The sequence below is a fragment of the Rhabdothermus arcticus genome (assembly GCF_055382915.1).
Genome location: NZ_AP043808.1, coordinates 1,592,398 through 1,701,491, shown reverse-complemented (window position 1 = coordinate 1,701,491; position 109,094 = coordinate 1,592,398). Strand labels below are relative to the sequence as shown.

Sequence of the window (109,094 nt, the reverse complement as noted above, 5' to 3'; positions counted from 1 at the left end):
CCACGCCGAGGAAGAAGAAGGTGGAAAAGAGCCCCGCGCGGCTGCGGAACTCGATCTTCACGTCGCGGACGGCGAGCGCCCAGACCCGCCTCACGAAAGGACCACCTCGCGGTCCGCGGCGGCCGTCGCGAAGGCGCGGTCGTGGGTGGCGAGCAAAACGCCCCCGCCCCGGGCCTTGACCGCCGCGATGAGGTCCAAGAGCCCGGCCCGGCCGGCCTCGTCGAGGGCGGTCTCGGGCTCGTCGAGCAAGAGCAGCCTGGGGGCCAGGAGCCGCGCCCGGGCCAGGGCCAGGCGCTTTTTCATGCCGCTGGAGTAGGCGGCGACCGGTTTTTCCGGGGGCAGGCCAAGGGCTTCAAGGGCCCGCCGCGCCTCGGCCTCGCCGACCGGGCGGTTGGCGAGCAGGCTCCCGGTGAGCAGGTTTTCAAGCCCCGAGAGGTGGCGGTAGAACGCGGGGGGGTTGGCCAGAAAAAGCATCGCCTCGCGCCCCACCACGGCCTCGACGCGGCCCCGCTGGGGTCGGGTCAGGCCGGCGGCGACGCGCAGGAGGGTGGTCTTGCCGACGCCGTTCGGGCCGAGCAGGGCCACCGCCTCCCCGGCGGCGACCTCGAGGGCGACCCCTTTGAGGACCCAGTCACGGCCGAAGCGCTTCCAGACATCGACGAGGCGAAGCACCCTATACCCCGAACCGGGCCAGGTAGTGGCTGAACTGGGTGTAGAGCCCGCTCAGCATCAAGACCCCGACCAGCATCAAAAACGCCCCGGAGACCGTCTCCACCAGCTGGGCCACGCGCGCGTTCTTACGGATGAAGGCCACCGCGCGATCGGCGAAGAGGGCGACCAGCAAGAAGGGCACCGCGAGCCCGGCGGTGTAGGCGGTGAGGTAGACGAGCCCGGACAACCCGCCCTCGTTAAAGACCAAAGCCAGGATCAGGGAGAGGACCGGACCGATGCAGGGGGTCCAGCCGAGCGCCAGGACCAGGCCCAGCAAGAAAGCCCCGAGCGGCCGCGAGGGGTCGCCGCGGTAGCCCGCGACCGCCCCCGAGCCGGCGGAGAGGACGGGGAAGGGAAGCCGCACCCCCAGCATGTAGAGCCCGAAGAGCAAAAAGAGCACCCCGCCAACGCGGGCCAGGACCTCCTTGTAGGAAAAGAGCCAGTTCCCGAGCAGGGTGGTGGGAAGCCCGAAGATGAGGATGAAGACCACCGAGAACCCGAGGACGAAGAAGACCGCGTTGAAAAACGGCCGCCCCTTCTCCCCGGAGAGGTAGAGGAGGTAGGTGGGGACGAGGGGCAGCACGCAAGGAAGCAAAAAGGAGGCCATGCCCCCCAAGAACGCGGCGATCAGGTTCAGATCCGAAGGGCTCATCGGGGCGATTCTACCCCGGGGTCATGAGTCCTCGCTAAACGCGTGGATCGTGTCCAAAGCCTCGTAGAGCGCGCCCAGGAAGGTCTCGGGGACGTCCACCCAGGGGTGGTGCCCGGCACCGGGAAGCACCCGCAGCTCGCCCCCGGTGAGGTCGGCGACCGCCTCCGCCTGCTCGGGGTGGCTGGTGCCGTCTTGGTCCCCGACCAGGACGAAGGGGCGGTGGGGGTGGCGCACCAGGTAGGGGGTGTAGTCGAAGGAGAAGAGACCGTTGAAGGCGAAAAGCCGCAGGACCTGATGGTCGGGGACGAGCTGGGCCCCGTCCTGGAGCCACTCGTGCTGCATGCGGCCGTGGGAGGTGGGGAACATCAAGCGGTCGAAGACCGCCTTGGGGGTGGTGTGGTCGAAGAGCGCCTCCACCGCCGCCTTGGGGTCCTCGGGGGGATCGGCCTCGAAGACCGCCCGCCACATCCGCTTGACCAACCAGGGGAAGTGCACCCAGGGACCGACCAGGATCAGCCCCTCCACCTGCGCGGGAAACCGGCGGGCGTACTCCAGCGCCACCACCGCCCCGAAGCCCTGGGCCAACGGGGTCCAGCGCTCGATCCCCAGGGCCTGGCGCAGGTCCTCCATGTCCTCGACCAAGGCGTCGATGGTGAAGAGCCGGGGATCGTCGGGAAGCGCCGGGCTGCGCCCCGCGCCGCGCTGGTCGTAGTAGATGACGCGGTAATCGGCAAGCGCCTCCCCCAACGCGGCCCGGAAGGGATAGCTCGAGCCCCCGGGGCCACCGTGCACCGTGACCAGCACCGGCGCGTTCCGATCGCCCACGTCCTCGACGTAGAGCTCCGCCTCCCCTACGGGGATGAAGTGGATTTCCTCGCGCATGCTTCCTCCAAGAGTATACGAACTTCCGCGCCACGGCGTTCGGCCTCGGCGATCAGGTCCGGCCCAGCGGCGAAGACCACCAAGAGGGCCTCCTCGCCGTCGTAGAGCTGGTAGGGGTAGGGGAAGGCCCGGGCCAGCGCCAGGAGGGCCTCGGCCTCGCCCTTTAGGAAAACGCTCTTCACGCACCCTCCCAGAGTCGCTTGTTCAAAAGCACCTCGGCGGACTCCTCGAGGGCGCTCATGCGCGCGTAGGCCTCGTCGAGGTCGCGCCCCCGGGCGAACGCCCCGTGGCCTTTGAGCAGGACCACGGGGTGATGGGGGATGGCATCGGCGATCGCCGCCGCCGCCTCCGGGCTGGCGGAGACCCGGGCCGGGGCCAGCACCGGCACCTCGCCGAGGAAGACCCGCCCCTCGAGGTCCAGCGGCACGATCCGCTCCAGCACCAGCGAGAGCGCCACCGCGGTGCGCGGGTGGGCGTGCACCACCGCCCCGGCGTCGGTCGCCCGGTAGACCGCGCGGTGCAAGGCGAGCTCGATCGAGGCCCCGCGGTCGCGCTCGGGGTCCGGGGCAAGGGGCACGTAGAGCAGGTCCTCCGGGCCCAGCCGGTGCTTTCGCGCGCCGCTTCGGGTGATCCAGATCCCCTCCCCCGCGCGCGCCGAGAGGTTGCCCGCGGCCCCGCCGATCAAGCGGTGGGCGAAGAGGTCCTCGCCCACCGCGCGAAACGCGGCCAGAAGCTCAGGCGACGGGGTCATCGCCTAAAGGCCCGGGCGCTCTTCCTTGGCCGGGGCCACGACCCCCGCCTCGGCCTCGCGGCGGGCCTCCTTGAGCCGCTCCAGGGTGCGCTTGTCGACGACCTGGGTGAAGCGCACGTGGTCGTTGCCGGTGCCCGCGGGGATCAGCTTGCCCAGGATGACGTTCTCCTTGAGGCCGATGAGCTCGTCGACCTTGGCCTGGATGCTGGCCTCGGTGAGGACGTGGGTGGTGTGCTGGAAGCTGGCCGCGGAGAGCCAGGACTTGGTCGAGAGCGCGCTCTTCGTCACCCCCATCAGCACCGGCTTCCAGGAGGCCGGCGTCTTGCCCTCGGCCATCAGCCGCTCGTTCAGGGCCTCGACGTCCCAGCGCTCGAGCACCTGCCCCTCCAAGAGCCGGGAATCGCCGGGGTCGGTGATCTCGACGTACTTCAGCATCTGCCGCACCACGATCTCGATGTGCTTGTCGTGGAGCTTCACCCCTTGCGAGCGGTAGACGCGCTGGACCTCGTTGACCAGGTAGCGCTGCACCGCCTCCGGGCCCTTGGCGTCGAGGATCTGGTGGGGGTCCACCGCGCCCCAGGTCAGCGGGGTGCCGGCCTCGACGAACTGGCCGTCCCGAACCGCGAGGCGCAGCGTCCGGTCGATCTTGTACTCCTTCTTGAAGCCGTCGCCTTCGACGATGAGGAGGTACTTGTCCTCTTCTTCCTTGACCCGCACCACCCCGTCAATCTCGGCGATCACCGCCTTCTGCTTGGGCTTGCGGGCCTCGAAGAGCTCGATGACCCGGGGCAGGCCCAGGGTGATGTCCACCCCGGCCACGCCGCCGGTGTGGAAGGTGCGCATCGTGAGCTGGGTGCCCGGCTCGCCGATGGACTCGGCGGCGACCACCCCGACCGACTCCCCGATGGCCACCGGACGGACCATCGAGAGGTCCATCCCGTAGCACTTCTGGCAGACACCGTAGTGGGTGCGGCAGGTGAGCGGGGAGTAGACCGGGACCGCCTCGAGCGCGCCGGCCTTGGCGGCCTCGAGGATCGCCGCGACGTCCTCGTGGGTCAGGAGCTGGCCCTCCTTGAACGTCTTCTTTCCGGCACTGAAGTCGCGGGCCACGGTGCGGCCGTAGAGCCCCTGCTCGATGTGGCTGCCCGGGCGCAGGCGCTGCTCCCCGGTCACCTCGTCGCGCTCGAAGAGGGGGACCTCGATGTACTCGGTGGTGCCGCAGTCCGCCTCGCGCACGATCACCTCGTGGGCCACGTCCACCAGCTTGCGGGTGAGGTAGCCGGAGTCCGCGGTGCGCAGCGCGGTGTCCGCGCCACCCTTGCGGGCGCCGTGGGTGGAGATGAAGTACTCGAGCACGGTCAGGCCCTCGCGGAAGTTGGCCTTCACCGGCATCTCGATGACCTCGCCGGAGGGCTTTTGCATCAGGCCGCGCATCCCCGCGAGCTGGCGGATCTGGGTGGGGTTCCCCCGGGCCCCGGACTGGGCCATGATGTGCAGCGGGTTGAAGGGGTAGTTCTCCTCGAAGTTTTTAAAGACCGCCTTGGTCACCCGGTCGGTGATCTCGCTCCAGACCTTGACGATCGCCTGGTAGCGCTCGCCCTCGGTCAAAAAGCCCTTCTTGTAGGCCCACTCGATCTTCTCCACCGCGCGGTCGCCCTCCGCGAGCAGCGCCTCCTTCTCCGGTGGGATGACCACGTCGTCGATGCCGATCGTGATCCCGGAGACGGTCGAGTAGTAGAAGCCAGCCTGCATCAGGGTGTCCAAGAGCCGCGCGGTGCGCTCGATCCCCAGCTTGACGAAGGCCTGGTAGACGAGCTCCTTAAGCGAGTTCTTCTCCTGGGGCCGGTCGACGTCCAAGAGGCCCTCGGGGAGCTCGGCGCCGGCCTCGGCCAGGGCCTCCTGGACGATGCGGTAAAAGAGCGCCCGGCCGGGGCTGGTGGCCTTGAGCTCGCCTTCGAGGCGGATCGTCACCAGGTCCTGGAGGTCGATCACCCCCTCCTCGACCGCGAGCAGGGCCTCGTCGAGGTTGGCGAAGACGTACTTGATCTGGCCGACGGTGGTCTCCCGGTCGCCGATTCGGATCGGCGCGTTCAGCGCCACCTCGCCGGCCTCGAAGGCCTTGAGCGCCTCTGCCTCGCTGGCAAAGTGCTTCCCCGCCCCCTTGCGCTCGCGGCGCACCTGGGTGATGTAGTAAAGGCCCAGGATGATGTCCCGGCTGGGCTTGGCGATGGGGTCGCCGGAGGCCGGGGAGAGGAGGTTGTGGGCGGAGAGCATCTGGATGCGGCTCTCGGCCTGGGCGGCCAGGGAGAGCGGCAGGTGCACCGCCATCTGGTCCCCGTCGAAGTCGGCGTTGAAGGCCTCGCAGACCAGCGGGTGGAGCTGGATCGAGTTGCCCTCGACGAGGACCGGGTGGAAGGCCTGGATGCCCAGCCGGTGCAGGGTCGGGGCCCGGTTCAAGAGCACCACCTTGCCGTGGATGACCTCCTCCAACGCGTCCCAGACCTCGTCCTTGATGTCCCGGGAGCGCTCGAGCATGCGCCGCGCGGCCTTGACGTTGGCGGCGATGCCCTTTTCCTCCATCTTCTTGAGCAGGTAGGGCTTGAAGAGCTCGAGCGCCATCTGCTTGGGCAGGCCGGTCTGGTGCAGCTTGAGCTGGGGCCCGACGACGATCACCGAGCGGCCCGAGTAGTCGACGCGCTTGCCGAGGAGGTTCTGGCGGAAGCGGCCCTGCTTGCCCGAGAGGATGTCGGTCAAGGAGCGCAGCGGCCGGTCCGAGCCGGGGTTGGTCACCGGGCTACCGCGGCGGCCGTTGTCGATCAACGCGTCCACCGCCTCCTGGAGCATCCGCTTCTCGTTGCGGATGATCATCTCCGGGGCGCCCTGGGAGAGGAGTTTCTTCAAGCGGTTGTTGCGGTTGATCAGGCGGCGGTAGAGGTCGTTGAGGTCGCTGGTGGCGAACCGCCCGCCGTCGACCTGGACCATCGGCCGCAGGTCCGGGGGCAGGACCGGGACGACCTCGAGGACCATCCATTCCGGCCGGTTCCCGGAGTCCTTGAACGCCCGCACCACCTCCAGGCGCTTGCGCGCTTTCGCCCGCTTGGCCCGCGAGGGGCTTTGCATCTCGGCCTCGAGCTCGCTCTCCAGGGCGTCGAGGTCGAGCTCCTTCAAGAGCACCAGGATCGCCTCGGCCCCCATACGGGCGTCGATGTCGTAGGACTCGATGACCCGCACCACCTGCCGCACCAGGTCCACCTCGACCCGGCCGTAGATCTCGCTCTTTACCCGGCCGCCGTCGGCGAGGACGTCGCCGGGGGCGACGCGGTCGCCGTTGGTCACCTCGACGTCGTCCTCGAAGGGGTAGACCCGGGCCTTCATCACCACGATCGAGGCCGGCTCCCTGAGGTGCACGATCCCCTCGGCCTCGGCGTAGATCTCCTCCTCGGGGTCAATGGCCCCGACGAGCTTCTCCCCTTTCTCGACGCGCGCCCCCTCGGGGACCAAGACGTGCATGTGAGGGTCGACCTCGTAGGCCTTCTCCCGCTTCCAGACCACGGTCATCGAGAGGTAGACGCGGCCGTTCTCCTCCTCGGCCTCGACCTCCTCGACCGAGAGCCCCTGGGGAAGCCGCAGCTCGCCCTCACCCCGGGCCAGGACCGCGCCCGGCTCGACGATCTCCCCGGCCCCGACCGCGAGGGTCATCCCCGCCGGGATCAGGTAGACCGCGACGACCTCCTCCTTCTCCGGGTCGCGAAGGCGCAGCACCGCCCCCTCGCCGACCTCGACGAGCTCGACGACCCCGCCCTCCTCGGCGGTCAGCTCGAAGGCCTCCTCGAGCTCGGCGATGACCTCGCCGCCCCGGTAGGCTTCGGCCTCGACCCAGGCCTCGGCGGGGAGGATCAGGTGCGCCCGGTCGCGCTCCAGGTACTCGACGACGAGCTTGCGGGGGAAGCGGTAGAAGGCCACCCCGTCGATCTTGGACTTGACCCCGGGGGCCAGCTCCTGGCCCTTGGTCACGTAGGCCCCGTCGGGGACCAGCGCGTCCACCCCCTTGGGGATGCTGTAGGTCTCCTGGCGCCCGAACTTGAGCTCGCGGTACTGCTCGTCGGAGAGCAGCTGGCCGCGCTTGACCGGCTCGCCATCGAGCACCGCCCCGGCGGGATCGATGACGATGTACTTGGCGAAGTAGAGCACCTGCTCGAGCTCGGCGGCGGTCAGGTTCAAGAGCGCGCCGACCTTGCTGGGAACGTCCTTGACGTACCAGATGTGGGTCGCCGGGGTGGCCAGGGAGATATGGCCCATGCGGTAGCGGCGGACGATCGACTTGGTGACCTCGACGCCGCAGCGCTCGCAAACCTTGCCCTCGAAGCGCTGGCGCTTGTACTTGCCGCAGGCGCACTCGTAGTCCTTGACCGGGCCGAAGATGCGCTCGTCGAACAACCCGTCCCGCTCGGGCTTGAGCGTGCGGTAGTTGATCGTCTCCGGCTTGGTGACCTCGCCATAGGACCAGCTCAGGATCTTCTCCGGGCTGGCGATGGCGATCTTGACCTTGCGAACTTCCCTCTTCATGCGCTCTCCTTATCGCTTCGACTTCGAGGCCAGGCCCTCAAAGATGTCGATCAGCCGCCCCTCGTCGTCGAGGGTCTCGACGTCCAGGCCCAGGGCCTGGAGCTCCTTGACCAGCACCCGGAAGGACTCGGGGACGCTCGGAGTGGGGATGTCCTGCCCCTTGATGATCGCCTCGTAGGCCGCGGAACGGCCCTCGATGTCGTCGGACTTGACGGTGAGCATCTCCTGCAGGGTGTGCGCGGCGCCGTAGGCCTCGAGCGCCCAGACCTCCATCTCGCCGAAGCGCGGGCCGCCGAACTGGGCCTTACCGCCCAGGGGCTGCTGGGTGATCAGCGAGTAGGGGCCGGTGGAGCGGGCGTGCATCTTGTCCTCGACCATGTGGTAGAGCTTCATCACGTACATCAGCCCGACCACGATCGGGCCCTCGATCGGCTCGCCGGTGCGCCCGTCGTAGAGGACCATCTTGCCCTGGGTGAAGAGCTCCTTGAGCTGGTCTTCCGGGGACTTCTCGGGGTCCACCAAGCGCAGCTTAGCGGCCCGGTCGAGGACCTCCTTCTCCCGCTTGTCCACCCCCTGACCGAGCCGCGCGCGCTCGGCCTTGCGGCGCTCAAAGGCCTCGGCCAGGTGGGCCTTGATCTCCTCCTCGGTGGCCCCGTCGAAGATCGGGGTGACGAACTTGAGGCCGAGCTCCCGCGCCGCCAAACCGAGGTGGGTCTCCAGGATCTGGCCCAGGTTCATGCGGCTGGGGACGCCGAGGGGGTTGAAGACGACCTCCACCGGGGTGCCGTCGGGCAGGTGGGGCATGTCCTCCGGGGGAAGGATCTTGGCCACCACGCCCTTGTTCCCGTGGCGGTTGGCGAGCTTGTCGCCGACCTGGATCTTGCGCTTTTGCGCGACGTAGACGCGCACCACCTCGAGGACCCCGGGCTTGAGCTCGACGCCCCGGTCCCCGCGCTTGAGGCGCACGGTGCGCACCACGATCCCGCCCTCACCGGGGGGGACGCGCAGCGAGGTGTCCTTGACGTCGCGGGCCTTCTCCCCGAAGATCGAGCGCAGCAGCCGCTCCTCCGGGGAGGGCTCGGTCTCGCCCTTGAAGCTGGTGCGCCCGACCAGGATGTCGCCGGGCTTGACCTCGGCGCCGATGCGCACCACCCCGTCCTCGTCGAGGTCGCGCAGCGCGGCCTCGGAGAGGTTGGGAATGTCGCGGGTGATCTTCTCCGGACCCAGCTTGGTCTGGCGGGCCTCGATCTCGTAGCGCTCTATGTGGATCGAGGTGTAGTAGTCGCGGCGCACCAGGTCCTCGCTGATGATAATCGCGTCCTCGAAGTTGTAGCCGTCAAAGGGCATGATCGCGACCAGGACGTTCTGCCCCAAGGCGAGCCGCCCCTCCTCGGCGGCGGGGCCGTCGGCGAGGAGGTCGCCGCGCTTCACCTTCTGCCCGACCCGCACCCGGGGGCGCTGGTCGAGCGTCGTCCCCTGGTTCAAGCGGGTGAAGCGGCGCAGGGTGTAGGTGACGACGTTGCCGTTCTCCGCCTCGACCTCGATGCGGTTGCCGTCGACGTAGCGCACCACCCCGTCGATGTCGGAGAAGACGCTGGTCATCGAGTCGCGGATCACCCGCTCCTCGATCCCGGTGCCCACCACCGGGGCGTCGGCGCGGATCAGGGGCACCGCCTGGGCCTGCATGTTCGAGCCCATCAGCGCGCGGTTGGCGTCGTCGTGCTCGAGGAAGGGGATGAGGTTGGTGTTGACCGAGAAGACCTGCTTGGGGCTGACGTCCATGAACTCGACCTCTTCGGGCCGCACCAGCACCGGCTCGCCCTTCTTGCGGGCCACCACCTTCTCGACCGCGATCCGCCCGTTCTCGTCCAGGGGGGTGTTGGCCTGGGCGATGACGTACTTGTCCTCCTCGTCGGCGGTCATGTAGACGACGTCCTTGGGATCGGAGCTGACCACGCCGTCCTTGGCCCGGCGGTAGGGGGCCATGATAAAGCCGAGGTCGTTGATCTGACCGTAGGCCGCGAGGGAGTTGATCAGCCCGATGTTGGCCCCTTCCGGGGTCTCGATCGGGCAGAGACGGCCGTAGTGGGTGCGGTGCACGTCGCGGACGTCGAAGCCCGCGCGCTCGCGGGTCAGCCCGCCGGGGCCGAGGGCGGAGATGCGCCGCTTGTGGCGGATCTCGGAAAGGGGGTTGGTCTGGTCCTTGAACTGGGAGAGCTGGCTGCGCCCGAAGAACTCGCGGATCGCCGCGGCCAGGGAGCGGTTGTTGATCAGCTTGGCCGGGGTCGCGGTCTCCGGGGTGCCGAGGATCATCCGCTCGCGTACCCCCCGGGCCATCCGCCCCAGCCCCACCCGGAAGTGATCGGCGAAGAGCTCGCCGACGGTGCGGATGCGGCGGTTGCCGAGGTGGTCGATGTCGTCGACCTCGAAGCCCTCGAGCCCGGCGGTCAGGCCCAGCAGGTACTTGATCGTGGGCACCAGGGCCTGGTCCTTGAACGCCCCCTTCTCGAAGAGCAGGAGGGTGCGGCCCTTCATCTTCACCCCGAGCTTCTTCTCCACCTTGTACTTGCCGGGCTCGCCGAGGTCGTAGCGGCGGGGGTCGGCGAGGAGGGAGTAGAGGTAGTTGGTCGCCTTGTCCCGCTTCGGCGGGTCACCGGGGCGCAGGATGGTGAAGAGCTTCAAGAGCGCCCGGTCCGGGGTCATCGCCAAAATCTCCTCGTCGAAGAGCCCCTTGGCGGCGTCCCCGAACTTCTTGAAGTGGCGCTTCAGGCTCTTTTCGTCGTGGCCCAGAACGCGCAAGAGGAGCGCCACCGGGAACTTGCGCCGGTTGACGCGCATGATCAGGACCCCCTGGTTGTCGAACTCCAGGTCGATCCAGGGGCCCCGCTTGGGCAGCGGGATGAGCGAGGCCACGTAGCGGCCGGGCTTTTGCTCGTCCTCGGTGAAGTAGACCCCGGGGGAGCGGTGGATCTGGGAGATGATCACCCGCTCGACGCCGTTGATGATGAACGAGCCGTCGGCGGTCATCAGCGGGATGTCGCCGAGGAAGACCTCGTCCTCCTTGATCAGCCCGGTGTCCTTATGGATAAGCTGGAGCTTGGCGTAGAGTGGGGCCTGGTAGGTCAGGTCCTTTTCCTGGCACTCCTCGGGGTCGAAAGGGGGGTCGAGGAGGCGGTACTCGAGAAAGTCGAGGACCATCCCGCCCTCCTCGATGGGAAAGACCTCGCGGAACGCCGCCTGGAGACCGAAGTGGGCCCGCTTCGAGGGCGGCGTGTCGAGTTGCAAAGCGTTTTTAAAAGAATCAACCTGGATTTGCAGCAGCGGCGGAAGGGGAATGACCTCGCGGATCCTTCCGAACCGTTTGACGTCTGCCATGATCACCTCTTTTTAGCGAAGGAGGGGGGCCGGGCAAGGCTGCCCGGCGACCCCGAAAAACGCACACCCGGTGGGACGGCGAGCCAGTGACCCGCCGAAGCGCTACTTCAGCTCGACCTCGGCGCCGAGCTCTTCGAGCTTCTTCTTGAGGGCCTCGGCCTCTTCCTTGCTCACGGCCTCCTTGATCACGCCGCCCTTCTCGACCAGCTCCTTGGCCTCCTTGAGCCCCAGGCCGGTGATCGCGCGGACCTCCTTGATGACCTGAAGCTTCTGGCCGCCGGGGGACTTGAGGACGACGTCGAACTCGGTCTTCTCCTCGGCCGCCGGGGCCTCGCCGCCGGCCGCGCCGGGGACCGCCGCGACCGCCACCGGGGCCGCCGCCTCGACGCCCCACTCCTCCTTGATGCGGTCGATCAGCTGCTTCAGCTCGAGCACCGTGGCCTGGTTCAACTGCTCCATGATCGCGTCTACGTCTAGCGCCATCTCCTACCTCCTATGCTGCTTCCTCTAGCTTCTTCGCCTGGGCCTCAAAGAGACCGACCAACTCACGCTGCGCGCCGGAAAGCACGCCCGCGAACTCCATCAACGGGGCGCTCAAGACGCCGACCAGCTCGGCCTTGAGCTCCTCCTCGCTGGGCAGCTTGGCCAAAGCCTGGACTTCTTCGGCCGAAAGCACGTTGCCCATGAGGAGCCCCGCCTTGACCTTGGGAACTTCCTTGCCGACTTCCTCGGCGAACTTGGTGAGCACCTTCGCCGCGGCCACCGGGTCTTCGAAGAAGACCAGGGCCGAGGGGCCCTTGAGGTGCTCCTCGATCGAGGCCTGCCCCAGCTCCTCCATCGCGATCCGGATCAGGGTGTTCTTGGCGACAAAAAGCCGCGCCCCCCTCTCCCGCAGATCGCGGCGGAGCCGGAAGTCCTCGTGGGCGTCGAGCCCCTGGTAGTCGACGAGGAAGAACGACCCTCCGGTGGCCTCGAGGTGCTTTTTGATCTCCCCAAGAAGGCGCACGTTTCTCGGATTGGGCACGTCTCCCTTCCTCTCCGGGGCGGGGGACCCCACGGTTTGCCTAGGGTTTCGAAACGCTTTCCCCCAAAAGCGCCTCGGCGGGATGTTTAAGGCGAATCGCCCCCCGCTGTCTTCAGCGGCTTGGCGCGGACCGCGTCCGCACCGGGGTGCCAAAGCTAAACCATACCGAACGCGGGGCGAAAAGACCAGTGTGCAGGATCACGTTCCGCCCCCTCCCTCTCCTAGCTCGGGTACTTGACCTTGAGGGAGGGCCCCATCGTCGGCGCCACGTGCACGCTCTTGATGAAGGTCCCCTTGGCGGCCTCCGGCTTCGCCGCCTCCAGGGCCTTCATGAAGGCGCGCAGGTTCTCCGCGAGCTTTTCCGGCTCGAAGCTGGCCTTACCGATCGGGGCGTGGACCACGCCGGTCTTGTCGTTGCGGAACTCGATCCGCCCGGCCTTGATCTCGCGCACGATCTCGCCGATGTTGAAGCCGACGGTTCCGGCCTTGGGGTTGGGCAAAAGGCCCCGCGGACCCAGGATGCGGCCGAGCTCCTTGCCCACCACGCCCATCATGTCCGGGGTGGCGACGACGGCGTCGAAGTCCAGCCAGCCTTCCTTGATCTTCTTGACCATCTCCTCGCCGCCAACGTAGTCCGCCCCGGCCTCCTCGGCCTCCTTGAGCTTCTCGCCCTTGGCGATGGCCAGGACGCGCACCGCCTTGCCGGTCCCGTGCGGCAGGGCGACGGTGGAGCGCACGGTCTGGTCCGACTTGCGGGGGTCGATGCCCAGCTTGACGTGGACCTCGACGGTCTCGTCGAACTTGGTGCTGGCCAGCTCCTTCACCAGCCGCGCCGCCTCGTCGACGGTGTAGGTCTTCTTGACGTCGACCTTTTCCAGGAGGTTGAGGTAGCGTTTGCCGCGCTTAGGCATCGGGCATCCCCTCCACGTCCACGCCCATCGAGCGGGCCGAACCGGCGATCATCCGCGCCGCGGCCTCCAGGCTGGCAGCGTTGAGGTCCTTCATCTTCATCTCGGCGATCTTCAGGCAGTCGTCCCAGGTGATCTTGCCGGCCTTCTGGCGGCCCGGCTCCGAGGCTCCCTTTTCGATCCCCGCGGCCTTGCGGATCAGGTAGGAGGCCGGCGGGGTCTTGGTGACGAAGGAGAACGAGCGGTCCGCGTAGATGGTGATCTCCACCGGGACGATCGCGTCGCCCATGTTGGCGGTGGCAGCGTTGAAGGCCTTGACGAACTCCATGATGTTGGCGCCGTACTGACCCAGCGCCGGGCCCACCGGGGGGGCCGGGGTGGCCTTGCCCGCGGGCAGTTGCAGCTTGACGAAACCAACGACTTTCTTTGCCATGTTTTTCTGCCTCCTAGCTCCCCCGAACTTCGGGGTACGAACGCTAGCCCTAGGCCTTGGTGACCTGGGAGAAGTCCAGCTCGACCGGGGTTTCCCGGCCGAAGATGGAGACCAAAACCTTGACCTTGTTGCGCTCGGGATGGATCTCGGCCACGGTGCCGGTGAAGTCGGCGAAGGGGCCGCTCACCACCCGGACCTGATCCCCTTCCTTGAAGCTGACCTCGGCCTTCGGACCCTCTTTCTCCTTGGCCACGCCCGCGGCCTCGAGGATCCGCTGCACCTCCTCCGGAGTCAGGGGCACCGGCCGGTACTTGCCGCGATCGTCGATCGTGCCCACCACCCCGGTGACGCCGGGGGTGTTGCGCACCACCTCCCAGGCCTCGTTGGGCTCCTCGGGGTTGTCGCCGAGGTCCATCTGGACGAAGACGTAGCCGGGAAAGAGCTTGCGCTTGACGATCTCCTTCTGGCCGCCCTCGCGGTGCTCGACGATCTCCTCGGAGGGGATCAGGACCTGAAAGATCTTGTCCTGCATGCCCAGCGCCCGGGCACGCTTTTCGATGTTCTCCTTGACCTTGTCCTCGTAGCCCACGTAGGTGTGGACCGCGTACCACTCGATGCTCATCGCAAGAACCTTAGGATGACCCCGATCGCCCAACCGAAGAAGACGTCGTAGAGCCAAAGGAGGACCATCATGAAGAAGGTGAAGAGCAGCACCGCCTCGGTGGACTGGATGATCTCCTCGCGGCTCGGCCAGGTCACCCGGGCGAGCTCGGCGCGGGCCTCCCGAAAGTAGGTCACGATCCGCGCCAGCATGTTAGACCTTCACTTCCCGGTGCACGGTGTGCTTCCTGCACCAGGGGCAGTACTTCCTCAGCTCAAGCTTGGAGGGGGTGTTGCGCCGGTTCTTCTCGGTGGTGTAGTTGCGGCGCTTGCACTCGGTGCACTCGAGCTGGATGATGATGCGGACGTCGCTGGCCATGGCTTCCTTTCCAAATCCCGGGGCCGGCGCGCGCCGGCCCCGGCGAGCGGACTACTCCAGGATCTTGGTGACGACGCCGGCGCCCACGGTGCGGCCGCCCTCGCGAATCGCAAAGCGCAGCCCCTCCTCAAGCGCAATCGGCTTGATGAGCTCCACCGTGAAGTTCACGTTGTCCCCGGGCATCACCATCTCCACCCCCTCGGGCAGGGTGACCACCCCGGTCACGTCCGTCGTGCGAAAGTAGAACTGCGGCCGGTACCCCGAGAAAAACCCCGTGTGCCGCCCGCCTTCCTCCTTCGTCAGAATGTACGCCTGCGCCTCAAACTTGGTGTGCGGGGTGATCGTCCCAGGCTTCGCCAGCACCTGCCCCCGCTCCACCTCGTCCCGCGCAATGCCCCGCAGCAGCGCGCCGATGTTGTCCCCGGCAATCGCCTCCTTCAACACCTTGCGGTGCATCTCCAGTCCGGTCACCACCGTCTTCTGGGTGGGCCGCAGGCCGACGATCTCCACCTCCTCGCCCACCGTCAGCTTGCCCCGCTCCACGCGACCGGTGGCCACCGTCCCCCGACCAGTGATCGTGAACACGTCCTCCACCGGCATCAAGAACGGCTTGTCCACCTCCCGCTGGGGCTCCGGAATGTACTCGTCCAGCGCGTCCAAAAGCTCCCAGATCTTATCCACCCACGCGTTCTCCCCGCGCTTGGTGTTGGGGTTCTCGTGCAGCGCCTCCAGTGCCTTCAGCGCCGAGCCCCGGATCACCGGCACCTCGTCCCCGGGAAACTCGTACTGGTTCAGCAGGTCCCGAACCTCCATCTCCACCAGCTCGAGGAGTTCCTCGTCGTCCACCATGTCCACCTTGTTCATGAAGACGACGATGTAGGGCACCCCCACCTGACGCGCCAGCAGAATGTGCTCCCGGGTCTGCGGCATCGGACCGTCCGCCGCGCTGACCACCAGGATCGCCCCGTCCATCTGCGCCGCCCCGGTGATCATGTTCTTCACGTAGTCCGCGTGCCCCGGGCAGTCCACGTGGCTGTAGTGCCGCTTCGCCGTCTCGTACTCCACGTGCGCGGTGTTGATCGTGATCCCCCGCGCCTTCTCCTCCGGCGCCTTGTCAATCTGGTCGTAGTCCGCAATCTCGACGTTCGGGTTCTCCGCCGCCGCAGCAAACGTGATCGCCGCCGTCAGCGTCGTCTTCCCGTGGTCCACGTGCCCGATCGTCCCTACGTTCACGTGCGGCTTCGTGCGTTTGAATTCCTCTTTCGCCATCTCTTTCTGCCTCCTAGCAGGGCAAACCCGCCCGCATAAAGCGGGCGTGGTCTGACCCTCGCGGATTTGGAGCTCGCGGCCGGACTTGAACCGGCGACCTCTCCCTTACCAAGGGAGTGCTCTACCGGCTGAGCTACGCGAGCCCGTGGAGCGGGAGACGGGACTCGAACCCGCGACCCTCGGCTTGGGAAGCCGATGCTCTACCAACTGAGCTACTCCCGCGCGTGGTGGGCAGGGTGGGACTCGAACCCACGAAGGCATACGCCAACGGTTTTACAGACCGCCCCCTTTGCCACTCGGGACACCTGCCCACGCCTCTTGGAGCCACCCAGGGGAGTCGAACCCCCAACCCCCCGATTACAAGTCGGGCGCTCTACCAGTTGAGCTAGGGTGGCACCCTGGGGGCTGGGCCGGGGGATGGGACCCCTGCCCGAAGAAGCAGCCTAGCACATCGAGAAAAAAGGTGTCAAGCTATCGCCTTGGTCATCGGACGTTTTCCCGCTCGGCGCGCTTACGCTCCGCCTCGCTGAGGTGGCGTTTGCGCAGGCGCAACGCCTTGGGGGTGACCTCGAGCAGCTCGTCCTCGGCGAGGAAGCCCAACGCGGCCTCGAGGGTCAGCCGCCGCGGCGGGGTGAGCTTGATCGTCTCGTCGGAACCGGCGGCGCGCATGTTGGTGAGCTTCTTGTTCTTGGTGACGTTGACCCCGAGGTCGCCCTCGCGGACGTGCTCGCCGACCACCATTCCAGCGTAGACCTCCTCCCCCGGGGCGATGAAAAAGCGCACCCGCTCCTGGAGCTTGCCGATCGCGTAGGCGAAGGCGCGGCCGGACGCGGTGGCGTAGGCGCTACCGCTCTGGCGCCGGGGCAACGCGCCCGCGTAAGGCCCGTAGCCGTCGAAACTCTGGGCGAAGAGCCCCTCGCCCCCGGTGAGGGTCAAAAAGCGGCTCTTAAAGCCGAAGAGCGCCCGCGCGGGCACGCGGAACTCGGCGCGGACGCGCGTCCCCTCGGGAACCAGGTTCAAAAGCTCGGCCTTCTTCTGCCCGAGGAACTCCATCACCGCACCGAAGCGCGCCTCGGGAAGGTCGACGACCAGCCGCTCGTAGGGCTCCTGGTCGCCCCGCATCAGGACCTCCGGGGGGCCGACCGCGAACTCGTAGCCCTCCCGCCGCATGTTCTCTAAGAGCACCGCCAGGTGCATCTCGCCGCGGCCCTTGAGGACGAAGGCCTCGGCGTCCTGCTTTTCCACCCGGAGAGCGACGTTGGTCTCGAGCTCCTTCATGAGGCGCGCCTCGAGCTGGCGGCCGGTGACGTAGGCGCCCTCGCGCCCGGCGAAGGGGCTGCTGTTGGGCAGCATGCGGATGGCCACCGTCGGGGCGTCCACCGCCAACCGGGGGAGCGGGGTGGCCTCGAAGGAGGCGGCGAGGGTGTCGCCGATCTCCACCCCCTCCATCCCGGCGATGGCCACGATGTCCCCGGGGAGAACCTCGTCGGCCTCGAGGCGGGAGAGGCCCTGGTAGGTGAAGACCGCGACCGCGCGCAGGGTCCGGGGGGCGCCGCTTGCGTGCACGACCAGGGTGTCCCCCTTCTTCACCCGACCCTGATGCACCTTGCCGATCGCGATCTTTCCCAGGTAGGCGGAGCGGTCGAGGTTGGCCACGCGCATCAAGAACGGGCCCTCGGCGGCGCTCGGCGGGGGGACGTGCTCGAGGATCGTGTCCAAGAGCGGGGCCAGGTCGTTGGGCGCCTCCCCATCGCGCCAGGCCTTGCCCTCGCGGCCCACCGCGTAGAGGTAGGGGAAGTCGAGCTGGTCCTCGCTGGCCCCGAGCTCGGCCATCAGGTCGAAGGTCTCGGAGAGCACCGCGTCCGGGCGGGCCCCCTCGCGGTCCACCTTGTTGATCACCACGATCGGCTTGAGGCCGGCTTCGATCGCCTTGCGCAGGACGAAGCGGGTCTGGGGCATCGGCCCCTCGGCGGCGTCGACCAGGAGCAGCACCCCGTCGACCATCGAAAGCGCCCGCTCCACCTCGCCGCCGAAGTCGGCGTGCCCCGGGGTGTCGACGATGTTGATCTTGGTGCCCTTCCAGATCAGGGCGGTGTTCTTGGCCAGGATGGTGATCCCCCGCTCGCGCTCGAGGTCCTCCGAGTCCAGCACGCGCTCGGTGAACTCCCCCCGCGAAAGGGCCTGGCTGATCTTGAGCATCTCGTCCACGAGGGTGGTCTTGCCGTGATCCACGTGGGCGATGATGGCGATGTTGCGAAGGCTCATAAACAACCAACCCTACCGGTTCTGGCGCCCAAACGCAAGCGCCTAGACCGCGGCCTTCTTCGCCCGGCCAAAGGCCATGCGCAGCTTGAAGAGCGCCCGCTTGTGGAGTCTTTTGGCGGCCTCAAGCGTCAGCCCCAACGCCTCGGCGGCCGCTTCCAGGGGCTGCCCCTGGCCTTCGACCAGGGTGGCGATCCGGGCCTCCTCCTCGGAGAGGGCGTCGAGGAAGCGGGAGAGCTCCTCCCAGCTGGCCTTGGCCTTCGGCTTTTTGGCGGCCTTGGCCTTTTTGGGCTTGGCCTTCGGTTTTTGCGCGCGCTTTTCCAAGAGCCGGGGGTAGGCGTAGTCCGGGCAGGCGGGGTTCGAGCACTTCAGCGTGCCGGCCTTGCCCTTTTTCACCATCGGCCAGCCGCACGTTGGGCAAGGGGTCTCGGTCGGGGGGTCGAAGACCACGAAATCGCAGTCGGCCTCGCTGCAACGCCAGTAGGTCCGCCCCTTGCGGCTCTTCTTGGCGACGATCTCGCCCTTCTTGCACTTGGGGCAGGTCAGGCCGGTCGAGGGGGCCTCGTCGCGGGTGTAGGTGCACTCCGGGTAGCGGCTGCAGGCGATGAAGGGGCCGTAGCGCCCCCACTTGCGCACCAGCGGCGCGCCGCACGCCGGGCAGGCCTCGCCGATGGGCTCGGCCTCGCGCTTTTCCTCCAGCGGCTCGGTGTAGGTGCACTCGGGGTAGCCGGTGCAACCCAAAAACTGGCCGTAGCGCCCGGCCTTGACCTCGAGGGGCCGGCCGCAGACGGGGCAGGTCTTCCGCGGCACCTTCTTGAACTCCTCCATGAAGGGCTCGAAGAAGACCCGCACCGCCTCCGGCCAGGCCCGCGCCCCTTCCTCGACCCGGTCCAGCTCCGCCTCCATCCGGGCGGTGAAGTCGTAGGCCAGGACCCTGGGGAAATGGGTCTTGAGGAACGCGACGACCTCCCGGCCCAGCGGGGTCGGCCGCAGGCTCCGGCCCTCGCGGGCGATGTAGGCGCGTTTTTCCAGGGTCTCGATGGTGGGGGCGTAGGTGCTGGGCCGGCCGATCCCCTTCTCCTCCAGGGCCTTGACCAGGCTGGCGTCGGTGTAGCGCGGCGGCGGCTGGGTGAAGTGCTGCTCCGGGCGGACCTCGACGAGGCGGGCGGTCTCCCCCTCCGCGAGGGGCGGCAGGTCGCGGTCGCCCTCCTCCCGGCCCCAGACCCGGAGGTAGCCGTCGAACAAGAGCTTGCTGCCGCTGGCGCGGAAGACCAGGCCGCCGGCCGCCAGGTCAGCCCGGGTCTGCAGGTAGCGGGCGGGGGTCATCTGGCTGGCCACGAAGCGGCGCCAGATCAGGTCGTAGAGCTTGAACTCCTCGTCCGAGAGGTAGGGCCGCACCTTCTCCGGGGTGCGCAGCACGCTGGTGGGCCGGATCGCCTCGTGGGCCTCCTGGGCCCCCTTCTTGGCACGGTAGACGGGTGGGGTCTTGGGCAAATAGGCGGGGCCGAAGCTGGAGGCGATGAAGGGCCGCACCTCGGCGACCGCCTCCGGGGCCACGCGCACCGAATCGGTGCGCATGTAGGTGATCAGCCCGACCGTCTCCCCCCCGAGGTCCACCCCCTCGTAGAGGCGCTGGGCGACGCGCATGGTGCGTCCGGCGCTCCAGCCGAAGCGGGTCGAGGCCGCCTGCTGCAGGGTGCTGGTGGTGAAGGGGGGCGGGGCCTTCTTCTGGCGCTCCTTTTGCTCGCTCTTGACGACGCGAAAGGCCCCGATCGCCTGGGCTCGCGCCTTGATGGCCTCGGCGGTCTTGGCGTCGGTGATGAGGAAGGCCTCGCGGCCGCCGCGCTTTTCCACCAGCCGCCGGCCGTCCACGCTCAAGAGCTCGGCGACGAACGCGTCCTCGCCGCGAACGAACCGGCCCTCGAGGGTCCAGTACTCCTGCGGGGTGAAGGCCTCGATCTCGGCCTCGCGCTCGGCCACCAGCCGCAGCGCCACCGACTGCACCCGCCCCGCGGAGAGGGCACGCTTGCGGAACTTCTCGGAAAGGAGTGGGGAGAGGTTGTAGCCGACGAGCCGGTCCAGCACCCGCCGCGCCTGCTGGGCGTCGACGCGGTGCAGGTCCAGGGTGCGGGGGCGCTGGATCGCCTCTTTGACCGCCCGCGGGGTGATCTCGTGGAACTCGGCCCGGATCGGGGCCTGGGGGTCGAGCTCGAGCAACCGGGCCACGTGGTAGCCGATCGCCTCCCCCTCGCGGTCGGGGTCGGTGGCCACCAGGACGCGGTCGGCGCGCTTGGCCGCCGCCGCGAGCTCCTTGGCGACCTTCTTCTTCTCCCGCTTGACGACGTACTCCGGCGCGAAGCCCTTCTCGACGTCCACCCCGAGCTTGCGCTCGGGCAGGTCGACGATGTGGCCTAGGCTGGCCTTAACCTCGTACCCCCGCCCCAGGATGCGGGCCAGGGTCCGCGCCTTGGCCGGAGACTCGACGACGATGAGGGTCTTTTGCGGCACAAACCTAAGTATACCGCGCCGGACGGCAGGGGTTAAAGCCCGGCGCTAGAACTCCTCGTCCCACTCGATCATCGACTCGCTGGTCGTGGTGGGCGAGGGGCTGGACTCGCCGCGATCGCGGATCAGGCCAAACTGGCGAGCGATACCCCAAAGGCCCCAGCCAGCGAAGACGATGACCAAGAAGATCAAGACCCCCCAGGCGATCTGCACCACGATGCTCTGGAAGAGTGAGAGGTTGGAGAGCACCGCGAGCTGGGGCAGGCCCCCGTAGACCGCGAGGATGTCGCCGAGGTAGGAGAGGCCCTCGAGCATCGCCGGCAAGAGCAGGAAGAAGAAGGCCAGACCAAGGAAGCGCCAGTAGACGTTGCGCCCCCCGAAGGTCAGGCGGATCAGGTAGAGGGGAAAGAGCGCGAGGATCCCGGCGATCAGGAACATCACCGCCCGGGGCAGACCGAAGGTCGCGTTCTCTACGGCGATCTGGGCGTTGAACCAGGGGCTGACCGGCTCGTCGAAGACCCGGTCCCGCACCCGCTCCAGGGCCACCGCCAAGACCGCGACGTCCGAGGAACGCAGGCCAAGCCCGGTGGAGATGCGCTCGAAAAAGGCCTCGGTCGCCTGCGCCAAAACGGGGTCCACGGCCTCGACCAGGGGGTAGAGGCTAAAGCGGTAGCGCCCCAGGGCAAACCCCAGGTAGGTCCGCGCCCGGTCGTACTGCCCGGTCGAGAGGTAGGCCTGGGCGGTGGCGACGTAGCCCTCGGCGATGTAGAGCTGCTCGCGCCAATCGTCGATGCTCTCGACGCCCGCGGAGATCAAGGTAAGCGCCACCTGGCGGGCCTTCTTAGGGTCGTTGAGGAGCAGGTTGAGGTCATCGGTGAAGCGGGCCACCAGCATGGGGTCGTACTTGGGCTTCGGCTTCGGCTTGGGCTTGGCGGGCGCCGTGGCCGCGGGTTTCGGGGTCGCCGGTTGCGAGGGCTGAGGGGCCACCGGTGCCGGCACCGGCTGCGGTGCCGGCGCGCTGGGCGCGGCGGCCCTTGGCGCCGGCGCCGGGGCGATCGCCTCCAACGCACGCCGGGCTTCGGCGGCGAGGGCGGCGACCTCCGCCTTAAACCCGTCGACGTCCCCCGAGGTCAGCTTCTCCAGCGCGCTGACGAAGGCCTTGGAGGTCAACGCCCCGACCCGTGGGGAGTCTTGGATGACCAGGAAAAGCCCGTAGGCCTTCGAGGTGAGCGCGTAGGCCCGGACCCGGTCCTCTCCGGTTTGGGCGAGCTCGAGGGTCTTGGCGATTGCCTCCAGGTAGGCCCGCTCGAAGAGCCGGCGCAAGCCCTCGATCTCCCTGGCCTGGGCCAGCGCCCATGCCCGCTCCTTGAGCTCGGGAGGCCGGGCGGTGGCCTCGATAAGGCGGTCCAGAATGACCTTCGCAGCTTCCAGATCGCCGCGGCTGACGGCCTCGAAGAAGGCGTCGTAGAGGGCCTTGCCGAACGCCCCGCGGAGCACCCAGATGCGCCCCTCGAGGTCCGCCTTGCTGCGGCGCGCCACCGAGACCCGGGCGTCCTCGAGCGCCCGGGCGATGCCCTGGGCGATCACCTCGGGCAGCTGATCCTGGCCTTTTTGAAAGGCTTTCTTGGCCTCGTCTACCAGCAGGAGCGCCTGGGCGGGGTCCGTGGCGAGCACGCGCTTGGCCTCGAGCACCCGAGGCACCACCGCATCGTAGAGGGTCACGACCGGCGGCGCCGCGGCCAAGGCCAGCCCCAGGAACGCCAGCACCAAGATCCATCGCTTCATGCACCGCCTCCTTCTTCCACCTGCAAGAGCCTCGCCATAAACCGCCCGAGGTTAGCTCCCCGCTTGGCCACCACGGCCAGGAGGTGCCGCCCAAGGGGACGGGCGAAGATCACCGCGTCTTCCATCAATATATAGCCGACCTTATAGGGACGCCGGGCCAAGATGCGATGGGCGGCGTAGAGCAGGGGCGGTAAGGAGGCCTCGGCCCCGGGAAAACGCACCTCCGCGCTCCCCGGCCCGATCAGCATCACCCCCAGCGTGCCCTCCTCGCGGGCCACCTCGGAAAGGAGCCGCCGCCGGTCCTCGACCGAGCTCAGGTCCACCTGGCGGCGCCGGCTGCGTTGTTCGGTCTCCACCGGCGGCGGGGTCGCGCTGCGCTGGGCACGGGCGCGTAGCGCCTCGATCAAGCGGGCGTAGGCCCCCACCGGCTGAAAGACGGGGATGATGCGCTGGATCTCTTCCACCAGCGGTCCTTCCAAGAAGGCCACCCAGTCCTCCGGGGTCAGCAGAGGAGGGTGCCGTCGCTTTGCTCGCTCGATCAGGTTACGGGCTGCGGCCGGCGGGAGCCCGAACGCCGCGAGCGCGTCGATCACCGCGTCTTCTTCCTGCATACGCCCCCTTAGCCCGGCATTATACGGGCCCTATTCCAGCCGAAAGGCCGGGTCCGCCCCACCCTCGACCCAAAACGCCCCGTCGGGCAGGACCTCCTTCTTCCATACCGGGAGGATGACCTTGACCCGGTCGATCGCGTAGCGGGCGGCGGCGAAGGCCTCGGGGCGGTGGGGGCTGCTGACCGCAATCAGGATCGAGGCCTCGCCCGGATCCACCCGGCCCAACCGGTGCAGGAGCGCAATCCGGCCCAAGGGCCAGCGCGCGCGCATCTCCTCGGCGATCTGGGTCAGCACCTTCTCGGCCATTCCTGGGTAGGCCTCGTAGACCAGGTGGTCGACGGTCTGCCCCTTGTTGGGACTGCGGGTGGTCCCCAAGAAGAGGGCCAGCGCGCCGTATTCCGGCCGCACCGCCCAGGCCACCACCTCGGGGATCAGGGGCTCGAGCGGGGCCTCGGTCAGACCCAGCCGCTCGTTTGCACCTCCCGAAACCGGAGGCAAAAAGGCGAGCTCGTCCCCTTCGGCGAGCGGCTGGTCGGGACCAGCGAAGGCCTCGTTCACCGCGGCCATCCCCCCGGAAAGCCTGAGGTCGGGGAACCGGGCCTCGAGCGCCCGGGCCGCGTCCGCGACCGTTGCCCCGTTTTCGAGCTCGAGCTCCAACGCGTCCCGCCCCGCGATCTCGCGAAAAGCGGCAAAGAGCCTGATCTTAACTTTCATCCTTCCCCCCTCCCAGCGTCTCGCTCAAGGTCCGTGCCACGCTCAAGGCCCGAGCATAGCGCATGCGCTCGGGCCCTACCAGGGAGAGCTCCCCGTGCCAACCCGGTCGGCCGAAGCCGGCCTGCACCCAGGCCGCGCCGCCTTCGAGGCGGATGTTGTAGCGGCCCTCGGGGGTGAGCGGCCCCCTGGGCGGGGCCTCCAAGAGGCTCAACACCCGCGCCAGGAAGGCCGGGTCCTTGGCCTCCGGCTCGGAGAGCAGCTCGGCCACCCCGGCGATGTAGCGTTCGTCCTTGGCGGTGGCGAAGGCCCCTTTCAACGCCGACTGCAGCGCCGCCAGCTTGGGCGAGTCGGCGGCCCCCTGCTCCGCCGCCGCCAACAGCTCCGGTTCCGGGGCAAAGGGCAGGTCCAAGACTGCCTGGCGCAGCCGCCCCCCCTCGAGCACCGCGAGCGCCAGGACGCGCTGGTCCTCGAGCGGGGTGAGGTGGACCTGGACCACCTGCGGTTCGTCCCGGGGCACCAGCCGCAAGAGGGCCGGGTAGCCGGCCAGCCGCGAGGCCATCTGGGCGGCCAGGCGCGGCCAGTCCTGACCCGCGTTCTCGAGCGCCCGGCGCATCGCTCGCGCGGTGGGCGCGGGCAACGGAGCCGGGGGCAGGAGGCCCAGCGCGTAGGCGTGCAGCGCCTTGGTCGTGGGCACCCGTCCCGCGGAAGCATGGGGCTTTTGGACGTAGCCCGCGGCCTCCAGCGCAAGGAGGTCGTAGCGCACCGTCGCCGGGCTCACCCCGAGGGCCTCGGCCAACAGCCGCGAAGGGATCGGCCGGTTGGCCTCGACGTAGCGCTCGACGAGGGCCTTGATGAGCGCGGCCTGACGCTCCGTCACACCTGCATTCTAGCCTTGACCGGGCGTGCATAATTTTGCAAAAATCCGGGGAGAAAGGGGGTATCAGTATGAAGAAAGCGTTTTGGATCCTCGCCGTCTTCGCCCTAGGCCTAGGCCTTGCCGCGAAGTGGGACATGCACGTCGCCTGGCCCCCCGGCAACTTCCACACCAAGGGGGTCGTGCGCTTCGCCGAGCTGGTCAAGCAAAAGACCGGTGGCGCGCTCGAGATCGTCGTCCACCCCGGCGGCGCCCTGGGCTTCAAGGGGGCCGAGATCCTGCGGGTGGTGCGCGACGGCACCCTGCCCATCGCCGAGGTGCTGATGGGCAACGTCCAGGGGGACGAGCCGATCTTCGGCCTGACCTCGCTGCCCCTCCTGGCAGGAAGCTACGACGACGCCTGGCGGCTCTACGAGATCGCCCGCCCCTACTACGAGAAAGCGCTCGAGCGCAACAACGCGATGCTCCTCTACGCCGCGCCCTGGCCGCCCTCGGGGCTCTACGCGAAAAAGCGCCTTGAACGCCCGGCCGACTTCAAGGGGCTGAAGGTGCGCACCTACGACGCCAACTCCGCGGAGTTCGTGCGCCTGCTCGGGGCCGAGGGCATCCCGATCCCCTTCTCCGAGCTCTACACCGCCCTCTCCACCGGCCTGGTCAACGCGGTGCTGACCTCGACCGTCACCGGCGTCGACGCCAAGCTCTGGGAGGTCACCCGCTACTTCCACCGCATCAACTACGCCTATCCCCTGAACATGGTGATCGTCAACAAGCGGATGTTCGAGGCCCTGCCCAAGGAGGTGCAGGCCGCGGTGCTCGAGGCCGCCAAGCAGGTTGAGGCCGAGCAGTGGAAGAACTCCAAGCAGGCCGACCTGGTCTCCGAGATCGCGCTGAAGAACCACGGCATGACGGTGATCAAGAAGATCAACCCCGAGCTCCAGGCGGCGATGAAGCAGGCCGCGAAGACGCTCTGGGACAAGTGGCTTAAGCTCGCGGGCGAAGCGGGCCAGGCGATCTTCAAGGCCTACTTCGGCGAATGAAGGCCCTCATCCGGGGGCTCGAGGCCCTGGCGACCCTGATGGGCTGGGTCGCCGGGGCCCTTTTGGTGGTGACCACGGCGCTGATCTTCACCGAGATCAGCCTGCGCCTCGCCTTCGGCCGCTCCACGCTGGTGGCCCAGGAGTACTCCGGTTACTTCCTCGCGGGGATGATCTACGGCGCCGCGGGCTACACCCTGGCCCACGGCGAGCACATCCGCGTGGGGCTGCTCTACGAGCGCCTGGGGCCCGAGGGGCGGCGCTGGCTGGACCGGCTGGCCCTGGCCCTCGGGGTCTTCTTCTCCCTGCTCTTGGTCATCGCCTTCTGGCAGCTCTTTTTGGACGCCTGGCACTACCAGACCCGCAGCTTCACCCCCGCGCGCACGCCGATGGTCTACCCCCACGGGCTGGCGTTGGCGGGGGCGGTGACCTTCTTCCTGGAGTTCGTGGCCCTCTTCTTGAAGAGCCTCTTCGACCCTGGACCGATCTGGAGGCGACGTGAGTCCTGAGATCCTGACCGCCACCGCGGCGATGATCGGGGTGCTCTTCCTGCTCCTCGGGCTCTCCGTCTGGGTCGCGGTGGCGCTCTTTCTCACCGCGCTCTTTGGCCTCGAGTTCTTCGCCAACCCCTCTCCCATCCGGGTCCTCTCGAACATCGCCTGGAACGCCGCCGACTCCTGGGCCCTGGTGGCCCTGCCGCTCTTCATCTACATGGGCGAGATCCTGCTCAGGACCCGGATCTCGGAGAAGATGTTCGACGGCCTCGCCCCTTGGCTGGGGCGGCTGCCCGGGGGGCTCTTGCACGTCAACGTCGCCGCCAGCACGCTCTTCGCCGCGATCTCCGGCTCCTCCGCGGCAACCGCGGCGACGATCGGCAAGATCACCATCCCTGAGCTGAAAAAGCGCGGCTACGACGAGCGCCTCATCGTGGGCTCGCTGGCCGGCGCGGGCACCCTGGGCTTCCTCATTCCGCCCTCCCTGGTGATGATCATCTACGGCGTCCTCGCCGATGTCTCGATCGGCCGGCTCTTCATCGCCGGCATCGTGCCCGGCCTGCTCCTGGCCCTGGGCTTTTCCGGCTACCTGGTCCTGATCGGGCTCTTGCGCCCCGAGCTGGCCCCCCCGGCGAGGGAGCGCTACACCTGGGGCCAGCGCCTCAAGGGGCTTTTCGACCTGCTGCCGGTGACCCTGCTGATCCTCGCGGTTTTGGGCAGCATCTACGCCGGGCTCGCGACCCCCACCGAGTCGGCGGCGATCGGCGTGGTGGGGGCGCTCGTGCTCGCCTACCTCTACCGCACCCTGACCGTGAAGGAGGTCATTCGGGCCACCCTGGGCGCGGTGCGCACCACCAGCATGATCGGGCTGATCGTCGCCGGGGCCAGCGTGCTCACCACCGCGATGGGCTACATCGGGATTCCCCGGGCCATCGCCGAGGCCATCGCCCAGATGCAGCTCTCCCCCTACGCGCTGATCTTCGTCCTGGCCCTCTTCTACATCGTGCTCGGCTTCTTCCTCGACGGGATCTCGATGATCGTGGTGACCCTGCCCATCGTCCTGCCGCTGATCAAGTCCGCGGGGTTCAGCCCGCTTTGGTTCGGGATCTTTTTGGTGCTGATGGTCGAAGCGGCCCAGATCACCCCCCCGGTGGGCTTCAACCTCTTCGTGATCCAGGGGATCAGCGGCAAGCCGATCTCCTTCGTGGCCCGCGCCGCGCTGCCCTTCTTCTTCGTGCTCATGGGGCTGGCGGTGCTGATCACCGCCTTTCCGGAGCTGGCCCTCGTTCTGCCCCGGCGCATGCTGGGAAGTTGATCGCGGGCAAATAAAGTTTTAGAATAAAACCGGACTGAAAGGGGGGATCCGGATGCCGCTGACCGGGCTCGAGGTCTTCGACACCACGCTGCACAAGACCCACAAGTGGTTGAAGGAGATCATGGAGGCGCTGGGCACCGACGACCGGCACAAGGCCTACCTGGCGCTGCGCGCGGTGCTCCACGCGCTCCGCGACCGGCTGACCGTCGAGGAGGTGGCCCAGCTGGGGGCGCAGCTGCCGATGCTGATCCGGGGCATCTACTACGAGGGCTGGGACCCCACCCACAAGCCGCTCAAGGAACGGCACCAGGAAGCGTTCTTAAAGCACATCTACCAGGCCTTCAAGACCACCCGGGCCCAGGAGCCGGACGTCGACCCGGAGGCGGTGGCCCGTGCGGTCTTCAAGGTGCTCTGCCGCCGGATCAGCGAGGGCGAGATCGAGGACATCCTGCACATCCTCCCCAAGCACCTCAGGGAGCTCTGGCCCGAGGAGGGCTGCCCCAAGGCCGGCTGAGCCAGAAGGCACCGAGCAGCGCCCCCAGCAGATCTGCCGCCCAGTCCCCGGCCGAGGCCTCGCGGCCGGGGACGAAGCTTTGATGCCACTCGTCGCTGAGCGCGTAGAGCGCGGCCAGGAAGAGGGCGGGACCCGGGCGGCCCAGGCCCCGGGCGAGGAGGAGGCCGAGGAGGGCGTACTCGAGCGCGTGGGCCAGCTTGTCCCAGGGAGGGGGCAACCCCACCGCGCTGCCGGGAAGCGCCGAGAGGGCGAAGATCAGCCCCATGTAGGCGATGGCCGCCCCCAGGTAAGGCCAGCTCACGCCTCGACCAGCTCCAAGAGCACCCCCCCGAGGGCCTTGGGGTGCACGAAGGCCACCCGGTGGCCGCCGAAGCCCACCCGCGGTCGCGTATCAACGAGCGGCCAGCCCCGGGCCCTCAGGGCCTCGAGCGCAGCCTCGATCTCGGGAACGGCGACCGCCAGGTGATGCAGCCCCTCGCCGCGTTGATCGAGGAAGCGAGCCACCGGACCGGCGGGGTCGGTGGGCAGGAGCAGCTCGATCGCCGCGCCGGCCTCGGCCTCGAGCATCGCCACCCGCACCCCCTGCTCGGGGACCTCCCCCTCGGCGACCACCCGGTAGCCGAGGACCGCCCAGCGCGTCTTGGCGGCCTCGAGGTCGGCCACCGCGATCCCCACGTGGTGCAGGCGCATCGCTCAAAGCTCCTTCAAGGCGGCCTCGACGGTCGGGGCCCGCACCTCGCGGTGGGGCACCGGCGGGCCGTGGTGGGCGTGCCCGTGGTGGGCGTGGCCGAAGCGCGCCCCCAGCCAGAGGTCGCTGGGCCCGAAAAGCCGCACCAGCTTGTTCGCCTTCTGCCCGCCCTCCTCGCGGGCGTAGGGGTTCTCGAGGAGGGCCACCCGCCGCCACCCCTCCTCCCCCTTCTCGTAGATCGCGTAGTAAGGGCTGTGGCCGAACGGCCCCGGGTAGAGCCGCTCGCCGTCCGGCATCACCGCGATGACGATCCGCATGCCCCCAGCCTACGCGGGGGCCTGCCAAGCTTCAACACCGCCCGCTAGGGCAGGGGGAAGCCGGTCAAGGCCCGAACCCCCAGGCCGTGGACCGCGCGAAGCCTTTGGGGCGGGCTGGCTGCCGCGTCGTAGACGTAGAACGCGCTCGAGCTCGCCAGGTAGAGGTAGCGGTCGGGGTGCAGCCAGAGCGCCGCGACGGGGAGGCCCTCGATCCGCGCGGTGTCGTCCTTGGCCTCCGCGAGGAGCGCGCCCCGCTCGCCGTAGAGGACGAAAAGCCCACCGGCGGCGTAGACCCCGACGGGGCCGACGTCGGCCTCGGCCAGGCGCTCTGCCCGATGGGCCCCGGGATCGTAGCGATAAAGCGCCTCCTTTTCCCCGAAACCCGCCTTCAACCCCACCGCCAGCCGCTGGGCCTCGTCGTCCCACCACAGCCAGCCGGCCTCGACGTCCGATGGGCGATCGAGGGGCACGGGGTCCTGACCTTCGACGCTCAGGAGCGCCCCCGAGGCCGCCCGCTCGAGCACCGCGAGCCGATCGGCCGCCCCGTCCCAGACCAGGCCCAGGTCGAGTCGGTCGGGGTAGGGGCCGAGGTCCAGCGAGGTCGGGGTGTCGCCGGGGCCCGCTCCTTGCGCCAGGCGCCAGGCGGCGTCGCCGCAGACCACGACGAGGTCCACCGCCCCCAGGCGCAGCGCTCCACCGGCCCCGCAGGCGAGCGGCCAGGAGGCGATGAGCGCCGCGCTGGGGTCGGGTACGGCGTCGAGGCGAAACCCAGAGACGGCGTAGATCGAAAGCCCTCCCTCGGTCAACACGAAGAGCCGCCCCCCGGCAGCGGCCAGATCCAACACCGGATCCGCCAGGGTCCAGGCACCGATCTCCGCCGACGCCCCCCGGTTCAGCGCGCTGGCGTCAAAGAAGGTCAGGGTCGTTCCGCGCCCCCCCGCCAGGACGACCGACGTCTCCGGCTCGAAGGTCCCGGTGCAGGCCGCCAGAAAGAGGGCCAGCAGCCAAAGCGCGCGCCTCACGGCAGCCGCACCCCCCCGGGAAGGAGGATGCCCTCCTTGTCAAAGGCCAGGTCCGCGGCCTGGCCGCCGTACACCCAGCTCATCCGCACCTCCTCTTTGAGCGCGTCGATGGAAAAGCGCAACCCCCAGCAGCAGCGATCGTAGGTGAAGACGATGCGGGGCTTGATCGGGGTCGGGGTCTTGCGCTTGAGGTCGAAGGTCTGGTTCAAGAACGCGCTCAAGAAGACCCGCGTCGAGGGACGTTGGGGAAAGGCGAAGGTCAGGCCGAAGTCGTAGAACCCGAGCGTCTCCCGATCCCCGGCGCGGTCGTAGGCCAGCCGGCCCTGAAAGGCGAGGTTGGAGAAGACCTCCACCCCGCCCTTGAAGCTCACCCGCTGGACGAAGGCACCGGAGTCCGTCTCGTCCGGAAGGTGCAGCCGCACCTCACCGTCCCAGCGGCGGGAGAGGCCCACCTCCCCGCCCCGGAGGGCGGCCTCGGCCTTGAGAAAGCGCCCCCCCTCGGCGACGGCGTCGAGGTCCAGCCGGACCCGGGCCAGGCCCAGGCTGAGCCTGGCGCTGGCCCGCCCGGTGTCCCAGGGGTAGCGGAGCCTGCCCTTGAGGGAGAAGGGGCCCGACCCCAGCGAGAGGTCCCCGCGCACGGCGCCCCGGAGGTTGTCCCAGCCCAGCCGCAGCTGCGCGCGCCGGGCCCCCGAGCGCCAGGCGGCGCTGGCCTCGTGGGTGGAAAAGGCGCCCCGGTTGGGATCGTAGGTCGTGGTCAGGCTCAGATTGCCCCCCACGAAGGCGTAGCCCGCGACCGCGCGCAAGGGGTCGTAGCGGGCCTCAAGGTAGTCGTAGCCGCCCCGCACGGCGAGACTGAAGGGCCGGGGGGTCAGCGAGAGCCTTGCGCTCAGCTTCAGGGGCCGGCCGGCCTCGAGATCGCGCTGGTAGACGGCCTCGGCGGCGAGGACCCGGTCCTTGTAGCTGGCCTTCAGGTCGAGGGGGAGGGGCGCGGCCTTGAAAAACCCCCAGCCGCCCTCGGCCCGCAGGCCCAACCCTCCCTCTTGGAAGGCCAGGTAGGGGCGGAGCTCGGCCTTGCGCCGGGTGGGCAGGCGGTCGAAGGCGAAGGGCGTCTCCCCCTCGCGCACCGAGCGCTCCAGCACCAGCCCGCTGGAGAACGCGCCCCAGCGCGCGGAGACGGCGGCCCGGGTCTGCCAGTCGATCTGCCGCTCGGCGGTGTCGTAGTAGTAGCCGCGAAAGTCGTTGCGCAGGCTGAAGGTCAGGTTCCTGCCCAGGCGGGGGGCGTAGCGCTCGTGGTGCTCGAGGTAGGCCCGCCCGGCCAGGATCCGGGGGCCGGCCAGCCGCGCCGAGCGGTTGAAGGTGTTGGTCCTGGCGGCGTACCCCCCCAAGAGGGCCCGCCCGTTGATCGAGCCCTCCCGCGTCCGGTAGCCGCGGGGGAAGGCCACCTCCACCTCGGGAAGCTTGAAGGTGCGCTGGGGGCTCGGCGCCTCGGGATCGGTGTCGATCTCCGCGTCCAGGGTGAGACGGCCCCTGGGCTCGGCCTTTTGGGTCTGCTTGACCTCGAAGAACACCCCAAAGCGCCCCCGGACCCGGGCGTCGTCGCGGGTGAGCTTGAGGGCGTAGCTGGCTTCGGAGCGTTTCCAGAGGTAGTCGAGCCCCAGCGTCAGGGTGGGCGTCGCCTCGCCCACCTTAGGCGGCAGGTAGAGCAAGGTCGCGTGGAACTTCTCCGGCCCGGCCCCCCAGTGATCGAAGCCAAACCCCCAGCCGCGCCGCTCGAAGTAGCGCAAAAGGGTGAACCCCGCCCCGCCGAGGCCCACGTAGGGCAGGTCGGCGCTGGCGTAAAAGCCGTCGGTCTCGTCCAGACCGACGGCGAACCGGGGGCGCCGGGACTGGGTGTAGAGCAAGAGCAGGGGCAAGCGCACCACCTTCTCGCCGCCGATCTCCACATCGACGTCCCAGGCCACCACCCGGTCCCCGGGATAGATCACCACCCGCTTGGCGTAGAAGGCGTAGTCCGGACTGGTCTGCCCGCAGGCCAGGCAGGGGGTGAAGTAGGCGGTGGAGAGCTGCACCTGGCCCAGCACCCGGCAGGCCTTGGGGGTGAAGAAGTCGAGCTTTCCCTGCCGCAGGTGCACCTCGAGGGCCTCGAGGTCCTCGGTGGTCAACTCCAGGACCAAGAGCCGGGCCTGGATCGTGCGCCCCTCGGCGTCTTGATAGCGCACCTCCCCCTCCAGGATCAGCCGCTTTTGGGCACGGTCGTAGATCACCCGCCGGGCCTCGATGTCCCGCGCCTGGTAGCGCAGCCTCACCGGCTGGCCCTCGAGCACCACCAGGTTCTGATCCGGCGAAAGGTAGAGCCGGTCCGCGGCCTTGATCTCGAGCGCCAGGGCCAGCGCCAGGAAGACCCCCAGGGCCCAGAGCCGCTTCACCGCCGCCCCCAAAGCCAGAGCAGCCCGCCCAGGCCGAGGTAGAGGAGGTCCGGGCCGAACGCCCCCAGCCAGGGCGGGATCGCCCCCTGCTCCCCCATGATGCGAAAGACCGACCAGGTCGCGTAGTAGAAGAAGGTCAGGGTGACCACCCCCACCAGACCCAGGCTGCGGCTCCCCCCCAGCATCCAAAAGGCCACGGCCACCGCGAAGACCGCGAAGACCACCGCCGCCAGGGGCTCGGCGGCCTTGCGCAAGAGGGCCGTCGCCTCCGCCGCGTAGGGCAATCCCGCGGCCCGGGCCCGGCGTACCCGCTGCCAGAGCTCGCCGAGGGTGAGGTCATAGGCGAGCCCCCGGGGCAGGGCGGCGATCTCCTTCAAGGGCAGCTCGGCGCGGGCAAACCGGGCCACGGTGCGGGGCCGGCTCCCCTCGTAGGTCACCCGCTCGCCGGACTCCAGCCAGAGCCGACCCTTCACGAACCGCCCCCGCTCGGCGAGCCAGACCGCGTCCCGGGAGAGCACCCGCACCTCCCGCACCCCCTCGGCGTCGGCGCCCCCGACGTAGACCAGCCGCCCGTAGGCGTCGGTGAAAAAGCTCCCCGGCTCCAGCAGGGCCCGGGGCTTGGCCAGGATCGCCTGCTGCAGGGTCTGACGGGCCAGGGCGTTGGCCCTCGGCACCACCAGCTCGCCGAAGGCGAAGGCCAAGAGGGCGAGCAGCCCCCCGAACCACACCAGGGTCAAGAGCACCCGCTCCCGGGGCACCCCGGAGGCCAGGAGGACCTTGAGCTCGGAGTCCCCGGCCATGCGCGAGAGCGCGAGCAAAAGGGCAAAGAGGTATGCGATCGGAAGGCCCCGGAGCAACGCTTCGGGCATGCGGTAGGCGAGGTAGCGCCCCACCGCGAGCGCGTCGAGGCCCTTGGTCAAGAGCGGGGCCAGGACCTCGAAGAGTACCCCCCCGAGGATCAGCAGCACCACCACCAACAGGCCGGCCACCAGGTACGCGCCGACCTCGCGCAGCAGGTAGCGGTCCAGGGTGCTCACCGCAGACGCACCGTCCCCATCGTCGCAAGGAGCGCGTAGACCGCGTCGGGAAGCCAGGCCCCCCAGGCCCCCACCAGGGCGTAGCCGGAGAGCTTCGCGGCCAGCGTCCAGAGGACGTAGTAGCCGAAGATCAAGAGCACCACGCTGGCGAACGCCCAGACCGCCTCCTTGAGCCCCAGCCCCACGACCACCGCGAGCCAGGCCAGGACGATCACCCCGGCGGCGTCGGCCCAGCGCCGCATCCAGGCGAAGCGTGCCCGGGGATCGACGCGGGCGATCTCGGCGAGGTCCCCGAAGGGCAAAGCCTCGAAGTCGCGGGCGGCGAGCCGGGGAACGTAGCGGGCGGGAAAGGCGAGCGCGGCCTTGGGCCAGTGGCTGACCGCGTCGCCCTCGACCCGCCAGGCGTCCTCGAGCACCCAGGCCCGGCCCTTCCAGACGCCCCGGTCGGCGCTCCAGACCACGCCGCTTGGCTCCACCACGCGCACGCCCTCGAGGCGCCCGCCGCCTTTCGCGGGGTAGATCCGCTCGGCGTAGTAGACCCCAAGCCCCTTGGGCGCGTAGCCCTGCTTGTAGAGGACGCCCGAGGGAGCGGTGCCGTAGTAGACCCGGTACAGGGTGCGTTCGAACCGGGTCTCCGCCTCGGGCTTGATCCAGTTGGCGTTGGCGAAGACCACCAGGGAAACCAGCAGGGCGAGCCCGAGCACCGGCGGCACCAGCGACAGCGGGGGCACGCCGCCGGCGTAGGCGGCCTTGAGCTCGGCGTCGCGCACGAGCCGCGCCAACGCGACCAAGATCGCAAACACCAGCCCCAGCGGAAGCGCCACCCCCAGGGTGTGCGGCAGCCGGTAGACCACGAGCGCGGCGATCTCGCTCCAGGGGGTGCCGCGGGCGATCAGCACGCCAGAGAGGGAGGAGAGCAGATCGGTGGTGATCAGCCCCACGAAGAGCAAGACCCCAAGCAGGTAGGGCACCAGCACCTCGCGGAGGAGGTAGCGCTTCAGCACGGTTCGGATTATAGGGAGGGGCCATGAGAAGCCGGCTTAAAAAACGGGGCGAATCGCCCCGTTCTGGTGCGCCCGGGAGGATTCGAACCTCCGGCCTAGCGCTTAGGAGGCGCTCGCTCTATCCTGCTGAGCTACGGGCGCCCGCCAGCTTGTCATCCTAGCACGAAGGGCGAAGAGGATAAACTCGAAACGGCATGACGCGTGCCTTGGCCCTGATCATCGTCCTCCTGACCCTCGCCCCGGCGCAGGGGGCGCTGGTGATCATCAACCAGACCCACGTCCTCCACGCGCCCATTCCGATGACCCGGGTGGTGGGCGCGCTGGGCATGACCGGGCAGGGCGGGATGACGCCCGGCCTGGCCTTGGCAGCGGGGCTTGGTGGCTTCCTCGACTTTCACGATTGGCGTGGCTGGATGCGGCTCGGTAGCGCGGCCGATCTGGGCGGCGACCTGTTTTGCTACACGGCCGGCCTCGACTGGCTCGGTCGACGCCTCGAGGCCAGGCGCACCTACCGCCTCCGCGTGGGCGCGGGGGCGGGCGGACAGCTCTGCCTCTCCCCCTCCGCGACCCGGACCTTTCGCCCCCTCCTCGAGGCCCTGGCCAACCTGCAGTTTCAGGTCATCCCCAACGTCATCGCCGACGTGACCTTGAGCGCGGGCTGGCCGGAAGGGGCGCGGGCCGGGGTGGGGCTGGCGCTGGCCTTTTAGCCGCCCTCAGTTCAACCGGCGGCGGCTCCGTGCCCGCGCGGCCTCGATGTGGCCGCGCAGGGTCTCCGCCCACTCGTCGTAGGGCGGGGTGTGGCGCAGCGCCGCCTGGGCCCGGTCCAGCACCTCCGCGGGGTCCGGGTAGCCGAGCTGGGCCAGCACGTCCGCCGCCATCTGCTGGGCGGTCAGCCAGTCCGGGCTGCCCTCCTCGGCGTGTTCCGCCGCCTGGCGGTAGTGGGCCAGGGCTTCGTGGAGCGCGCCCCGGTCCAACGCCGCGTGGCCCAGGTAGAGGTGGCCGGAGGCCGGGCTTTGGTGGGCGATCGCAAGCTCCGCGTAGCGCTCGGTGGCCGCCAGCTGGCCGAGCCGGTAGTGGGCGCCGGCGAGCTCGGTGTAGAGCCCCCCGCGATGGGGGTAGGCGGGGTCTGTAAGGGCGGCCTCGAAGGCCTCGATCGCGGCCTCGACGTCCCCGGCCTCCAGCGCCGCCACCCCGAGTTCGTGGAGGACGTAGCTCTTCTCCTCCTCGCGGGCGTACCTCAGCGCGACCTCGAAGCGTTCGCGGGCGGTCTCGGGCGCCCCCAAGCGCATCCAGATCTGCCCCGCGAAGAGGGCGATCTCGTAGGGGTCCCCGCCCAGGCGCTCGGCCTCCTCAAGCGCCTCCAGCGCCGCCCGGGGGCTGTCCTCGGCGACCAGGGCGCGGGCCCGCAGGTAGTGCCAAAGGGCGTTGTCCTCCTCCGGGGGATGGGCCTCTAGCACCTCGAGCGCCGCCCGCCCCTCACCCAGCTCGATCATGACCGCGGCCGCGTCCATCGCCACGTAGGGCCGCTCGAGCGGCGGCGCGTCGCCGAGGGCTTGGAGGTACGCCTGCCGGGCCGCGAGGAACTCCCCGTGGCGCTCAAAGAGCCGCCCCCAGAGCACCTTCCGCCGCCAGGCCAGGAAGGCGGGAAGGGGCATGGCCGCCTCGAGGAAGCGCCGCGCGTCCGCCAGCGACCCGAGCGCCAGCGCCGCCTCGGCGAAAAAGTAGGCGGCTTCCCCGCGGGCGTCCTGGCCGGCGAGCCCAGCGTCCCTCCCCTCCCAGGCCTCGGCGAGGGCCAAGAGCGCCCGCCAGAGGGGATCGTCGCTTAGCGCCTCGGCCGCGGTGAGGGCGGCACGCAGCCGCTCGGCTTCCTCAGGACCGAAGAGCGCCCAGATCTCCGCGGCCAGGAGGGCGGCCCGGACCTCTCCCGAGGCGTAGCGGGCCTCCAACAGGGCCAGCGCGCCGTCATAGTCGCCGACCTCGAGGCGGGCTTCCACGCTCCTCACGGTTGATCAAGCATATCATGGCCTGGAGCACACCGCCGTCACCGGGCTCCGGTAGGATGGCGGGTTGGAGGGATGGCACTTGGCGAATCGAATCAACCCCTGGGCCGTTTTGCTGCTTTTGCTGTTTGGATTCTGGGCGTTCAACCAGCTTAGCCCTGGCGCCGCGCCCAAGATCTCCTACACCGACTTCAAGACCCTCGTCGCCGAGGGGAAGGTCGAGCGGGTGGTGATCAACGACACCCGGCTCGTCGGCACCCTCAAGCAGCCCGAGCGGCTGCCCACCCCCACCGGACCGGCGGTGACCAAGCGCTTCGTCGTCGACCTGCCGCCGCCCCAGGTGTCGGACCCCGAGTTCTTGAAGTTCCTCGAGTCCCACGGAGTGGAGATCGTCACCGAGCCCCCCTCGATCTGGCCCCAGCTGCTGCTCTACCTCGGCCCCACCCTGCTCCTGATCGTCTTCTTCTGGTTCTTCTTCATGCGCGGGCAGGGCGCGATGGGCCAGATGACCCAGTTCGGCCAGTCCCGGGCCCGGATGTACGGCGCGGAGCGCAAGGTCCAGACCACCTTCAAGGACGTGGCCGGGCACAAGGAGGCCAAGGAGGAGCTCAAGGAGGTCGTCGAGTTCTTGAAGCACCCGGAGAAGTACCGCAAGCTGGGCGCGGAGATCCCCAAGGGGGTCCTTTTGGTCGGTCCCCCGGGGACGGGCAAGACCCTGCTCGCCCGGGCCGTCGCCGGTGAGGCGGGGGTGCCCTTCTTCTCGGTCTCCGCCAGCGAGTTCATGGAAATGTTCGTTGGGGTCGGGGCCTCCCGGGTGCGCACCCTCTTCGACGACGCCCGCAAGCACGCCCCCTCGATCATCTTCATCGACGAGCTGGACTCGATCGGCCGCAAGCGGGGCGCGGGGATCGGCGGGGGCCACGACGAGCGCGAGCAGACCCTGAACCAGATCCTCTCGGAGATGGACGGCTTCGAGAAGGACACCAACGTCATCGTCCTCGCCGCCACCAACCGGCCGGACGTCTTGGACCCGGCGCTCTTGCGCCCGGGCCGCTTCGACCGCCAGGTCGTCGTCGGCCTGCCCAGCCTGGAAGAACGCAAGGAGATCCTCCGCGTCCACGTGCGCAACAAACCGCTCGCCGGGGACGTCGACCTGGAGGAGCTGGCCAAGCTCACCCCGGGGTTCTCCGGCGCGGACCTCAAGAACCTGACCAACGAGGCCGCCCTGATCGCCGCCCGCGAGGGGGCGACCAAGATCCAGCGCGACCACTTCCTCAAGGCCCTGGACAAGATCACGCTGGGGCTCGAGCGCGGCTCGTTGAAGCTCTCCGAGGAGGAGAAGCGGGCGGTCGCCTACCACGAGGCCGGGCACGCGGTCGTCGGCGAGGTGCTGCCCCACGCCAGCCCGGTGAGCAAGGTCTCGATCGTGCCCCGGGGGATGGCCCTCGGGGTGACCGTCTCCAAGCCCGAGGAGCGGGTCCTGGTCTCACGGGAGCACCTGATGGACGAGCTCTCGATGCTGATGGGCGGGCGGGCCGCCGAGGAGCTCTTCACCGGAACCGTGACCACCGGGGCGGAGAGCGACTTCAAGCGGGCCACCCAGCTGGCCAAGCGCATGGTCCTCGACTGGGGCATGGGGGCCCACTTCAAGAACATCGCCTGGGGCTCGGACAGCGGTCCGGTCTTCCTGGGCGAGGAGCTGGCGCGCAAGAAGGACTTCTCCGAGGCCACCGCGGAGCTCGTGGACAAGGACGTGCGCAGCATCCTCGACGAGGCCTACGCGCGCACCAAGCAGATCCTCAAGGACTACGCGGAGGCCATGCACGCGATCGCCCGCGAGCTCCTGGAAAAGGAGACGATCCCCGGGGAACGGGTGCGCGAGCTGATCCAGGCGGCTGGGGGCGCATCCGAGGCCGGCGCCGGCGCGTAGGTATCTGCGGGTGGACCTGACGGCCGAGGTCCAGGCGCTGGCGCGCGGCGAGGCCGGGGCGCTCGAGGCCCTCTACCAGGCGCTCGCTCCCGATCTCCGGGCCATGCTTCGGCGCATGCTGCGCGATCCCGAGGAGGCCGAGGAGGTGTTGATGGACACCTTCCTCAAGCTCGCCACCCACGCCGGGCGCTACGACCCCCAGCGCGGTTCGGTGCGAACCTTCGTCTTCCGCATCGCGCGCAACCTGGCGATCTCCCGCCTGCGGCGGCAGAAGGCCCGCCCGGTGCGGCTGGACGCGGACCTCCACGACCTGCCCCACCTGGCCCTGGCACGGACGATGGACCCCGAGGCGATCGAGGACCGCGTCCGGGTGCAAAGGGCCCTTTCCCGGCTCGACCGCCACGAGCGCGCCCTGCTGCTCGCCGCGTTCTACCAGGGCCTGACCCACCGCGAGCTCGCCGAGGCCTTCGGCCTGCCGCTGGGCACCGCCAAGAGCCGCCTGCGCCGGGCGCTCCTCAAGCTCCGGCGCTTTTTGGAGGAACCATGACCCATCCCGAACCCGAACGCCTCGCGGACTACGCGATGGACCTGCTCGACGAGGACGAACGCGCCGAGATCGAGGCCCACCTCGCGCGCTGTGCGGCCTGCCGGGCCGAGGCCAGGGCCCTCGGTGAGGCCTACTACAGCCTGCCCCTGGCCGGGACCGTCCAAGCGCGGCCGACTCGGCGCTGGTGGAGGGGGCTTGCGATCGCGGCAGCCGCGGCCCTCCTGTTGGTGTTCGCCTGGCCCCGGGTGCAGGAGGCCCGCGTGGCGCTCCTCGCGCTCGACCTGCTCGCCGCCAGGAACGCCCGGATCATGCCGCTGCGGGACGCGAGCGGGCGGTTCCTGGGCCGGGTGTTGGCGCGGGGCGAAACCGCGGTCTTCGTGCTCGCGGATCCGCCGCCACCGGGGAAGGTCTACCAGGCCTGGGGGCACGGGCCCCAGGGCCCGGTCTCCCTGGGAGTGATGCGCTCCCGAGCCTTCATGGTGCGGGTCGATGGCTACCAGGCGGTCGGCGTCAGCCTCGAGCCCGAGGGAGGCAGCCCCGCCCCCACCCACCCGCTGGGGCGCGTCCCCCTGTAGCATCCAAACCGGTCCCCGCGTGCGTAGGCATGGGTGGAGGTGATCTGGATGAAGACCAACCTCGACCGCAGGCACTTTATCAAGGGCGTCAGCGCTTGGCTCCTTTTGGGCACGCTCGGCGTTCGCGCCGAGAAAGCCCCGCTGAAGGCCATCTACAAGGCCTATCCCGACGACTTCGCCGACCTCACCGTGCCCCAGGGCCGCCCCTTCGCGGTCAAGCCGGTGGGCCAGACGCCCAAGGGCACCAGCCTCTTGATCCGCACCCGGCCCGAGCAGCCCCTGCACTACCACAAAACCCACGCCGAGGTGGCCTTCTGCCTCGCCGGCGAGGGCACCGCGCTGGTGGCCGGGGAAACGATCCCCCTTGCGCCCGGTCGCGGGGTGATCATCCCGCCGATGACCGCCCACGCCTTCAAGGGGGAGATGGACCTCCTCTCCCGCTTCTCGCCGCAGCTCGCCGGCGACGTGGTCTTCGTGAAGTCCGGAATGGGTCCAGCCGCCGGGAAGCCGCTTGCCTTCACCTTCAGCACGGCGCCGGTGACCGGACCCAAGCGCTTTGCCGCCAAGCCCCTGGCCAACCACCCGCTGGCCACCGCGGTGGCCCTGAACATCGACGACGAGCAGCCGCTCCACTACCACAGGAGCAAGGACGAGGCGGTCTACGTCCTTTCCGGCTACGGGGGGATCGACGTCGAGGGGCAGCTCTTCCTGGTCAAGCCGGGCAGCCTGCTCTTGATCCCCGCCAGGGCCAAGCACCGTCTGGCCGGGCGGTTCCAGGCCCTCTCGGTCTTCACCCCCGCGCTGGCCGGCGACGTGGTCTTCGTGTAGGGCCTGACAGGGTAGGATAGGGGTCCAGATGGTGCAACGAGGGTTTTGGGCGCTGGCCCTGGTGGTCGGAATGGCGCTCCTTCGGGGAACGCTCGGCGTCGCCACGCCGGCGGACCTCCTCTACCAGGCGCTGGCCCATTTGCTCGGGGTGCCCTGGGTGTTCAACCTGGTCCACGCCCTGCCCTTCGGGAACAACGCCAAGTACCTCCTCTTCGGGCTCAGCTACCTTGGCTTCGGCCTCGTTCTGGTCGCGGTCGGCCGGGGGGCGCGGTGGCTCAAGGCCACCGCGCCCCTCCTCTTTTCCGCACTCTTTTACACCCTGCTCGGCTACGGCCCGCTCGGGCTCGCGGCCGATAACTACGCCTTCCCCCCTTGGCAGGTCTACGGGGTCGCGCTGGCGGTGGGCCTGCTCTGGGCGGGGGGCAGGAATGGGGCGTTGCCGGACCTGGACCGGCGAAGGACGCTGATCTGGCTCGCCCTGCTTCCCCTGGCCCTCGATCGCGCCCGCGCCCAGGCGGCAAGCTGGATCCGCCGCCTGCGGGGCATGCCCGAGGAGACCACCCCAGTGGCCAAGCACTACGTGGTGGCCAAGGACGTCTTCCCTCCCCGGGTTCGGGTGGCCGACTACAAGCTCAAAATCCATGGTCGGGTCGAGCGGCCGCTGGAGCTCGACTACGCGGCGCTCCAGCAGCTCGCCGAGGTCGAGCAGCCCACCACGCTGATCTGCATCTCCAACCCCGTCGGCGGGGACCTCATGGGGTGCAGCCGGTGGCGGGGGGTGCCGCTGGCGGCGATTCTTCGGCGGGCGGGGGTGCGGCCCGAGGCCACCGAGCTAATCCTTCGGGCCCGCGACAACTACACCGAGTCGGTGCCGCTGGCCTTTGCCCTGGAGGAGGGCAACCTGCTCGCCCTCGAGCAAAACGGCAAACCCCTGGTGGCCCGGCACGGCTACCCGGTACGCCTCCTGGTGCCCGGGCTCTACGGCATGAAGAACGTGAAATGGTTGACCGAGATTGAGCTGGTCGACTACGACTACAAGGGATTTTGGGAGCGGCGGGGTTGGAGCGACCTGGCGGTGGTGAAGACCATGAGCCGGATCGACACGCCGGTGGCCACCCGGTTCGCCGACGGGACCTACGGCATCGGCGGGGTGGCCTTCGCCGGCCGCCGCGGGGTGGCCCGGGTCGAGGTCTCGTTGGACGGCGGGAAGACCTGGAACGAGGCCGTGCTCAAGCCGCCGCTCGGGCCCTACGCCTGGGTCTTGTGGGGGTACCGGTTCCGGGCCCGTCCCGGCCGCTACTCGGCGGTGGTGCGCGCCATCGACGGCGAGGGCAACCTCCAGGATCCCGTTCCCCGTCCTCCCCTGCCCGATGGGGCCACCGGCTACCACCGGCGAACGATCGTCGTCCCCCGTGCCTGATAGACTCGGCCCATGGTGCCGATCGACCTTACGGGAAAGAACGCGGTGGTCTTTGGCGTGACCAATGAGCGCAGCCTCGGCTTCGCCATCGGGAAAAAGCTCAAGGAGGCCGGGGCCAGGGTGGCGATGACCTACCAGGGCGAACGCGTCCGCCCCCTGGTGGAGAAGGCGACGCAGGGCGTCGCCGATGCCCTCTTCGAGCTCGACGTCACCGACGAGGACCGGCTTAAGGCGGTGATCGGCGAGATCGGGCAGCGCTGGGAGGGCATCGACGCCATCGTGCACGCGATCGCCTTCGCCCCGCGGCGGGCGATGGAGGGGCGCTACGTGGAGACGACCAAGGAGGACTGGCTCAAGGCCCTCGAGGTCAGCGCCTACTCCCTGGTCGCGATCGTGCGCGAGGCGATGCCCCATCTTCGCCCGGGGGCGGGGGTGGTGGCGCTCTCCTACTACGCCGCCGAGAAGTACGTGCCCAAGTACAACGTCATGGCCATCGCCAAGAGCGCCCTCGAAGCCTCGGTCCGCTACCTCGCCGCCGAGCTCGGTCCCAAGGGGGTGCGGGTCAACGCGGTCAGCGCCGGGCCGGTGCGCACCGTCGCCGCCCGCAGCATCCCCGGCTTCACCATGCTCTGGGACCACGTGGAGAAGGTCGCCCCCCTGCGCCGCAACGTCAGCCAGGAAGAGGTGGGGAACGCCGGCCTCTTCCTGCTTTCTCCCCTCGGCGAAGGCATCACCGGCGAGGTCATCTACGTCGACGCCGGCTACCACATCATCGGCATCCCGGACCCCGGCACGGTCGGGGTCTAGCTCGGTTTACCTCGGGTTAACCTCCGGCGGGCATGGTAAACGCCGGAGGTGATGTTCGTGAAGAGAAAGGTCACAAGCGGTCTTTTCCTGGCGGCGGGGCTGTTGCTCCTGGCAGCCTGCAACCAGCAACCGCCTGCGGGAACGGCCACCACCCAGGCCACCCTGGCCGGGGTGGTCGGGGGCACCGATTCGAACCCTACCCTGGCGGGCAGGTCGCTTGACCTGAGCGGCGCCACGATCACCGTCAACGGGGATCCGGTTGCCGCTGCGCAGGCGGTGGCCGGTGTGACGGTTCACCCTGGCATGGTGATCTATGCGCAGGGTATCGACAACGGTGGCTCGGTCAAGGTCGATTCGGCCGATATCCAGATCGAGGTCAAGGGTCCGATCGCAAGCGTCGACGTCCCGAACGCCACGCTGGTGGTCCTCGGCCAGTCCATCAAGGTGGACGCGCTGACGCGCATCTATGAAGAGAACGCCGACGGAACCTACACTACGCTGGTCCTCGGTGACCTGACCGCTGGGGACGTGGTTGAGGTCTCGGGCACCCGCCAGGCGGACGGTAGCGTGCTCGCTACCTACCTTCAGCGGAAGGCGACCGCCGGAGCGGGGCCCGTCTCCGTGGAGGTCCGGGGGTACGCCTGCAACCTCGATACCGCAAGCCAGACCTTCGATCTGGGTAGCGACGCCCGGTGCAGCGCCACCGGTCCTAGCGTCGACTACAGTGGCGCACAGAAAGTCAGCGGAACCCCCACCGAGGCGGGGTTGGTCGAGGTGAAGGGGACATACGACGGCGCCGCGAACGCCATCACCGCCAGCAAGGTCGCGTTCAAGGGGCCGGGTGAACACCCCAACGCGGACCACGGCGCGGGTGAGCGGGCCGAGCTCTACGGGCCGGTGACCCACCTGGATCCGGCCAACCAGACCTTCGAACTCGCGGGCTTTACCGTGGCCTACAGCCAGGCCACCGTGGTGGGTTCGCTGGCTGAGGGGGCCTACGTCGAGGTCCAGGGCACCCCTGACCCCAGCGATCCCACGCTGGTCCACGCCACCCGCGTCGAGGTGAAGTACGCGCACGGCGGCGACGGGTCTTCGAACGGCGAGGTCAAGGGGCCGGTGCATAACGTCGATGTCCAGGCGATGACCCTGACCGTCGGGGGGATGACCTTCTGGGCCGATCCGAACACCATCGTCAAGCAGAGCGACCCCGACCAGCCGCTCGCCTTCGGCGACATCCAGCCGGGCGCTTGGGTGGAGGTGAAGTACCACCGCACCAAGGCCACCGACCCAAGCGGAAACGCCTACGACGGGTACGCCACCCGCATCGAAGTGAAGGGTGCCGGGGAAGGCCATTCCGGTAGCGATGACCACGGCGCCGGCGGGCTTGACCTCGAGGGCCCGGTGCAGAGCCTCGACCCCGCCAACCAAACCCTCCAGCTCCTGGGTTACACCGTTCAGGTGGACGCCAACACCTACTACGAGGCGCACGATACTGTCCTTACCGCGGATCGGTTCTGGGGAACGGTGCGGGTGGGCGACCGGGTCGAGGTTAAGGGAACCGACCAAGGCTCGTACACCGTGCTGGCCAGCAAGGTCGAGTTAAAGGGCGCGGGGGACTGAGCTCGATAGGGGGCGCGGTCACCGCGCCCCCTACGTCTTTTTCGGAGGCGACACACGTGCGGATCGTTCAAGCGATGGCGTTGGCGGTTTTTCTGGGCGTGGTCCTGGCTGCCCCGCTTTCCTACCGGGTAAGCGGGAAGGTCGTCTACCAGGCCAGGGGGCCGATGGGGGCGTTCCAAGGGATCGATACCGCGGTGGCCGGGCACGTTCTATGAGATGCCCAGGCGGGTACGCTGACCGGAAAGGTGTGCCTGGACCTTGCGCAATGGGATTCCAGTGAGCCGCTTAGGGATAAGCACACCCGGGGGATGTTCGAGGTCAGCAAGTACCCCGAGGCCTGCCTTGAGGTCACCGGACTGGAAGGCGATCCAAAAAGCGGCGCGGCGAAGCTCCTCAGCAACCTCACGATTCACGGCGTCACCCGTCCCGTGGTCATCCCCGGCAAGGTGCGTTTCCGGGGCGACGCGGTGGTGTTTGAGGGTTCCTTCGAGACCAAGATCACCGACTGGAAGATGCGTCCCCCGAGCCTGCTGGGCTTTCGCGTTCAGGACCGGGTGCGGGTCGCCGTTCGGGGCGAAGGGGTGGTCCGGTGAGGCGCTGGTTACTGGGCGGGCTCCTGATCCTTGGACTCGGGGTCGTCGCGGCCGAGGGGGGTCGCCTGCTCTGGGTTCGGGTTAACCCCGACACCAAGGCCCTCGAGTTCTCGGACGGGACCTCCCTGCCCGCCGCCCTCAAGGGCCGGGTGGTCCCCGGCCAGTTCGTCGGGGTCGGCAACGGCTGGATGGCCCCAACCCGGGGATGGCGGCCGCCCACGGACATTCTGAAGACCTTCCATCCCAAGGGAGCGAGTCGGGTGGTCTTCAGCCACGAGCGGCACTTCGCCGCGCTGGGGGCAAAGGCGGCGGCTTGCCAGGTCTGCCATCGCGCCCTCGGCCAGGGCACCACCTGGCCGAGCCGGGCGCCGAAGGCCTCCCTGGAACCCCACGGTCCCGACTCCTTGGGGCGGTTTTGCGCCACCTGCCACGACGGCCGGACCCCGATCGCCGGGTTGGCGTCCGGGATCAAGGGGGCCAAGCCTCCGGTTGACGTCGTTCCCTTCACCGCCTATGGCCGACAGGGTCAGGCCAGCTGCCAGCGCTGCCACGTTCCCAAAACCCACGGCCGCGACTTCACCCCCTGGCACATGGAGGCCGGGGAGCGCGGAACCGCAAGCTGCGCCCGCTGCCACCGGGGGGCGGACCGCATTACCCAAGCGGAGGTGGATCAGGCGCACCGCTTCTTCCAGGCCCAGGTCAAGCTGATCGCCAACCCCGAGGACCCCGCGGCCTTCAACGTCACCCTCCCCAACAACTTCTGCGCCTACCGCCACGGGGTCGACCTGCGGGCCTGGTACGGGGAGTGAGTCGTGGCCGCCTTCCTTAGGGACCGGCTTCCCGTCCTGGTGCTGGCGTTTTCCGGCGTCGGCTTTCTGCTCTTTCTGGCCGAACTCCTCCTGGTCGGCCACACCCGGGGGGAACAGCTGATCGCGGTGGGGAGCGCGCTGGTCGGGCTCCTGGCGGTGGGCATCGGCCTATTGCTCCGCTCGAATCGGGCCGCCATGGTCGCGCTTTTACTCCTCGTTGGGGTGGCGCTTTCCGGACTCGTCGGGGTGGCCCATCACCTCGAGCCCGAGGAGGCCGGGCCCGCGCTACCAATCACCCCGCCCCCCCTGGCGCCCCTGGGCCTCACCGGCCTCGCCGGACTGGCCGGGCTGGCGCTCCTGGCCGAGCGCGACCTCGGCGACCCCTTTTACCGCCGGTTAACCGAGAAGGGCTAGCCTAAAGCCAGCATGCGGGTGCTCTTGATCGAGGACGAGGTCGGGCTGCGTCAACCCCTGGCGGCGCTCTTGGCCCGCCAGGGCCACGAGGTGCGCGAGGCGGGCTCGCTCGAGGAGGCCTGGGCCGCGTACGTCGAGGCCGAGCCCGACCTCGTCTCCCTCGACGTGATGCTGCCCGAGGGGGAGGACGCGGGGTTTCGCTTCGCCGAGCAGCTGCGGGCCACCGGCTACAGGGGGCCGATCCTCTTCGTGAGCGCCCGGGACGCGGTCGCCGATCGCGTTGCGGGGCTCGACGTGGGCGGGGACGACTACCTGGTCAAGCCCTTTTCCTTGGAGGAGTATGCCGCGCGCGTCCGGGCCCTCCTCAGACGGGTCGGCGAAGCACGCCAAAGCCGCATCCAGTACGGCCCGCTGACGCTGGACCTGGTCGCCAGGCGGGTCTTCTGGCAAGGAGAAGAGGTGCGCCTGACGCCCCGGGAGTTCGCCCTGATCGAGCGCCTGGCCCTGCACCCGGGGCGCGTCTTCTCCCCCGAAGAGCTCCTCGACGCCCTCTTTCCCGAGGCCAACAGCGGTCTGCGCATCGTGCGCGTCTACATCCACCGGTTGCGCAAGAAGCTGGGGCCGGAGGTGGTGGTCACGGCCCCGGGTGGGTACCGGCTGGGGGTCGCGTGAGCCTGCGCTGGCGGGTGGCCCTGGGCACCGCGCTGATCGCCGCGGCCACCGCCGCGCTGCACCTTTGGGTGGGGTACGTGAGCTTTTCCGAGCTCGTCGCCCGCGACATCCGGCGCGATCTCCAGCGGGCCATCGCGAGCATCCTCGCGGAGATCACGATCGAGGATGGCCGCCCCCGCCTGGCGGGGCGGCTGGCCTGGCTCGACGAGAGCGGCACCCTGGGGTTTCGGATCGAGAAGGACGGGCGCGTCTACCTCGAGGCCGGCATCCTTCCAAACGCTCCGGCACCGGACTGGACCGAGGCCCAACGCCCCCTCGAGCAAGGCCTGACCCTGCACGTCTACAGCTACATCGGCGAATACCGCCGGGCGCTCTCCACCCAGCTCCGTACCGGCCTCCTCAGCCTGCCCCCGATCCTCCTGCTCGCCGCGGGGATCGGCTACCTGTTTGCCCACCGCATCACCACCCCCCTGGCGCACCTCACCCGGGCCACCCGGCGCCTTTCTAGGATCGAGTTTCCAAGCCCCGTCCCCGAGCCCCAGGGCCACGACGAGCTCGCCGAGCTTTCGCGAAGCTTCAACCGCATGGTCCACGCGGTGCGCGCCGCCCTCGAGCGCGAGCGCGCCTTTACCCGCTACGCCTCCCACGAGCTCAGGAATCCCCTGGCCACCCTCCAGGCCCAGATCGAGGCCCTCGAGGCCGGCCTCGTCGACCAAGGGTCGGCCCTGGCCGAGGCCCGCCGGGCCATTCAACGCATGCGGATGATCCTCGAAGGCCTGCTCACGCTGAGCCGCACCCCCGAGGCGCGCCTCGAGCCCCTGGACCTGCAGGCGCTCTTCGCAGGCCTCCTGGCCCGCCGCTCCGAAACGGAGCGATCGCGCATCACGCTGGACATCGAGGACCCAGCGCGCTACGTCGAGGGCGACGAGGCGTTGCTCGTCGAGGCCCTCGACAACCTGCTGGACAACGCCCTCAAGTACGCCCCGGGACCGATCACCCTCTACGCCCGCCGCGAAGGGGACTGGGTGCGCGTCGGGGTGCGGGACCGCGGCCCGGGGGTGCCCAGGGACCTCCTCCCGCGCTTGACCGAGCCCTTCTTCCGCGCGCAGCACCGGCTCCCGGGAACCGGCCTGGGCCTCGCCCTGGCCGCCCACGCCGCCAAGGCGATGCGCGGACGGCTGCACCTGGCGGCCGCGCACCCGGGCCTGATCGCCGAGCTCTGGCTGCGTCCTGTCGAGGTCGAGGATGCGTAGCTGGCTGCTGGTCCTCTTGCTCCTGGCCCACGGCCTGGCCCTGCCACCCCTGGGCGCCCTGGCCACCAGGGCCCCGCGCGTGCAGTCCATGGATCACGACGGCGACGACGATCACGAGGACCGCGACGAGGACCGAACGCACCACGAGAACGAAACGCGCCGACCCAAGCCCCCCAAGCCCAAGGCTCCGGATTACGACGAGGCCTTCGTCGTCTACGGCCGGGTGCGGCTTGCGGGAACGCGCCTCCTGGTGGGCAGCTGGGAGGTCGAGGGCGAGCTTCCGATCCTCCCCTACCTCACCCCGGGGATGCGCCTGGAGGTCACCGGCAGGGTCGAGGACGGGCGGTTGATCGCGTCCAGGGTGCGCGTCCTCGCCCCCCGGTCCTGGGCCCTGGTCGAGGGGCCCCTGGACGGCGGTGAATGGGCCCGGGTCTGGTACGCGGACGGGCATCCCTGGCGCAGCCAGCCGATCGACCGAGGCCCGCGGGTGCGGGTGATCGCCTGCTACCCGGGCGACCTCGACTGGCTTCCCGAGGCCCTGCGCCCCACGCTCCTCCCGCCGTCGCCGGGCCGCTGGGCCTGGCAGGGGCTCTATCTTCAGGGGACGGTGCGGTGGACCGGGCTCGAGCGCCTCGACGACTGCCCCTAATGGCCGCAAAATCCGATAGAGTTATCGGTGTATGAGGAAGCCACCCGAGATCCGCGCGTACAAGGAGGCCCCAACCCGGCGCATGTTCGACATCGATCCCGCGGGGCTGGTGCTGAAGAAAGCCCCGGACCGGGCGCGACGGCAGTTCTTGAACTACGCCTTCTTCAAGCTCGACCCCGCCTTCCGCCGCCTCCCCGCCGAGGAAAAGGCCGCCGCCAAGGCGGAGTTCGCCGGGGTCGTCAAAGCCTGGGCCGAGCGCGACGACGTCATCCTGCGCAGCTACTCGCTGGTCGGCTTCCGTGCCGACGTGGACTTCATGCTCTGGCGCATCGCGTTCAACCCCGAACGCTTCCAGGAGATGCAAGCGGCCCTGAACAAGACCGTCCTGATGGGCTACCTCACCCAGCCCTACAACTTCCTCTCGATGCAAAAGCGCTCGATCTACGTCGACCGCTACAACCCCGAGGGCGAGGGCGTCGAGGTCCGTCCCGGAGAGGGCAAGTACCTCTTCGTCTACCCCTTCGTCAAAAAACGCGAGTGGTACAAGCTCACCCCCCATACCCGCCAGGGGATGATGGACGAGCACATCTACGTCTCCGCCCCCTTCACCGGGGTACGCCTCAACACCAGCTACTCCTACGGCATCGACGACCAGGAGTTCGTCGTCGCCTTCGACGCCGATTACCCCCAGGAGTTCGTGGACCTGGTGCATCGCCTGCGCTTTACCGAGGCCAGCCTCTACACCCTCCGCGACACCCCGATGTTCACCTGCAAGAAGAAGGACATCGAGGCGATCATGGACGACCTGGCCTAGCCCGAGCGCCGCGGCGTGCAAGAATAGCGCCATGCGGATCAAGCCCGGCTGGTACCTCCTTGGCGCGGCGCTGCTCTACGCGTTCGTCGTCACCCTGGCCTGGCGGCAGAGCGAACGCCGCCTGGCCGAGCTCGCCACCAAGGCGGTGGTCGGCGCGGCCCCCGCAAAGGCCCCGGCCGAGCCCCCGACCCGCACCCTTCCCTACGTCCTCCCGCTGCCCGGGGCCTGCGTCCCCAAAGCCCCCAACCATCTGCCGGGCGCACCGCGCGCCTACCGCAAGGGGGTCTCCTACGGCTTCGTCTTCACCGGGGACGACGCCTGCGTCCCGGTGGTCTACGGCACCGGGGTCATCGCCGCGGCGGATGGCGAGGTGATCAAGGCCGACCGCGACTACCGGCCGCTGGACCCCGAGGCCTTCAACGCCCTGCTGGAACGGGTCCGGGAGGGGGCGGACCTGGCGGCGATGGACGCGCTGCGCGGCCGCGAGGTCTGGATCCGCCACGCCGACGGCCGCACCAGCGTCTACGGCCACCTGAGCCAGATCGCCCCCCACGTGCAGGTGGGGGCCACGGTGCACCGCGGCGACTGGATCGGCAACGTCGGTAACTCCGGCACCAGCTACGAGGCCGAGCGCAGCCGGGCCGGGGCCCGGCTGCTCTTCGAGCTCTGGTCGGGAGAGGTCCAGGCCAGCGACTACTTCGGCAAAGGCCTGCCGCCGGAGAAGGTGCGCGAGGCCGCCAAACGCTTCTTCGCGCTCTTACCGGAGGTCCCATGAGGGAAGCGTTCCTCGAGGTCTGGAAGAACCCCTACGTGCGCGTCGGCGTCTACCTGGGGCTTTTCTACCTGCTCTTCCGCCTGGCCCAGGCGGCGAGCCAGGTGCTCGTGGTCTTCGGTCTGGCCTACGCCCTGGCCTACCTGGTCCAGCCGCTCTTGCGGCGGCTGGCTCGGTACGGCCTGCCCCGCTGGCTGGGGGTGCTGCTGATCTACCTCTTGGGGTTTCTCTTCTCCGCCGCGGCCTCGGTCCTGCTCTACGACGCCGCCGCGGAGCTGGCGCGCTTTTCCGCGCGCATCCCCGAGGCCGCCGAGCGGGCGCTGGGCTGGGCCCGGGCGGCGCTCAACTGGCTCGACGCCCTCCTCGTCCGGCTGGGCGTGGGCTCGGACCTGGGCCAGGTCGGCGAGGTCCTCAGCCAGGACCTGGGCACGCTCTTACAGAACTTCTCCAACACCCTGCTCCAGGGCCTGAACGCCCTCCTCGCCGGGGGCGCCGGCCTCCTGCAGGGCCTCTCCGGGTTCTTGGGCGGGCTCTTTCAGGTCTTCTTGGCCCTGATCATCGCCGCCTACCTGATGCTCGACTTCGAGCGCGTCGGCCAGACCTTCCTGAGCCTCGCCCCCCGGCCCTACCAGCCCTTGTTGCGCGAGCTCGCGGCCAAGGTGGACCGGGCGGTCGGCGGCTACCTGCGGGGCCAGCTGCTCGTGGCCCTGCTCGCCGGCCTCACCCTGGGGGTGGGCTACGCCCTGGTGGGGGTGCCGATGGCCCCGGCGCTGGGGTTGATCGGGGGGCTTTTCAACCTCGTCCCCTACCTCGGGGGGCTGGTCTCGCTCTTGCTCGCGGTGCTGATCGCGGCCACCAAGGGCTGGGTCACGGTGGGCCTTGCGGTCCTGGTCTTCGTGGTGGAAAACCAGCTCGAGGCTAACCTCTACTCCCCAATGATCCTCTCCCGGACCACCGAGCTGCACCCGGTCAGCGTGATCTTCGCGATCCTCCTGGGCGGCACCCTCTACGGCCTCTGGGGGGCACTCCTCGCGGTGCCCACCGCCGCCCTCCTCAAGCTTTTGGCCACCGACTACTACGTCAAGAGCCGCTTCTATCAGGAAGGTTAGCCTCGAAGATCGCCAAGAGCCGCTCGGCGGTGCGCCGGTTCTGGGCGGCGATCGCCTCCCGCCGGGGCACGTCGAAGCGCCGCGGCGCATCCTGGAGGGTCGGGGTAAGGGGGGTTCCGAGCCGCGCCTCCCAGCGTTCGCGCCAGTCCTCGGGCAGGGCCTCGGGGAGGGGCCTTCCCAAGAGCAGGTGGTAAAGGATCGCCCAGACCCGCGGCGTGGCGTCGAGCGCGTAGCCGCCGCCGAGGGTGAAGGCCACCCGCCCCCCGGCGAGGTCCCGGGCCAGCTCGAGGAGGCGGGAGAAGGCGTGAACGTAGGCCCGGCTGGTCAGCAAGAGGTCCGCCAAGGGGTCCAGGAAGTGGGCGTCGGCGCCGCTTTGGACCAGGATCAGGTCCGGCCGAAAGCGGGCCAGCGCGACCGGGACCACCCGCTCGAAGACCTCGATCCAGCTTTCGTCCTCGGTGAAGGGCTCGAGCGGAAGGTTGAGCTTGGTCCCGTGGGCCTCCCCCCGGCCCAGCTCGTGCAGGTGGCCGGTCCCGGGAAAGAGGTAGCGTCCGCTCTCGTGCAGGCTCAGGGTGAGCACCCGGGGCTCGTCGTAGAAGATCCACTGCACCCCGTCCCCGTGGTGCACGTCGATGTCCACGTAGGCCACCCGCAGGCCCCGGTCCAGGGCCCAGCGAATCGCGACCGCGAGGTCGTTGTAGACGCAAAACCCCGCCGCCCGGTCGTACTGGGCGTGGTGCAGCCCCCCGCCGAGCTGCAGCGCCGGCGTGCCCTGGGCGGCGAGCTGCACCGCCTTCAGGGTGCCGCCAACCAGCCAGCGGGCGGCCTCGTCCATGCCGGGAAAGACCGGGGTGTCCGCGGTCCCCAGACCGAACTCGGCGAGGTCCCGGACCGCCTCCCCCCGGCTCGCCGCCTCCACCCGGCGCAGGTAGCGCTCGGCGTGCGCCCAGCGCAGCACCTCCCGGGGCGCGGGCTCGGGAACGACGGGGGGCACCCAGACCCCGAGGGCCTTGAGCAGGTCCTCGAGCATCTCCAGCCGCAAGGGGCTAAAGGGGTGCTCCGGCCCGAAGTCGTAGCGCCGGTAGGCGGGGGCGTAGATCACCTGGACCATGGCTTTTCGGGTGGCCAGATCACCTCAAACCCGGCCGCCCGGAGCGCGTCGGCGAGGGGGCGGACCTCGAGGGTTTCGACGCGCAAGACGTTGCGCACCTTGTCCTCCGCGGGGTAGCTGAGGACCGAGTGGATGTTCACCCCCCGCTCGGCGAAGAAGCCGGTGAGCCGGGCCAGCTCCCCGGGGCGGTCGGGAAGGGCGACCTCGATGCGCCCCGCGGGGCGGGTGGCCCCGGTGAGCACGATCAGCGCGTCCAGGAGGTCGATGCCGGTGAGGATCCCCACCACCTGCTTGCCCTCGACCACCGGCAGGGAGCCGATCTTCTCCTCGCGCATCACCCGCGCCGCGTCCTCGACCGGGTCCAGGGGGTCGGCGGTGAGGACCGGGGTCTTCATCGCCGCGCGCACCGGCGCGTCGCAGGGCAGGGGTTCCTTGCGCAGCGTGCTGGTCGCCAGGCGGATGTCGCGGTCGGTGATGATCCCCACCAGCCGGCCGTCCTCCACCACCGGGAGGTGGCGGATGCCTTCGGCCCACATGCGCTCGTGGGCCTCCTTCAAGGTGGCGTCCGGGTGGATCGTGATCACCGGACGCTTCATCACGTCGCGAACGAGCATTGCCCCTATCTTAGCCCCGCTACCAGACCATCTCTCCCGCGAGGAAGGCGCGGGTGCGGGGATCCCGGGGGGCTTCGAAGAACGTCTGGGCCGGTCCCTGCTCGACCAGCCGGCCCTCGAGCAAGAACGCCGCCCGGTCGGCGAGCCGCCGGGCCTGAAAGAGGTTGTGGGTGACCAAGAGCACCGCCCGGCCTGCGGCCCGCTCGGCCCGGATCAAGGCCTCGATGCGGGCCACGTTGCCCGGGTCCAGGTTGGCCGTGGGCTCGTCTAAGAGCAGCGTCGCGGGGCCGATCGCCAGCGCCCGGGCCAGGGCCAGGCGCACCTTCTCACCACCGGAGAGCCGCCTTGCCGGGCGGTCGGCGAGGTCAACAAGCCCCACCCGGGAAAGCCAGGCCCGGGCCCGGGCCCGGGCCTTGGGCCCGGGCACCCCCTTGAGGCGGAGGCCGAAGGCCGCGTTCTCCAAGACCGAGCGCTCGAGCACGTAGGGCTCCTGGTCGAGGTAGACGGCCTGCCCCTGGCGGCGCACCCGCCCCGCGTCCAAGGCCTCGAGCCCGGCGAGCAGCCGGAGCAGGGTGCTCTTTCCCGACCCCGAGGGGCCGATCAGGGCCAGCACCTCCCCGGGCAGGACCGAGAGCACAGGGACCTCGAGGCGAAACCCCGGATACGCCCGCACCAGCCCCTCGGCCTCGATCACGCCCGCTCCCTATCCCCGAAGACGACCAGGATCGCGCTGATCAACAGGGTGACCCCGAGGAGCAAGAGCCCCAGCACCGCCGCCTGGGCCAGCTCCCCCTTTCGGGTCTCGATCACCACCGCAGTGGTCAGCACCCGGGTGACGTGGCGGATGTCGCCGCCGACGATGGTCACCGCCCCCACCTCGCTGATCACCGCCCCGAACCCGGCGGCGAGCGCGGCCACCACCACCCGGCGGCTCTCCACGAGCAGGGTCCAAAACGCCTGGAGCTCGCTCCCCCCGAGGCTCCTCACCAGCCGCCTCACCCCCTCGGCGCGGCTCGCCACCCCGGCCATGGTGAACCCGGCGATGAGCGGGAAGGCCAGGACGCTCTCGGCGATCGCCACCGCGGGCAGGGTGTAGAGCAGGCCGAGCGAGCCCAGGGGGCCGCTACGCGAGAAGAGGAAGTAGAAGAAGAGCCCCACCACCACCGGGGGCAGGCCCATCCCCGCGTAGAGCAGGCTCTGGGCCAGCCGTCCCGGGCCCCGGGCCCCCAGCCAGAGGCCGAGGGGCAGGCCGAAGAGCGCCGCGATCAGGGTGGCCGCGCCGCTGACGACGAGGCTGCGCAGGGTGATCTCGAGGACCTCGTTCACCGGACCGGAATGGCACACTGACCAACGAGGGGCGTGAAGAGGCTGCGGCCAAAGCGGTCCCGCTGGTAGGCCCCGATCTTCGCCTGGACGTCGGGACGGAGGAGGTAGGCCCGGAGCCTTCGGGCCTCGCGGTACTTCACCCAGGGAAACCGCTTGGGGTTGACCGCCATGAAGCTGTACTGGTTGAGCATCCGCGGGTCGTCGCGGTCGAAGAGCGGCACCAGGGCCAACCGGGTCTTGGTGAAGAGGTAGGTGCCGAGGTCGGTGAGGGTGTAGGCCCCCTTCTCGCTGGCGAGGGTCAGCGTCGCCCCCATCCCCGAGCCCGACTCCAGGTACCAGGGCTTCCCCTGGGGCGCGAGGCCGGCGGCCTTCCAGAGGCTGAGCTCCTTGACGTGGGTCCCCGAGTTGTCGCCGCGGGAGACGAAGCGGGCGCCCTTCAGGTAGATCTTCCGAAACGCGTTCAACACGTTGGTTTCCCAGCGCACCCCGGCGGGATCGTCGGGCGGGCCCACGATGAGGAAGCGGTTCTTCGCCAGGCAGGCGTGGTCCACCCCCTTGCCCTCGGCGAGGAAGCGGGCCTCAAGCGCCGGGGCGTGCACCAGGACCGCGTCCGCGTCGCCGCGGCCGGCGATCGCCAGGGCCTGGCCGGTGCCCACCGCGATCACCCGGACCGGGATCCCGGTCGCCTCGGTGAAGCCGGGCAGGATCGGGTCCAAAAGCCCGGAGTCGTGCACGCTGGTCGTCGTCGCCAGCACCAGCGCCCGCGCCGCCAAGGCCGGCGAAAGCGCCCCAAGGGTTAGCGCCAAGAGGACATAGCGAAGCCACCTCATCCACACCTCCGTATTGCAGCTTCATGCTACACGGTTTCAAAAACAACCCCGCCGGCCCTCGGACCGGCGGGGCAGGCTGACGCGCCTAGCGCTTTTTCCGGCCCCTCCCCTTTTTCTTGCCGCCCTCGTCCAGGCTCCCGGAGCTCTTGAGGAAGCTCTTCAGCTTGTTCTCGAAGTCCGGGGCCTGCCGGGGAAGCCGCCGCGGGCGCGGCGGGGCCACCGGCTTGGGCTTGAGTTCCTTGATCGAGAGGTCCAGCCGGCCCTTGGCGTCGCGCCCGAGCACCATCACCTCGACCTCCTGGCCTTCGGTGAGGAAGTCCTCGACGTGCTTGACGTACTCGTGGGCGATCTGGCTGATGTGCACCAGGCCGCTCTCGCCGTTTTCCAGCTGGACGAAGGCCCCGAAATCCATGATCCGGGTGACCTTGCCCTTGACGATCTCGCCGGCCTCGACCATGCCTACTGCCCCTCCATGAAGGGGTGGGGTTGTGCGGTGGGTTGTTTCCTCACGACGCGTCCACTATAGCACAATGGGGCCATGCCGCTCGCCGACGCCAAGGCCACCCTCAAGGCCCGCCTCGAGGCCCTGGAAGCCCGCCGCGACGAAGCGATCGAGCTGGCGCGAACCGCGATCAAGGCCTCGAAAGCGGCGATCTACGCCGCGATCCGGGAGGACCCGGCGGCCGCACAGGCCCGGCGCGACGAGACCTGGGACGCGGCCCGAACCCTATGGGAACGGCTCAACGCCGAGCCCGCGCTCTTTGGCGAAGAGCTCTTTTGGGTCGCCCTGGGGGAGGCGGTGGAGGCCGAGGTGGTGGTGCGCTACGTCTTCTCAGGAGAGCTTCCCGGCCCCGACGAGCTCCCCCTGGCCCTCCCCCTGCCCACCTTCCTGCACGGCCTCTTCGACGCCGGGGGTGAGCTCCTTCGCGCCGCCAGCGAGCGCATGATCAAGGGCGACCTGGCCTTCGCCGAGCGCACCCGGGAGACCCTTTGGACGGTCTACTTCCTGGGGCTTGAGCTGGACCTCAAGCGCTTCGACCTCCGGCGCAAGCTCGATTACCTTTCCGACGTGCTGAAAAAGCTCGAGGAGTTCCTCTTCCTGGCCCATATGAGACGGGTTTAGCCCGGCCGGAGAAAAGCCGTTATATTGGGGGCATGACTGCCCCCTGGTTCGAGCCGACCCCGGACGAGGCCGAGCTGATCCAAGCGGTCGCCTCGTTCATGAAGGAAAAGGTCATCCCCGGCGCCGACGAGCGCGACCGGCGCGGCACCTTCCCCCACGACCTGGTCAAGGAGGTCGCCGAGCTGGGCCTGTTCGGCCTGATGGTGCCCGAGGCCTACGGCGGCCTGGGCCTGCCGGCGACGACCGCGATGCGCCTTTTGGAGGAGGTCGGCTACGCCGACGGCGCGCTGGCCCTGACCGTGGCCAGCCACAACTCGCTGGCCACCGGCCACGTCCTCCTCGCCGGAAATGAGGCGCAAAAGGCCCGCTTCTTGCCCAAGCTGGCCTCCGGCGAGTGGCTTGGGGCCTGGGGGCTGACCGAACCCGGCGCCGGCTCGGACGCCGCCGGGCTCAAGACCCGGGCCGAGGCCACCCCCTCCGGCTGGCGGCTCTTTGGCACCAAGCAGTTCATCACCCAGGGCTCGGTCGCCGGGGCCTACGTGGTCATGGCCCGCACCGACCCCGCCCCCGAGGGCAAGCGCCACCTGGGGATCAGCGCCTTCGTCTTCGAGCGGCCCGCGCCCGGGCAGGGCTTTGCCATCGGCCGCAAGGAGGACAAGCTGGGGCTTCGCGCCTCGGACACCGCCCAGCTCGTCTTCGACGGCCTGGAACTTCCGAAGGACGCCCTCCTGGGCACGCGGGGGAAGGGTTTTTACGACGTGCTCCGGGTCCTGGACGGGGGCCGCGTGGGGATCGCCGCGATCAGCGTGGGGCTGGGCCGGGCCGCGCTGGACCTCGCCGCCCGCTACAGCACCGAGCGCGAGGCCTTTGGCAAACCGATCGCGGCCTTCGAAGGGGTCTCGTTCAAGCTCGCGGACATGGCCACCGAGCTCGAGGCCGCCCGCCTCCTCTACCTGAAGGCGGCGGCGCTCAAGGACGCCGGCCGGCCCTACACGATGGCCGCCGCCCAGGCCAAGCTCTTCGCCAGCGAGGCCGCGACCCGCGCCGCCGACGCCGCCATCCAGATCCTCGGCGGCTACGGCTACATGATGGACTACCCCGCCCAGCGCTACTGGCGGGACGTGCGGCTGATGGAGATCGGCGAGGGCACCAGCGAGATCCTGCGGCTGGTAATCAGCAAAAAGCTCCTGGAGGCCTTATGACGATCTACATTCAGGACACCTACCCCGAGGACTTCGCCCACTGCTACGGCTGCGGCTACAAGAACCCCAAGGGCCACCACTTCAAGACCGCCTACGACGAAGGCACCGGCGAGACCGTCACCTGCTACCGTCCCCGGCCCGAGCACACCGCGATCCCCGGCTTCGTCTACGGGGGGTTGATCGCCAGCCTGATCGACTGCCACTCCTCGGGCTCGGCGGCGATCTTCAAGATGCTCGCCGAGGGCCGAACGCCCGGCGAGGGCGAGGCCCCGCGCTTCGTCACCGCGCGGCTCGAGGTCGACTACCTCAAGCCCACCCCCCTCGGGCCCGAGCTCTGCGTGCGGGGGCGGGCCGTCGAGGTCAAGGACCACAAGGTCGTGGTCGAAAGCCGCCTCTTGGCCGGGGACGAGGAGACCGCGCGGGGCCGCGCGGTGCTGGTCCTCCTCCCCGAGACGATGGCGGAAAAGGCCCGCGGCTAGCCCCGCCGGCCCAGCGGCAGCGGCGCCAGCCGCCCCACCGAAAGCCCCCAGCGCGCGGCTGAGCGGACCTCCTGCTCGGGCAGCCCAGCGCTGATCGCGGCGGCGACCAGCACCGCCTCGGCCTCGAGGGGGTCGAGCCCGTAGGGGATCAGGCCGCCGGCCGCCCGGGCGTAGCGGATCAGGGTGGTGTGCCGGCGCCCCACCGGCGCCGCCGCGACCCGCTCGGCGTAGCGCCTGAGGCGGGCCTGGAGGCGCTCCGGCGAGGCCGAAACGACGGGTGGCCGGGGCTGCGGTGGGGGCGGTGGGGGCCGGAGGGCGGCGTCGAGCGCCCGGGGCAGCCGGGGGAGCCGCTCCGGGGAGACGAGCGGCACCTCCCAGCGGTAGCCGCCCCGCGCGAGCCGGGTCGGCGCGGCCACCAGGTAGGCCCGGCCGAGCCCGCGGAGGTCCACCCCGGGCAGGGCCCCGGCGGTTACCGAAAGCCCCTCGCCCTGCCCCGGGGCCAGGGCCAAAAAGAGGTGCACCCCGCCGCGCGGGGTGCGCTGGCGCGGGGTCTGGGAGAGCTCGGGGAAGGCCGCCTGCAACCCCTCCCAGACCTCGGGGGCGTCGAGGTCCAAGACCAGGACCCCTGGCGGGGGCAGGATCCCCACCCCGGCCCGGGGGTCCGCCCGCCACCAGGCCAAGAGGGTCTCGGGGTCGGTGCTCGCCTCCTTCAGCCCGTGGGGCACGAGCCGGCCGTGGGGGCGCTTAGCCCCGGGCCAGAGGGGCAGCACCGGATAGCCCAACGCGGCGTAGCGGAGGGCGGCGGCCAGGGCCGGGGGGTGCGGCATCGCCTCAGGTTACCACCTGACAAGGCACGGCGGGTGGGCCAGCCCACGATCGCCAACGGTGGCGTGTGGTTATACTGTGCAACACGCTGGGGAGGGGTTATGAAGCTCACCGATCGCTACGGCCGCGTCATCAAGGACCTCCGCATCTCGGTCACCCCGAGGTGCAACTACCACTGCCTCTACTGCCACCCCCTGGGGATGGAGATGACCGATCCCCCGGGAACGGTGACCGTCGAGGACGTCCAGCACTTCATCGAGGCGGGGGTGCTGCTCGGGGTGGAGAGCGTGCGCTTTACCGGTGGCGAGCCATTGGTGCGCAAGGAGCTGCCCCAGATGATCGCCGCTGCCCGGGCCGCGGGGGTCGAGGACGTGGCCATCACCACCAACGCCACCGCGTTGAAAAAGCGCCTGCCGGACCTGCTCGAGGCCGGCCTCACCCGGGTCAACATCTCGATCGATGCCCGCGACCCCGAGGTCTTCCGGAAGATCACCCGCGGGGGGAAGGTCGAGGAGGTCTGGGAGGGGATCTACGCGGCGATGGAGGCCGGGCTGCACCCGGTCAAGCTCAACGCGGTGGTGATCCGGGGGATGAACGACGGCGAGGTCGTCCCCCTCGCCGAGCTCACCCTCAACGAGCCCTTGCACATGCGCTACATCGAGTACATGCACCTGAACAACGCGCCCTTTGAGGAGTACAAGCGCCAGTTCGTCTCCGGGGCGGAGATCCGGCGCATGATCGAGGAGCGCTTCGGCCCCTTGAGCCCGGTCGAGACCGACCCCAGCTCCCCCGCCCGGGTCTTCAAGATCCCCGGCGCGATGGGCACGGTGGGCTTCATCAACCCGGTCAGCGAGCCGTTTTGCTCGAACTGCTCGCGGCTGCGCCTGACCTCGGACAAGAAGCTCAGGCCTTGCCTTTTGACCGAGCTCGAGATCGACATCGCCTGGGCCTTCTCCGACCCCCGGCCGGTCGAGGCCCTGGTCGACGCGATCCTGATCGCCACCGACCGCAAGCCGGCCTTCGGCAACACCCTGCCCACCAAGCGGCAGCGGGTGATGCTGGGGATCGGCGGCTAGGAGCCGAGCGCGGCGCGCGCCCGCGGGGTGCGCAGGAAGACCCAGACCAAGAGGATCAAGGCCGCGCTGAAGACGTAGGGGGCCTGGGGGCTCAGGGCATCGTAGAGGCCGGTGCCCACGATCGGCCCCAGCATCCGCCCCAGCGCCTGGGCCGAGCTGTTCAGCCCGGCGACCGCCCCCTGCTCGTTCTCCCCCACCGCCAGGGAGAGGCCCGCGGTCACCCCGGGCGCGGCCAGGCCCTGGCCCGCGCCCTGCAACGTGAGCGCCGAGGCCAGCCCCCAGAAGGCGCGGGCCACGACGAAGAGCGCGTACCCCAAGAAGGCCAGGGGGAGCCCGATGTCGAGCAGCGCCTTGGGCGGCCACTTGAAGCGGCGCACCAAAAACCCCTGCACGAAGACCGCGACGATTCCGTAGATCACCAGCGCGGTGGCGACCGCCGCGGCGGTCGCCTTGGCGTCGAGCCGCAAAACGTCCTGGAAGTAGAAGGCCACCGTGGTCTCCATCGCCACCGAGGCCAAGGAAATCGCGAACCCGGCGAGGAGGAGGGGCCAGACCCGGGGGTCGCTGGGCCGCAACACCGGCAGCGGCCCGGCGTGGACGTGGCGCTTGGGCTCGGGCAGGGCGAACCAGACGAAGAGCGCGTTCAAAAAGGCCAGGCCGGCGGAGAAGTAGACCGGGGCCAGGAGGTGGGCCTTGGCCAGGACCCCGCCGATCCCCGGCCCCAGGATCACCCCCAGGCCGAAGGCCGCCCCGATCAGGGCCATCCCCGCGGTGCGGTCGGCGCGGCCGGTGATGTCCGCGACGTAGGCCTGGGCGGTGGGCAGCGTCGCCGAGGAGAGGGCCCCGCCAAGCAGACGGGTCGCGAGCAAGAGCCAAAACGTCAGCCCCACCCCGATCATTCCCATAAGCCTGAGCTGGGCGACCAGGGCGAAGAGGAAGAACGAGGTGCCAAAGCCCAGGATGCCGAGGAGCAAGACCGGCTTGCGCCCCCAGCGCTCGGACATCCGCCCCCAGTAGGGACTCATCAGGAACTGCATGAAGGCGTAGGCGGTGGAAAAGAGCCCGGTCTGGAACTCGGTCAGCCCCAGCTCCCGGGCCAGGGGACCGATGATCGGGAAGAGGATGGAAAGCCCCAGGATGCTGTTAAAGAGCGTGATAAAGAGCAGCGCCATCGGCGACATGGGATCAGTCTACCGCGTTCTTTAAATTTTTAAAACATATTCACACGCTAATAAGACCTAAGCGTATTCAACTGAACACAGGCAAACACAGGCGCCGTGGCCGGGTGCATCGTGGACCATGAGGCGGTCAGCGGCAACCCAAAGCCCGTCACCCACCTCGAGCGAATCAGGCGCGACGGCCAGGGGCTGGCCCCTCACCGGGAAAGCGCCCCAGCCCTGAGGGCCTGGCCGAAGGCCAGGCGCAACGCCGCCTCGAAGGCCGCCTGGCGGTCGAGCAGGCCGCCGCTCAAGGTCCCGATGGCCCCGAGCGCTTGCGCCTCGGGGCCGTAGCGTTCCCTAAGCCAGTCCCCCAGCGTCCGCCCCTGGCGCAGGGCTAGCCGGGCCTCCTCCGGGAGGGGCAGCCCGGGCCCGCGCGCCAAAAAGAGCGCGTCGCCGTCGGTCAGCGCGGCGTACATCGTCAACCAGCCCCGCGCCAGGTCCACCCCGCCCTCGAGCCCCACGCCCCAGTCGGCGCCGGTGGCCCTTCTTGCCTGCCAGGCCCGAAACGCCGCCCCCTCCTCGGTCGCCTCCTCGCTCAAAGGCTGCGCCGGCGCTCCCGGCACCGGGACCGCCCGGACCTCGGCCGAAAGCCCCAGCGCGGCCAGGACCGCTTCCAGCGCGGCCCGCTTGATCGGGTTCTCGCTGCCCAGACCCACGCGCACCCCCACAGCTTAGCCCCTTTGAGCGCAAAGCCCGTTGGTGATAAAATGTGAGCAAAGAATTGTTAACTAAAGGAGGTAACCCCATGGCCCATTCCCCAACCGTCGCGCCAAGCCTGCGCGAGTGCGACCTCTACCGGCCCCTGCCCAAGGGCTGGGTCCAGTGCACCGCCTGCCACCACTGGTGCGCGATTCCCCCGCAAGGGGTCGGCAAGTGCGGCGTGCGCCGCAACCACGAGGGCAAGCTCTACCTGGTCACCTACGGCAAGATCGCCGCGATGCACGTCGACCCGGTGGAGAAGAAGCCGCTCTTCCACTTCCACCCCGGCGAGCCCATCCTGTCGATGGGGACCGTCGGCTGCAACCTCTTTTGCCAGTTCTGCCAGAACTGGCAGATCAGCCAGTTCCGCGACTTCAAGGTGGACTTCGCCACCGGGAAGACCGACCGCTACATCGGCGAGGACTGGCCCCCGGACCGGGTGGTGGACACCGCCCGCAAGCTCGGGGTGCGGCTTTTGGCCTACACCTACAACGAGCCGGTGGTCTGGGCGGAGTACGCCCACGACATCGCGGAGATCGCCAAGGCCGAGGGGATGAAGAACGTCTTCGTCTCCTCGGGCTTCGAGACCAAGCAGGCCTGGAACTACATCGAGCCCGTCCTGGACGCGGTCAACCTGGACCTCAAGGGCTTCACCGAAGCCTTCTACCGCAAGATCACCGGCGCCCGGCTGAAGCCGGTCCTGGAGAACATCGAGTTCTTGGGCACCGAGACGTGGGGGAAGATCTGGATGGAGGTCACCACCCTCCTCCTCCACGGCTACAACGACTCCGAGGAGGAGATCCGGGGCATGGCCCGGTTCTTGGCCTCGGTCAACCCCGAGATCCCCTGGCACCTCACCGCCGCCCACCCCGACTACAAGATGCAAGACCTCGCGTACACGCCGAGGACGGTCCTCCTCAAGGCCTACGAGATCGCCAAGGAGGAGGGGCTGAAGTTTGTCTACCTGGGCAACATCCGCGACCCCGAGCACGAGTCCACCTACTGCCCGGACTGCGGCGAGCTCCTCATCTACCGCGACGTCTACCGGGTCCAGCCGATGTGGAAGGAACCCGGGGTCTGCCCCCGCTGCGGGCGGAAGATCCCCGGGGTCTGGCACTGGACGAAGGAGGCCGAGGATGCGGCGTAAGCCCGCGGTCGCCGGCGCGTTCTACCCCTCCGCCCCGGAGGCCCTCTTTCGCATGGTCGAGGGATTTCTAGAGGCCGCCGAGGTCAGCCCCGCCCCGCTGCACGCGGTCGTCGCCCCCCACGCCGGCTACGTCTACTCCGGGCCGGTGGCCGGCCACAGCTTCAAGGCCCTCGCCCCCTACCGCGGCCAAGCGCCCACCGTCTACCTGATGGGTCCTGCCCACTACGTCGCCTTCGAGGGCATCTCCACCGGCCCCTTCACCGTCTGGGAGACCCCCCTCGGCGAGGTGCCGGTGGACCTGGACCGGGTGGCCAGGCTGCTCGCGCTGGGCGGCCCGTTCAACGACCTCGCCGAGCCCCACCTCCCCGAGCACAGCCTCGAGGTCGAGCTCCCCTTCCTGCAGGTCGTACTCGGCGAGTTCACCCTGGTCCCCTTGCTCTTCGGCCTCACCGACCCCATCGCCGCCGCGCCGCTGATCGCCGAGACGCTCGCCCCCGGGGACCTGATCGTGGTCTCCACCGACCTCTCCCACTACCACCCCGACGAGGTGGCGCGGCGGATCGACCGCGAGACCCTGGCCCGGGCGCTGGCCCTCGACGCGCCCGGGGTCCTGAACAGCGAGGCCTGCGGCCGGCACCCCTGGGCGGCGCTGACCTGGATCGCCGCCGAAGCCGGCTGGCGCCCCGAGCTGTTGGCCTACGCGACCAGCGGCGACACCTCCGGGGAGAAGAGCCGTGTCGTGGGCTACGCCGCGCTGCGCTACCGCTGAGGAGGCGAGATGCTAAGCGATCGCGAAAAACGCACCCTGCTCAAGACCGCACGCCAGGCCATCGAGGACGCCTTCGCCGGCCGGATCGCGCCGCCGGACCCGCGGCTTTACGCCGGGCGGCTGGCCGAGGACGGCGCGGCCTTCGTCACCCTGCGCAAGGGCGGGGCCCTTCGCGGCTGCATCGGCTCGGTCGAGCCCTACCGCCCGCTGATTCTCGACACCTACGCCAACGCCATCGCCGCCGCGTTCCGCGACCCCCGCTTTCCCCCGCTCACCCCCGAAGAATGGCCGGAGACCGCGCTCGAGGTCAGCGTCCTCAGCCCGCCGACGCCGCTCCCCTTTTCCGGCTACGAGGACCTCAAGGCCAAGGTCGGACCGGACCTGGGGCTGATCCTGGAACACCCCCTGGGCCGGGCCACCTACCTGCCCGAGGTCTGGGAGACCCTGCCGGATAAGGACCGCTTCCTGGAGAGCCTCGCGGCCAAGGCGGGCCTCGACCCCTCGGTCTACGAGGACCCCCGCACCCGGGTGCGGGTCTACACCGCCGAGGCCTTTACCGAAGAAGACCTCACCAAGGCCTCCTAGACTGGAGACGTGCCCAGGGCCCGGCTCGACCCCAACCCGGTGAAGCACTACCTCGGGCTGTTCGCTGCCGCCCTCCTGGGCATGGCGGGCAACGCCCTCTTGGCCCTTCCCCTGGCGCTCTACTTCGGCGCCCGGCTCCTGTTGCCCGAGCGCTTTGCCCTCCACCTCGACGAGGAGGGCTTTCGCTTTCGCCTGCTCTTCAAGGAGCGCCGCTTTTTCTGGCACGAGGTGGGGCGGTTCTACGTCCGCCCGGTGCGCGTCGGCCCGTTCGTGTTGAGCCGGGCGGTGGCCTTCGTCCACCAGGGGCGGGAAGAAATCCTCCCCGAGGGCTACGGCAGGCCCCCCCAGGCGCTGGCCAAGGCCCTCAACGCCTTCCGCAAGAAGGCCGCGGGCGAGGCCCCCTTGCTAAACTGAACCCGTGGACTTCGCGGTCATCGACCTGGGCCGGATGCCCTACAAGGAGGCCTGGGCCCTCCAGCACCGGATTCACGGCGAGGTGGCGCGAGGAACGCGCCCCCCGACGCTGCTCTTGGTCGAGCACCCCCGGGTCATCACCCTGGGCCGCAAGGCCACCGGCGAAAACCTGCTCTTCCCCGAGGCCTGGTACCAAAAGCAGGGCATCGAGGTCCACTGGGTCGAGCGCGGGGGGGACGTGACCTACCACGGCCCCGGCCAGCTCGTCGGCTACCCGATCTTCCCCGTCGAGCGCCGGGTCCGCGACTTTCTGCGCCGGCTGGAGGCGGTGATCCTCAAGGTCGCCGCCAGCTACGGGATCGAGGCCTACGCCACCCCCGGCTACGCCGGGGTCTGGGTGGGGGAGGACAAGCTCGCCGCCTTCGGGGTCGCGGTCAAGGAGGGGGTGGCCCTGCACGGCTTCGCCCTCAACGTCAACACCCGCCTCGAGGACTTCGGCCTGATCATCCCCTGCGGCCTCCGCGACAAGGGGGTGACCAGCCTCGCACGGCTCCTCGGCCGTCCCCTGGCGATGGACGAGGTCAAGGCCCGCGTGGTGCGGGCCATGAAGGAGGTCTTTGGTGAAGTACGTGGAGCGGGGCATCAAGCGCAAGCGCCCCGAACCGGTTGACCGCAAGAAGCCGGACTGGCTGAAGGTCGGGCTGCCCACCGGCCAGACCGTGGCCCGGCTGCAGACCCTGGTCAAGTCGCTGGGCCTGGCCACGGTCTGCCAGGAGGCGCTCTGCCCCAACCTCGGCGAGTGCTGGGGGCACGGCACGATGACGGTGATGCTGATGGGGGAGGTCTGCACCCGGGCCTGCAAGTTCTGCGCGGTGCACACCGGCAACCCCGAGGGGCGGCTGGACCCCACCGAGCCCGAGAAGGTCGCCGAGGCGGTGGCCACGCTGGGCCTCGGCTACGTGGTCCTGACCAGCGTCGACCGCGACGACCTCCCGGACGGCGGCGCGGCCCACTTCGCCCGCACCATCCGGGCGATCAAGCGACGCACGCCGGAGACCCGGGTCGAGGCCCTCACCCCCGACTTCCAGGGCGACCGCGACGCGGTGCGCACCGTGCTCACCGCCGGGCTCGACGTCTTCGCCCACAACCTGGAGACGGTGCGCCGCCTCACCCCCAGGGTGCGCGACCCCCGCGCCACCTACGACCAGAGCCTCGAGGTCCTGGCCTTCGCCAAGGCCTTCGTGCGGGAGAACGGGCTCAAGGTCCTCACCAAGTCCAGCCTGATGCTGGGCCTGGGGGAGACCGAGGCCGAGCTCCGGGAGGCGATGCGGGACCTCCGCGCCGCCGGGGTGGACATCCTCACCCTCGGCCAGTACCTCCGCCCGACCAAGCACCACCTCCCCGTCGCCCGCTACGTCCCCCCCGAGGACTTCGAGAAGTACCGCGACTGGGGGTACGAGGCTGGCTTCCTGGAGGTCTTTTCCGGTCCTTTGGTGCGCTCGTCCTACCGCGCCGAGCGGGTCTTCTTGGAGGCCCAGGAGTGAGGCGCGCGCTCCTCGACCTCCTGGCCCTCTTTCTCTTCGCCGCCACCGGGGTCTGGGCCCACACCCACGCCCTGCCCCTGGGGGAGGTCTTCCGCGCGGTCTGGCCCTTCTGGCTGGCCTGGGTGTTGATCGCCCCCTTCACCGGCGCCTGGCGGAACCCGGGGGCGGGCCCCCTGCTCCTGACCTGGGCGGTGGCGATCCCGGTGGGGGTGGCCGTTCGCCTCATCGCCTACGCCGAGCCCCTGGACGCCCGCCGCGCGGTCTTCTTCCTGACCAGCCTGGCCTTCAGCCTGCCCTACCTGCTCCTTTTGCGCTGGCTGGGCGGCGAGCTGCGCCAGCGCGGTTAGAATCAGCAAGACGGGAGGGCGCATGAAGGTTGCCTGGATCGGACTCGGGGCCATGGGCTACCCCATGGCGAAACACCTCAAGGCCGCGGGGCACGAGGTCTTGGTCCACAACCGCACCCGGGAGAAGGCCGAGCGCCACGCCGAGGCCTTCGGCACCCGCGCGGTCGACCTTGAAGCGGTCGCCGAAGCGGAGGTGATCTTCTCCTGCCTGCCCACCTCCGACGAGGTCGCGGCGGTCGTCGAGGCGCTCCTGCCCCGCCTCTCGCCGGGCACGATCTGGATCGACTGCACCTCCGGCGAGCCGGAAAAGAGCCGGGCCATCGCCGCACGGCTCTCGGAAACGGGGGTGACCTTCCTCGACGCCCCGGTCTCCGGGGGCACCGCGGGCGCCGAGGCCGGGACGCTGACCATCATGGTCGGCGGGGACGCGGCCGCCCTTGAGAAGGTCCGCCCGCTCCTCGAGGCGGTGGGACGGCGCATCGTGCACGTGGGCCCGGTGGGGGCCGGGCACGCGGTCAAGGCGGTGAACAACACCCTTCTCGCCACCAACCTGCTCGCCGCCGCCGAGGGGCTTTTGGCCCTGGCCAAGGAGGGGGTCTCCCCCAATGTGGCGCTCGAGGTCATCAACCAGAGCTCCGGGCGGAGCTTCGCCACCGAGGCGCTGATCCCCGAGCGGGTCCTGGACCGCAGCTTCCCCCTCACCTTCAAGCTGGGGCTCCTGGCCAAGGACGTGCGCATCGGCAACAAGGTCGTCGAGGGGGCCCGCGTCCCCGCCCCGCTCTTCCACCTCACCCGCGAGCTCTATGAGATCGCCAAGAACGAGCTCGGGGAGGACGCGGACCACGTCGAGGCGGTCAAGCTGATCGAGCGCTGGGGTCGGGGGGAGATCCGATGAGGGTGCTCATCGCCGGGGCCGCCGGGGACCTCGCCGAGACCTTCATCCGCGGCTTTCTGGAGCAGGGGGACGAGGTCTGGCTCACCGGGCGCCGCCCCGAGCCCCTCAAGGCCCGCGCCGAAGCCTTCGGCCTGCCCTTCATGGCCGCGGACCTGGCCCGCTGGGACGAGGTCACGGCGCTGAAGGCCTGGGCCGGGACGCCGGACGCGGTCCTCGACCTCGCCGGGGCCTTCGCCGCGGGCCCGGTCGAGGCCACCCCGCCGGAGACCTTCGCTCGGATGCTCGAGGCCAACCTGCTGGGCCTGATGCACCTCGCCCGGGCCTTCGTCCCCGACCTGAGGGCCAAAGGGGGGGCGTTCCTGGGCGTGGCCGCGGCCCCCGCCTGGCGCGGAAGCGGGCCCCGAATGGCGGCCTACGCGGCGGCCAAGGCCGGGGTCCTGGTCTTCTTAAGGAGCCTCGCCGAGGAGGCGCCCGAGCTTCGCACCTTGGCCCTGGTGCCGATGGGGGTGATCGACACCCCCAAGAACCGCGCCGCGATGCCCGACGCCGACGTCACCCGCTGGATCCGGCCGGAGGCCCTCTTCGCCGCCACCCGGCTCGGCCTGACCCTCGAGGGCGGGCGGCTCCGCGAGCTCCCGGTCTATCCCCCGGCCTAGACGGCGCTTGCCAAACCCCGTGATCTTGGCTAACATGGGCTTTGCTCGGCGTTGGCCGGGCAAAGCTGGGGTGACTTTGGGGCGTCGTCTAACGGCAGGACAGCGGACTCTGGATCCGCCGGTCGTGGTTCGAATCCACGCGCCCCAGCCATCTGGCCCCTTCGACTAGTGGTTAGGTCACCGGCCTTTCAAGCCGGCGGCAGGGGTTCAAGTCCCCTAGGGGTCACCAAACGAGGCCCGAGCTCACACGGCCCCATCGTCTAGCGGCCTAGGATGCCGCCCTCTCACGGCGGTGACGGGGGTTCGAATCCCCCTGGGGTCACCAGCGAGCTCGGGCCTCGCCCTTTTCAATCCCGAGCGGTATACTCGGTAAACGACTGGGGGGTATCTCGATGGAGTTCAAGATCGGAGAACTGGGAACCGCAAAGAAGGGTGAGGAGACCTACGACGTGGTGATCATCGGGGGCGGCCCCGCCGGCCTGACCGCCGGGATCTACGCGGGCCGCGCCGACCTGAAGACGGTCATCGTGGAAAAGGGCCTTCCCGGCGGGCAGATCGCCCAGACCGAGGAGGTCGAGAACTACCCCGGCTTCCCCGAGGGGATCACCGGCCCCGAGCTCGCCAACCGCATGGCCGAGCAGGCCCGGAAGTTCGGCGCCGAGATCGTGATGGACGAGGTCACCGGCGTCGAGGTCCAGCCGGACGGCTTTCTGGTCAAGGGCTTCGAGCAGCACTACAAGGCCAAGACGGTGATCGTGGCCACCGGGGCCAACCCCAAGAAGCTCGGGGTTCCCGGGGAGGAGAAGTTCTACGGCCGCGGGGTCTCGACCTGCGCGACCTGCGACGGCTTCTTCTACCGCGACAAGGAGGTCGTGGTCGTCGGCGGGGGCGACGCCGCGGTCGAGGAGGGGATCTACCTCACCAAGTTCGCCAAGAAGGTGACGATCATCCACCGCCGCGACGAGCTCCGGGCGAACAAGGTCGCCCAGCAGCGGGCCTTCGCCAACCCCAAGATCGAGTTCCTCTTCAGCCACGTGGTCACCGAGATCCTTGGCGAGGACCAGGTCACCGGGGTCCGGGTCAAGAACCTCAAGACCGGCGAGACATACGTCTACCCCACCGACGGGGTCTTCATCTTCATCGGCTCGGTGCCCAACACCGGCTTCCTCAAGGGCGTCGTCGAGCTCCGCCCCGACGGCTACATCGCGGTCGAAGACGAGGTGCTGACCTCGGTGCCGGGGATCTTCGCCGCCGGCGACGTCGCCGACCCCATCTACAAGCAGCTCGCGACCAGCGTCGGGGCCGGCACCCGGGCCGCGATGACCGCCGAGAAGTGGCTCGCCGAGCACGCCGAGGAGGCCTCCCCGGCGTGAGCGAGGCCGCGATCACCCTCGGGGGCGGCTGCTTTTGGTGCGTCGAGGCCGCGCTCCGGCCGCTCAAAGGGGTGATCGAAGCGCTGCCCGGCTACGCCGGCGGGCACCTGGATCATCCCAGCTACGCCGAGGTCGCGACCGGGACCACCGGCCACGCCGAGGTGGTGCGGGTGCGCTTCGACCCCGAGGTGCTGCCGCTTTCGGCCCTCCTCGACGTCTTCTTCGCCATCCACGACCCCACCCAGAAGGACCGCCAGGGTCCGGACGTCGGGCCCCAGTACCGCTCGATCATCCTCTACGAGGACCCCGCCCAGCGCCCGGAGATCGAAGCTGCCCTCAAACGGGCTCAGGCCGCCTACCCCCGCCCGGTGGTCACCGAGGTCCGGCCCCTGGACCGTTTTTGGCCCGCGGAGCCCGAGCATCACCGCTACTTCGAGCGCCACCCCGAGGTCCCCTACTGCCAGCGGGTGGTGGCCCCCAAGGTGCAAAAGGTCCTGACCCGGTTCCGCCCGCTCGTCGAGTGAAAAGGCGGCCCCAAAGGGGCCGCCTTCTTCCTTCAAAACCCCTTACGAGCTCACCGGCAGGAGCCGGGCCAGGGCCAGGAACTCCTCGAGCGTGCGCTCCGAGCCCAGGCCGCGGGGGTTACGGGTGTCCAGCCCGGCCCCCCAGGAGACCAGGGCCACCCCGTGGGGGCGCATGACGCTATAGTAGAGGTCTTTTAGCTCCTCGAGAGAGTCGAAGAGGTGGTGCAGGTGGCCGACCACCAGGACGTCGGCCTCGCCGCGCTCGAGCCGTGCCAGCAGCTCCTTTTTCACCGGCCGGGCCTTGAGATCGGTCTCGATCATGAGGTCGACCTCCTTGCGCTTGTCGCCGCCGAGGTGGTCCAGCGTCATGTGCAGCTCCTCGTTGGGGCCGCCGCGCTCTACGTCCCTGTGAATCGTGTACGCGATTACCTTCATCTCCGTCGACCTCCACCCTCATTCTCTACGAAATCCCGCCCGGTCGCTACGCCCCGCCCAGCGCGCCGCCGCCGGGGCGGATCTTGGGCACGACGCGGCGCTCGGGGGTTTCCTTGGCCTCCTCGTCCGGTTCCGGCGCGGAGGTGGGCGGCTGTCCGGCGAGCACCCGAACGAAGGCCTCGGCGTCCAGGGTCTCGACCTCGAGCAACGCCTCGGCGACGCGCTCGAGCGCCACCCGTTCCTTCACCAGGAGGGCCTTGACCCGGGCATACTGCTCGTCGATGAGCGCCCGCACCGCCTCGTCGATGCGCCGGGCGGTGGCCTCGGAGTAGCGGCGGTTCTCGTAGCCCCCGAGGTAGCTCTCCTCGCGCTCGGCGTAGGCCACGGTGCCGAAGTCCGGGTGCATCCCCCACTCGGTGATCATCCGCCGGGCCAGCGCCGTGGCCTGGCGGAAGTCGTTCTCCGCGCCGGTGGTCACGTCGTCGAAGATCAGCTCCTCCGCCGCGCGCCCGGCCAGGGCCACCGCGATCTGGTCTAAAAGGCGCTTCTTGGTCCAGTGCAAGAGGTCCTCCCGGGCCGGCATCATGAAGCCCAGGGCGCGCCCCCGGGGCACGATCGTCACCTTGTGCACCGGCTCGGCGTGGGGCAAGAAGTGGCTGGCCACCGCGTGCCCGGCCTCGTGGTAGGCGGTGATGCGCTTGTCCCGCTCGGTGAGGACCATGCTCTTTTTCGCCGGCCCCATCATCACCCGGTCCGCGGCCTCGTCGAGGTCGGCCATGGTGATCTCCCGCCGCCCCTCCCGGGCCGCGAGCAGGGCGGCCTCGTTGAGCAGGTTCTCGAGGTCCGCGCCGACGAAGCCCGGGGTGCGCCGGGCCACGACCTTGAGGTCCACGTCGCTGGCCAGGGGCTTGCCCTTGGCGTGGATGCGCAGGATCTGCTCCCGGCCCTTGACGTCCGGGACGCCGATCTCGATCTGGCGGTCGAAGCGGCCCGGGCGCAAGAGCGCCGGGTCCAGGACGTCCGGCCGGTTGGTCGCCGCCATGACGATGACGTTGGTCTCCTTGGTGAAGCCGTCGAGTTCCACCAGGAGCTGGTTGAGGGTCTGCTCCCGCTCGTCGTTGCCCCCGCCCACGGCGAGGCCGCGCTTGCGGCCCACGGCGTCGATCTCGTCGATGAAGACGATGCACGGGGCGTGGCGCCGGGCGGTCTCGAAGAGGTCGCGCACCCTCGCCGCGCCCACGCCCACGAACATCTCCACGAAGTCCGAGCCGCTGGCGGTGATGAAGGGGACCCGGGCCTCCCCGGCGACGGCCCGGGCGATGTGGGTCTTGCCCGAGCCCGGGGGCCCGACGAGGAGCACCCCCTTGGGGATGCGGGCGCCGATCTGGTGGAAGCGCTCGGGGTGCTTCAAGAAGGCGACGATCTCCTTGAGCTCCTCCTTGGCCTCCTCGGCCCCGGCGACGTCCTTGAAGGTCGTCTTCGGGGCCTCGGTGAGGACCTTGGCCCGGCTACGGGTGAAGCCGAAGGCCCCACTGGAGTCGCCGCCCCCCCGAGGGTTGCGGGTGAAGTACCAAAAGGCCAGGCCGATCGCCCCCAGGGCCAGGAGCGGGATCAGGATGCCCGCGACCCCAGGGGTGCTCGCCGGGCGCACCTCGACCTCCACCCCCTTCGCGGTCCAGGCCTCGACCGCGGCGGTCTCCGGGGGCTGAGGGGCATAGGTGACGAAACGCGAGCCGTCGGCCAGGACCCCTTCCAGGCGTTCACCCTGGATCACCACCGAGCGCACCCGGCCGGCGTCGATCTCAGAGAGGAAGGTCGAGTAGGGCAGCGTGCCGCTGGGCTGGGCGGTGTTGCTCATCCCGATCGCCCAGGTGAGCAGGATCGCGCCCAGGATCAGGAACCAAAGGTTGAAGGGTCGACCGCGCATGGGTAGCTCTTAGTATAGGCCGCGCGTCTGAGAAGGTTGGGCATCGCCCCGACATTTATAAAACCCCGCTCAACTCTCTTGACTGGAAGCCTAGCGGCTACTATGCTAGAGCTTAGAGAAGGGGAGGTTGTGCCATGAGCAAAGCCGTAGGAATTGACCTGGGAACCACCAACAGCGTGATCGCCACCATCGAGGGCGGCAAGCCGGTCGTCTTGGAGAACGCCGAGGGCGAGCGGGTCACCCCCTCGGTCGTCGCGTTCAAGGACGGTGAGGTGCTGGTCGGGCGCATGGCCAAGCGCCAGGCGGTCCTGAACCCGGAGGGGACGATCTTCGAGGTCAAGCGCTTCATCGGTCGCCGCTGGGAGGAGGTCCAGGAGGAGGCCAAGCGCGTCCCCTACCGGGTGGAGCCCGGGCCCGACGGCGGGGTGCGCATCCGCGTCGGGGACAAGCTCTACACCCCGGAGGAGATCAGCGCCTTCATCCTGAAGAAGCTGGTCAACGACGCCAGCGCCAAGCTGGGGCAGAAGGTGGACAAGGCGGTGATCACCGTCCCCGCCTACTTCAACAACAGCCAGCGCGAGGCCACCGCCAACGCCGGGCGGATCGCGGGGCTCGAGGTCCTGCGCATCATCAACGAGCCCACCGCGGCGGCGCTGGCCTACGGGCTGGACAAGAAGGGCAACGAGACCGTGCTGGTCTTCGACCTCGGCGGCGGCACCTTTGACGTCACCGTGCTCGAGATCGGCGACGGCGTCTTCGAGGTCAAGTCCACCGCCGGCGACACCCACCTCGGGGGCTCGGACATGGACCACGCGATCGTCAACTGGCTCGCCGAGGAGTTCAAAAAGGAGCACGGCGTCGACCTCAAGGCCGACCGCCAGGCCCTGCAGCGCCTGATCGAGGCCGCGGAGAAGGCCAAGATCGAGCTCTCCTCGACCACCGAGACCACGATCAGCCTGCCCTTCATCGCCCTTGACCCGGTCTCCAAGACCCCCCTGCACCTGGAGAAGAAGCTCACCCGGGCCAAGTTCGAGGAGCTGATCCAGCCCATCCTGGCCCGGATCCGGCCGCCGGTGGAGCAGGCGTTGAAGGACGCCGGCCTGACCCCCGAGCAGCTCGACGAGGTGATCCTGGTCGGCGGCGCCACCCGCGTCCCCGCGGTGCAGCGCATCGTCAAGGAGATGCTCAAGAAGGAGCCCAACAAATCGGTCAACCCCGACGAAGCGGTGGCCCTGGGCGCCGCGATCCAGGCCGGCGTGCTCACCGGCGAGGTCGGCGAGGTGGTGCTCCTCGACGTCACCCCGCTCTCCCTGGGCGTGGAGACCAAGGGCGGCGTGATGACCGTGCTGATCCCGCGCAACACCACCATCCCCACCCGCAAGTGCGAGATCTTCACCACCGCCGAGCACAACCAGACCGCGGTCGAGGTGCACGTCCTCCAGGGCGAGCGGCCGCTGGCCAAAGACAACAAGTCGCTCGGGCGCTTCCGCCTCGAGGGCATCCCCCCGATGCCCGCCGGGGTGCCGCAGATCGAGGTCTGCTTCGACATCGACTCCAACGGCATCCTCCACGTCACCGCGAAGGAGCTCTCCACCGGTAAGGAGGCCTCGATCAAGATCGAGAACACCACCACCCTCTCCGAGGAGGAGATCCAGCGGATGATCGAGGAGGCCAAGCGCTTCGAGGAGGAGGACAAGAAGCGCAAGGCCCACATCGAGCTCAAGAACAACCTGGACACCGCCCGCATCCAGGCCGAGCGGCTCCTGCAGGAGAAGGAGGCCCCGGCCGAGGTCAAGGCCCGCCTCGAGGAGCTGGCCAAGAAGGCCAAGGAGCTGGTGGAGCAAGACGCCCCCGACGAGCAGCTGAAGGCCGCCCTGGACGAGCTCCTGGCCGCGATCCAGGCCTACGAGAGCGCGGCCGGGGGTCAGGCCACGGGCGCGGCCGAGCAGCCCGGGGCGGCGGCCGGCGGCCAGGCCGGGGACGACGTCATCGACACCGACTACAAGCCCGCCGAGTAATCCAACCACGGGGCCGGCACCGCCGGCCCCGCCCCGATGGGGGTGAGCGGTCATGGCCGAAGCCAACAACGACAAACGTTTGGCCCAAGAGGAAGCCGAGGTGATGGAGGAGGTCGGCCGGCTCGAGGCCGAGCTCCAGGCCTTCAAGGACAAGTACCTGCGGCTCCTCGCCGACTTCGACAACTACCGCAAGCGGGTCAGCGGCGAGCTCGAGGCCGCCCGCCGCGAGGGCCGGCTGGAGGTGCTGCGCGCCGTGTTGCCGGTGCTCGACGATCTCGAGCGCGCCCTCCAGCACGCCGAGGCCGAGCCGGGGGCGATCCTCGAGGGGGTCAAGAAGATCAAGGACGCCTTCCTGCGGGTCCTCGCCGGCCTGGGCGTGGAGGAGGTCCCCGGCGAGGGCGCCGAGTTCTCCCCCGCCCACCACGAGGCGATCGGCGTCGTCGAGGGCGAGGAGGAGGGCAGGGTCGCCGAGGTCTACCAAAAGGGCTACCGGGTCGGGGACCACCTGATCCGTCCGGCGAGGGTCGCGGTGACGAAGAAGAAGGAGGCGGGTGGTGGGACGTAGGGGGTAGGGTCTTCCCGCGCCCCACACCCGGATCGCCATGGAATACAAAGACTACTACGCCATCCTCGGGGTCCCGAAGACGGCCAGCCAGGAAGAGATCAAGCGGGCCTACAAGAAGCTGGCCCGCAAGTACCACCCCGACGTCAGCAAGGAGCCCGACGCCGAGGAGAAGTTCAAGGAGATCAACGAGGCCTACGCCGTCCTCTCGGACCCTGAAAAGCGGAAGATCTACGACCAGTACGGGACCACCAAGGCCCCGCCGCCCCCGCCCCCCGGCGGCTGGCAGTGGGAGGAGACCAGCGGCGCGGGCTTCGAGGATTTCTCGGACTTCTTCCGCAGCCTCTTCGGCATGGGCGGGATGGGGGGCTTCGAGGACCTCTTCGGCGCCGGCACCCGCGCCCGCCGGGGGCCCCGCAAGGGGCGCGACTACGAGGCCGAGATCGTGATCCCCATCGAGCTCGCCTACCGCGGCGGCAAGCAGGTGCTGGACCTCGGCGGTGAGCGGGTGGAGGTCGCGATTCCCCCCGGGGTGCGCGAGGGGCAGCGCATCCGCCTGCCCGGCAAGGGCGGCCCCGGCCAGCCACCCGGCGACCTCTACCTCACCGTCCGCTTCGCGCCCTCCCCGACCTTCCGCCTCGAGGGCTTCGACGTCCACACCACCGCCAACGTCGAGGCCCCGATCGCGGTGGTCGGGGGGAAGGTCCGGGTCCCCACCCTGGACGGCCCGGTCGAGGTCACCGTCCCCCCGCGCACCCAGACCGGGAAGAAGCTGCGCCTGAGGGGCAAGGGCTGGCCCAAACCCGGCGGGGGCCGGGGCGACCAGTACGTCACCGTCCGGGTGGTGATCCCCGAGCACCCCACCCCGGAGGAAGAGCGCCTCTATAAGCAGCTCGCCGAGCTCGCCAAACGACGGGGGGTGACCGCCTGATGCTGGCCTGCGTCGAGCGCTACCCGCTCTCCTTTTTGATCCGCGAGGGCCTCTCCCCGGCCGCCGCGCGGGCCTACGAGGCGATCGGCTTCGTGGAGCCGGTCTACATCGAGGGCGAGCCCTACTTCACCCTCGACGAGGTCCAGCGCATGTTCCGCGCCGAGCGCATCCGCAACGAGCTCGGGGCCAACCTGATCGGCGCCGCGCTGGTGGTCGAGGTCCTCGAGCGCTTCGGCCAATAACCCCAGCCCCCTCCCCCGGCCCCCGGCACCGGTGCCGGGGGCCTTCCCTTTGAAGCTCGCCTTACGCCCTCCAACCGCGGCTCCCTCAACGAACATCGCGCCAAGGCCAAAGTCGTTTGGGAACACGCGCATCCCGGGGTAGGCTAAGACCACTCAAGGGAGGAAGACCCATGGCAGACCTCGAACACGCCGCCCAGCGGCTACGGTTGATCCTCGACCGGCTCAAAACCACCAACCCGGGATACTTGGAAACCAAAAACGCAGTGCTCGCCCGTTACCAGCCCCTCTTTAACCCGGAGAACCTTCACGCCTTGACCGCGGACGCCTTCAAGTCCTTCTTGTTCTTTCGAAACAACCGGCACTGGAAGCAGATCCATCGCCACTCCGGCAGCATGACCCGCGACATGAACGCGCTCCGCCAAGCTCTGGCCCTCCTCTTGGATGAGACGAGGCCGCTGGCGCGTCGTTTCGACGAGGCCCTTGGCCGCGTCAAGGGGCTTGGAAAGGCCGTGGCCACCCCGATCCTCCTCGTGACCTACCCCGACCGCTACGGCGTATGGAATGCGGTTTCGGAAAAAGGTTTGAAAACGCTCGGCGTCTGGCCGGCCTTCGCCCGAGGCATGAGCGAGGGGGAAAAGTACGTTCTCATCAACAAGCGGCTCCGAGAGCTCGCCGACGCGCTGGAGATCGACCTCTGGACGCTCGATGCACTCTGGTACGAGGTCAAAGATCGAGAGGATAAGAAACGGGCGGCGGAGGAACGGGCCAGGACCACCACCCCCAGGCCCCCTGAGGATTAAGAACGCACGGGGCGCGGCCGGGTAGCCTCGCTAGCCGGCCTTCTGCCGGAACTTACGCCAGCGCTCGAAGGCCGCGATGGCCCGGGGAAAGCCGAAAAAGAGCGCAGCCTGGAGGAGGGTCTCCTTGATCTCGGCCGCGCTCGCGCCGTTGTTCAGCGCCCCCTTGAAGTGGGTGGCGATCTCCGGCGGGCTCCCGAGCCCCACCAGGGCGGTGATCGCGAGGAGCTCGCGGGTCTTCAGGTCGAGCCCCTCGCGGGAGAGCACCTCGCGGTAGGCAAAGCCTTCGACGTAGCGGGCCAGGTCCGGGTCCAGGCCAGCAAGGCGCGCCCGGACCTTCTCCTGGTCCTCTCCCCAGATTCCCTCGACCGCGTCCATAGCGCGAGCTTACCGCAATCAAAGACGCAGGAACGCGCAAAGACGCTGCGCTACCTTGCGCGATTCGCACATGTTCGCGCATAATCAAAAACGTAAGGAGCCAAGATGGGCCTGGCCGTGGAACGTCGCCGCCGTATCCTGGCCCTCCTCGAAGCCGAGGGCGGCCTGACGACGGCGGCGTTGGCCAAGCGGCTCGGGGTCTCCGAGGCCACGGTGCGCCGCGACCTCGCCCAGCTCGCCGCCGAGGGACGGGTGGAACGCACCCACGGCGGGGCCCTGCCCCGCCAGATGCGCACCGCCGCCGAGCCCCCCTACGACCTCAAGGCCCGGGCCCGGGGAACGGAGAAGGCCCGCATCGCCGCCGCCGCGGCCCGCCACGTCCCCGAAGGGGCGACGGTGATCCTGGACTCCGGCACCACCGCCCTGGCCCTGGCCCGGCACCTGGCGGAGCGCCAGCTCACGGTGATCGCCCTGGACCTCAAGGTCGCCGAGGCCCTGGCGCGGGGCCGGCCCGAGGTCTGGGTGGTCGGCGGGCGGGCGCGCAACGGCCTCTTTAGCCTGGTGGGCCCCTGGGCCGAGCGGCTCCTCGCCGAGGTGCACGCCGACCTCTTCTTCCTCGGGGCCGACGCGGTGGACGAGGAGGCGGTGACCAACGCCACCATCGAGGAGGCCAGCCTCAAACGCCTGGCGATGGACGCGGCCAAGGCCACGATCCTGATCGCCGACCACAGCAAGTTCGGCCGCCGGGCGCTGGCCCGGGTGGCGCCGATCGAGGCCCTCGCGGGGATCATCACCGATCAGAAAGCGGCCCGCTTTGCCCCGGTGCTTCGGGAAAAGGTGGGGTTTTTGGAGCTGGTTTAGGAGAGGAGGCAGGATGGACGCCCTATCGCGCTTCAAGGACGTATTTAAGACCGAAAAGCCGATCATCGCCATGGTCCACCTCCCGGCGCTGCCCGGCACCCCGCTCTACGACGCCGAACGAGGGATGGAGGGGGTCGTCGCCTCGGCGGCGGCGGACCTGCGCGCCCTGCAGTCGGCGGGGGTCGACGCGGTGATGTTTGGGAACGAGAACGACCGCCCCTATGAGCTCGAGGTCGACCCCGCGAGCGCCGCCGCGATGGCCTACGTGATCGGCCAGCTGCGGCCCGAGATCCGGGTCCCCTTCGGGGTAGACGTCCTCTGGGACCCTAAGATGACCCTGGCCGTGGCCGCGGCCACCGGGGCCGCCTTCGCCCGCGAGATCTTCACCGGGCTCTACGGCTCGGACATGGGCCTCTGGCAGGGCCGCGCGGCCCAGGCCCGGCGCTACCAGCGGCGGCTGGCGAGGGAGGACCTCTTCTTGCTCTACAACGTCTCCGCCGAGTTCGCCTCCCCCCTTGACGCCCGCAGCCTCCCCGAGCGGGCAAAGAGCGCGGTCTTCTCCAGCCTGGCGGACGCGGTCCTGGTCTCCGGCCCGATGACCGGCGAGCCGGCCCCCCTCGAGCACCTCAAAGCGGTCAAGGCCGCTCTTCCCGAGGTCCCGGTCCTCGCCAACACCGGCTGCCGCCACGAGAACGTCGCCGAGGTGCTCGCGGTCGCCGACGGCTGCGTGGTGGGCACCGCGCTCAAGGTCGAGGGGCAGACCTTCAACCCGGTCGACCCCGAACGGGCCAAGGCCTTCATGGACCGGGTGCGGGAGGTGCGCGGCGGATGAGGGTGCTCGGGATCGACATCGGCACCACCGCGGTCAAGGCCCTCCTCCTCGACGAGGCGGCGCGGGTGGTCGCCGAGGCCAGCCACGCCCACGACTTGAGGAGCCCCCACCCCGGCTGGGCCGAGGAGGATCCCGAAGACTGGTGGCGGGGCGCGGTCGCCGCCACCCGGGCGGTGCTCGAGGGCACCGATCCCAAAAAGGTGAAGGCGGTCGCGGTCTCCGGCATGGTGCCGGCGCTGGTCCTGCTCGGGGAAAAGGGCGAGGTCCTGCGGCCCTCGATCCAGCAAAACGACGCCCGGCACACCGAGGAGATCGCCTGGTTCCGCGAGCACTTCCCCGAGGAAGCGCTCTTTTCCCACAACGGCGCCACCTGGAACCAGCAGGTGATCCCGCCCAAGCTGCTCTGGCTCAAGCGCCACGAGCCCGAGGTCTTTTCGCGGATCCGCCGCCTCAGCGGCTCCTACGAGTACGTCGCCACCCGGCTCGGGGCCACGCCCTACCTGGAGGCCAACTGGGCGCTGGAGAGCGCGCTTTGGAGCGAAAAGGAACAGCGCTGGCTGGTCGAGCTCCTCGAGCTCCTCGAGCTCGACCCTTCGGTCCTCCCCCCACGCAAGTGGCCGACCGAGCGGGTCGGGGAGGTCACGACCGACGCGACGGGCCTCGCCCCGGGGACCCCGATCGTCGCCGGTAGCGCCGACCACATCGCCGCGGCGCTGGCCGCGGGGCTGCTCGAGCCCGGCGAGGCGGTGCTGAAGTTCGGCGGGGCCGGGGACTTCCTCTACGTCTCCCCCAGCTTCGCCCCCATCCGCGCCCTCTTCATCGACTACCACGACGTCCCCGGGCGCTACGTGATCAACGGCTGCATGGCCACCTCGGGGTCGCTGGTGAAGTGGTTCAGGACCCAGTTCGCCCCCGAGGCCAGCTACGCCGAGCTCGACGCCGCGGCCGAGGCGGTGCCCGCCGGGGCCGAGGGGCTCGTCCTCTTGCCCTACTTCCTCGGGGAGAAGACCCCGATCCACGACCCCAAGGCCCGGGGGACGCTCGTCGGCCTCACCCTCTCTCACACCCGGGCCCACGTCTACCGCGCGATCCTCGAGGGGGTCGCCTACGCCTTCTTCCACCACGTCGAGGTGCTCAAGGCCCACGGGCACCCGATCCAACGCTACCTGGTGATGGACGGCGGGGCCAAGAGCCCCCTCTGGCGCAAGATCACCGCCAGCGTCCTCGGCGCCCCGGTCTACCACCTCGCCACCGGGCACGCCGGCAGCGCCTACGGCACCGCCTTCCTGGCCGGGGTGGTGGCCGGGCTTTGGGACTGGGAGAAGATCCGCGAGGTGGCCCAGCCGGCGGGGGTCACCGAGCCGGATCCCACGTGGGCCCGGGTCTATTCGCAGCTCTACCCGCTCTACCGCGAGACCTACGCGCGGCTCAAGGACCTCTACCCGCGCCTGGAGGTGAAGGATGCTTAAGGGAAGAATCGCACTGGTCACCGGCGCAGGCAGCGGCATCGGCGAGGCCATCGCCAAGCGGTTGGCCCGGGAGGGGGCCAAGGTCTGGGTCACCGACCGCGACCTCGATGCCGCCGAACGCGTCGCCGCCGAGATCGGCCGGGCGGGGGGCCTGGCCAAGCCCTTCCGGGTCGACGTCACCCGGCGGGAGGACCTCGAGGCCGCCCGCGAGGCGGTCTACGAGGAGGACGGCCGCGCCGACGTGGTCGTGGCCAACGCCGGGGTGAGCACGATGCGCCCCTTCCTGGACCTCACCGACGAGGACTGGGACTTCAACTTCGCGGTCAACGCCAAGGGCACCTTCTACACCCTGCAGACCTTCGCCCGGCGGATGAAGGACCAGCCGCGCATGCCCGGCAGCGAGCTCCGGGGCAAGCTGATCGCCACCGCGAGCATGGCCGCCCGCCAGGCGGCGCCCCTGCTCGCCCACTACTCGGCCTCGAAGTTCGCGGTCCTGGGCCTGGTCCAGGCCGCGGCCAAGGAGCTCGCCCCCTATAAGCTCACGGTCAACGCGGTGAACCCCGGCTTCGTCAAGACATCGATGCAGGAACGGGAGGTGAGGTGGGAGGCCGAGCTGAGGGGGATCACCCCTGAGGAGGTGATCGCCGACTACATCCGCCAGACCCCCCTCGGCCGCCTCGAGACCCCCGAGGACGTCGCCGGGGTGGTGGCCTTCCTCGCCGGCCCCGACGCCGACTTCATCACCGGCGAGGCGATCGAGGTCAACGGCGGGGCCTGGATCTTCTAGCTCGGATGGAGAAAGATGAAACGGCAGCGCGCCCTCGCCACCTGGTTCACCTGCGCCCTCCTGCTGGGGGTGACGCTCTACTTCCTGTTGCCGCTGTTCTGGACCCTGCGCACCGCCCTGCTCCCCGAGGGCCGGGCCTACGCCCTGCCCCCGGAGTGGGGGCCCTTAACGCTCGAGAACTTCGCCGCCATGCTCCAGGGCCCCTTCGGTCGGGCCTTCAAGAACAGCGTGGTGGTGGCCTCCGCGACGGTGCTCTTTGGCCTGCCGCTGGCAGCGCTCTTGGGCTACGCGATGGCCCGCTACAGGACCGGGGGCGCGCCGCTGCGCTTTGCCGTTTTGGCCACCCAGATGCTCCCGCCGATCGTCCTCGCCCTGCCGCTCTTCGCGCTCTTTCGCGCCTTCAAGCTGACCAACACCTACCCCGGGCTGGTCCTCGCCTACCTGGCCTTCGCCCTGCCGTTCATGAGCTGGCTCTTGATGGGCTTTTTCCAGGGGTTTCCCCGCGACCTGGAGGAGGCCGCGCTGGTCGACGGGGCCACCCCCATGGTGGTCTTTTCCCGGATCGTCTTGCCGCTTTCGGCCCCCGGCCTCTTCGCCGCCGGGGTGCTCGGCTTCATCCTCGCCTGGAACGAGTTCCTCTTCGCCCTTTTGCTCACCGGGCGGGATACCCAGACCATCCCCGTGGCGCTCGCCGCGCTGATGACCCAGCGCGGGGTGCTCTTCGCTAAGGTCGCCGCGGGGGTCGTGCTCTCGGTGCTACCGGTGCTGCTCCTGGCCCGGGTGGTGGACCGCTACCTGGTCGAGGGGCTCACCTTTGGCGCGATCAAGTAGGAGGTGGAGGCAGTGAAGGGAATCAGGTGGTTGTTGGCGGCGGTGCTGGCCCTCGGGCTGGCCCAGGCACAGGTCGTTTTACGGGCGCTGATGGAGGACGTCCCGGAGACCCACATCATCGAAAAGCTCCTGCCCGACTTCGAGAAGAAGACCGGGATCAAGGTCGAGTTCGAGGTCGTGCAGTACGGGGCGATGCACGACAAGCTGGTCTCCCAGCTCCTGGCCCCGGAGAGCGCCTACGACTTCCTCGAGGTCGACTTCCTCTGGGCCGGGGAGTTCCCGGCGGCGGGCTGGCTGGAGCCGCTTGAGCCCTACGTCAAGAAGTCGGGGTTCGATCTCTCCCCCTACCTTCCCTCGATGCTCGACCTCGTCGGCTACTACAACGGCAAGCTCTACATGATCCCCATGTACAACTACGCGATGGGGTTGATCTACCGCACCGACCTCCTCGAGGACCCCGAGCTCAAGGCCAAGTTCCGCTCGCTCTACGGCAAGGACCTGGCCCTGCCCACAACGCTCGAGGCCTACGTCGAGACCAGCCGCTTCATGAAGCAGTACGCCGGGGTGGCCGGGGCGGCGATGCAGGGCCAGCGCGGCGACCCCAACTTCATGGAGTTCTCCAACTACCTCTTCGGAGCCGGCGGGGACTACGTGGACGCGCACTGGAACGTCACCCTGGATCGCCCCGAGGGCGTCAACGCCCTCCAGCTCTACGTCAAGAACATCCGTGAGGCGGCGCAGAAGGGCGCCCTCAACGCCAACCTCGACGACACCTACCGGGTGATGTGCCAGGGCGGGGCCTTCAGCATGGTCACCTACTGGTGGATGCTGCCCCAGCTCGACGACGCCGCGAAGTGCCCCAAGGTGGCGGGCAAGGTGGCCCTCGCGGTGATGCCCGGGGGCCACGGGGTGAACGGCGGCTGGGGCTGGGCGATCCCCCACAACTCGGTGCATAAGGAGGAAGCCTGGAAGTTCATCGAGTGGGTGGAGTCGCCGGAGATCGTCAAGAAGCGAGCACTGATGGGCCACGCTCCTACGCGGCGGGACGTGCTGACCGACCCCGAGGTCCTCGCCAAGTACCCCTACTACGCCGAGGTGCTCAAGATCCTCGAGGGCGCGAAGAAGGTCCCGATCTTCGCCTACACCGCCGAGATGGAGGACGTCGTGGGGCGCGAGATCTCCCTCGCCGCTTCCGGGCAAAAGCCCGTCGAGCAGGCGATCAAGGACGCGGCCAAGGGGCTCTACGGGCTGCTTAAGAAGGCCGGGTTGGTGAAGTAGCGATGCAAGCGAGGGTGGGCTGGCTCTTTGCGTTGCCCGGGGTCCTGGTCCTGGCCCTGGTGGTGCTCTTTCCCCTGGGCTATGCCTTCTTGCTCTCCTTTTCCAGCTACACCTTCCTAAAGCCCACCCTTACGCCCTTCGTCGGCCTGGCCCACTACCTGGAGGCCTTTCGCGACCCCTACTTCCTCAACTCCCTGCGGCTGACCGTCCTCTACGCCGGGCTCACCGTCGGCCTCTCGCTCTTGGTGGGGCTGGGGATCGCGGTCTTGCTCTTCCAGCCCGCCCCGGGCCGGGAGTTCTACTACGCGGTGATCTCGATTCCTATGCTCATCGCCCCGGTAGGGGTGGCGCTGATCTGGAAGATGATCCTTCACCCGGAGCTGGGCATCGTCAGCTACCTGATCGGGCGGCTGGGGCTGGAGGCCCCGGACTTCTTCGGCGACCCCCGCTTCGCGCTGCCCACCCTGGCCCTGGTCGACACCTGGCAGCAGGTCTCGTTCGTCGCCCTGGTCCTCCTCGCCGGCCTGCGCAGCCTCCCCAAGGAACCCCTGGAGGCCGCGCTGGTCGACGGGGCCTCCTATCTCCAGCGCTTTCGCTTCGTCACCCTGCCGATGCTGCGCCCGGTGATCGGGGTGGTGCTGATCCTGCAGACGATCGCCGAGCTCCGCACCTACGACCTGGTCTACGTCCTCACCCGCGGCGGCCCGGGGGCGGCCACCGACCTGCTCGCCTACTTCATCTACCGCAAGGCCTTCTTGGGGCTGGACCTAGGGCTGGCCTCGGCCCTGGCCTACCTGCTCCTGGCCCTGACCCTGATCCTGGTCATCGTCTTCTACCGCGGCGTCTATCGGGAGGCATAGTGGCACGCGTTCGCTTGGACCACCTGACCAAACGCTTCGGCCGCGTCGTCGCGGCCAAGGAGGTGACGCTGGACATCGCCGACGGGGAGTTCTTCAGCTTCCTCGGCCCCTCGGGCTGCGGCAAGACCACCACCCTGCGCATGGTCGCCGGGTTCGAGCGGCCGGACGAGGGCCGGGTCTTCTTCGACGAGACCGAGGTCACCGCGATCCCCCCCGAGGACCGGCCGGTGGGGATGGTCTTCCAAAACTACGCGCTCTTTCCCAACATGACCGTCTTCGGCAACGTGGCCTTCCCCCTGCGCCTCAAGCGCCGGCCCCCGGAGGCGATCAAGCGCCGGGTCATGGAGCTGCTCGAGCTCGTCCACCTGACCGGGCTGGAGCACCGCTACCCGCGGGAGCTCTCCGGGGGGCAGCAACAGCGGGTGGCGCTGGCCCGGGCGCTGGCCCGGGAGCCCGACGTCTTGCTCCTCGACGAGCCGCTCTCCGCCCTCGACGCCAAGATCCGCGAGGAGCTGCGCGCCGAACTCAAGCGCCTGCAGCGCCAGCTGGGGACCACCAGCCTCTACGTCACCCACGACCAGGAGGAGGCGCTCGCGCTCTCCGACCGGGTCGCGGTGATGCGCGAGGGCAGGATCGAGCAGGTCGGCCCCCCGACCGAGATCTACGAGCGGCCGGCGACCCTCTTCGTCGCCCGCTTCGTCGGGACCTCGAGCCTGGTCGAGGGCGAGGCCCGGGACGGGGTCTTCTTCTTCCGCGACCGGTCCTGGGGGGTGCGGGTCGAGGGGGCGGGGCGGGGGGTGCTGGTCCTGCGCCCGGAGGCGATCCGCCTGGACCCCGAGGGCCCGCTCGAGGGCACGGTGCGGCTGGAGACCTACCTGGGGCCGGTGACCCGGCTGGAGGTGGTCGTCGAGGGGGTCGTGCTCAAGGTCGACGTCCCCTCCCCCGAGGCGCCCCGACCGGGGGCGCGGGTGCGCCTCGGGCTTCCCGAACACGCCCCCTTCTTTCCGGTTTCGGCTTCGAAGGGGACCGCCCCTTTGGAGCAAGGAGGTGAGCAAGGATGAAACGGTGGATCGCGGCTTTCCTGGCACTGGCGCTCGGCCTGGCCTTGGCCCAGCTTCCCCCTGAGCTCGACACCCCCTACATCAAGGACCTGGCGACCAAGGCCCGGGCCGAGGGCGGGGTGATCTTCTCCTACGGCATGCCCAACATCTGGGCCAACTACGGGGAGATCTTCAGCGAGTTCCAGCGGCTCTTTGGCATCCGTCACCAGGACATCGACATGGGCAGCTCGGTGGTCCTCGCGCGGATGCGCGAAGAGCACGCCTCGAAGAACGACATCGCCGACCTCAAGCCCTCGTTCGCGATGCTCCTCGCCGAGGAGGGCCTCACCCTACCCTACAAGGTGACCGTCTGGGACAAGCTCCCCCCTTCCCAGCGGGGCGTGGGCAAGGACGGCTCGACCTGGTACGCGGCCTACAAGGGCACCCTGGGGTGGATCGTCAACAAGAACCTGGTCAAGCAGGTGCCGCGGCGCTGGCGTGACCTCAAGAACCCCGCCTACAAGGGGCTGATCAGCTACCTCGACCCCCGCGCCACGGGCACCGGGGTGGCCACGGTGATGGCCGCGTCGTACGCCCTCTCCGGCGACCCCTACAACTACAAGGTCGGGGTCGACTTCCTCGCCGAGCTGCACCGCATGGGGCTGATCGGCTCCACCGACCCCAAGGTCACCACCGCCAAGTTCGAGCGCGGCGAGGTGGGGATCCTGATCAACTACGACTACAACCTGCTCAAGTGGCGCGACCAGTTCCCCTTCCCCACCGAGGTGGTGATCCCCGAGGACGGCACCCTCTCCAACGGCGGCGGCAACATCGCAGCCCGGAACGCCCCGCACCCCAACACCGCCAAGCTCTACCTGGAGTTCATCTTCTCCAAGTACGGCCAGAGCCTCTTCGCCAAGGGCTACGTGAGCCCGATCCGCCCCGACGTCGAGCTGCCGCCGGAGATCGCCAAGAAGTTCCCGCCCAAGGAGGCCTACAAGCACGCGCTCTTCGTCGACTACAAGAAGGAAGAGCAGATCTCCCAGGCGTTGATCGACTACTACGCCAAGGTCATCCGCTAGACGCTTCGGGCCGGGGCCAGGCCCCGGCCCTTTGAACCAAGATGCGAAGACGCCTCCCCCTCAACCCCGAACACTGGCTCCTGCTGCCAGGGCTGCTCTTCATCACCCTGTTCTATCTCTACCCGGTGGTGGTCATCGTCCTGCGCAGCGTCCTCGACCGCGAGGGCCTGACCTTCTCCCGCTACGTCCTGGCCTTCACCGCCCCGGCCTACCTCGAGGCCTGGAAGAACTCCCTTTGGTTCGTCACCGCCTCCACCCTGATCGCCGCCGTGGGCGGGACCTTCGTCGGCTACTGGACCGCGCGGCTGCCCCGCCGGGCGAAGAACTTCTTGCTCTCCTTCTACTCGATCCCGGTCACCCTCTCCGGCCTGGTGGTGGCCTTCGGCTTCATCGTCCTCTTCGGCCGCAACGGGGTCTTGAACCAGCTCCTCCTAATGATCGGCCTGCCCCGGATCTTCAACATCTACACCTGGACCGGCCTGCTCTCGGTCTTCCCCTTCTACAACATCCCCCTGGTGGCGCTGGTCATGACCCCGGTCTTCGAGCAGGTGGGGCGGGAGCTGGTCGAGGCCGCCCGGGCCTCGGGGGCCAAGGGCTTCGCGGTCTGGCGCTACGTCCTGATCCCCAACATCCTCCCCGGGATCCTGGCCGGCTCCAGCGTGGTCTGGGCGCTGATGATGGGGGCGTTCGGCACCGCCCTGGCGATCACCGGCTTCGCCAAGAACCTGCTCTCGCTGCAGATCTACTCCCTGGTCAGCGAGTCCTCCTTCGACCTGCCCCAGGCCGACGCGCTGGCGGTGGTGCTGATGGCCACCAGCGGGCTGGGGCTCTGGCTGCTGACGCGCTGGGAACGGAGGTGGCGGCGGTGAGGGCGCTGGGCTGGTTCTTCTTCGTGCTCTTCTTGCTCTACCTCTTCCTGCCCCTTTTGGCCCCGATCGTCTACTCGTTTTCGGTGGTCTGGCAGGGGGTCCTGCCCCAGGGCTTCACCCTCGAGTGGTACCGCCGGGTCCTCAGCGACCCCCAGTACCTGCCGGCGGTCAAGCTCTCCCTCTTGATCGCCAGCCTGGCGGTGGCGATCAACGTCTTCGTCGGCTTCCCGACGGTCTACGCGGCCTACCGCCTCTCCGGACGGGCGGGGGAGGCGCTGCGCCGCACCCTGCAGATCCTCCCCCTCCTGGTGCCCCCGATCCTGGTCGGGCTGGGCTTCTTGCAGGCCTTCAACCGCCCACCGCTGGCCTTTTCCGGAACGCTCTGGATCGTGGTCTTCGGCCACGCCACCCTGGGCTTTCCCTTCTTCTTCCGTTCGGTCTACGCGGGGATGGCCACCCTCGAGGTGGGGCCGCTGATGGAGGCCGCGGCGGCGAGCGGGGCGGGCCTCTTCGCCCGGCTGCGCTACGTGCTCTTCCCCAACGTCCTGCCCTCGATCCTCTCCGGAGCGCTGGTGGTCTTCGCGATCAGCATGGGCGAGTTCGAGGTAACGAGCATGGTCGCGGGCTTCGGCACGATCACCATGCCCCTGCTCCTCTTCCAGATGCTGCGCGAGGACTTCCGCATCGCCAGCGCGGTGAGCTCCCTCCTCGTCTACACCACCCTTTTGGCCCTTTTGGGGATGACCTCGCTGCGCCGGCGCTAGGCGGGGGCGGCAAAGCGGCGGGCCACCGCCTCGAGGCTCTCCGGGCTACCCATCGCGGTCACCCGATCCCCCAGGCGGAGCTGGGTGTAGCCGTGGGTGACGATCGCCTCGTCGCCGCGGTGGATCGCCAGGACGAGGACGTCCGGCGGCAGGCGCAGCTCGCGCAGCGGCACCCCGTCGAGCGCGGGGTCCTGCACCTCGAAGTCGCGCACCGCCTGGCCCGCCTCCAGGCCCAAGAGCAGCGCCGCCGCCCCCGGGCTCTCGACGAAGCGGGTCAAGAGCTCGAGCATCGCCACCGCGGGGTTGAGCACCTGGCAGCCGGCGAAGCGCTCCAGGGGGAGCTGGCCCTGATGCCTGAGCACCACCCGCTCGCCGTAGCGCTCGCAGAGCCGGAGGTTCTCCTCGTCGGTCAGGAGCCCCACCGCGACGTCCGCCTCGGGGAGGCGGTCGAGATCGAGCGGTGCAACCTCCACCCCCTCCTCGACCCCCGGCACGAGGTTCCGTCCCTGCCGCTGCACGCGAAAGCCCCGGGCGCGCAGCCGCTGGGCCAGGAGCCGGGCCTGGTCGTCGTCCCCGAAGACCACCACCCGCCGCACCCGGAGCCCGGCGCGAGCCTCCCCGACCCGCTTTAAGGCGAACTTAAACAGGGGCGGGCCCACCAGCTGGTTGAGCACCACCATGGCGACGACGATCGTCGCCAGCGGCTCGCCGACCTCGGGGAAGGTGTCCGCGACCTTGCGCGCCAGCCCCAGCGCCACCCCGGCCTGGGTGACGAAGGCCAGCCCGGAGAGCGCCGCCCAGCGCAGCGGCTCCCCGGCGAGCACCCCGCCCAAAAAGGAACCGCTAAAGACCCCGACCAGGCGCACCGCAAAGAACGCCAGGGCCAAGGGCCAGGCCCGGGCCAGGACGTCGAGCTTGAGCTCGGCCCCGGTCAGGGTGAAAAAGGCCACGTACACCGGCGGCCCTAGCTGGCCCAAAAGCCGCAGGAACTCGTCCCGGTAGGGGGTGCGGTTGACCACCAAGAAGGCCCCGAGCATGCCGGTCAAGAGCGGCTCGTAGCCGAACTGCTCGTGGGTCAACCCTTCAAGGAGGTGCTCGAGGAAAAAGAGCCCGTAGCCGAGGAGGAGGAGCCCGGCCCCCTTGAGCGCGGGCAGCCAGTGGCGGCGAAAGAGCCCTTGGAGCGCCCAGACCAGGGCGTAGGCCAGCGCCAAGGAGAGGGCCAGCTCGGCCCCCAGCCGCAGGAGAAAGCCGAGGTCCAGGGGCTCCGCGAAGTAGGCCGCCCGGGCCAGGGCCAGGGCCAGGGAAAAGAGGACGAGGACCACCACGTCCTTGATCACCGTGACCCCGAGGGCCAGCTGGGTGAAGGGGCCCTTGGCCCTCAGCTCGTGGATGACTGCGATCGTCGAGGAGGGGGAGCGGGCGATCAGGATCACCGCGAGGAGCAGGCTGAGGAAGAAGAGCGCCTCAGGACTGAGCGCCCGGCCACCTGGGAGACGGTCGAGGAGCCAGAGCCCGGCCCAGACCCCGATCAGAAGGGTGGCCAGGACCTGGGCCAGGGTCACGCTCAAGACCGCGCGCAGCCGCGCCCTGAGCTCGGGGAGGTAGAGCTCGGCCCCGGCGGCGAAGGCGATGAAGGCCAGCGCCAGCTCGTCGACGAAGCGCAACCGCGCCAGTTCCGAGGCCTCGAGCAGGGCGAGGCCGTAGGGCCCGATCAGCACCCCGGCGATGAGGAACCCGGTGATCAGGGGAAGGTCGTAGCGGGCGAAGTAGTCGCCGACCTGCTTCGCGGCCAGGGCCAAGAAGGCGAAGCTGGCCAGGAGCAAGAGCAGCTCGGCGACGGCGTCCATGAACGCCCAAAACTCTAGCACGCCGTCCTTGACAAATCTTCGCTAAGGGGTATAACGGGACCATGGCCAAGGTGGACCGCACCCAGCTCTGCTTCAATCAAGCCCTGCTCGTCCTCGGCGGGTTCTTGGCGCTCTTCGAGGGGCCGGCGCCGACCCTGGTCCTGGCGGCCCTCTTCGCCCTCAGCTTCACCCCCCTCGACCCGCTCACGCGGATGCGGCGGCTGCTTCTGCTCCCGCCCCACCCGGTGGAGGAAGACCCCCGCCCCCACGCCTTCGCCCGCGCCCTGGGCACCGCGATGCTGGGGCTCTCTAGCCTGGCCTGGGGGCTCGGGCTCGGGGGATTGGGGCTTGCCCTCACCTTGGCGGTGGCCCTCCTGGCGCTTTTGAACCTGGTCTTCGGGTTCTGCCTGGGCTGCTTTTTGTACTTTCAGCTACGCATGCTGCGGTTTCGGGTCACCGGGCGCTAAGCGCCGCCAGGACCGGGCGGATCCCCTCGGCGGGGCTCACCTTGAGGGCCTGCATGCCGAGCTTTTTCGGCATCATAACGTCCGCGTCCTCGCGGTCGCCGACGAAGAGCACCTCCGCGGGTGCGACCCCGACCGCGTCCAGCGCGGCCTGGTAGATCCGGGGATGGGGTTTTTTGGCCCCCACCGCGGCGGAGGTGATCACCGCCTCGAAGGCCCCGCCGAGCCCCATCGAGGCCAGGACCTCGGGCAGGAGGACGTCCCAGTTCGAGACCACCGCCAGCCTCAGGCCCCGAGCCCTGAGCGCGTGCACCACCTCGGGCGTGCCCGGGGTCTTCGGCCAGAGCCCTGGCCGGTTCCAGTTGGCCACCAGCCAGTCGGCGATCGGCCCGGCCTCCTTGACGCCGAGCCCCTCGAGCAGGCGCAGGTCGAAGGTGTGCCAGAGGGCCTTGGCCTTCTCCGGGGTATCGGCCTCGAGGTGGGCCTCGTCGTACCAGGCGAAGAGCGGGGGGAGCACCTCGGGCAGCCGCCGCCAGTCGGCGGCGACGCCAAAGCGCTCGAGCACCGGCGGGAGCCAGGTTCGGGGGTCGGTGTGGATCAGCGTCCCCCCGGCGTCGAAGAAGACCGCCCGGATCACGCGCCCTCCGGGTGGACCGCGGCGACCATCGCCGCCGGGGTGTCCTCAAGCCTCTGGCGGAGCGCCCGCCACCAGCGCAACGGGGGGCTCGAGGTCGCCGGAGGGGGAGCGTCCTCGGGCCAGTGACGCTTGAGGTAGCCGAAGAACCAGTCCCACCAGTGGAAGAAGGCCGCCTCCGGCTCGCCCTCGTGGAGGTGCAGCCGCAGCCCCCGGTCCGGCCGGTAGGTGAGGAGGAAGGCGGTGCCGTCGGGGGCCTCGAGGGGGATGAGGAGGAGGCGGTCCTTGACCTCGCCGGCAGCCTGCCAGTGAGGGGTCAGCCCAAGCGCCTGCAGCACCAACCCCAGGCCCACCCACTCGCGCCCGGCCAGAAACTGCATGTGCTGGGTGATCAAGGGCCAAAGCGGGGTCCAGAGAAAACGCCGCTCCCTGTCCTCGCTGCGCCAGAGCGGATAGCGCCCGGGCCGGGCCCGCACCACCGGGCGCAACACGAAGCCGGCCTCCAGCCCGGCGTCGGCGGCGCTGTGGGGCACCGGTTCCAGCGATTCCGGGGCGTAGTAGACCGGCTCCAGGGCCGGGAAATGGCCGAGGAGGTAGCCGGCCGCGGCGTAAAAGCGCCTCGCCGCCGCCTCCCCAGCTTCATCGAAGAAGAAGACCGGGGAAACCCCGCGCCCGTCCCGCACCAACGCGTCGGCGAAGAGCACCCCCTCGTGGGAGGGAAAGGCGGGCGTGAGGCGCTCCACCCTGAGCCCCCGCGCGGGGTCGTTGAGGGCCCTCAGGACCTCGGCCCAGTCGCGGGCCTCGGGCCGGGGCCAGCTCGGGGGGGCGTTGCTTGAAAGCGCCATTCACCCCAGTCTACGCCAGCCCCGGCCCTCGCCCAGGTCAGACCTCGGCGGCGCGGACCAGGGCCGCTTCGTCCGGGACCTCCCCGGCGGCGAGCGCGGCGACGAGGCGGCGGGCAACGCGGCCGATCGCGTCCCGCACCCGACGCCAGGCGGAAAGGGGCTGTCCCGAGGGGTCGGGAAAGCCAACGTGGAGGCGCAACGTCCGGGCCGGGTAGCTGGGGCAAGCCTCGGCGGCGGCGTCGCAGACGGTGAACACCAGGTCGAAGTTCCAGGGGTCCGGGACCTCGAAGAGGGTCTTGGAGACCTGGCCGGAGAGGTCGATCCCCACCTCGGCCATCACCCGCACCGCCTCCGGCTTGAGGCGGGTCTTCTCGGTGCCCGCGGAGTGGACCTCGAGCCAAAGCCCGGCCTCGTTGGCGAAATACCGGAGCCAGCCCTCGGCCATCTGGCTGCGCGCCGAGTTGTGGGTGCAGAGCACCAGCACCCGGAGCGGCTTTTTCTCGTTGTTTGGCTGCATTCGCCCGCCTTTTGGCAAACGAGCGCGGGGCGAACGCCCCGCGCCAATCGTCCCCTTCGCCTACTTGGGCTCGTTGGGCCAGGGACCGACGACGCCCTCGACGGCCCACTCCATCGTCTCCAGCTGGTGCTTGGTCAGACGCAGCCCGGAGGGCACCCGCAGCGTTCCCTGACGGTCCTTGATCGGGCCCTGGAAGGGATCGAAGGCGAGCTCGACGTCCTGCATCAGCCCGTGGAGCTTGGTCACCAGGTCGTAGACGCTCACCTCGCCGAAGATCGGGTGCTTGACCTTTTTAGCCTTCAAAACGGGGATGAACTTGGGGTTCACCGGAACGCCGAAGTCCGCGCCCAGCTCCACCGCCTTCTGGGGCAAGAGCCACCAGTAGTCGACGTCGGTGAGGTTCTTGGGGGTGTAGAGCCCGGCGTAGACCTTGGCCAGGAAGTCCTTGTAGATCTCCCCCCAGCGCACCAGCTGGCCGCTCACCACGTAGTCCGGGGCGAACTTGAGCATCGGCGAGTAGTGGGCGAACGAGGGCAGCTTGTGCTCCGCGGCGACCTGGACCACGGTCGGCGAGTCCTCGGTAAAGGCGAAGACGTCCGCGCCTTCCGCGACCAGCGCCTCGGTCGCCTCCTTGGCCGCGGCTGGGCTGTACCATTCGTAGATCCAGCGCACCAGGACCTTGGCGTTGGGGTTGACCGCCCGCACCCCCAGGGTGAAGGCGTTGATGTGCCGCTTCACCTCGGGAATCGGGAAGGCCCCGACGTAGCCGACCTTCCCGGTCTTGGTCAGCGCCCCGGCCATCAGGCCATTGAGGTAGTAGACCTGGTAGAAGTCCGCCATGTAGGTGGCGACGTTCGGCGCCCGCTTGAACCCGGTGGCGTGGGCGAAGATCACGTTGGGGTAGCGCTTGGCCGCGTCCAGCACCCCGTCCATGTAGCCGAAGCTGGTGGCGAAGATGACCTTCGTCCCCTGACGCACCAGCTGATCGATGACGCTGCCCACCTGCCCCTCGGGGACGCTCTCGACGTAGACCGTCTCCAGCCAGGGGAAGGCCTTCTCCGCCTCCTTACGGCCCACGTCGTGGGCGTGGGTCCAGCCGTAGTCGCCGATCGGCCCCACGTAGATCCAACCGGCCTTGAGCTTCCCCTGGGCCATCGCCAGGGACGCCAACACCAACAGCACCGCCAAAACCGCTCTCCTCATTCCCTCATCCTCCCCATTACTCGCGCTCGCCCCGCACGTAGGGGCGTCCCAGCGCCTCGGGCGCGCTCATGCGCACGCTCTTGGCCAAGGCGCTTAGGACCAAGAACACCACGGTGAAGGCGTACGGCATCATCTTCAAAAACTCCGGTGCCAAGAACGCCTGCCAGCGGAAGGCCAGGTGATAGAAGGCGCCGAACAACCAAGCCGCGAGGACCGCCCTGAGCGGGTCCCAGGCGGCGAAGATCACGATCGCCAGGGCGATCCAACCGAGCCCCGCGGTCATCCCCTCGGTCCAGGTGGGCCGGTAGGCGAGCGAGAGGTAGGCCCCAGCGACCCCGGCCATCGCCCCCCCGAAGGCGACCGCGAGGTAGCGCACCAGGATGACGTTGACCCCGAGGGCGTCGGCCGCGGCGGGGTTTTCGCCGACCGAGCGCAGGGTGATCCCGCCCCGGGTGCGGTAGAGGTAGGCCCAGAGCAACACCGCGGCGAACAGGGCGAGGTAGACGAGGAGGCTCTGACCGGAAAAGAGCCCCGGCCCCAGGATCGGGATCGCGGAAAGCCCCGGAAGGTCCACCTTCCCCAACGGCGCGGCCAGCGGCTTGCCCGCATACGGCTTGCCCCAGAGCCCGGAGAGGCCGAGCCCGACCATGGTCAGCGCCAGGCCCGAGACGTACTGGTTGGCGCGCAGGGTGATGGCGAAGAAGGCGTGCACCAGCGCGGCAAGCGTCCCCACCCCGGCGGCGACGAGGACGCCCAGCCAGGGGTGCTGGGTGGCGTCGGCGACGATGAAGCCAAAGAGCGCCCCGAGGATCATCATCCCCTCGACCCCGAGGTTGATCACCCCGGCGCGCTCGGCGACGAGCTCGCCTAGCGCGGCGATCAGCAAGGGCGCGGCAAAGGCCAGCCCCCGCCCCAGGGTGGAGATCAGCCAATCCTCAAGCACCGCGGCCTCCAAAGCGAATCCGGTAGTGGATGATCACCTCGGCGGCGATCAGGGCGAAGAGGATCAGCCCATTCGCCGCCTGCACCAGCTGGAAAGGAACCTGCAAGGCCACCTTGGCGACGTCCCCGGCGGCGAAGACGAAGCCCAAAAGGAGGCCGGTCAGGAGCGCCGCCAGGGGATTGTTGCGCGCCAGCCAGGCGACGATGATCGCGGTGTAGCCATACCCCAACGAGATCTGCAGGGGCGCCAGGAGGCGGTGGTGATGCCCGGCGACCTCGACGAAGCCAGCCAGCCCGGCCGCGCCCCCGGAGAGAAGGGCGATCCAGAGCAACGTCCTGGTCGCGCGCACCCCGGCGTAGCGAGCGGCCTCGGGGTTTTCACCGACCACCCGGGCCTCGAAGCCCAGCGCGGTGCGCTGCAGGATCCAGGCGAACGCCGCCGCGACCAGCACCGCGAGGACCAGGCCCGGCCAGGGCAACGCGGTGCCGGGCCAGAGCGGCAGCCAGGCGGCCTCCGGAAAGCGCTCGGTGTAGGCGAAGCCGAAGAGGCTCTTGCCCCGCCAGGGGCCGTGGATCAGCCAGTCCACCAGGTAGATCGCGATGTAGTTGAGCATCAAGGTGGTGATGACGTCGTTGACCTCGAGCCGGGCCTTGAGGTAGGCGGGCAGGGCCGCCCAGACCCCGGCCGCCAGGAACGCCGCCAGGCCCATCGCCAGCGGCATCCAGGGGAAGGTCAGGCCGGAAAAGAGCGCGACCCCGCTGGCGGCGATGGCTCCGACGAGGAGCTGCCCCTCGGCGCCGATGTTCCAAAACTGCGCCCGGAAGGCCAGCGCCAGCCCGGCCCCGGCCAGCGCCAGGGGGATGCTGCGCCGCAGCACCTCGGCGAGGCCCCGGGGATCGGCGAGCGCCCCGCGGTAGATCGCCCGCGCCGCCTCCAGCGGAGGCACGCCGTAGAGCGCAAGCAGCAGCAGGCTGACCAGGAGGGCCAGGGCCACCGCCGCGACCGAGATCCAAAAGACCCAGGCCCGGCTGACCTTCAAACGCGGCTCGAGCCTCACGCCGCCACCCCCGCCATCAACAGCCCCAGGCGTTCGAGCGTCGCCTCCTCCGGACGCAGCTCGGCCACGATCCGCCCTTCGAACATCACCAGGATGCGGTCGGAGAGGGCCAGGATCTCCTCCAGGTCCTCGCTGACCAAAAGGACCCCGGCGCCGCGCTCGCGCTCCTCGATCAAGAGCGTGTGCACCTGGCGCGCCGCCCCCACGTCGAGCCCGTAGGTGGGATGGGCCGCGACCAAGAGCCTGGGCCCGCCGTAGAGCTCCCGCGCCAGGATGACCTTTTGGATGTTGCCCCCGGAAAGGAGCCGCACCGGGGTCGCGAGGCTCGGGGTCTGGATGCGATAGCGGCGCACCGCCTCGATGGCGAAGCGCTCGATCTCGGATACGCGCAGCACCCCCCGGCGGGAGAAGGGCGGGCGCCGGTAATGCTTCAGGATCAGGTTCTCGGCGACCGAGAGCCGCCCCACCACGCCGCGGTGGGTGCGGTCCTCGGGAACGTGGGCCACCCCGGCCTCAAAAAAGGTCCGGGGGTCCTTTCGGGTGAGGTCCTGGGCCCCTAGCCGGATCCAGCCCCGCTCGGGGCGCCGGAGCCCGGTGAGGGCCTCGATCAACTCGCTCTGCCCGTTGCCAGCGACGCCGGCGACGCCGACGATCTCGCCCTCGCGGAGATTGAAGGTGACGTCCTTGACCGCGAAGTGGCCGCGGTCCCCCTTGACCCAAAGATCCTCGACGAAGAAGAACGGCGCGCCGGGGGCGCGGCGCTTCTCCAGCCGGGCCTCGGTCGCCGCCTCCCCGACCATCAGCCGGGCCAGGGTCTGGGTGTCCGCCTCGGCCACCGGCAGGCTGGCCACGACCCGCCCCTTCCGCAACACGGTGACCCGGTCGGCGACGCGCATCACCTCCTCGAGCTTGTGGGTGATGAAGATCACCGCGTGGCCGGCCTCGGTCATACGCCGCATGACGCGAAAGAGGCCCTCCGCCTCCTGGGGGGTAAGGACGCTGGTCGGCTCGTCGAGGATCAGGAGCTTGACCTCGCGGAGGAGCACCTTGAGGATCTCCACCCGCTGCTGCTCCCCCGCGGAGAGCTGCCAGACGTAAGCCTCGGGGTCCACGGGCAGGCCGTAGCGCTCGCCGAGCGCGCGGATCCTGGGCGCAAGCGCGCGGGCCGGCTGCCAGAGCGGCGCCCCCTCGAGCCCCAGGGCGGCGTTCTCGGCGACGGTGTGCTTTTTGACCAGCAAGAAGTGCTGCGGCACCAGCCCGATCCCCAGCCCCAGCGCCTCCTTGGGGGAGCGGATCGTGACCCGCTGCCCCCGGACCCGGATCTCGCCCTCGTCAGGCTGCAAGAGTCCGTAGAGGATCGAGACCAGGGTGCTCTTGCCCGCCCCGTTCTCCCCCAAGAGGGCGTGGACCTCCCCGGGGCAGACCTCGAGCGAGACCCGGTCGTTGGCCACGACCCCCGGAAAGCGCTTGACGATGTTCCTCACGGAAAGAAACGGCGGTTGCCCCCGGCACAGCGATGACGCCTCGGCCCCCTCCACGCGCCAAGGATACCCAAGGTTCGGGAAAATGCAACCTGGTATAATCCGGGATTAGAAGTAAACTGGTCCGACCTCTTTTTTATTTTCACAAGGCGGCGTCCGGATAGAGGGTCCGAAGCTCGGCCCAAAGCGCCTCGATGGTCGCGGCCGGGAGGCGGCAGGCCCCCTCCCGGCAAAGGTAGGCCCGGCCGGGCGCGCGCCCGGCGAGCAGGGGCACGGCGTCCCTGGGGCCGACCACGGTCGCGGTGAGGGGCAGGAAGGCTTGCCGCACCGCGTCCTCGAGCTGGGGCGCCGGGGTCACCAGGGCCAGCTCGCTGCCCTCGAGGGCCCGAAGGTGCGCCGAGAGGTGGGCGGCGAAACCAAGCGGGGCCCGTTGCATCGCGGCCTCGAGCCCCTTGAGCGCCCGCCGTGCCGTCTCCTGCCAAGCGGGCACGCCGAAGATCGCCCCGGCCTCGAGAAGAAAGGCCGCGGCCAGCGCGCTCCCCGAAGGCGTGGCCCCATCCACGGGGTCGGCGGGGCGGCCCAGCGGGGTGGCGCTTAGGGCGTCATAGAACCGCCCCGACTCGGGGTCGAAGAAGGCGTGGCTGGCCTTGGCCAGGGCACCGGCGGCCTCCAGCCAGCGCTGCCGGCCGGTCGCCGCGTGCAGCGCCAAGAGGCCCAGCCCCACCGCGGCCTGGTCGGCCAGGAAGGCCTCCTCGCGGCGCCGCCCCCGGCGCCAGGCGTGGCGCATTCGCCCGTCTTCGAAGAGCGCATCGAGCAAGAACGCGGCGCTGGCCTCGGCGGCCCGAAGGGCGTCCTCCCGCCCCAGCAGCCGACCGGCGACGGCGAGCGCGCGCAGCATGAGCCCGTTCCAGTCGGCGAGGACCTTGTCGTCGGCGTCGGGCCGGGGGCGGGCGGCGCGGGCCTGGCGAAGCCGCGCTTGCCACTCGGGATCGGGGGGCGCCTTGCGCACGAGGACGTTGACCCCGGCCTCCCAGTTGCCCTCGGGCCGCACGCCGTAGGCCTCGGCCGCGGCCGAGGCCGCCTCGCCGAGGACCTGCGTCCACGCTTCCCAGCGCCAGACGTAGTAGGCCCCTTCCTGGCCCGGTGGGCCGGCGTCGAGGGCGGAGATGAAGCCCCCCTCCTCGCCGCGCATCGCCTCGAGCACGAAGTCCAGGGTCGCCTCGGCGACCTCCAAAAGCCGCGCCTCGCCGCTCATGCGGTAGGCCCCGGCGTAGACCTCGATCAGCTGGGCGTTGTCGTAGAGCATCTTCTCGAAGTGCGGGACGTGCCAGAAGGCGTCGGTGCTGTAGCGGTGAAACCCCCCGCCCAGCTGGTCGAAGATCCCGCCGTCGGCCATCGCCCTCAGGGTGGCCAGGAGCATCGCGCGGGCCCGAGCCTCCCCCAGCCAGGCCCGCTCGAGGAGGTAGGCCAAGAGCGGCGCCTGGGGAAACTTGGGAGCGGTGCCAAACCCCCCGTGGTGGGGGTCGAAGGCCTGCTGGATCGCGGCCAGCGCCCGGTCGTGGACGCCGGCGTCGAGCGCCCCCTCGGCGGGGAGGACGAGCCCCTGCCCCAGCCCCTGGGCCAGCCTGGCCGCCTCGCGCTCCAGCGCCGCGCGCTCCTCCTGCCAGGCCCGGGCCACCGCCAAGAGCACCTCCTTGAAGCTCCTCAGCCCGCCCCGGCGCCTGGGAGGGAAGTAGGTTCCGCCGAAGAAGGGCAGGCCCTCGGGGGTCAAGAAGAGGTTCAGCGGCCAGCCCCCGGCGCCCCCGCTCATCCGCTGATAGGCGCGCATGTAGAGGGCGTCGACGTCCGGCCGCTCCTCGCGGTCCACCTTCACCGGAATGAAGGCGCGGTTCAAGATCGCCGCCACCTCGGGGTCGGAAAAGCTCTCCTCGGCCATCACGTGGCACCAGTAGCAGGTCGCGTAGCCGATGGAGAGGAAGATCGGCTTGCCTTCCCGCCGTGCCCGCAAGAACGCCGCTTCGCCCCAGGGGTACCAGTCGACCGGGTGGTTGGCGTGCTGCAAGAGGTAGGGGGAGGTCTCGTTGGCCAGTCGGTTCACGGTCGCTCCATTCTCGGCGCCCATCGGCAAAGGCGCCAGGAGCGGGGCCACATTGACCTAGGGGCGCCAGCCGGAGGGGGCCGCCTTCCAGGGCCCCTCGGCGGGGATCTCCAGGCGCACCAGCTTGGAAAGGGTGAGCGTCGCCGGGTAGGGGCGGGCGTTCTGCCTGGCCTTTTCGAGGACCTCGCTGAGGGCGTTGTGCAGGTCGATGAGGATCAGGTCCGCCTTCCAGGGTAAAAAGCCCTGGGGCAGGCTCGGCCGGTCGAAGCACGCGGGGGCGTAGCGGGCGCACCCGGGCCTGGCCTCGAGGCCCTCCTTGCCGTAGCGCAGCACGATCGGCCCCAGCTTCACCACCAGCCCCGCACGCAGGTGCCAGCGCCAGCTCCCCACCATCTCCGACCAGTAGCGCCGCGCTTCTCGGGTCCGGGGGGTGATGCTGTAGCGCCAGGCCCCCGGGGTCTGGGTGGCGTGGGAGCGGGTCTCGGTGATGCGAAAGAACCCGGCGGTGGGCACCTGCTCCGCGCCCGCCAGGAGGAGGGTCAAAAGGGCCACCCCCAGGATCCAGCGCATGCCCCCAGCCTAGACCGCCAGGGCTAGGACGCCGGGTCGTTTGACCCGGGCCGGGCCAGCCAGAGCCAGACCTCGCGGTTGCCCGCCTTGCCCGGCAAGGGGCTCTCCTTGGCCCCCAGGATGCGAAACCCGAGGGCCTCGGCGGCGCGCCGCACCCGCTCGAGCGCCGCCCGCCGCTGCGCCTCGTCGCGGACCACCCCGCGGTGCGCCCCGGGACCCAGCTCGAACTGCGGCTTGACCAGGACCAGCGCCTCGCCCCCCGGGCGCAACACGCGCCAAAGGGCGGGGAGGATCAGGGTGCTGGAGATGAAGGCGACGTCCAGCGTCGCCAGGTCCGCCGGCTCGGGCAGCGCGGTCAGGTCGCGGGCGTTGACCCCCTCCATCACCACCACCCGGGGGTCCGCCCGAAGCCGGGGGTGAAGCTGGCCGTGGCCGACGTCGAGCGCGTAGACCCGACGTGCCCCGCGCTCCAAGAGCACCTGGGTGAAGCCGCCGGTCGAGGCCCCGACGTCGACCGCGACCCGTCCCGCGGGGTTTACGCCGAAGGCCTCGAGCGCCCCCAACAGCTTGTAGGCTCCGCGCCCGACGTAGCGCTCGGGGGCCAGCACCTCGACCCGGTCCTCGGCTCCGACCGCATGGGCGGGCTTGTTGACCACCCGTCCGTTCACCCGCACCCGCCCCGAGCGAACCAGCGCCTTGGCCTTCTCCCGGCTCTCGGCCAGGCCGGCCTCCACCAGGTAGCGGTCCAGTCTCATACGAGCGCCCTCAGGACCTCGAAGAGGATCAGGGCAAAGATGCCCACCTCCACCGCCTGGGCCCGGGCGAAGTTCTGCTCCTCTGTGATCATCGCGTAGAGCGCGGAGAGGGCCTCGAGCTTTTCCCGGGCGGTCGTCGAGAGCTCGCGGGCCCCGTAGATCTCCGCCGCCGCGCGGTAGACCCGGGCGTAGAAGAAGTCCTCGGTGATCTTGAGCGCGGCCTCCATCCTGGCCTGGACCTCGACGACCTCGGCGTGCACCTGCATCAGCCGGCGGCGCAGCCGCTCGTAGTGGCGCCAGCGCCAGGGGGAGTAGGCCGCGAGCTCGTCGGGGAGCCGGGCCAGGTGCTGGGTCAGGAGGCGGTCGTAGTAGCCGAGCTCGAGGATCTCGGCGTGGACGAACTCCACCAGGTCGGCGACGTCCCAGACCCCCTCCGAGTCGTAGAGCAAAACCCGCTCGAAGCCGAGCAGGGCCAGGTCTTCCTCGGTGTAGGAGAAGGCCACCCGGGCAAGCTCCGCGCGCACCTGGGGGGAGAAGGGCTCCTCCTCGCCGAGGACCAGCGGGGCCAGGTCCAAGGCCTCGAAGAGGGCGCTCGCCGGGAGCGCCGGCTCCACCCCGACGAAGTGCAAGACGGAAAACTCCTCCTCGGCCAGGGTAGGGCTCGGGCGCACCCAGGCCGTGTTCAACGCCGCCCGCACCTCGGCGAGCGCGGCCTCGAAGACCGCGTCCTCGGGGTCCAGGGAGAGCGCCAGGCGCTTGACCTCGTCATACGCCTGGACGTCCCCTAGGGCCAGCTCGAGCCGCAAGGAGACCACGCCGAAGGAAAAGACCCGCGCCCGCAAGCGCCCCGGCAGGCCGGCGACGCGCGCCTTTCCGAGGTCCAGCTCCGCCGGGGGCTCGGCCAGCCGGATCGGGCTGCGCGCCCGGCCGAACGCCGCCCGCGGCCAGTCCAGTCGCGAAAGCTCGATCTCGTCGGCGACGTCGTAGAGCCGGTAGAAGGCCAGCTTGGGCTCAACCAGACGCATGGGCTTCGAGCAAAGCCTCAAGGGCCCGGCCGCGGTGGGAGTAGCCGGCCTTCTCCTCGGGGGTCATCTCCGCGAAGGTCTTGCCCGCCTCGGGGACGAAAAAGAGCGGGTCGTAGCCAAACCCCCCCTCGCCCCGGGGGGCCTCGAGGATCCGCCCCTCGACCTCGCCGCGATAGAGCTCGAGGTCGCCGTCGGGGTAGGCCAGGACCAGCACCGCGACGAACCGGGCCCCGCGCCGCTCGGGGGGGACCCCCTTGAGCCGTTCGAGCAGGTAGAGGTTGCGCTCGAGGTCGGTGGTGCGGCCACCAAAACGGGCGGAGTAGACCCCGGGCTCGCCGTCGAGGGCCTCGACCTCGAGGCCGCTGTCGTCGGCCAGCGCCGGGAGCCCGGTCTGCTTGGCGACGCTCGCGGCCTTGAGCAGGGCGTTGTCCTCGAAGGTCATCCCGGTCTCCTCGGGCAGCCGGACGTCGAACTCGGCCAGCGAGCGCAGCCGCCAGCCGAGGGGGGCGAGCCCCTTTTGCAGCTCCCGGAGCTTCCCCGGGTTGGTCGTCGCGACCACGACCTCCATTACCTTCTAGCCTACCCGCCCTTGAGCGCCGCGTGCACCCGGCGTACCAGCGAGGGCACGGTCTCCAACCCCAGCGCGACCATCCGCTCGTAGACCGTCCGGGGCACCGGTCGGCCCTCCCCGCCGCCGTGCACCTCGATCACGTCCCCCTCCCGGGTGGCGACGATCGTCAGATCGGCCCAGGCGTTCTCGTCCTCGACCTGGGTCAGGTCCAAGAGGACGCGCTCCCCGCCGAACCAGCCCAGGCTGACCGCGGAGAAGGGCAAAAGCGGCCAGTCCTCGAGCGCCCCCTCGCGCACCATCCGGTCCAGCGCCTGCCAAAGCGCGGCGTAGCCCCCGATCAGGCTCGCGACCCGGGTCCCACCGTCGGCCTGCAGGACGTCGGCGTCGACCACCACGGTCCTGCCCGGCAGCGCCTTGAGGTCCAGCGCGGCGCGAAAGGCGCGGCCCAGAAAGCGCTGCACCTCCTGGGTGCGCCCGCCGAGCTTGAAGCGCTCCCGCTGGGTGCGGATCCGGGTGGACCGGGGCAAAAGGTTGTATTCGACCATCAGCCACCCCGAGCGCCGGCCCACGTGGCGCGGGGTGCCCTCGCTGAGGGTGACCGTGGCCAGCACCCGGGTCTTTCCGAGCTCGACCAGGGCCGAGCCCTCGGCGTACTCGGCGTAGCCCGGGGTGATCGAGAGTGGCCTGAGGTCCAGGGGCCCGCGTCCGTCCTTTCGATTCATTATCTTCCTCCAAACACAACCGGTCCATCGTAAGCTGGTTTCATGGAAAAACCAAGCATAACAAAACTCGTCGAAGTTTTTGTTGAAGAGTGGTTTAGGCAAGCCAAATGTCTTGGTCGCAGCGTTATCGCAGTCAAATCGGGAGACGTTCACAAAGCATTGGGGCTTAAAAATCGAATGCCCGCGGTCGTTAATGCGCTGCGAAAACTCATGCGCGAAGAGCAGGGCGACTTTATAGCTAAAGCTCCTCCTAGCGGCCAAGGTTCCGACGTCATCGTGATCTACAGGCTTCCTCGCTAGACGTTGAAGAGCACCAGCATCACGTCGCCGTCCTGGACGACGTAGTCCTTGCCCTCGGTGCGCACCCAGCCCTTCTCCCGGGCCCGGGCCCAGCCCCCGGCCTCGACCAGCTTGTCCCAGGGGACGACCTCAGCGCGGATGAAGCCGCGCGCCATGTCGGAGTGGATCTCCCCCGCCGCCTGGGGGGCCTTGGTGCCCCGCCGCACGGTCCAGGCGCGGACCTCCTTCTCCCCGGCGGTGAAGAAGGTGACGAGGTCCAGCGCCCGGTAGCCGGTGCGGATCAGGCGGTGGAGGCCGGGCTCAGCGAGGCCGTAGGCCAAGAGCAGCTCCCGGGCCTCGGCCTCGGGGAGCTCGGCGAGCTCGGCCTCGAGCTTCGCGCTCACCACCACCAGCTCCGCCCCCTCCTCGGCGGCCCGGGCCCGCAAGGCCTCGACGTAGGGGTTCCCCTCGCCCTCGGGCAGGTCATCCTCGGCGACGTTGGCCACGTAGATCAGAGGCTTGGCGGTGATCAGCCCCAGCTGGCGGTAGAGCCCGGCGAGCTTCCTTTGGGCCTCCTCGCTCCCCGGCCGGTAGGTGCGCAGCGGCCGCCCCTCGCCGAGCCAGTCCACAAGCGGCGAAAGGAGCGCGAGCGTCTCGGCGTCGGCCTTGTTCACCCGGGCACTCTTTTGCAGCCGCTCCAAGCGACGCTCGAGCACCCCCAAATCGGCCAGGGCGAGCTCGGTGTGGATCGTCTCCACGTCGCGCAAGGGGTCCACGCTGCCCTCGACGTGGACCACGTTGGGGTCCTCGAAGGCCCGCACCACGTGGGCCACCGCCGCCACCTCGCGGATGTGGCCGAGGAACTGGTTGCCAAGCCCCTCGCCCTTGTGCGCCCCGCGCACCAGCCCGGCGATGTCCACGAACTCCACCGAGGTGGGGACGATCGGCGGGGTGCGCTCGCCCTTCTTGAAGACCGCGGCGAGCGCCTCCAGCCGCGGATCGGGGACCGGGACCACGCCGACGTTCTTCTCGATCGTCGCGAAGGGGTAGTTGGCGGCGAGCGCCCCGGCTTGGGTCAGGGCGTTGAAGAGGGTGGACTTCCCCACGTTGGGAAGGCCGACGATTCCGATACCAAGGTTCGGCATGCCAACCGCTTAGTATAGGGCAGGTGGAGGACAAAAGCGAACGCTACCGCGCCTTCGTCGAGGCCCATCCCTTCCGCTACATCGGACCGGTGACCTTCCGGGACCTGGGACGGGGGACGCCGATCCTCTTCCTGCACGGGATGGCCGGGGCCGGCGACATCTGGTTCCAGCAGATGCTGGCCCTCTCCAAGACCCACCGCGTGATCGCCCCCACCTACCCCTTCGGCTACGACCTGGGGTTCCACGTTCGCCGCGTCTTCGACGTGGTCAACCACCTCAAGATCGACACCTTCTACGTGGTGGGCAGCTCACTCGGCGGCTACATCGCCCAGTACCTGCTCTGGGCGGTGCCCCACCGGGTGCGCGGGGCGCTCTTGATGCACACCTTCCCCCCGCTCGAGGCCTTCGCCCGGCGCAACGCCCGCCTGGTCTTTTTGGCCAAGCTCCTCCCCTGGCCGGTCCTGCAGCAGACGCTCATCGCCCATACCCGCAAGGTCATCGTCCCCGCCGGGGACAACGACCCCTTTTTGGAGCGCTACCTGGTCGACAGCTACCGCCGCATGGACAAGCGCCTCTTCATCTCCCGGGCCAACGCGGTGACCGGCCTCTTCCCCAAGCCCGAGCCCAGCTGCCCGATCGGCATCTACGAGGCGGACAACGATCCCCTGCTCCCGGCGCCGGTCCGCGAGGCCCTCAAGGCCAGCTACCCCGGGGCCTGGGTCGAGACCCTCAAGGGCGGCGGCCACTTCTCCTACGTCAACCGTCCCGAGCCGGCGATCCAGGCGATCCGGCGTCTGGTCGCGTCTTGAGCCCGCCCTCGATCACGTAGGCTTCGTAGCCGTCGGCATCGAGGTAGAGCGCGGCCAGGCTGGACTTCTGCCCCAGCTGGCAGACCAGGGCGACGGGGCGGTCCTTGGGCAGGTCGTAGGCCTTCTTGGCGATCCGCTCCAACGGGAGGTTCAGCGCCCCCTCGAGGGGGGCCTTGCGGGCCTCCTCGGGGTCCCGGACGTCCACCAGAAGGTAGCGGTCGGGGGCCTTGAGGTAGGCCGCCCAGCTCAGCTTCCTCACACGGGCGATTTTAGCGTAGGCTAGGCTTGGGCTTTAGGGAGGTGCGTAGTCGTGCTCTTAGTCATCGGTGAAGCCCTGATCGAGCTCGAAGGCGGGGCTTCGTTCAAGGAAGGCGCCTTCTCCCCGCGCCCGGGCGGGACGGCGATGCGAGAAGCCCTGGCCGCGGCCGAGGCCGGGGCCAAGGTGCGTTTTCTCACCCGGGTGGGCCGCGACGCGGCCGGCGCCTGGATCAAGGAGACCCTCGCCGCCGCCGGGCTCGAGGCCCAGATCCAGGAAGATCCTCAGCACCCCACGAGCCTGGCCCTCAAAGGGCCGGACACCCTCTTCTACCGCGCCGCCGACGCCCAGCTCGACGCCGCCGGCGAGGTCTTCTTCGAGGGCGGCACCACCCTCCACGCCACCGCCTGGCCCTTCGGGCTGGACCCCGCCCGCACCCACGCGATCCAGACCTTCCGCGAGGGCATCCGCCGGGGGCTCGCCCTCTCCCTGGACCTCAACTACCACCCCCGGGCCTTCAAGGGCGACCTCTTCGAGGTCATCCGCCCCTTCATGCCCTTTAGCTACCTCAAGATCGACGAGGCCGCGGCCCGCGCGCTGGGGCTGAAGACCGGCGAGCTCTTCACCCTGGCCTCCACCGTGCTCTTCTTCCGCCAGGGCCGGATCAAGCTCCTCTCGCTGATGGACGAGTCCGAGCACGCCCTCCCCGACGCCAGCCCGGAGGCGATCTACGGCCGCTTCCTGGCCGCGGTGGACCGCGGCGCCGAGCCCGCCGAGGCCCTAGCCCGGGCGCTCCAGGCGACGGGCCAGAAAGAGGGCGAAGCCGCCGGTCATCAAGGCCATCAGGCCGAGGGCTAGGGGCACCGCCCCGATCCCCGAGGCCCCCACCCAGAGCCCGACGAGCGGCGGGAAGACCATGCCCCCGAAGCTCCCGGCGATCATCGCCGCGGCCACCACCCCGCCGCTCGGTCCCAAGACCCCCTGCATCCAGGCCATCGCCCCGGGAAAGACCGGGGCCAGGAAGAAGCCCGCGGCGGCGTAGCTCCAGCCCGCCCCCACCAGGAAAAAACCCCCGCCCACGGCCAAAAACGCGGCCAGGGCAAAGGGGCGCGAGGCCCCTCCCCAGCGCGCCCAGAAAAAGCGCCCGAGGGTCTGCATCCCCCAGTAGAGCCCGATCCAGAGGGCGAACGGCGCCCCCCGGACCTCGAGCTGGTAGGCACCCCAGTGCCCCCCGGAGACCTCGAGCCCCACGTAGAGGAAAAAGAAGGCCATGAACCCGGCCAGGGCCCGCCCCAGCGGCCCGGTGGCCTGGTTGCGCCCTTGGGTCTCGGCCAGCGGCGCGGCCAGGTAGAGCCCGGCGACGAAGCAGGCGAAAAGCGTCAGCAGCCAGAACACCCCGCTGCGCCCGGGCACCAGCGCCACCAGCGAGGGGCCGATCATCGAGCCCAGGCCATAGAAGGCGCTCTCCAGGTTGAAGACGAAAAAGCGCCGTTCGGGAAAGGCCGCGCCGAGGTAGGTGAGCTGGACGGTGTTGGTCCAGCCGAACCCGGCCCCGATCAGGCCGGCGGCCCCCAGGGCCAGTCCCCAGCTCGGGGAGAGCGCCAGCCCGATCGCCCCGATCCCCATCAGCACGGGACCGAGCACCAGCGCCCGGCGAAAGCCAAGCCGGGAAAGCAGCGCCCCCGAGAGCAGGGTAAAGAGGAGCATCCCCAGGAAGTGGGCGGAGACGATCGTGCCCACCGTCGAGACCGGGACCCCAAAGGCCTCGGAGAAGCGGGCAAAGAGCGGACCATACAGCGTCTGGGCGACGCCGAGGAGGGCGCCGCCCAAGAGCACCGGCGGGAGGACGCGGCGCACGGCCCTAGATTTCCTCCCGCGCCAGGTCGTTGAAGCGCACGTGGGCGGCGTGGAACTGCAGCTCCACAGTCCCGGTGGGGCCGTTGCGCTGCTTGCCGATGATGATCTCCGCGATCCCCGCCTTCTCCGAGTGGGGGTTGTAGTACTCGTCGCGGTAGATGAAGAGGACCAAGTCCGCGTCCTGCTCGATCGAGCCGGACTCGCGCAGGTCGCTGAGCATGGGCCGCTTGTTGGGCCGGCCCTCGACCGCGCGGGAGAGCTGGGAGAGGGCCACGACCGGGACCTCGAGCTCCCGGGCCAGGCCCTTGAGGCCGCGGCTGATCGCCGCGATCTCCTGCTGGCGGTTCTCGTTCTTGCCGTTGGCCACCGCCCCCGACATCAGCTGCAGGTAGTCGACGATGATCAGGCCAAGCCGGTGCTGGCTGTGCATGCGCCGCGCCCGGGCCCGGAGCTCGAGCAGCGAGAGGTCCGGGGTGTCGTCGATGTAGATCGGGGCCTCGGCGATCCGCCCGGCGACGTCCACCAGGCGCTGGAAGTCGCGCTCGGAGAGGCTGCCCTGGCGCAGCCGGTTCATGTCGATGCGCGCCTCCGAGGTTATCATCCGGGTCACCAGCTGCACCGCGGGCATCTCCAACGAGAAGATCCCCACCGGGGTGCCGTTGCGCAGCGCCGCGTTCTGGGCGATGGTCAGGGCGAAGGCGGTCTTCCCCATGCTGGGACGGGCGGCGATGATGTTCAGGGAGCCGGGCTCGAGCCCCCCGATCATCAGATCCAGCTCCTTGAAGCCGGTGCGCACCCCCTTGGGGGCGCCCTTGTGCTCGTAGAGCTCGTTGATGTACTCGAAGGTCTCGTGCACCAGCTCGCGGAGCGCAGCGTAGTCGCGCTGGTGGCCGTCCTTTTGCACCTCGAGGATCTTCTGCCCGGCGGCGTCGAGGATCTCCTCGAGGCTTCCGGCCTCCTCGTAGGCCAGCCGCATCACCTCGCCGGCGGCGGCGATCAACCGCCGCAGCGCCGCCTTCTCGGCGACGATCGCCGCGTAGTGCTCGGCGTAGGCCGCGGTGGGGGTCTGCTCGGCGAGCCCCACCAGATAGAGAGTGCCCCCGACCTCGTCCAGCGTCCCCTCGCGGCGCAGGGCCTCGGTGAGGGTGACCAGGTCCACCGGGTCGCCCTTGGCGGCGATCCGCTCCATCGCCCGCCAGATCTTCTGGTGCGCGGGCTTGTAGAAGGAGTCCGCGGTGAGCACCCCTTCGAGCCGTTCGAGCACCGAGGGATCGACGAGGACCGAACCCAGCACGCTGGCCTCGGCCTCCAGGTTATGCGGCAACACCCTGCCTTCCATAGCACCCCCGAGTTGGGAAAATCCGCCTTCAGCTTAATAGAAGACCGCCCCGGCCAGCGCCGACCGGGGCGGCAAGTGGGGCTTAAGCCTCAGCGCCCTTCGCCTCGGCCGGGGCCTCGTCCCCGCCCTGGGCCTCGCCCTCGGCCTCGCCGACGAAGACCCCCCGGCCCTCCTGATCGAGGACCCAGACCTTGAGGGTGATCGGCACCTCGGGGTGGGGCTTATAGACCAGCTCGTAGGCCCCGAGCTCCTTGATCGGTCGGCTCAGCGCCAGGCGCTTGGGGTCGATGGTGATGCCGTGCTGGGCCTCGAGCTCACGGGCGATGTCGCGGGCGGTGACCGAGCCGTAGATCTTGGTCTCGCCGGCCTTGACCTTGATCTTCAGGGTGATCGGCTCGAGCAGCTCCTTGAGCCGCTCGGCCTCCGCCTTACGCTCCGCCGAGCGCTTGGCCAGGGCCCGGATCTTGGCCTCCAGCGCGCGCATGTTGGACGCGGTCGCGGGCACCGCGTAGCCGCGGGGGAAGAGGTAGTTGCGGGCGTAGCCGGGCTTGACGTTGACCACGTCGCCGACGTCGCCGAGCTTTTCCACGGGTTCGAGCAGGATGACCTTCATCGTCGCCTCCTACTTCCGCACGAGCTTCTCGGTGAAGGGCACCAGGGCCATGATCCGCGCGCGCTTGATGGTCATCGCCAACCGGCGCTGGTGCTTGGCGCAGACCCCGGTGCGGCGGCGGGGCAGGATCTTGCCGGTCTCGGACATGAAGCGCTTGAGCATCCTCACGTCCTTGTAGTCGGTGATCTCCAGCTCCCCCTTGCAAAAGGGGCATTCCTTGGGCTTGCGGTACCTCTTGGGTTTCGCGGCTTTCTTCGCGCTCATCGTTGCTCTCCTCTAAAAGGGAAGGTCCTCTTCGGGCGGGAACTCCTCAAGGCCCTCTTCCAGATCCACGCCCCCGCTCGGCGCCGCGGGCTCCGCGACCCGGGCCAGCTTCTC

General features: G+C 69.6%; 119 protein-coding genes, 8 tRNA genes and 1 pseudogene (2 of these 128 only partly in view). 60 read left to right on the top strand and 68 right to left on the bottom strand.

Features of this window, described 5'->3' with window-relative positions; translation table 11 throughout:
- The 26 genes from ACZ48Y_RS08920 to ACZ48Y_RS08795 form a co-directional block, all read right to left on the bottom strand.
- On the bottom strand, positions 1-94 hold the beginning of the coding sequence (locus tag ACZ48Y_RS08920) for a heme exporter protein CcmB (protein WP_464740497.1). 572 nt of this gene lie to the left of the window's left edge; only the first 94 of its 666 coding nucleotides appear in the window; its start codon is at positions 92-94; its stop codon lies off the left edge, out of view.
- Positions 91-672 (bottom strand): ABC transporter ATP-binding protein, encoded by a 582-nt coding sequence (locus ACZ48Y_RS08915; protein WP_464740495.1) that lies wholly within the window; start codon positions 670-672, stop codon positions 91-93. The genes ACZ48Y_RS08920 and ACZ48Y_RS08915 overlap by 4 nt, the downstream gene beginning before the upstream one ends.
- A gap of 1 nt (position 673) precedes the next feature.
- The gene (locus ACZ48Y_RS08910; protein WP_464740493.1) at positions 674-1,363 is read right to left on the bottom strand and encodes a cytochrome c biogenesis CcdA family protein; all 690 of its coding nucleotides are present in this window, start codon (positions 1,361-1,363) and stop codon (positions 674-676) included.
- Positions 1,364-1,384: 21 nt separating this feature from the next.
- Complete coding sequence (locus ACZ48Y_RS08905; RefSeq protein WP_464740491.1) at positions 1,385-2,245, bottom strand: alpha/beta fold hydrolase; 861 nt, start codon at positions 2,243-2,245, stop codon at positions 1,385-1,387.
- The gene (locus tag ACZ48Y_RS08900) at positions 2,215-2,427 is read right to left on the bottom strand and encodes a hypothetical protein (RefSeq protein ID WP_464740489.1); all 213 of its coding nucleotides are present in this window, start codon (positions 2,425-2,427) and stop codon (positions 2,215-2,217) included. The genes ACZ48Y_RS08905 and ACZ48Y_RS08900 overlap by 31 nt, the downstream gene beginning before the upstream one ends.
- Positions 2,424-2,996: a class II aldolase/adducin family protein gene (locus tag ACZ48Y_RS08895; RefSeq protein WP_464740487.1), complete on the bottom strand. Its 573-nt coding sequence runs from the start codon at positions 2,994-2,996 to the stop codon at positions 2,424-2,426. Before ACZ48Y_RS08895 ends, ACZ48Y_RS08900 begins: the two co-directional genes overlap by 4 nt.
- Before the next feature lie 3 nt (positions 2,997-2,999).
- Positions 3,000-7,562, bottom strand: a complete 4,563-nt coding sequence (locus ACZ48Y_RS08890; protein ID WP_464740485.1) for a DNA-directed RNA polymerase subunit beta' — start codon at positions 7,560-7,562, stop codon at positions 3,000-3,002.
- A gap of 9 nt (positions 7,563-7,571) precedes the next feature.
- Entirely contained in the window at positions 7,572-10,937 is a 3,366-nt protein-coding gene (rpoB, locus tag ACZ48Y_RS08885) for a DNA-directed RNA polymerase subunit beta (RefSeq protein WP_464740483.1), read from the bottom strand.
- Positions 10,938-11,039: 102 nt separating this feature from the next.
- Entirely contained in the window at positions 11,040-11,420 is a 381-nt protein-coding gene (gene rplL / locus ACZ48Y_RS08880; protein ID WP_464740481.1) for a 50S ribosomal protein L7/L12, read from the bottom strand.
- Positions 11,421-11,430: 10 nt separating this feature from the next.
- Positions 11,431-11,961 (bottom strand): 50S ribosomal protein L10, encoded by a 531-nt coding sequence (gene rplJ, locus ACZ48Y_RS08875; RefSeq protein ID WP_464740479.1) that lies wholly within the window; start codon positions 11,959-11,961, stop codon positions 11,431-11,433.
- A 221-nt stretch (positions 11,962-12,182) separates the two neighbouring features.
- Positions 12,183-12,872, bottom strand: a complete 690-nt coding sequence (rplA, locus tag ACZ48Y_RS08870; RefSeq protein ID WP_464740477.1) for a 50S ribosomal protein L1 — start codon at positions 12,870-12,872, stop codon at positions 12,183-12,185.
- Positions 12,865-13,302: a 50S ribosomal protein L11 gene (gene rplK, locus ACZ48Y_RS08865; protein ID WP_464740475.1), complete on the bottom strand. Its 438-nt coding sequence runs from the start codon at positions 13,300-13,302 to the stop codon at positions 12,865-12,867. The genes rplA and rplK overlap by 8 nt, the downstream gene beginning before the upstream one ends.
- A 49-nt stretch (positions 13,303-13,351) precedes the next feature.
- The gene (gene nusG, locus ACZ48Y_RS08860) at positions 13,352-13,924 is read right to left on the bottom strand and encodes a transcription termination/antitermination protein NusG (RefSeq protein WP_464740473.1); all 573 of its coding nucleotides are present in this window, start codon (positions 13,922-13,924) and stop codon (positions 13,352-13,354) included.
- Positions 13,921-14,115 carry a preprotein translocase subunit SecE gene (gene secE / locus ACZ48Y_RS08855; RefSeq protein WP_464740471.1) on the bottom strand — a complete coding sequence of 65 codons (195 nt, stop codon included), beginning with the start codon at positions 14,113-14,115 and terminating at the stop codon, positions 13,921-13,923. Before secE ends, nusG begins: the two co-directional genes overlap by 4 nt.
- 1 nt (position 14,116) lies before the next feature.
- Entirely contained in the window at positions 14,117-14,281 is a 165-nt protein-coding gene (gene rpmG, locus ACZ48Y_RS08850; RefSeq protein ID WP_464740469.1) for a 50S ribosomal protein L33, read from the bottom strand.
- A 51-nt stretch (positions 14,282-14,332) separates the two neighbouring features.
- Positions 14,333-15,550 carry an elongation factor Tu gene (gene tuf / locus ACZ48Y_RS08845; RefSeq protein WP_464740467.1) on the bottom strand — a complete coding sequence of 406 codons (1,218 nt, stop codon included), beginning with the start codon at positions 15,548-15,550 and terminating at the stop codon, positions 14,333-14,335.
- 67 nt (positions 15,551-15,617) lie between these two features.
- A tRNA-Thr gene (locus ACZ48Y_RS08840) sits at positions 15,618-15,693 on the bottom strand.
- 3 nt (positions 15,694-15,696) lie between these two features.
- Positions 15,697-15,772: transfer RNA gene (locus ACZ48Y_RS08835), tRNA-Gly, on the bottom strand.
- A 3-nt stretch (positions 15,773-15,775) separates the two neighbouring features.
- Positions 15,776-15,861: transfer RNA gene (locus ACZ48Y_RS08830), tRNA-Tyr, on the bottom strand.
- A gap of 8 nt (positions 15,862-15,869) precedes the next feature.
- Positions 15,870-15,945 (bottom strand) — tRNA-Thr (locus ACZ48Y_RS08825).
- A gap of 88 nt (positions 15,946-16,033) precedes the next feature.
- Positions 16,034-17,815 (bottom strand): translational GTPase TypA, encoded by a 1,782-nt coding sequence (typA, locus tag ACZ48Y_RS08820; RefSeq protein ID WP_464740465.1) that lies wholly within the window; start codon positions 17,813-17,815, stop codon positions 16,034-16,036.
- A 42-nt stretch (positions 17,816-17,857) separates the two neighbouring features.
- On the bottom strand, positions 17,858-20,320 hold the full coding sequence (gene topA / locus ACZ48Y_RS08815; protein ID WP_464740463.1) for a type I DNA topoisomerase: 2,463 nt from the start codon (positions 20,318-20,320) through the stop codon (positions 17,858-17,860).
- A 45-nt stretch (positions 20,321-20,365) separates the two neighbouring features.
- Complete coding sequence (locus ACZ48Y_RS08810; RefSeq protein ID WP_464740461.1) at positions 20,366-22,102, bottom strand: hypothetical protein; 1,737 nt, start codon at positions 22,100-22,102, stop codon at positions 20,366-20,368.
- On the bottom strand, positions 22,099-22,713 hold the full coding sequence (locus ACZ48Y_RS08805; protein WP_464740459.1) for a hypothetical protein: 615 nt from the start codon (positions 22,711-22,713) through the stop codon (positions 22,099-22,101). The genes ACZ48Y_RS08810 and ACZ48Y_RS08805 overlap by 4 nt, the downstream gene beginning before the upstream one ends.
- Before the next feature lie 30 nt (positions 22,714-22,743).
- Entirely contained in the window at positions 22,744-23,427 is a 684-nt protein-coding gene (locus tag ACZ48Y_RS08800) for a molybdenum cofactor biosynthesis protein (protein ID WP_464740457.1), read from the bottom strand.
- The gene (locus tag ACZ48Y_RS08795) at positions 23,417-24,304 is read right to left on the bottom strand and encodes a DeoR family transcriptional regulator (RefSeq protein WP_464740455.1); all 888 of its coding nucleotides are present in this window, start codon (positions 24,302-24,304) and stop codon (positions 23,417-23,419) included. The genes ACZ48Y_RS08800 and ACZ48Y_RS08795 overlap by 11 nt, the downstream gene beginning before the upstream one ends.
- A gap of 68 nt (positions 24,305-24,372) precedes the next feature.
- Between ACZ48Y_RS08795 and ACZ48Y_RS08790 the strand changes: the two genes are divergently transcribed.
- From ACZ48Y_RS08790 to ACZ48Y_RS08775, 4 genes are read left to right on the top strand one after another with little or no spacing between them, the layout of a single operon-like run.
- Positions 24,373-25,338, top strand: a complete 966-nt coding sequence (locus ACZ48Y_RS08790) for a TRAP transporter substrate-binding protein (protein ID WP_464740453.1) — start codon at positions 24,373-24,375, stop codon at positions 25,336-25,338.
- Entirely contained in the window at positions 25,335-25,844 is a 510-nt protein-coding gene (locus ACZ48Y_RS08785; RefSeq protein WP_464740451.1) for a TRAP transporter small permease subunit, read from the top strand. The genes ACZ48Y_RS08790 and ACZ48Y_RS08785 overlap by 4 nt, the downstream gene beginning before the upstream one ends.
- Before the next feature lie 22 nt (positions 25,845-25,866).
- Positions 25,867-27,144, top strand: a complete 1,278-nt coding sequence (locus tag ACZ48Y_RS08780; RefSeq protein WP_464742900.1) for a TRAP transporter large permease — start codon at positions 25,867-25,869, stop codon at positions 27,142-27,144.
- Between the two features lie 52 nt (positions 27,145-27,196).
- Positions 27,197-27,658, top strand: a complete 462-nt coding sequence (locus ACZ48Y_RS08775; protein WP_464740449.1) for a DUF2267 domain-containing protein — start codon at positions 27,197-27,199, stop codon at positions 27,656-27,658.
- Here the strand turns inward: ACZ48Y_RS08775 and ACZ48Y_RS08770 are convergent.
- The 8 genes from ACZ48Y_RS08770 to ACZ48Y_RS08735 form a co-directional block, all read right to left on the bottom strand.
- Positions 27,615-27,959, bottom strand: coding sequence for a VanZ family protein (locus tag ACZ48Y_RS08770; protein WP_464740447.1), 345 nt, complete (start codon positions 27,957-27,959; stop codon positions 27,615-27,617). The genes ACZ48Y_RS08775 and ACZ48Y_RS08770 overlap by 44 nt on opposite strands.
- On the bottom strand, positions 27,956-28,348 hold the full coding sequence (mce, locus tag ACZ48Y_RS08765) for a methylmalonyl-CoA epimerase (protein ID WP_464740445.1): 393 nt from the start codon (positions 28,346-28,348) through the stop codon (positions 27,956-27,958). The genes ACZ48Y_RS08770 and mce overlap by 4 nt, the downstream gene beginning before the upstream one ends.
- A gap of 3 nt (positions 28,349-28,351) precedes the next feature.
- Complete coding sequence (locus tag ACZ48Y_RS08760) at positions 28,352-28,663, bottom strand: NifB/NifX family molybdenum-iron cluster-binding protein (RefSeq protein WP_464740443.1); 312 nt, start codon at positions 28,661-28,663, stop codon at positions 28,352-28,354.
- A 44-nt stretch (positions 28,664-28,707) separates the two neighbouring features.
- Positions 28,708-29,685: a hypothetical protein gene (locus ACZ48Y_RS08755; RefSeq protein WP_464740441.1), complete on the bottom strand. Its 978-nt coding sequence runs from the start codon at positions 29,683-29,685 to the stop codon at positions 28,708-28,710.
- Positions 29,682-32,111 (bottom strand): LPS-assembly protein LptD, encoded by a 2,430-nt coding sequence (locus ACZ48Y_RS08750; RefSeq protein ID WP_464740439.1) that lies wholly within the window; start codon positions 32,109-32,111, stop codon positions 29,682-29,684. Before ACZ48Y_RS08750 ends, ACZ48Y_RS08755 begins: the two co-directional genes overlap by 4 nt.
- Complete coding sequence (locus ACZ48Y_RS08745) at positions 32,108-33,148, bottom strand: LptF/LptG family permease (protein ID WP_464740437.1); 1,041 nt, start codon at positions 33,146-33,148, stop codon at positions 32,108-32,110. The genes ACZ48Y_RS08750 and ACZ48Y_RS08745 overlap by 4 nt, the downstream gene beginning before the upstream one ends.
- Entirely contained in the window at positions 33,145-34,152 is a 1,008-nt protein-coding gene (locus ACZ48Y_RS08740) for an LptF/LptG family permease (RefSeq protein ID WP_464740435.1), read from the bottom strand. The genes ACZ48Y_RS08745 and ACZ48Y_RS08740 overlap by 4 nt, the downstream gene beginning before the upstream one ends.
- Before the next feature lie 64 nt (positions 34,153-34,216).
- Positions 34,217-34,293: transfer RNA gene (locus ACZ48Y_RS08735), tRNA-Arg, on the bottom strand.
- Positions 34,294-34,346: 53 nt separating this feature from the next.
- Here ACZ48Y_RS08735 and ACZ48Y_RS08730 point away from each other — a divergent pair.
- Complete coding sequence (locus ACZ48Y_RS08730) at positions 34,347-34,859, top strand: hypothetical protein (protein ID WP_464740433.1); 513 nt, start codon at positions 34,347-34,349, stop codon at positions 34,857-34,859.
- Positions 34,860-34,865: 6 nt separating this feature from the next.
- Here ACZ48Y_RS08730 and ACZ48Y_RS08725 read toward each other — a convergent pair whose 3' ends face one another.
- On the bottom strand, positions 34,866-36,155 hold the full coding sequence (locus ACZ48Y_RS08725; protein ID WP_464740431.1) for a Tfp pilus assembly protein PilF: 1,290 nt from the start codon (positions 36,153-36,155) through the stop codon (positions 34,866-34,868).
- A gap of 79 nt (positions 36,156-36,234) precedes the next feature.
- Here ACZ48Y_RS08725 and ftsH (ACZ48Y_RS08720) point away from each other — a divergent pair, with 79 nt between their 5' ends.
- The 17 genes from ftsH (ACZ48Y_RS08720) (at position 36,235) to ACZ48Y_RS08640 (ending at position 50,964) form a co-directional block, all read left to right on the top strand.
- Positions 36,235-38,082 (top strand): ATP-dependent zinc metalloprotease FtsH, encoded by a 1,848-nt coding sequence (gene ftsH, locus ACZ48Y_RS08720; RefSeq protein ID WP_464742898.1) that lies wholly within the window; start codon positions 36,235-36,237, stop codon positions 38,080-38,082.
- Between the two features lie 10 nt (positions 38,083-38,092).
- Positions 38,093-38,629, top strand: a complete 537-nt coding sequence (locus tag ACZ48Y_RS08715; RefSeq protein WP_464740429.1) for an RNA polymerase sigma factor — start codon at positions 38,093-38,095, stop codon at positions 38,627-38,629.
- Positions 38,626-39,204, top strand: a complete 579-nt coding sequence (locus tag ACZ48Y_RS08710; RefSeq protein WP_464740427.1) for an anti-sigma factor — start codon at positions 38,626-38,628, stop codon at positions 39,202-39,204. Before ACZ48Y_RS08715 ends, ACZ48Y_RS08710 begins: the two co-directional genes overlap by 4 nt.
- 33 nt (positions 39,205-39,237) lie before the next feature.
- Positions 39,238-40,032: a cupin domain-containing protein gene (locus ACZ48Y_RS08705; protein ID WP_464740425.1), complete on the top strand. Its 795-nt coding sequence runs from the start codon at positions 39,238-39,240 to the stop codon at positions 40,030-40,032.
- A gap of 31 nt (positions 40,033-40,063) precedes the next feature.
- Positions 40,064-41,452: a molybdopterin-dependent oxidoreductase gene (locus ACZ48Y_RS08700; RefSeq protein ID WP_464740423.1), complete on the top strand. Its 1,389-nt coding sequence runs from the start codon at positions 40,064-40,066 to the stop codon at positions 41,450-41,452.
- Between the two features lie 12 nt (positions 41,453-41,464).
- The gene (locus ACZ48Y_RS08695) at positions 41,465-42,259 is read left to right on the top strand and encodes an enoyl-ACP reductase FabI (protein ID WP_464740421.1); all 795 of its coding nucleotides are present in this window, start codon (positions 41,465-41,467) and stop codon (positions 42,257-42,259) included.
- A gap of 285 nt (positions 42,260-42,544) precedes the next feature.
- A complete protein-coding gene (locus ACZ48Y_RS08690; protein ID WP_464740419.1) occupies positions 42,545-43,879 on the top strand; it encodes a DUF5666 domain-containing protein in 1,335 nt (444 codons plus the stop codon).
- 56 nt (positions 43,880-43,935) lie between these two features.
- Positions 43,936-44,094, top strand: a complete 159-nt coding sequence (locus tag ACZ48Y_RS08685; RefSeq protein ID WP_464740417.1) for a hypothetical protein — start codon at positions 43,936-43,938, stop codon at positions 44,092-44,094.
- A gap of 30 nt (positions 44,095-44,124) precedes the next feature.
- Positions 44,125-44,472, top strand: a complete 348-nt coding sequence (locus ACZ48Y_RS08680; RefSeq protein ID WP_464740415.1) for a YceI family protein — start codon at positions 44,125-44,127, stop codon at positions 44,470-44,472.
- Entirely contained in the window at positions 44,469-45,281 is an 813-nt protein-coding gene (locus tag ACZ48Y_RS08675) for a cytochrome c3 family protein (RefSeq protein ID WP_464740413.1), read from the top strand. Before ACZ48Y_RS08680 ends, ACZ48Y_RS08675 begins: the two co-directional genes overlap by 4 nt.
- A gap of 3 nt (positions 45,282-45,284) precedes the next feature.
- On the top strand, positions 45,285-45,695 hold the full coding sequence (locus tag ACZ48Y_RS08670) for a hypothetical protein (protein WP_464740411.1): 411 nt from the start codon (positions 45,285-45,287) through the stop codon (positions 45,693-45,695).
- Positions 45,696-45,707: 12 nt separating this feature from the next.
- On the top strand, positions 45,708-46,367 hold the full coding sequence (locus tag ACZ48Y_RS08665; RefSeq protein WP_464740409.1) for a response regulator transcription factor: 660 nt from the start codon (positions 45,708-45,710) through the stop codon (positions 46,365-46,367).
- Positions 46,364-47,620, top strand: coding sequence for a sensor histidine kinase (locus tag ACZ48Y_RS08660; protein ID WP_464740407.1), 1,257 nt, complete (start codon positions 46,364-46,366; stop codon positions 47,618-47,620). Before ACZ48Y_RS08665 ends, ACZ48Y_RS08660 begins: the two co-directional genes overlap by 4 nt.
- Complete coding sequence (locus ACZ48Y_RS08655) at positions 47,613-48,269, top strand: hypothetical protein (RefSeq protein ID WP_464740405.1); 657 nt, start codon at positions 47,613-47,615, stop codon at positions 48,267-48,269. Before ACZ48Y_RS08660 ends, ACZ48Y_RS08655 begins: the two co-directional genes overlap by 8 nt.
- Before the next feature lie 31 nt (positions 48,270-48,300).
- Positions 48,301-49,083: a chlorite dismutase family protein gene (locus ACZ48Y_RS08650; RefSeq protein WP_464740403.1), complete on the top strand. Its 783-nt coding sequence runs from the start codon at positions 48,301-48,303 to the stop codon at positions 49,081-49,083.
- Between the two features lie 31 nt (positions 49,084-49,114).
- A complete protein-coding gene (locus tag ACZ48Y_RS08645) occupies positions 49,115-49,858 on the top strand; it encodes a M23 family metallopeptidase (RefSeq protein WP_464740401.1) in 744 nt (247 codons plus the stop codon).
- Positions 49,855-50,964 carry an AI-2E family transporter gene (locus ACZ48Y_RS08640; RefSeq protein WP_464740399.1) on the top strand — a complete coding sequence of 370 codons (1,110 nt, stop codon included), beginning with the start codon at positions 49,855-49,857 and terminating at the stop codon, positions 50,962-50,964. Before ACZ48Y_RS08645 ends, ACZ48Y_RS08640 begins: the two co-directional genes overlap by 4 nt.
- Here ACZ48Y_RS08640 and ACZ48Y_RS08635 read toward each other — a convergent pair.
- The 6 genes from ACZ48Y_RS08635 to ACZ48Y_RS08610 form a co-directional block, all read right to left on the bottom strand.
- Positions 50,936-52,075 carry an acetoin utilization protein AcuC gene (locus ACZ48Y_RS08635; RefSeq protein WP_464740397.1) on the bottom strand — a complete coding sequence of 380 codons (1,140 nt, stop codon included), beginning with the start codon at positions 52,073-52,075 and terminating at the stop codon, positions 50,936-50,938. The two genes, ACZ48Y_RS08640 and ACZ48Y_RS08635, sit on opposite strands and share 29 nt — an antisense overlap.
- Positions 52,063-52,689: a CBS and ACT domain-containing protein gene (locus ACZ48Y_RS08630; protein ID WP_464740395.1), complete on the bottom strand. Its 627-nt coding sequence runs from the start codon at positions 52,687-52,689 to the stop codon at positions 52,063-52,065. The genes ACZ48Y_RS08635 and ACZ48Y_RS08630 overlap by 13 nt, the downstream gene beginning before the upstream one ends.
- A gap of 19 nt (positions 52,690-52,708) precedes the next feature.
- Positions 52,709-53,383 carry an ATP-binding cassette domain-containing protein gene (locus tag ACZ48Y_RS08625; protein WP_464740393.1) on the bottom strand — a complete coding sequence of 225 codons (675 nt, stop codon included), beginning with the start codon at positions 53,381-53,383 and terminating at the stop codon, positions 52,709-52,711.
- Positions 53,380-54,015 (bottom strand): ABC transporter permease, encoded by a 636-nt coding sequence (locus ACZ48Y_RS08620; protein ID WP_464740391.1) that lies wholly within the window; start codon positions 54,013-54,015, stop codon positions 53,380-53,382. The genes ACZ48Y_RS08625 and ACZ48Y_RS08620 overlap by 4 nt, the downstream gene beginning before the upstream one ends.
- Positions 54,012-54,845, bottom strand: a complete 834-nt coding sequence (locus ACZ48Y_RS08615) for an ABC transporter substrate-binding protein (RefSeq protein ID WP_464740389.1) — start codon at positions 54,843-54,845, stop codon at positions 54,012-54,014. Before ACZ48Y_RS08615 ends, ACZ48Y_RS08620 begins: the two co-directional genes overlap by 4 nt.
- Before the next feature lie 85 nt (positions 54,846-54,930).
- Positions 54,931-55,302, bottom strand: a complete 372-nt coding sequence (locus tag ACZ48Y_RS08610; protein WP_464740387.1) for a S1 RNA-binding domain-containing protein — start codon at positions 55,300-55,302, stop codon at positions 54,931-54,933.
- 81 nt (positions 55,303-55,383) lie between these two features.
- Between ACZ48Y_RS08610 and ACZ48Y_RS08605 the strand changes: the two genes are divergently transcribed.
- Genes ACZ48Y_RS08605 through ACZ48Y_RS08595 form a run of 3 tightly spaced genes read left to right on the top strand, consistent with a single transcriptional unit; the run spans position 55,384 to position 57,649 of the window.
- Positions 55,384-55,968 (top strand): translin family protein, encoded by a 585-nt coding sequence (locus ACZ48Y_RS08605; RefSeq protein ID WP_464740385.1) that lies wholly within the window; start codon positions 55,384-55,386, stop codon positions 55,966-55,968.
- A 32-nt stretch (positions 55,969-56,000) separates the two neighbouring features.
- Complete coding sequence (locus ACZ48Y_RS08600) at positions 56,001-57,170, top strand: acyl-CoA dehydrogenase family protein (RefSeq protein ID WP_464740383.1); 1,170 nt, start codon at positions 56,001-56,003, stop codon at positions 57,168-57,170.
- Positions 57,167-57,649: a PaaI family thioesterase gene (locus ACZ48Y_RS08595; RefSeq protein WP_464740381.1), complete on the top strand. Its 483-nt coding sequence runs from the start codon at positions 57,167-57,169 to the stop codon at positions 57,647-57,649. Before ACZ48Y_RS08600 ends, ACZ48Y_RS08595 begins: the two co-directional genes overlap by 4 nt.
- Here the strand turns inward: ACZ48Y_RS08595 and ACZ48Y_RS08590 are convergent.
- Positions 57,646-58,476: a bifunctional DNA primase/polymerase gene (locus ACZ48Y_RS08590; protein ID WP_464740379.1), complete on the bottom strand. Its 831-nt coding sequence runs from the start codon at positions 58,474-58,476 to the stop codon at positions 57,646-57,648. The two genes, ACZ48Y_RS08595 and ACZ48Y_RS08590, sit on opposite strands and share 4 nt — an antisense overlap.
- A 99-nt stretch (positions 58,477-58,575) precedes the next feature.
- Here ACZ48Y_RS08590 and moaA point away from each other — a divergent pair, with 99 nt between their 5' ends.
- Positions 58,576-59,550: a GTP 3',8-cyclase MoaA gene (gene moaA, locus ACZ48Y_RS08585; RefSeq protein ID WP_464740377.1), complete on the top strand. Its 975-nt coding sequence runs from the start codon at positions 58,576-58,578 to the stop codon at positions 59,548-59,550.
- Here moaA and ACZ48Y_RS08580 read toward each other — a convergent pair.
- Positions 59,547-60,731: an MFS transporter gene (locus ACZ48Y_RS08580; RefSeq protein ID WP_464740375.1), complete on the bottom strand. Its 1,185-nt coding sequence runs from the start codon at positions 60,729-60,731 to the stop codon at positions 59,547-59,549. The genes moaA and ACZ48Y_RS08580 overlap by 4 nt on opposite strands.
- Before the next feature lie 194 nt (positions 60,732-60,925).
- Positions 60,926-61,432 (bottom strand): DUF84 family protein, encoded by a 507-nt coding sequence (locus tag ACZ48Y_RS08575; RefSeq protein ID WP_464740373.1) that lies wholly within the window; start codon positions 61,430-61,432, stop codon positions 60,926-60,928.
- A gap of 83 nt (positions 61,433-61,515) precedes the next feature.
- On the opposite strand from ACZ48Y_RS08575, the gene amrS reads away from it, so the two are divergent.
- The 14 genes from amrS (at position 61,516) to msrA (ending at position 69,723) form a co-directional block, all read left to right on the top strand.
- Entirely contained in the window at positions 61,516-62,616 is a 1,101-nt protein-coding gene (amrS, locus tag ACZ48Y_RS08570; RefSeq protein WP_464740371.1) for an AmmeMemoRadiSam system radical SAM enzyme, read from the top strand.
- Complete coding sequence (gene amrB / locus ACZ48Y_RS08565) at positions 62,606-63,385, top strand: AmmeMemoRadiSam system protein B (protein WP_464740369.1); 780 nt, start codon at positions 62,606-62,608, stop codon at positions 63,383-63,385. The genes amrS and amrB overlap by 11 nt, the downstream gene beginning before the upstream one ends.
- 9 nt (positions 63,386-63,394) lie before the next feature.
- Positions 63,395-63,970, top strand: coding sequence for an AmmeMemoRadiSam system protein A (gene amrA / locus ACZ48Y_RS08560; protein ID WP_464740367.1), 576 nt, complete (start codon positions 63,395-63,397; stop codon positions 63,968-63,970).
- A 9-nt stretch (positions 63,971-63,979) separates the two neighbouring features.
- Positions 63,980-64,384, top strand: coding sequence for a hypothetical protein (locus ACZ48Y_RS08555; protein ID WP_464740365.1), 405 nt, complete (start codon positions 63,980-63,982; stop codon positions 64,382-64,384).
- A 4-nt stretch (positions 64,385-64,388) separates the two neighbouring features.
- Positions 64,389-65,054, top strand: a complete 666-nt coding sequence (gene lipB / locus ACZ48Y_RS08550) for a lipoyl(octanoyl) transferase LipB (protein WP_464740363.1) — start codon at positions 64,389-64,391, stop codon at positions 65,052-65,054.
- A complete protein-coding gene (gene lipA, locus ACZ48Y_RS08545) occupies positions 65,005-65,928 on the top strand; it encodes a lipoyl synthase (protein ID WP_464740361.1) in 924 nt (307 codons plus the stop codon). The genes lipB and lipA overlap by 50 nt, the downstream gene beginning before the upstream one ends.
- Positions 65,925-66,275 carry a DUF3054 domain-containing protein gene (locus ACZ48Y_RS08540; protein ID WP_464740359.1) on the top strand — a complete coding sequence of 117 codons (351 nt, stop codon included), beginning with the start codon at positions 65,925-65,927 and terminating at the stop codon, positions 66,273-66,275. The genes lipA and ACZ48Y_RS08540 overlap by 4 nt, the downstream gene beginning before the upstream one ends.
- A 22-nt stretch (positions 66,276-66,297) precedes the next feature.
- Positions 66,298-67,170 (top strand): NAD(P)-dependent oxidoreductase, encoded by an 873-nt coding sequence (locus ACZ48Y_RS08535; RefSeq protein WP_464740357.1) that lies wholly within the window; start codon positions 66,298-66,300, stop codon positions 67,168-67,170.
- Entirely contained in the window at positions 67,167-67,826 is a 660-nt protein-coding gene (locus ACZ48Y_RS08530; RefSeq protein ID WP_464740355.1) for an SDR family NAD(P)-dependent oxidoreductase, read from the top strand. Before ACZ48Y_RS08535 ends, ACZ48Y_RS08530 begins: the two co-directional genes overlap by 4 nt.
- 77 nt (positions 67,827-67,903) lie before the next feature.
- A tRNA-Gln gene (locus tag ACZ48Y_RS08525) sits at positions 67,904-67,977 on the top strand.
- Positions 67,978-67,980: 3 nt separating this feature from the next.
- Positions 67,981-68,055 (top strand) — tRNA-Glu (locus ACZ48Y_RS08520).
- A 20-nt stretch (positions 68,056-68,075) separates the two neighbouring features.
- Positions 68,076-68,151, top strand: a tRNA-Glu gene (locus tag ACZ48Y_RS08515).
- Between the two features lie 67 nt (positions 68,152-68,218).
- Complete coding sequence (trxB, locus tag ACZ48Y_RS08510) at positions 68,219-69,199, top strand: thioredoxin-disulfide reductase (RefSeq protein WP_464740353.1); 981 nt, start codon at positions 68,219-68,221, stop codon at positions 69,197-69,199.
- On the top strand, positions 69,196-69,723 hold the full coding sequence (gene msrA, locus ACZ48Y_RS08505; RefSeq protein ID WP_464740351.1) for a peptide-methionine (S)-S-oxide reductase MsrA: 528 nt from the start codon (positions 69,196-69,198) through the stop codon (positions 69,721-69,723). Before trxB ends, msrA begins: the two co-directional genes overlap by 4 nt.
- Positions 69,724-69,765: 42 nt before the next feature.
- Here the strand turns inward: msrA and ACZ48Y_RS08500 are convergent, their stop codons facing one another.
- On the bottom strand, positions 69,766-70,158 hold the full coding sequence (locus ACZ48Y_RS08500; RefSeq protein WP_464740349.1) for a recombinase family protein: 393 nt from the start codon (positions 70,156-70,158) through the stop codon (positions 69,766-69,768).
- 46 nt (positions 70,159-70,204) lie between these two features.
- Complete coding sequence (ftsH, locus tag ACZ48Y_RS08495) at positions 70,205-72,085, bottom strand: ATP-dependent zinc metalloprotease FtsH (RefSeq protein ID WP_464740347.1); 1,881 nt, start codon at positions 72,083-72,085, stop codon at positions 70,205-70,207.
- 134 nt (positions 72,086-72,219) lie between these two features.
- On the opposite strand from ftsH (ACZ48Y_RS08495), the gene dnaK reads away from it, so the two are divergent.
- The 5 genes from dnaK (at position 72,220) to ACZ48Y_RS08470 (ending at position 76,638) form a co-directional block, all read left to right on the top strand.
- Positions 72,220-74,103 (top strand): molecular chaperone DnaK, encoded by a 1,884-nt coding sequence (gene dnaK / locus ACZ48Y_RS08490; protein ID WP_464740345.1) that lies wholly within the window; start codon positions 72,220-72,222, stop codon positions 74,101-74,103.
- A gap of 52 nt (positions 74,104-74,155) precedes the next feature.
- Complete coding sequence (locus ACZ48Y_RS08485) at positions 74,156-74,668, top strand: nucleotide exchange factor GrpE (protein WP_464740343.1); 513 nt, start codon at positions 74,156-74,158, stop codon at positions 74,666-74,668.
- A 37-nt stretch (positions 74,669-74,705) separates the two neighbouring features.
- Positions 74,706-75,596: a DnaJ C-terminal domain-containing protein gene (locus ACZ48Y_RS08480; protein ID WP_464740341.1), complete on the top strand. Its 891-nt coding sequence runs from the start codon at positions 74,706-74,708 to the stop codon at positions 75,594-75,596.
- On the top strand, positions 75,596-75,838 hold the full coding sequence (locus tag ACZ48Y_RS08475; protein ID WP_464740339.1) for a chaperone modulator CbpM: 243 nt from the start codon (positions 75,596-75,598) through the stop codon (positions 75,836-75,838). Before ACZ48Y_RS08480 ends, ACZ48Y_RS08475 begins: the two co-directional genes overlap by 1 nt.
- A gap of 170 nt (positions 75,839-76,008) precedes the next feature.
- Positions 76,009-76,638, top strand: coding sequence for a hypothetical protein (locus ACZ48Y_RS08470; RefSeq protein WP_464740338.1), 630 nt, complete (start codon positions 76,009-76,011; stop codon positions 76,636-76,638).
- Positions 76,639-76,668: 30 nt separating this feature from the next.
- Here ACZ48Y_RS08470 and ACZ48Y_RS08465 read toward each other — a convergent pair whose 3' ends face one another.
- Entirely contained in the window at positions 76,669-77,013 is a 345-nt protein-coding gene (locus ACZ48Y_RS08465; RefSeq protein WP_464740336.1) for a carboxymuconolactone decarboxylase family protein, read from the bottom strand.
- Positions 77,014-77,118: 105 nt separating this feature from the next.
- On the opposite strand from ACZ48Y_RS08465, the gene ACZ48Y_RS08460 reads away from it, so the two are divergent.
- Genes ACZ48Y_RS08460 through ACZ48Y_RS08410 form a run of 11 tightly spaced genes read left to right on the top strand, consistent with a single transcriptional unit; the run spans position 77,119 to position 87,686 of the window.
- Positions 77,119-77,874, top strand: a complete 756-nt coding sequence (locus ACZ48Y_RS08460) for a DeoR/GlpR family DNA-binding transcription regulator (RefSeq protein ID WP_464740334.1) — start codon at positions 77,119-77,121, stop codon at positions 77,872-77,874.
- 13 nt (positions 77,875-77,887) lie between these two features.
- On the top strand, positions 77,888-78,706 hold the full coding sequence (locus ACZ48Y_RS08455) for a BtpA/SgcQ family protein (protein WP_464740332.1): 819 nt from the start codon (positions 77,888-77,890) through the stop codon (positions 78,704-78,706).
- Positions 78,703-80,175, top strand: a complete 1,473-nt coding sequence (locus ACZ48Y_RS08450) for an FGGY-family carbohydrate kinase (RefSeq protein WP_464740330.1) — start codon at positions 78,703-78,705, stop codon at positions 80,173-80,175. The genes ACZ48Y_RS08455 and ACZ48Y_RS08450 overlap by 4 nt, the downstream gene beginning before the upstream one ends.
- Positions 80,168-80,962 carry an SDR family NAD(P)-dependent oxidoreductase gene (locus ACZ48Y_RS08445; RefSeq protein WP_464740328.1) on the top strand — a complete coding sequence of 265 codons (795 nt, stop codon included), beginning with the start codon at positions 80,168-80,170 and terminating at the stop codon, positions 80,960-80,962. Before ACZ48Y_RS08450 ends, ACZ48Y_RS08445 begins: the two co-directional genes overlap by 8 nt.
- A gap of 15 nt (positions 80,963-80,977) precedes the next feature.
- A complete protein-coding gene (locus tag ACZ48Y_RS08440) occupies positions 80,978-81,793 on the top strand; it encodes a carbohydrate ABC transporter permease (protein WP_464740326.1) in 816 nt (271 codons plus the stop codon).
- Between the two features lie 12 nt (positions 81,794-81,805).
- A complete protein-coding gene (locus ACZ48Y_RS08435; protein ID WP_464740324.1) occupies positions 81,806-83,071 on the top strand; it encodes an extracellular solute-binding protein in 1,266 nt (421 codons plus the stop codon).
- A 2-nt stretch (positions 83,072-83,073) separates the two neighbouring features.
- Positions 83,074-83,931, top strand: a complete 858-nt coding sequence (locus ACZ48Y_RS08430) for a carbohydrate ABC transporter permease (RefSeq protein ID WP_464740322.1) — start codon at positions 83,074-83,076, stop codon at positions 83,929-83,931.
- On the top strand, positions 83,931-84,992 hold the full coding sequence (locus ACZ48Y_RS08425; protein WP_464740320.1) for an ABC transporter ATP-binding protein: 1,062 nt from the start codon (positions 83,931-83,933) through the stop codon (positions 84,990-84,992). Before ACZ48Y_RS08430 ends, ACZ48Y_RS08425 begins: the two co-directional genes overlap by 1 nt.
- Positions 84,989-86,053, top strand: a complete 1,065-nt coding sequence (locus tag ACZ48Y_RS08420; RefSeq protein ID WP_464740318.1) for an ABC transporter substrate-binding protein — start codon at positions 84,989-84,991, stop codon at positions 86,051-86,053. The genes ACZ48Y_RS08425 and ACZ48Y_RS08420 overlap by 4 nt, the downstream gene beginning before the upstream one ends.
- A gap of 41 nt (positions 86,054-86,094) precedes the next feature.
- Positions 86,095-86,922: an ABC transporter permease gene (locus ACZ48Y_RS08415; protein ID WP_464740316.1), complete on the top strand. Its 828-nt coding sequence runs from the start codon at positions 86,095-86,097 to the stop codon at positions 86,920-86,922.
- Positions 86,919-87,686 (top strand): ABC transporter permease, encoded by a 768-nt coding sequence (locus ACZ48Y_RS08410; protein WP_464740314.1) that lies wholly within the window; start codon positions 86,919-86,921, stop codon positions 87,684-87,686. The genes ACZ48Y_RS08415 and ACZ48Y_RS08410 overlap by 4 nt, the downstream gene beginning before the upstream one ends.
- On the opposite strand, the gene ACZ48Y_RS08405 is transcribed toward ACZ48Y_RS08410, so the two are convergent.
- Positions 87,683-89,533 carry a cation:proton antiporter domain-containing protein gene (locus ACZ48Y_RS08405; protein WP_464740312.1) on the bottom strand — a complete coding sequence of 617 codons (1,851 nt, stop codon included), beginning with the start codon at positions 89,531-89,533 and terminating at the stop codon, positions 87,683-87,685. The genes ACZ48Y_RS08410 and ACZ48Y_RS08405 overlap by 4 nt on opposite strands.
- A gap of 62 nt (positions 89,534-89,595) precedes the next feature.
- Between ACZ48Y_RS08405 and ACZ48Y_RS08400 the strand changes: the two genes are divergently transcribed.
- Complete coding sequence (locus ACZ48Y_RS08400; protein WP_464740310.1) at positions 89,596-90,000, top strand: DUF4395 family protein; 405 nt, start codon at positions 89,596-89,598, stop codon at positions 89,998-90,000.
- Here the strand turns inward: ACZ48Y_RS08400 and ACZ48Y_RS08395 are convergent.
- The 13 genes from ACZ48Y_RS08395 to rph all read right to left on the bottom strand — a co-directional run bounded on the left by ACZ48Y_RS08395 (position 89,987) and on the right by rph (position 102,418).
- Positions 89,987-90,634, bottom strand: coding sequence for an HAD family hydrolase (locus ACZ48Y_RS08395; RefSeq protein ID WP_464740308.1), 648 nt, complete (start codon positions 90,632-90,634; stop codon positions 89,987-89,989). The genes ACZ48Y_RS08400 and ACZ48Y_RS08395 overlap by 14 nt on opposite strands.
- On the bottom strand, positions 90,631-91,476 hold the full coding sequence (locus ACZ48Y_RS08390) for a hypothetical protein (RefSeq protein WP_464740306.1): 846 nt from the start codon (positions 91,474-91,476) through the stop codon (positions 90,631-90,633). Before ACZ48Y_RS08390 ends, ACZ48Y_RS08395 begins: the two co-directional genes overlap by 4 nt.
- 37 nt (positions 91,477-91,513) lie before the next feature.
- Entirely contained in the window at positions 91,514-91,993 is a 480-nt protein-coding gene (locus tag ACZ48Y_RS08385; protein ID WP_464740304.1) for an arsenate reductase ArsC, read from the bottom strand.
- Positions 91,994-92,053: 60 nt separating this feature from the next.
- The gene (locus ACZ48Y_RS08380; RefSeq protein ID WP_464740302.1) at positions 92,054-93,196 is read right to left on the bottom strand and encodes a BMP family ABC transporter substrate-binding protein; all 1,143 of its coding nucleotides are present in this window, start codon (positions 93,194-93,196) and stop codon (positions 92,054-92,056) included.
- 16 nt (positions 93,197-93,212) lie between these two features.
- Positions 93,213-94,139, bottom strand: coding sequence for an ABC transporter permease (locus ACZ48Y_RS08375; protein ID WP_464740300.1), 927 nt, complete (start codon positions 94,137-94,139; stop codon positions 93,213-93,215).
- Positions 94,132-95,196 carry an ABC transporter permease gene (locus ACZ48Y_RS08370; protein ID WP_464740298.1) on the bottom strand — a complete coding sequence of 355 codons (1,065 nt, stop codon included), beginning with the start codon at positions 95,194-95,196 and terminating at the stop codon, positions 94,132-94,134. The genes ACZ48Y_RS08375 and ACZ48Y_RS08370 overlap by 8 nt, the downstream gene beginning before the upstream one ends.
- Complete coding sequence (locus ACZ48Y_RS08365; protein WP_464740296.1) at positions 95,193-96,680, bottom strand: ABC transporter ATP-binding protein; 1,488 nt, start codon at positions 96,678-96,680, stop codon at positions 95,193-95,195. The genes ACZ48Y_RS08370 and ACZ48Y_RS08365 overlap by 4 nt, the downstream gene beginning before the upstream one ends.
- A 139-nt stretch (positions 96,681-96,819) precedes the next feature.
- A complete protein-coding gene (locus tag ACZ48Y_RS08360) occupies positions 96,820-98,775 on the bottom strand; it encodes a thioredoxin domain-containing protein (RefSeq protein WP_464740294.1) in 1,956 nt (651 codons plus the stop codon).
- 57 nt (positions 98,776-98,832) lie between these two features.
- Positions 98,833-99,345, bottom strand: a complete 513-nt coding sequence (locus ACZ48Y_RS08355) for a hypothetical protein (protein ID WP_464740292.1) — start codon at positions 99,343-99,345, stop codon at positions 98,833-98,835.
- Between the two features lie 23 nt (positions 99,346-99,368).
- Positions 99,369-100,100 carry a TlyA family RNA methyltransferase gene (locus tag ACZ48Y_RS08350; RefSeq protein ID WP_464740290.1) on the bottom strand — a complete coding sequence of 244 codons (732 nt, stop codon included), beginning with the start codon at positions 100,098-100,100 and terminating at the stop codon, positions 99,369-99,371.
- Entirely contained in the window at positions 100,097-101,125 is a 1,029-nt protein-coding gene (locus ACZ48Y_RS08345; RefSeq protein ID WP_464740288.1) for a hypothetical protein, read from the bottom strand. Before ACZ48Y_RS08345 ends, ACZ48Y_RS08350 begins: the two co-directional genes overlap by 4 nt.
- A complete protein-coding gene (locus ACZ48Y_RS08340; protein WP_464740286.1) occupies positions 101,112-101,693 on the bottom strand; it encodes an XTP/dITP diphosphatase in 582 nt (193 codons plus the stop codon). The genes ACZ48Y_RS08345 and ACZ48Y_RS08340 overlap by 14 nt, the downstream gene beginning before the upstream one ends.
- Before the next feature lie 11 nt (positions 101,694-101,704).
- Positions 101,705-102,418 (bottom strand): ribonuclease PH, encoded by a 714-nt coding sequence (rph, locus tag ACZ48Y_RS08335; protein WP_464740284.1) that lies wholly within the window; start codon positions 102,416-102,418, stop codon positions 101,705-101,707.
- A 42-nt stretch (positions 102,419-102,460) separates the two neighbouring features.
- Between rph and ACZ48Y_RS08330 the strand changes: the two genes are divergently transcribed.
- Positions 102,461-102,718: an HNH endonuclease gene (locus ACZ48Y_RS08330; RefSeq protein ID WP_464740282.1), complete on the top strand. Its 258-nt coding sequence runs from the start codon at positions 102,461-102,463 to the stop codon at positions 102,716-102,718.
- On the opposite strand, the gene ychF is transcribed toward ACZ48Y_RS08330, so the two are convergent.
- Positions 102,715-103,842: a redox-regulated ATPase YchF gene (ychF, locus tag ACZ48Y_RS08325; protein ID WP_464740280.1), complete on the bottom strand. Its 1,128-nt coding sequence runs from the start codon at positions 103,840-103,842 to the stop codon at positions 102,715-102,717. The two genes, ACZ48Y_RS08330 and ychF, sit on opposite strands and share 4 nt — an antisense overlap.
- Positions 103,843-103,865: 23 nt before the next feature.
- Here ychF and ACZ48Y_RS08320 point away from each other — a divergent pair, with 23 nt between their 5' ends.
- On the top strand, positions 103,866-104,651 hold the full coding sequence (locus ACZ48Y_RS08320; protein WP_464740278.1) for an alpha/beta fold hydrolase: 786 nt from the start codon (positions 103,866-103,868) through the stop codon (positions 104,649-104,651).
- Here ACZ48Y_RS08320 and ACZ48Y_RS08315 read toward each other — a convergent pair.
- A complete protein-coding gene (locus ACZ48Y_RS08315) occupies positions 104,599-104,910 on the bottom strand; it encodes a rhodanese-like domain-containing protein (RefSeq protein WP_464740276.1) in 312 nt (103 codons plus the stop codon). The two genes, ACZ48Y_RS08320 and ACZ48Y_RS08315, sit on opposite strands and share 53 nt — an antisense overlap.
- A 51-nt stretch (positions 104,911-104,961) precedes the next feature.
- Between ACZ48Y_RS08315 and ACZ48Y_RS08310 the strand changes: the two genes are divergently transcribed.
- The gene (locus ACZ48Y_RS08310; protein ID WP_464740274.1) at positions 104,962-105,765 is read left to right on the top strand and encodes a carbohydrate kinase family protein; all 804 of its coding nucleotides are present in this window, start codon (positions 104,962-104,964) and stop codon (positions 105,763-105,765) included.
- Here ACZ48Y_RS08310 and ACZ48Y_RS08305 read toward each other — a convergent pair.
- From ACZ48Y_RS08305 to ACZ48Y_RS08285, 5 genes and pseudogenes are all read right to left on the bottom strand, one after another.
- Positions 105,688-106,764, bottom strand: coding sequence for an MFS transporter (locus ACZ48Y_RS08305; protein ID WP_464740272.1), 1,077 nt, complete (start codon positions 106,762-106,764; stop codon positions 105,688-105,690). The two genes, ACZ48Y_RS08310 and ACZ48Y_RS08305, sit on opposite strands and share 78 nt — an antisense overlap.
- A 4-nt stretch (positions 106,765-106,768) precedes the next feature.
- Positions 106,769-108,103 carry a replicative DNA helicase gene (gene dnaB, locus ACZ48Y_RS08300; RefSeq protein ID WP_464740270.1) on the bottom strand — a complete coding sequence of 445 codons (1,335 nt, stop codon included), beginning with the start codon at positions 108,101-108,103 and terminating at the stop codon, positions 106,769-106,771.
- Between the two features lie 172 nt (positions 108,104-108,275).
- A pseudogene (gene rplI / locus ACZ48Y_RS08295) lies at positions 108,276-108,716 on the bottom strand (50S ribosomal protein L9); the annotation flags it as partial.
- 9 nt (positions 108,717-108,725) lie between these two features.
- Positions 108,726-108,980, bottom strand: a complete 255-nt coding sequence (gene rpsR, locus ACZ48Y_RS08290; RefSeq protein WP_464740268.1) for a 30S ribosomal protein S18 — start codon at positions 108,978-108,980, stop codon at positions 108,726-108,728.
- A 12-nt stretch (positions 108,981-108,992) separates the two neighbouring features.
- Positions 108,993-109,094 carry the end of a single-stranded DNA-binding protein gene (locus ACZ48Y_RS08285; protein WP_464740266.1) on the bottom strand. Its footprint extends 681 nt past the window's final position, so only the last 102 of its 783 coding nucleotides appear in the window; its start codon lies beyond the right edge, outside the window — the gene reads right to left on this strand; it ends in the stop codon at positions 108,993-108,995.

Coding starts and splice junctions, on each gene's coding strand:
- ACZ48Y_RS08910 (WP_464740493.1), bottom strand. CDS start 1,363: ATGAGCCCTTCGGATCTGAACCTGATCGCCGCGTTCTTGGGGGGCATG.
- ACZ48Y_RS08905 (WP_464740491.1), bottom strand. CDS start 2,245: ATGCGCGAGGAAATCCACTTCATCCCCGTAGGGGAGGCGGAGCTCTAC.
- ACZ48Y_RS08895 (WP_464740487.1), bottom strand. CDS start 2,996: ATGACCCCGTCGCCTGAGCTTCTGGCCGCGTTTCGCGCGGTGGGCGAG.
- ACZ48Y_RS08890 (WP_464740485.1), bottom strand. CDS start 7,562: ATGAAGAGGGAAGTTCGCAAGGTCAAGATCGCCATCGCCAGCCCGGAG.
- rpoB (WP_464740483.1), bottom strand. CDS start 10,937: ATGGCAGACGTCAAACGGTTCGGAAGGATCCGCGAGGTCATTCCCCTT.
- rplL (WP_464740481.1), bottom strand. CDS start 11,420: ATGGCGCTAGACGTAGACGCGATCATGGAGCAGTTGAACCAGGCCACG.
- rplA (WP_464740477.1), bottom strand. CDS start 12,872: ATGCCTAAGCGCGGCAAACGCTACCTCAACCTCCTGGAAAAGGTCGAC.
- rplK (WP_464740475.1), bottom strand. CDS start 13,302: ATGGCAAAGAAAGTCGTTGGTTTCGTCAAGCTGCAACTGCCCGCGGGC.
- nusG (WP_464740473.1), bottom strand. CDS start 13,924: ATGAGCATCGAGTGGTACGCGGTCCACACCTACGTGGGCTACGAGGAC.
- secE (WP_464740471.1), bottom strand. CDS start 14,115: ATGCTGGCGCGGATCGTGACCTACTTTCGGGAGGCCCGCGCCGAGCTC.
- rpmG (WP_464740469.1), bottom strand. CDS start 14,281: ATGGCCAGCGACGTCCGCATCATCATCCAGCTCGAGTGCACCGAGTGC.
- tuf (WP_464740467.1), bottom strand. CDS start 15,550: ATGGCGAAAGAGGAATTCAAACGCACGAAGCCGCACGTGAACGTAGGG.
- typA (WP_464740465.1), bottom strand. CDS start 17,815: ATGAGCCTTCGCAACATCGCCATCATCGCCCACGTGGATCACGGCAAG.
- ACZ48Y_RS08810 (WP_464740461.1), bottom strand. CDS start 22,102: ATGAAGCGATGGATCTTGGTGCTGGCGTTCCTGGGGCTGGCCTTGGCC.
- ACZ48Y_RS08805 (WP_464740459.1), bottom strand. CDS start 22,713: ATGCAGGAAGAAGACGCGGTGATCGACGCGCTCGCGGCGTTCGGGCTC.
- ACZ48Y_RS08800 (WP_464740457.1), bottom strand. CDS start 23,427: ATGAAAGTTAAGATCAGGCTCTTTGCCGCTTTTCGCGAGATCGCGGGG.
- ACZ48Y_RS08790 (WP_464740453.1), top strand. CDS start 24,373: ATGAAGAAAGCGTTTTGGATCCTCGCCGTCTTCGCCCTAGGCCTAGGC.
- ACZ48Y_RS08785 (WP_464740451.1), top strand. CDS start 25,335: ATGAAGGCCCTCATCCGGGGGCTCGAGGCCCTGGCGACCCTGATGGGC.
- ACZ48Y_RS08780 (WP_464742900.1), top strand. CDS start 25,867: ATGATCGGGGTGCTCTTCCTGCTCCTCGGGCTCTCCGTCTGGGTCGCG.
- ACZ48Y_RS08775 (WP_464740449.1), top strand. CDS start 27,197: ATGCCGCTGACCGGGCTCGAGGTCTTCGACACCACGCTGCACAAGACC.
- mce (WP_464740445.1), bottom strand. CDS start 28,348: ATGCGCCTGCACCACGTGGGGATCGCGGTGGCCGACCTCGAGGCCGCC.
- ACZ48Y_RS08760 (WP_464740443.1), bottom strand. CDS start 28,663: ATGCGGATCGTCATCGCGGTGATGCCGGACGGCGAGCGGCTCTACCCG.
- ACZ48Y_RS08730 (WP_464740433.1), top strand. CDS start 34,347: ATGACGCGTGCCTTGGCCCTGATCATCGTCCTCCTGACCCTCGCCCCG.
- ACZ48Y_RS08710 (WP_464740427.1), top strand. CDS start 38,626: ATGACCCATCCCGAACCCGAACGCCTCGCGGACTACGCGATGGACCTG.
- ACZ48Y_RS08695 (WP_464740421.1), top strand. CDS start 41,465: ATGGTGCCGATCGACCTTACGGGAAAGAACGCGGTGGTCTTTGGCGTG.
- ACZ48Y_RS08665 (WP_464740409.1), top strand. CDS start 45,708: ATGCGGGTGCTCTTGATCGAGGACGAGGTCGGGCTGCGTCAACCCCTG.
- ACZ48Y_RS08655 (WP_464740405.1), top strand. CDS start 47,613: ATGCGTAGCTGGCTGCTGGTCCTCTTGCTCCTGGCCCACGGCCTGGCC.
- ACZ48Y_RS08650 (WP_464740403.1), top strand. CDS start 48,301: ATGAGGAAGCCACCCGAGATCCGCGCGTACAAGGAGGCCCCAACCCGG.
- ACZ48Y_RS08645 (WP_464740401.1), top strand. CDS start 49,115: ATGCGGATCAAGCCCGGCTGGTACCTCCTTGGCGCGGCGCTGCTCTAC.
- ACZ48Y_RS08640 (WP_464740399.1), top strand. CDS start 49,855: ATGAGGGAAGCGTTCCTCGAGGTCTGGAAGAACCCCTACGTGCGCGTC.
- ACZ48Y_RS08635 (WP_464740397.1), bottom strand. CDS start 52,075: ATGGTCCAGGTGATCTACGCCCCCGCCTACCGGCGCTACGACTTCGGG.
- ACZ48Y_RS08630 (WP_464740395.1), bottom strand. CDS start 52,689: ATGCTCGTTCGCGACGTGATGAAGCGTCCGGTGATCACGATCCACCCG.
- ACZ48Y_RS08615 (WP_464740389.1), bottom strand. CDS start 54,845: ATGAGGTGGCTTCGCTATGTCCTCTTGGCGCTAACCCTTGGGGCGCTT.
- ACZ48Y_RS08610 (WP_464740387.1), bottom strand. CDS start 55,302: ATGGTCGAGGCCGGCGAGATCGTCAAGGGCAAGGTCACCCGGATCATG.
- ACZ48Y_RS08605 (WP_464740385.1), top strand. CDS start 55,384: ATGCCGCTCGCCGACGCCAAGGCCACCCTCAAGGCCCGCCTCGAGGCC.
- ACZ48Y_RS08600 (WP_464740383.1), top strand. CDS start 56,001: ATGACTGCCCCCTGGTTCGAGCCGACCCCGGACGAGGCCGAGCTGATC.
- ACZ48Y_RS08595 (WP_464740381.1), top strand. CDS start 57,167: ATGACGATCTACATTCAGGACACCTACCCCGAGGACTTCGCCCACTGC.
- ACZ48Y_RS08590 (WP_464740379.1), bottom strand. CDS start 58,476: ATGCCGCACCCCCCGGCCCTGGCCGCCGCCCTCCGCTACGCCGCGTTG.
- moaA (WP_464740377.1), top strand. CDS start 58,576: ATGAAGCTCACCGATCGCTACGGCCGCGTCATCAAGGACCTCCGCATC.
- ACZ48Y_RS08580 (WP_464740375.1), bottom strand. CDS start 60,731: ATGTCGCCGATGGCGCTGCTCTTTATCACGCTCTTTAACAGCATCCTG.
- amrS (WP_464740371.1), top strand. CDS start 61,516: ATGGCCCATTCCCCAACCGTCGCGCCAAGCCTGCGCGAGTGCGACCTC.
- amrB (WP_464740369.1), top strand. CDS start 62,606: ATGCGGCGTAAGCCCGCGGTCGCCGGCGCGTTCTACCCCTCCGCCCCG.
- amrA (WP_464740367.1), top strand. CDS start 63,395: ATGCTAAGCGATCGCGAAAAACGCACCCTGCTCAAGACCGCACGCCAG.
- ACZ48Y_RS08535 (WP_464740357.1), top strand. CDS start 66,298: ATGAAGGTTGCCTGGATCGGACTCGGGGCCATGGGCTACCCCATGGCG.
- ACZ48Y_RS08530 (WP_464740355.1), top strand. CDS start 67,167: ATGAGGGTGCTCATCGCCGGGGCCGCCGGGGACCTCGCCGAGACCTTC.
- trxB (WP_464740353.1), top strand. CDS start 68,219: ATGGAGTTCAAGATCGGAGAACTGGGAACCGCAAAGAAGGGTGAGGAG.
- ACZ48Y_RS08500 (WP_464740349.1), bottom strand. CDS start 70,158: ATGAAGGTAATCGCGTACACGATTCACAGGGACGTAGAGCGCGGCGGC.
- ftsH (WP_464740347.1), bottom strand. CDS start 72,085: ATGCGCGGTCGACCCTTCAACCTTTGGTTCCTGATCCTGGGCGCGATC.
- dnaK (WP_464740345.1), top strand. CDS start 72,220: ATGAGCAAAGCCGTAGGAATTGACCTGGGAACCACCAACAGCGTGATC.
- ACZ48Y_RS08485 (WP_464740343.1), top strand. CDS start 74,156: ATGGCCGAAGCCAACAACGACAAACGTTTGGCCCAAGAGGAAGCCGAG.
- ACZ48Y_RS08480 (WP_464740341.1), top strand. CDS start 74,706: ATGGAATACAAAGACTACTACGCCATCCTCGGGGTCCCGAAGACGGCC.
- ACZ48Y_RS08475 (WP_464740339.1), top strand. CDS start 75,596: ATGCTGGCCTGCGTCGAGCGCTACCCGCTCTCCTTTTTGATCCGCGAG.
- ACZ48Y_RS08470 (WP_464740338.1), top strand. CDS start 76,009: ATGGCAGACCTCGAACACGCCGCCCAGCGGCTACGGTTGATCCTCGAC.
- ACZ48Y_RS08465 (WP_464740336.1), bottom strand. CDS start 77,013: ATGGACGCGGTCGAGGGAATCTGGGGAGAGGACCAGGAGAAGGTCCGG.
- ACZ48Y_RS08460 (WP_464740334.1), top strand. CDS start 77,119: ATGGGCCTGGCCGTGGAACGTCGCCGCCGTATCCTGGCCCTCCTCGAA.
- ACZ48Y_RS08455 (WP_464740332.1), top strand. CDS start 77,888: ATGGACGCCCTATCGCGCTTCAAGGACGTATTTAAGACCGAAAAGCCG.
- ACZ48Y_RS08450 (WP_464740330.1), top strand. CDS start 78,703: ATGAGGGTGCTCGGGATCGACATCGGCACCACCGCGGTCAAGGCCCTC.
- ACZ48Y_RS08445 (WP_464740328.1), top strand. CDS start 80,168: ATGCTTAAGGGAAGAATCGCACTGGTCACCGGCGCAGGCAGCGGCATC.
- ACZ48Y_RS08440 (WP_464740326.1), top strand. CDS start 80,978: ATGAAACGGCAGCGCGCCCTCGCCACCTGGTTCACCTGCGCCCTCCTG.
- ACZ48Y_RS08430 (WP_464740322.1), top strand. CDS start 83,074: ATGCAAGCGAGGGTGGGCTGGCTCTTTGCGTTGCCCGGGGTCCTGGTC.
- ACZ48Y_RS08420 (WP_464740318.1), top strand. CDS start 84,989: ATGAAACGGTGGATCGCGGCTTTCCTGGCACTGGCGCTCGGCCTGGCC.
- ACZ48Y_RS08415 (WP_464740316.1), top strand. CDS start 86,095: ATGCGAAGACGCCTCCCCCTCAACCCCGAACACTGGCTCCTGCTGCCA.
- ACZ48Y_RS08405 (WP_464740312.1), bottom strand. CDS start 89,533: ATGGACGCCGTCGCCGAGCTGCTCTTGCTCCTGGCCAGCTTCGCCTTC.
- ACZ48Y_RS08400 (WP_464740310.1), top strand. CDS start 89,596: ATGGCCAAGGTGGACCGCACCCAGCTCTGCTTCAATCAAGCCCTGCTC.
- ACZ48Y_RS08390 (WP_464740306.1), bottom strand. CDS start 91,476: ATGGCGCTTTCAAGCAACGCCCCCCCGAGCTGGCCCCGGCCCGAGGCC.
- ACZ48Y_RS08385 (WP_464740304.1), bottom strand. CDS start 91,993: ATGCAGCCAAACAACGAGAAAAAGCCGCTCCGGGTGCTGGTGCTCTGC.
- ACZ48Y_RS08380 (WP_464740302.1), bottom strand. CDS start 93,196: ATGAGGAGAGCGGTTTTGGCGGTGCTGTTGGTGTTGGCGTCCCTGGCG.
- ACZ48Y_RS08355 (WP_464740292.1), bottom strand. CDS start 99,345: ATGCGCTGGATCCTGGGGGTGGCCCTTTTGACCCTCCTCCTGGCGGGC.
- ACZ48Y_RS08350 (WP_464740290.1), bottom strand. CDS start 100,100: ATGAGACTGGACCGCTACCTGGTGGAGGCCGGCCTGGCCGAGAGCCGG.
- ACZ48Y_RS08345 (WP_464740288.1), bottom strand. CDS start 101,125: ATGCGTCTGGTTGAGCCCAAGCTGGCCTTCTACCGGCTCTACGACGTC.
- ACZ48Y_RS08340 (WP_464740286.1), bottom strand. CDS start 101,693: ATGGAGGTCGTGGTCGCGACGACCAACCCGGGGAAGCTCCGGGAGCTG.
- rph (WP_464740284.1), bottom strand. CDS start 102,418: ATGAATCGAAAGGACGGACGCGGGCCCCTGGACCTCAGGCCACTCTCG.
- ACZ48Y_RS08330 (WP_464740282.1), top strand. CDS start 102,461: ATGGAAAAACCAAGCATAACAAAACTCGTCGAAGTTTTTGTTGAAGAG.
- ychF (WP_464740280.1), bottom strand. CDS start 103,842: ATGCCGAACCTTGGTATCGGAATCGTCGGCCTTCCCAACGTGGGGAAG.
- dnaB (WP_464740270.1), bottom strand. CDS start 108,103: ATGGAAGGCAGGGTGTTGCCGCATAACCTGGAGGCCGAGGCCAGCGTG.
- rpsR (WP_464740268.1), bottom strand. CDS start 108,980: ATGAGCGCGAAGAAAGCCGCGAAACCCAAGAGGTACCGCAAGCCCAAG.